This window comes from Marivita sp. (assembly GCF_965656765.1).
GTDB lineage: Bacteria > Pseudomonadota > Alphaproteobacteria > Rhodobacterales > Rhodobacteraceae > Marivita.
On record NZ_CBFHLV010000005.1, the window covers coordinates 1 to 91,229 of the forward strand.

Sequence of the window (91,229 nt, forward strand, 5' to 3'; positions counted from 1 at the left end):
GTTGCTAATTTGACGACATACCGACGAAGCCGGAAAGTCGAGCGATAAGATAGGTTTGCATTTGCCGCTATATACTGATTAGACAGTCTTACGAGGTAAGTCTTGGGTGCCTGTCGTGTGATGCTTTTGCGCGCCGACATGCAAATATCTGGAGGTTAATATGAAGAAACTCGTTCTCGCCGCTGCGTTCGCTGGTGCTGCTTCGACAGCAATGGCCGGTTCTTACGCTAAAGACGACGTGATGATGGAGCCGGTAGTTGTGGTTGAAGAAGCCGCAGCAAGCTCCTCGTCCGCAGGTCTCATCATCCCGCTGGTCGTTATCGCCCTGCTGGCTGCTGCTGCATCTGACTAATCCACGGCGGATTATACTAACGAGAAAGGCGGTGCATCAGCACCGCCTTTTTTGTTTTGGCCGTTCAGGTCGGCCCGATCATTCGAGCCAACCGTTCAGATTCTCTTCGATGACAGCCGACAAGGCTGCGATGTGTGGATCGTCATCATTGAGACACGGAATATAAGTGAAATGCTCGCCACCTGCCTCTTCAAAGCTTTCCTTGATCTCTTCGTTGATCTCTTCCAGCGTTTCGATGCAGTCGGCTGAAAAAGCTGGCGCGCAGACTGCGATGTTTTTCTTACCGTCTTCTTCGGCAAGGCGTGCGACTTCTTCAACAGTATAGGGCTTGAGCCATTCTTCGGGCCCGAATTTGGATTGAAACGTCGTCATGATGTCAGAATCATCCCAACCCAGCCGTTCTTTCAGCAGGCGCGTCGTTTTCTGACATTGGCAGTGGTAGGGATCGCCTTCGAGCAGATATCGCTTGGGAACTCCATGATAGGAGCAGACGAGGATGTCGGGACGCTTTTCTATCTTGTCATAGGCGCGTTCAATGGATTGCGCCAAAGCTTCGATATACATCGGGTGTTGGTAATAGGGGTCGACCGTGCGCACGGTGGGCTGCCATTTCTCATCCATCAGCGCGCGGAAGAACTCATCATTTGCCGTTGCCGATGTTGCGCCCGCGTAGTGTGGATAGAGAGGGAAAAACAGGATCTTGCGGCATCCGGCCTCGACCATCTCGCGGACCTTGGATTTGGTCGAAGGGTTTCCGTATCGCATGCAAAAATCGACCATAACCTGATCGCCATAGCGGTCTTGCATGGTTTTGGTGATCTTTGCGGTCTGATCCTTGGTGATCGTCATCAACGGGCTTTCACCCTGATCTTCGTTCCAGATCGATTTATAAGCTTCACCTGAACTGAACGGACGTTTGGTCAAAATAATAAGCTGCAACAGTGGCTGCCAAAGCCACGGGCTGTAGTCGATTACCCGGCGATCTGACAGGAACTCGTTTAGATACCTGCGCATGGGCCAATAGGTATAATGGTCCGGTGTGCCAAGATTGGCCAAAAGAATGCCGACACGCTCTGCCGACACCTTCGGGTGGTCTGTCGGAGAATGTGTCGGGCGTTGTGCTGTTTTTGTTGCGTCCAACATCGGGCCTGCATCCTTACCTTAGTTTAACGGGCTAACTAACCTCTATCTGGGTCAGGTCAATCTTTGAGCGGTGTTTCCACCGTGTTCAGCGCATCTGCAAGCCGTTGCGCAGCAGAACCGGGGCGTAACGGCTGAGGCTGTGATGCATCGGGTGCCCAACCGGTGAGCGTGATCAACTCGAAGGTCGCGTTCACCCGGCCTTCGAGTTCGGAATAAGCATCAACATAAAGCGCCATCGCGCGCAGAAACACGTCTTTGCGGGTAATATGCTTGCTGCGACTGGAAAGCACATTCGCTTCGCCCATCGCGCGCAGATCGTGCATCAGATGCAACGGCGTCGCATAGCTGGTCGTCAGGACAGCGCTATCCGCTACGGGCAAGGCAAGCCCGGCGCGTTGTAATAGCGCGCCAAGATCGCGGATTTCGCCCATTGGGGCCACGCGTGGCGATAGACCGCCGGTGACTTCGATTTCGGCTTGCCCCAGTGCTGCGCGTAATTCGTGAAGCGTTTGCCCACCCAGCATTTGCACCAGTAAAAGCCCATCCGGCCTGAGCGCGCGGCGGCATTGGATGATTTGACCGACGGGATCGTTGGCCCAATGCAGCCCCATCGCGTGGATCACCAGATCATGTGTCCCTTCTGTCAGGTCGAGCACGTCGTTGTCTTGAATGATGTGGCTATTTCCAAACGCAGCGGCCCAAACCTGCGGGAAAGGCGTCACAATCGCAGGCGACTGAAAGGTTTTGTTAACCAAAGACAAGCGATCCTGAGCATCATCGCGCGCCTCTTCGTGCAGAAACAGTGCGGGCTGCTGCAAAGCGCGGGTTCGGTTCCGCGCGAGGGCGGTGCGGTCAAACAGGATCGGAGCTTCGGACATGAGGGGCAGATAGGATGCTCCAGATAGGATTGCAAACCGTGCTGCGCATGATCTACCCGCCTCGCTGTTTGGCGTGTGGCGGCTTGGTCGAGCAAGACAACGGCATTTGTGCCGCCTGTTTCGCGGATACCCCGTTCATCACGGGTCTGGTGTGTGATCTTTGTGGTACCGCTTTGCCGGGCACATCTGACCATCTAGTGCATTGTGATGATTGCCTGAAATTGGGTCGACCCTGGATCAAGGGACGTGCGCCATTGCGCTATGAAGGTGTGGCGCGCAGGTTGGTTCTCGGCCTCAAACACGGGGATCGGCAAGATATAGTTCCAACAGCCGCGGATTGGATGGTTGGCGCGCTGCCACAGGACATGCCGCGCGACACGCTTGTTGTACCTGTCCCGCTGCATTTGGTTCGGCTATTGCGCCGTCGATACAATCAGTCCGCGCTCTTGGCGCAGGCGATTGCGGTGCGATGTGAGCTTGAGTTTTGCCCAGATGGGCTGTTTCGCAATCGTCGGACCCCATCGCTGGACGGCAAATCGCGCGATGCAAGGTTTGCAGAGCTTTCGGACGCGATATCGGTCAAGGCAGAAAGGGTTGCGATATTGCGCGATAGGCCGATCCTGCTGGTCGACGATGTTATGACATCAGGCGCAACGCTCGCTGCGTGTGCATTGGCGTGTCATTCAGCACAGTGCCGAGAGATTTATGTCACGGTTCTGGCGCGCGTTGCAAAGGGTGCTTAGATCCCCGACAATCACCGTAGGGGAAACACTATGCAAACTATCGAAATCTACACGTCACCACTTTGCGGCTTTTGTCATGCTGCGAAACGCCTGCTGACACAAAAGGGCGCAAGCTTTGTTGAAATCGACGTGCTGTCCAATCCGGATCGCAAGCCCGAGATGATCCAACGCGCCAATGGCGGGCGGACCGTGCCGCAGATCTTTATTGGCGAAACACATGTCGGCGGATGTGACGAACTGTACGCTTTGGATCGGGCGGGTAAGCTTGATCCGCTTCTGGCGGCCTGACGGCTATGCGGGCTGCGTTGCTGCAATTAACGTCTTCGGATGACCCTTTGGATAACCTGAGGATCACGTCAGAGCTTGTGCAGAACGCCGCTACGGATGGGGCCGAGTTGATCGTCACGCCCGAGGTTACCAATTGCGTCAGCAACAGCCGGACGCATCAGAGATCCGTTTTGCATCATCAACTTGATGATCCGACGCTCGCTGGCCTGCAGAACGATGCTGCGCGACTGGGAGTGTGGGTGTTGATCGGGTCGCTTGCTCTTAAGGCCGACCCACCCGAGGAACGTTTTCTGAACCGGTCTTTTTTGATCGCTCCGGACGGGTCGATTGCCGCACACTACGATAAGCTGCATATGTTTGACGTTCAGGTGACCGAGACCGAGACCTACAAGGAGTCCGCCGGGTTTAAACCGGGAGACCGTGCGGTGACGGTGGGCACACCCTTTGGCATAATTGGTATGACCATCTGCTATGATGTACGGTTCGCCTATCTCTATCGTACGCTTGCACAGGCTGGTTCCGCAATCTTGACGGTACCTGCTGCGTTTTCGCCTGCGACCGGTCCTATGCACTGGGAGCAGTTGCTCAGGGCGCGGGCGATCGAGACCGGGTGTTTCGTGCTTGCTCCGGCGCAGGGCGGCGCGCATTCAGCGGTTCGAGGTCGGGCGCGCACCACGCATGGGCATTCTCTGGCCATTTCGCCTTGGGGAGAAGTGCTTTTGGATGCGGGTATGCAATCTGGCGTTCACCTTGTTGACCTTGATCTGTCTGACGTGGCAAAAGCCAGACAGAAAATTCCGTCTTTACAGCATGATAGAGAGTTTACTGGGCCTTCATGAGTGATAGCAGTCCCCTTGCCATTTCGCTTTTTAGTGAATTGTTGACCGCAGATCAGTTGCTCCGCAATCGGTTGACGCGGGTGCTGCCCAACAAGATGGAAATCTCACATTTTTCTGTGCTGAACCAACTGGCGCGCGGTGGGTCTGAGAAGACGCCTGCGCAATTGGCCAAGGCGTTTCACGTGACGCGTGGCGCGATGACCAACACCCTAGGCAAGCTTGAGGCGGCAGGCTACGTGCACATCAGGCCTGATTGGGATGATGCGCGGCGCAAGCAAGTGTCAATCAGTCCTGCTGGACTTGCCGCGCGTGATGCAGCGATTGCAGCGATCACGCCCTTGATCAACGAGATGGTCCAAGAGCTGGGTGAAACCAAGGTGCGGGCCGCGATCCCGGTGCTGCGAGAGTTGCGGGTCAAGCTGGAAGCTCCAGACCCGCGATCCTAGGCCATTGGCTTACTCCGGTTTCAACGCCGCAGTTACGTAGTTCACGCTCAGGTCGCGATCCGACAGGCTCCATTTCCAGGACACTGGGTTGAACTGGAAGCCTTTGCGATCAACCGGGTCCAACCCTGCTTGCCGCAGCAGGTCATATAGTTCGTCCGGGGTGATGAACTTGGCCCAGTCATGCGTGCCTTTTGGTAACCAGCGCATGATGAACTCCGCGCCTACAATGGCTGCTGCAAAGCTTTTGGCGTTGCGGTTGATCGTGGAACACAGGTGCAGCCCACCGGGCTTCAGTAGCCGTTGGCAAGCGGTCAAATAAGCCAGCGGATCAGCAACGTGTTCGACCACTTCCATGTTTAGAACGACGTCAAACTGTTCGTCAGCGTCTGCCATCGCTTCTGCGGTGGTATGTCGGTAGTCAATGTCTAAGCCCGATTGCTGGGCATGCGCTTGCGCCACCGGGATGTTGCTGCCGCCGGCATCGACACCGACAATCGTTGCACCCAACCGGGCCATTGGTTCGCACAACAAACCGCCACCACAACCAATATCGAGGATGCGCAGCCCGGTGAATGGTAGCGCTTGCGAAAGGTCCCGATCAAACTCTGCTGCGATCTGGGATGTGATGTAATCAAGACGGCAGGGGTTGAGCATGTGCAGCGGTTTAAACTTGCCGTTGGGGTCCCACCACTCGGCGGCCATCGCCTCGAACTTGGCAATTTCTGACGGATCAACGGTTGTCGTGGCTGTCATGGAACATTTCCCCATGGTCTTTTGGTATTTGGTGCCAATATAGATTGGGTATGGATAAATTCCCGAGCCAAAAGCGCGCAGTGCAGTACCTTTATCCCCCCATTGACCCCTTCGACCAGCGTATGCTGTCGGTTGGGGATGGGCATACCGTGTATGTCGAACAATGCGGAGCGGAAAACGGAATTCCGGTGATTGTTCTCCATGGCGGACCGGGTGGCGGGTGCAGTCCATCTATGCGGCGCTACTTCGATCCCAAAGTGTATCGTGTGGTGCTGTTTGATCAGCGCGGTTGTGGACGGTCGCGGCCTCATGCCAGTGTCACCAACAACACGACATGGGATTTGGTCGCTGATATCGAGCTGATCCGCGAAACGTTGGGGATTGATAAGTTCATCGTTTTCGGCGGCAGTTGGGGTGCCACACTCGCATTGATCTATGGCATCAGTCACCCGGAGCGGGTGGCACATTTGGTGCTGCGCGGTGTTTTCACCATGACACACGCAGAACTGGATTGGTTCTATGGCGGTGGCGCCGGGCAGTTTTGGCCGGAGACCTGGGCACGATTTGTCGACATGATACCCGAAGACGAACGTGGCGATCTGATTGGAGCGTATCACAGACGGCTTTTTTCGGGTGACTTACGTACCGAAACGCGGTTTGCGCGGGCATGGTCAGCTTGGGAAAATGCTTTGGCGTCAGTCTACTCCAGCGGGTCCGGAGGCGAGTCGCCAGGCGACTACGCGCGGGCCTTTGCGCGGCTTGAGAACCACTATTTTATCAACAACGGGTTTCTCGAAGAAGATGGCTGGATCCTCAAGAACATGGATCGGCTTTCGGGTATTCCCGGGGCGATCGTTCAAGGCCGATATGACATGATTTGCCCCCCTGTGCGGGCCTGGGAACTGGCGCGGGTGTGGCCCGAGTGTGACCTGCGCATGGTGCGGAATGCCGGTCATGCCCTGTCCGAGCCCGGCATCAGCGCCGAGCTTGTCCGCATAATGGACAGTATATCAACGGCTTAACATTTAAATTCTATTAGATGTTTACACGTCGTCCCCGGTTGGTAACGTATGCAACTAGGGTAACGAAGGCTAAGCCGAGACGTTGAATTCTGTCATTCGCATCATTTTGCAGCGGCTTGCGCTTGGACTTCTCACGCTGTTCGTTGTTTCCATCGTTATCTTCACAGCGGTAAACATGCTTCCCGGTGATTTCGCCCAAGCTATTCTTGGCCAAGGAGCGACGCCCGAAGCGGTTGAAGCAATCCGCAAGGATTTGGGCCTCGATCAGCCTCCGATCACCCGATATTTCCAATGGCTTGGCGGCGCGCTTCAGGGCGATTTGGGCAATTCCTTTGCGCAGGCGAACTTTGCAAGCTTTGTCGGCGCTGACAGCGGCGTGCGTACGACCGTCGCGCAACAGATTGCACCAAGATTTGCCAACACGATGTTCCTTGCCGCTGTGACAGCTTGTATCGCGGTGCCGGTTTCGCTGACGCTGGGCATTTTGGCCGCTTTGTTCCGAAACTCGGTGTTTGATCGTGCAACCAACGTGACGACGCTTACCTCCATTTCGTCGCCCGAGTTTTTTCTGGCATACGTTTTGATCCTCTTCCTTGCCGTGCTGAACCCGTTGCTTCCTTCGCTGTCGAACATCTTTGAGGGCATGTCCTTTGGTGAAAGGCTTGAGAAAACGCTGCTGCCTGCGCTGACGCTGACTCTTGTCGTGACGGCGCATATGATGCGCATGACCCGCGCAGCGATCATTAATCTCTTGGCGTCACCCTATATTGAAATGGCGCGGCTCAAGGGCATGTCGCCAATGCGGGTGATCGTCAAACACGCGCTCCCGAATGCCCTTGCGCCGATCATCAACGTGATTGCACTCAATCTTGCGTATCTGATCACCGGTGTTGTCGTGGTTGAGGTGGTGTTCGTTTACCCCGGCATTGGCCAGCTGTTCGTCGACAGTGTGAAAATTCGTGACATCCCTGTGGTTCAGGCCTGCTGTCTGATCTTTGCGGCGGCGTATATCCTTCTGAATCTTTTGGCGGATATTCTGTCGATCCTCTCCAATCCCCGTCTGAGGCATCCGAAATGAGCACGCTTCTGACATTGGCCTTGCTATTGATCGGTATCGCAACTTTGGGCTGGGCCTTTCGGTTCGTAGGCCAGAAAGCCACGGCAAACGCCCCAACCTTTCGCGATATGCCCTATGCGGTTGCGTTCGGTTATGTCCTGGGCGCGAGCCTCTTGCTGTTTTCGGTCTGGTATTTCTTTCAACCGACACAGAATGATGCAGGCGTTCCGAACGCTGGGGTCGTGTTTTTTCGGTGGGCGGTTCAGTTCTTTATCATGGCGGCGATTGCAGCCTACGTGTTCCGCATTCTGGGTCGCACCGTTGGAACGGCGGGCACCAAGAAGATGTTCCGCCAGATGCCACTCACGGCAAGCTTTGGCGTCTTGGTTGTAATCCTCTACGCTTTTACGGCGATCTTTGCTGCATGGCTCGCACCACATGGTCAAGAAGAGATCTTTGCCAAGGTGAACGTCTTGCCCGGCGGGAACGCGGCAACAGGGGGTGACCCGCTGCATCCACTTGGAACGGATCAAATCGGTCGAGATCTTTTGAGCCGACTGATTTACGGCGCGCAGAACACGGTTGGAATCGCATTTGTCACGACTTGTCTGGCGTTCTTTCTAGGCGGTTCCCTTGGGTTTCTTGCCGCGACTTTGCAGGGGTGGCTTGATCAAGTTCTGAGCCGGACGGTCGACGTTCTGATGGCGATTCCGTCACTCATCTTTGCGCTCTTGTTGATGACCATTGCCAGTGCATGGGCTGGATCAGAACGGTGGCTACTTACGATCTATATGATCCTGATCATTGCCGTTATCGACAGCACACGTGTGTTCCGTTTGGCTCGAGCGGTGGGGCTCAACATCGTTGTGATGGACTACATCGAGGCGGCCAAGTTACGCGGTGAGGGTCTGTCATATCTGATCTTCAAAGAGATCCTGCCGAACGCGACCGCGCCGTTGCTCGCGGAATTCGGATTGCGTTTCTGTTTTGTGTTTCTGACGATTGCATCGCTTTCGTTTTTGGGTGTTGGCATCCAGCCGCCCTTGGCCGACTGGGGCACTATGGTGAGAGATAGTGCGCAATTCATCAACTTTGCAGCGTTCTCTCCATTGACAGCTGCATTGCCGCTATTGGCTGCGGGTGCGATTGCATTGTTGACGGTTGGAGTGAATTTTGTGGTCGATTGGATGCTGCACCGAAGTTCGGGACTAAAGGAATGAGCGCGCTTGTCCAAATCCGTGATCTTTGGATCGAAGGCCGCAGCGATGAAACATGGTCACCGATCATCAACGGGGCGAGCCTCTCTCTGGAGAAAGGCGAAGTCCTCGGCCTGATCGGGGAATCCGGTGCCGGTAAATCGACACTTGGCTTGGCCGCGATGGGTTTCACCCGCGACGGTGTGCGCATCTCCAAAGGGTCGGTGATGTTTGATGGGATTGACCTGATCTCGGCGTCGGCGGCGACGAAACGCGAATTGTTGGGCAAAAGGATCGCCTATGTCGCGCAGTCTGCCGCAGCCAGCTTTAATCCGGCGCATAAGCTGATCGACCAGCATACAGAAAGCCCTGTACAGCATGGCGTGATGTCGCGCTCTGAAAGCACCGAGGATGGGATCGAGCTGTATCGGCGGCTGCGTCTGCCTAATCCTGAAGAGATCGGCTTTCGCTATCCACATCAGGTGTCCGGTGGTCAGCTGCAACGCGCGATGACGGCGATGGCGATGTCGTGCCGGCCCGACCTGATCATCTTTGACGAACCAACCACAGCTTTGGATGTGACGACGCAGATCGAGGTTTTGGCGTCGATCCGCGATATCGTTGAGCAATTCGACACAGCTGCGATCTACATCACGCACGACCTTGCCGTCGTGGCGCAGATGGCGGATCGCATCAAGGTTTTGCTCAAGGGCGACGAAGTTGAAGAGGCTGACACGCGCACGATGTTGTCAGAGCCGAAAGAAGATTACACCAAAAGCCTTTGGGCAGTGCGCGCATTTGAACGCCCGCAGAAACCTGCTGTACAGACCAGTGCAACGCCGGTGGTGTCAGTGCAGAATGTATCGGCGGCCTATGGCAAGATCCCGGTTCTGCATGACGTCAGCTTTGATATTCACGAAGGTCGAACCGTTGCGGTTGTTGGCGAGTCCGGGTCTGGCAAATCCACCACGGCGCGCTGTATCACGGGGCTTTTGCCGCCGACGACTGGAACGATTGAATTCGACGGTCAAGCGCTTCCTGCAAATTATAAGCAGCGCAACAAGGATCAGTTGCGACAGGCGCAGATGATTTACCAAATGGCGGATACGGCGTTGAACCCGCGCAAGACAATTGGCGAAATTATCGGTCGTCCGGTTCAGTTTTACATGGGCCTCACCGGAAAGCAGAAGCGCCGCCGGGTGGAAGAGCTTTTGGATGAAATCGAACTGCCCGCATCCGAATATATAGACCGGTTGCCAAGCGAACTGTCTGGCGGTCAAAAGCAGCGCATCGGCATTGCACGTGCCCTCGCGGCAGAGCCGAAATTCATTATTTGTGACGAGGTCACAAGTGCGCTTGATCAGCTTGTTGCAGAGGGCATTCTGAAGTTGCTGGCGCGACTACAAGATGACCTCAAACTCAGCTATATGTTCATCACCCATGACCTCGCGACGGTCAAAGCGATCGCTGACGAAGTTGTCGTGATGAAAGAGGGAAAAGTGGTGGAGCAAGGCCCCAAACAGGAAATGTTTGTGCCGCCGCATCACCCTTATACCGATCTGTTGCTCAGTTCAGTTCCTGAAATGGATCCGGACTGGCTTACGAATCTGCTCAATGAACGCGGAGTTGATAACATCGGCGACGCGGCTGTTGGTAAGATGTCATGAGAATCGGTCCAAAAAGGACTGCAAGGCGGAACGACACCGCGAAAAAAACAGGGAGAAGATGATGACTCGCATTTCAAGACGTGGACTACTTAAGACCGGCGCGGCTGCCGGTGTTCTGGCGGCAAGCGGCCTGCCCCTGCGCGCGCAACAGCGCGGCGGGACACTGCGCCTTGGTTTGGCCGGGGCGAACACCTCGGACAGCTGGGACAGCCGGACACACTCGGACAGCTTTATGATCATGGCCGGTCACGGTGCGGTCTTTGATTGTCTGACCCAAGTGGCGGCCAACGGTGAACTGATTGGTGAGCTTGCAGAAAGCTGGGAAGCGTCGGCTGACGCTGTCACATGGACGTTCAAGCTGCGTCAGGGCGTGACGTTCCACAACGGTAAAGCGTTCGGCGCGGATGACGTTCTCGAATCGCTCCAGATGCACACTGCAGAAGGTGCGAAATCTGCAGCCAAGCCGATTGTCGAAAACATCTCGGAAATGACCAAGGTAAGCGATAGCGAGGTGAAATTCACGCTCAAGGCTGGTAACGCCGACTTCCCGTTCCTGCTGTCTGATTATCACATTTGCATCTTCCCCGCGGGCCAGATCGAAGAGGCGATTGCACAGGGTATTGGCACAGGTCTCTACAAGGTTGAGAGCTTTGACCCCGGCGTGCGCGTTTTGCTGAGCCGTGTCGATGGTCACTATAAAGACGGTGATGCAGGTTGGTTCGACAGCGTCGAGATGATTGCGATCAATGATTCCTCGGCTCGTATGAACGCGCTGATGACCGGTCAGGTTGATGCAGTGAACCGCGTTGACTTTAAAACAGAGCCACTCATGCGCGCCAACCCGATGATCAACATCTTCGAAGTGACGGGCAACCAGCACTTTACCTTCCCGATGCTGACAAATGTCGATCCGTTTACCAACCTCAAGGTTCGTCAGGCGCTAAAGCACGCGGTCAACCGTCAGGAACTGGTCGACAAGATTCTTTTGGGTCATGGTGCGGTTGCCAATGACAACCCGATTGGACCGGCGAACCAGTACTTCGCGGATGATCTTGAGATGAACGCCTATGACCCCGATAAAGCGGCATCGCTGCTGAAAGAAGCAGGTATGGATGGTTTGTCCGTTGATCTGTCCGCCGCCAACGCGGCCTTCCCGGGTGCTGTTGATGCTGCACAGCTGTATCAGGCGTCTGCAAAGGCTGCAGGCATTGACATCAACGTGGTTCAGGAACCGGATGACGGTTACTGGTCGAACGTTTGGCTGAAAAAGCCGTGGTGTGCGTGCTACTGGTCTGGTCGTGCGACCGAGGACTGGATGTTCTCGACCGCCTACGAAGCAGGTGTGCCGTGGAACGACTCGGGTTGGGAAAACGCACGCTTCCAAGAGCTGCTGCTGTCCGCACGCGCAGAGCTTGACAGTGACAAGCGTCGCGAACAGTACCGCGAAATGCAGATGCTGGTCTCGAAAGAAGGCGGCACCGTCATTCCGATGTACGCCAACTATGTTGACGCGCATTCAACCAAACTGACCAACTCTGGCACCGTCGGTAATGTCTTCCAGATGGACAGTTCGCGTATGATCGAGCGTTGGTGGTTTGCGTAACTTCACGCCTGTCACATGACAGAAACGCCCTGCCAATTGGTGGGGCGTTTTGCGTTTAGAGGGCCGTAGCGCTTAGAGGTGTGTGTCGTAATCCGACACCAGCAGGCGCAGTGGTTCTTCGTCTTCCTCGACATTGGAAAACCGCCCAATTGGGTGTTCGAATATGTTGTCGGTCAGGTCGTCATTGACGGTTGATACTTCACCAATCAGCACGTCGCCTTTCTCGCCCCAGAAAGCATGCCAATTGTTGGGAAAAAGCGTCACTGACTCACCTGGATTGAGCTTGAGATGACCGCCGGCGGGAAGGCTGCGCATGGTGCCATCGACCATTACGGATACTTCGGAATCACGGTCTATTCCTCCATCCGCGTCAGCCATGAACAGTTCGATCACTAACACGCCCCCACCGCGGTTGATGATGTCCTCGACTTTGATGTCATGCCGATGCATCGGGCTTAGTTGATGGTCACGCGAAATCATTATTTTTTCCGCATAGAGCATGGCGCTTTTCTTGCCCAAATCAGCATTCAGGCCGTTCCGCGTGGTGAACAAGAAGAGCCCCATGTCATCAAAGGCTTCTTTGCCGTAGTCCGTGATATCCCAACCCATCCGCCGGGCTTTGATTTCAGTGTGGTCACTGGTTTTCAGCGTTTCCGGCGACAGATAGGCAAATGGCGGCAAAGTATAGCCAAAGGACCGGATAAACGCGTCACCTTCACGGAGGATATCGTTGATGCGTGACCGTTTCATGTGCGCTTCTCTCTTTGATGGCGCTAACATACCCAAAGCGAGGGTTTAGTGGAAGTGGTTGGAGCCTCCGGCGGGAGTTTTCTTGGCAAGATGAAGGTCAGAGCACGTAGCGGCTTAGGTCGGCGGATCGCGTCAATTCTCCGAGGTGCTTTTCCACAAACGCAGCGTCCACTTTCACTTCGTCGCCACCTCGATCGGGGGCATCGAAGCTTAGATCTTCGAAAACACGCTCCATCACCGTGTAAAGACGCCGCGCACCGATGTTTTCTACGGATTGGTTTACGTCGGCGGCGATCTTGGCCAAGGCTGCGATTCCGTCTTCAGTGAAGGTCACGACGACCTCTTCGGTTGCCATCAGCGCCGTGTATTGCAGCGTTAGCGCATTGTCGGTTTCCGTCAGGATGCGCACAAAGTCTTCTTCCGTAAGCGCACGAAGGTTTACGCGGATCGGCAGGCGGCCCTGCAATTCCGGCAGCAGGTCCGATGGTTTGGCGATGTGAAACGCACCCGAGGCGATGAACAGGATGTGGTCTGTTTTGACTGGACCGTGTTTGGTGCTGACAGTGGTGCCTTCGATCAACGGCAGGAGGTCCCGCTGGACGCCTTCGCGGCTAACATCACCGCCACGGGTTTCTTGCCGGGCGGCCACTTTGTCGATCTCATCCAGAAACACGATGCCGTTTTGTTCGACCGCTTCAAGGGCCAGTTCCTTGACCTGTTCGTCATCCAGCAATTTGTCGGCTTCTTCGGCGATCAGGGTTTCATAGCTTTCGGCGACGGTCATCCGTTTGCGGACCGTACGGCCCGAGAAGGCTTTGCCGAACAGATCGCCAAGGTTCATCATTCCTGCGCCGCCGCCCATGCCGGGCTGACCGGGAATATCCATGGTGGGAAACGGGCTTGACGTGTCTTGGAGTTCGAGTTCGATGACTGTGTCGTCCAGCAGGCCATCTTTCAGTTTCTTGCGGAACATTTCCCGCGTTCCGTCGCGTGCGCCCTCACCGGCGATGGCCTCAATCACACGTTCTTCGGCCGCTTCATGTGCTTTGGTTTTGACGTCGTCGCGCATATGGTCGCGGGTCATGGAAATAGCTGCATCCACCAGATCGCGGATGATCTGTTCAACATCGCGACCAACATAGCCGACCTCGGTGAATTTGGTGGCCTCAACCTTGATGAAGGGTGCTTTGGCAAGTTTGGCCAGACGGCGACTGATCTCGGTTTTGCCGACGCCGGTGGGTCCGATCATCAGGATGTTCTTTGGATACACCTCTTCGCGCAGATCATCGCTGAGTTGCTTGCGCCGCCACCGGTTTCGCAGGGCTACGGCCACAGCGCGCTTGGCGTCTTTCTGGCCAATGATAAAGCGGTCCAGCTCGGACACGATTTCTCGGGGGGTGAGGTCGGTCATTTAGTGTATCCTTATCGGCAAAGAGACGCTTCAGCGGTTCAAGCGCTGATGGTCTCAACCGTCAGATTGCCATTGGTGTAAACGCAGATGTCGGCGGCAATTGCCATTGCTTCGCGGGCGATCTGTTCGGCGTCTTTGTCTGTGTCCATCAGCGCACGCCCTGCGGCGAGTGCGTAGTTGCCCCCTGATCCGATGGCAGTGACATCATGTTCAGGCTCAAGCACGTCGCCTGCACCTGTAATGACGTATAGTTCCGTGCCATCGGAAACGATCAGCATTGCCTCAAGCTTTTGCAGATACTTGTCGGTCCGCCAATCCTTAGCCAACTCAACGCTTGCGCGCTGTAGCTGACCCGGAGTGCCTTCGAGCTTTGTCTCTAGTCGTTCAAGCAGGGTAAATGCGTCGGCGGTAGAGCCAGCAAAACCCGCGACGACGTCATATCCGCCGGGAGAAATGCGCCGGACCTTGCGTGCGGTGCCCTTGATCACGGTTTGGCCAAGGCTGACCTGACCATCGCCTGCGATGACCACCTTGCCGCCTTTGCGCACGCCGATAATCGTGGTGCCGTGCCAGCCGGGAAAATCGTTGTCAGCCATGTGTCATCCCTTTCGTCTTTGTCTCGATATGGGCCGAACAGCCATGCCACACAAGCCCTGCAACGCAAAACGCCCGGCGCAGATGGCCGGGCGTTTGAGATAAAACATCGAAAGATCAGATGCTTTCGTCGATCCAGCCTTTGAGCGCTGCCTTGGGTGCAGCACCGGTCTTGTTCGAGACGACCTGACCGTCTTTGAAAATAAAGAGCGATGGGATCCCGCGCACGCCCATTGCAGCGGCGGCATTTGGGTTGCTGTCTACGTCAACTTTCGCAATTTTAATTGCGTCGCCATATTCGGCGGCCAGTTCTTCGAGGGCCGGGCCGATCTGCTTGCAGGGGCCACACCATTCTGCCCAGAAGTCTACAACTACGGGCACGCTGGAATTTTTGACTTCGGCGTCGAAGGTTTCATCAGTCACGGCGACGGTGGACATCGGGGTTCTCCTTGCGGCTCAGGCGCATTTGTGTGTCGGAACGAGAGACTAGGTACCCTCTGACGGGCCGTCAAGGTGGCGTGCCCTCACGAGAGCTTGTGTCACACACTTTTCCGACAACGGCATATAGGTGGCCGAGCGGGTCCAAAGGATACCAGTTTCGACTTCCCGGTTCGGGTAAATTTCTGCCAGCATTGCATGATATGCGCCCATTTGGCGCAAAAGACCTTCGGGTATATCTGCCTCGGAAGCAGGCACCGTTCGATTGGTTTTAAAATCAACTGCCTTGATCAGGTCATCTGTGACGATCAACCTATCGATGATGCCATGCAAAGGCGTATCTGGCAGCGCATCAACCGTGGCTGTTACCGGCACTTCAGCCAAGGCCGTTTCGGAAAAGACCCAACCCAGTTCGGGGGAGCAGAGGACAGTCAACGCTTCCGCGATCATCTCGTCTTCCAAGGGGTGATCCCTGATCAGAGCGTGCGCTGCATCGCGTCTGTCAGCCGGGGGTAGAACAGGAAGCGTTTCCAAAAGCAGGTGAATGAGCGTGCCGCGTTCTTTGGCAACATCACTCAAATCTCCATCCGCTCCGGGCAGGGCTTTGGCACCGCCTAGATCTGATGGGCTTTTGGCCTCAGTTGTCGGTGCGAGCGGCGGAGCTGGCGTGGCGAAAAGGGTTGGCAGCTTGACCTGTTCAGCGATTTGCGGCGGTGCAATGGACGTAACTGGATGAGGCCATGTCGCGTGATCCAATCTAAGGCCGGTGTCCGGCCCTTCATCATTGAATTCAAAACGCTGGGGATTTGCCCCGACAGTCTCTAACGTTGCCGAAATTCGGTCATGCCAGCTTTCACCGGATTTGTCCGCGGTTCCGGCCGCAGCGACAACCAGCCAGCGCTCTGCACGGGTTAGCGCGACATAGAGCAGGCGATCCCGTTCTTCATCTTCGGCCTCGCGGGCTTGTTCCAAAGCGGTGCGCTGGTACGCTGCGCGGGTTTTGTCCGACCCTCGCCAGTGGACGGCCCCATCAGCCAAAACAAAGGTCTCTTTGCCAGATTGCGACGCTTTCTTATGCGTGTCTGGTAGGATCACAATAGGCGCTTCTAGGCCTTTGGCGCCGTGAATGGTCATCACGCGAATACGGGCGCCGGCACTGTCCACGGTGCGTTTGATCTCGATTTCGTCGGTTTCCATCCAATGGAGGAAACCGGTAAGGCTCGGTATGTCTGTTTGCTCATAGGCCAGCGCCTGATTGAGCAACGCGTCTATCCCGTCTTCCGCCTCTTCACCCAGTCGGCCGATTAGCCTTTGCCGGCCCATGTGGCGGATCAAGATGCGTTCCAGCAGGTCGTATGGTCGAAGAAAATCAAGCTGGGCGCGCAGGTCGTCCAGAACATCAAGGACCGCAGGGAAATCTTCTTTCCGCCTACGTAGCTCTTCCCAAAGGTGGGGCGATTTGCGTCGGTGTGCGAGGTCAAAGATGGCTTGTTCATCCAATCCGAACAGTGGTGACCGCAAAGCCGAGGCAAGCGACAGGCTGTCTTCGGGTGTCGCAAGAAATGACAGAAGTGCGCGGAGATCTTTGACAGCAAGTTCAGCCATGACCTTGAGCTTGTCGGCACCGGCAATGGGTAAGCTTAATGCCTTACACGCTTTTAGGATTTCGTGGAACAGCGCACCGCGGCTTCGCACGAGTATTAGGAAATCCCCGGCATGAATGGCGCGCGAGTCCAGTACGCCGTCTTTGTAGCCTTCAGGAATTGCGGTTCCAGATTTCAGTGTTTGGTCGATGAACCGTGCCACGCGCTGGGCGAGTATCACGTTGTGATGCGTAGGGCTGACGCGATCTACGGGTGTGTCCCAGGGCAGATCGTCATCGTCCGTTTTGGCTGGTTCAATCAGGGGCCACAGATCGACACGCCCTGGCAGTTGATCGTGGAATGATATGTGGGTCTGATCAGGCAGAAAACCGGCTTTGTCGCGCCCTTTGAAGGTTTCGTCAACGAGCCGCAGGATCGGGACAGATGACCGGAACGAATAGCTGAGTTGTCCGTCCTGAAGTGGCGCATCGGTGGCTTGCATCTGTTCCCCGAACGCAGCGCGCATGTGGTCGAATTCTTTTGGGTCAGCCCCTTGGAACGAATAGATCGACTGCTTTTTGTCCCCCACGACGAAGATCGTGCGCTGCATATTGCTGCGGGCGCCTTCGCCGGACGTGAATTCCTGTGCCAGTTTGTTGATCACGTCCCATTGCGCTGGGCTGGTGTCCTGCGCTTCGTCCACAAGGATGTGGTCGATCCCGCCATCAAGACGGTAGAGCACCCATTCTGCCTGCCGTTTGTCAGTGAGCAAATTGCGCGTTCGGGTGATCAGATCGTCGAAATCAAGCCAGCCACGCGCTTGTTTCGTGTCTTCGTAACGGCGTAGGAAAGCGTCAGCAAAACGGTGCAGCGTGGCGTCGCGCTCCACGGATTCAAACGCCAGTCTTGTCTCCCGTGCCGCTTCAACCCTTTGGTACAGATCTTCGAGACGATTTATGCTTGCAGCCGGTGCGCCTTTGCGCAGCTTTGCAGTGGGCGGAAAGGTTTTGCGCAGGTCGCCTTTTTGCGTGAAAACAATAGCCTCAAGCGCCAATAGTGCATTCAGATCACCAGCCTGCGCTTGCAGGATGGCATCGGCAAGGTCGTTGTCGCCTTTGCCGCCAGTCCTAAGATCGGGCACTAATCCTGTCAAAAACTCGGTTTCGCCACTGGGAAAGACCGTGGCGAGCAACATGGATAGCGTATCTTTTTCCCGCAAGCCATAACGCGCCTCAAGGTCACTGCGTGTGAGCGGTGGGCTAAAGCCGTCACGATGACCAACAATCCGATCGGCCAATTCCTGCAGTGGGTTATTCGACGCAATCCGTGTGATGTCTTCGATCAAGTTTGCGTCTTGGCCGCTTGCCATGTCATCGAGGATCTGCTCGCGGAGCAACTGCGCGGCCCGGTCATCGATTTCCTGAAACTGTGGGCTCACACCTGCCTCAAGCGGGAAACGTCGCAGAATCGAAGCGCAGAAAGCGTGTATCGTCTGGATGCGCAATCCGCCGGGGGTCTCAATCGCGCGGGCGAACAACGTTCGGGCGCGGGCCAAGAACTCTGACGTGAGCGTTTCGGCGTCTTCGCCAAGCTCAAGAAGCTGCCTTTCCAGATCGGCGTCGTTCAGCATCGCCCATTCGCCTAGCCGCTTGAACAGGCGGTTTTGCATTTCACTGGCGGCGGCGTTGGTAAAGGTCAGGCACAGGATGTGTTCGGGACGAGCTTTACCAAGCAACAGACGCGCTACGCGGTCGGTCAAAACGCGTGTTTTTCCCGACCCGGCATTGGCCCCCAGCCACGTCGAAGCCGTCGGATTGGCGGCACGCACCTGGGCGTGGGTCGCCTCATTTCGGATCATGTCAGAAACACCTTGGTGGCGGTATCTGATACATCCCATTCGCCATAGCGCGACAGTTGATCATAGTCCGACCCAAAGATGTCCTTATGCATCTTGTTGCGCGCCGTGTAGCCGGTTTGTGGATCGCGATAAGCTTCGATCAGTTTGGTGAGCATAGCCAATATGCGTTCTGGCGGGCAGTCACCGAGCGGCGCGGACACCTCTTTGCCGTCCCCGGAAAGTGAAATATAGCGCGCCTCAGCCACGCCACGGGGTCTGAAATCCTTGAATCCGCCTTCACAGATCAATGCCGCCGTAACAAGTAATTGCACATCGAATTGCATTTGCTGATCGGTTGTCGGGGCGGTGCCGGTTTTGTAATCGTAGACATAGGCCTGACTTCGGTCATCGAGGTCGACGCGGTCTGCTTTGGCGGTAATCCGGAATGGGGGCTGCGCGATTTCGATGCCGCCGGTCTGTTCGAACAGTACGGGATGCGCGTTTGCCTGGCGCGCGCGTTCGTTTTCTACAAACCAGTGCGCCACCTTTTCGATACGAACGCGCCATTGAATACGGTCGGTGGGCCAAGGCACATCACGATCCAGAATCCTGTGCGCAACGGACATGAGTTGATCTTCGGTGATTGGAACGCCATTTTGGGCTGTGTTAGAGACGAATTCTTCGAACACCTTGTGAATGATTGTACCACGATGCATAGGGTTTGGAGCGTGTTGAATCGGGTGCAGTTGCCGTAGCCGAAGGATTTTGGACCCATATATCGCGTAGGGGTCGCGGATCAGCTTTTCGATATTGGTCACCGACAATTCGTCCGGACGCGCGACGACCGGTGGCACAGGGGATGGCCGTGTTGCCGAAGGCGTGGTGATTGGAGTTTCCAATGCGCGACCCAAGGAGAGCCAGTGTTGTCCGCGTGATCGCATATCTTTGATCGCCTGAGGACCGCCTGTCTGCGGCAAACCTAGCATCAGATTGGTCAATCGGTTAAGCCAGCGTGACGGAACTGTTTCGGCATCCTCTGACCGTTCAGCACGGGTAAGCCAAACGTCCTTGGCACCGATGGCCTGTTGAAAGTCATGCGCTGAAAGGCCAATCCGGCGTTCCGGCAGCAACAAACCGGCTTGTTGCCGCATACGTCGATTGAGCCAGGGATCAGGGGGCGGGACATCGGGCCAAGAGTGTTCGTTTAGCCCAGCCAGTATCACAAGGTCCGCGCCCATCACGCGCGCCTCGATTGTTCCCCAGATCAGGATTTTCGGATGTGGGGCATCGCGGTCGCGCACCTCTTCAGCACGTAGAACGCCATCGACCAGATCGGCATAATCGCGCGCGGACATCGCGCTACCAAAGCCTGCGTTTTCGATGACCGCCTCGAAGGCCTTGTTACAGGTTTCACCGGCTTTCTTGTTCCAAAGCTCAGACGCATCGTCGCTGGTTGATCCGGCGCAGATTGCTTGGGCTAGAGCGATGTGTTGGTCGACATGATCCGCCAAGGCGTGCTGGCCTTGCAGTGCCGATTGCAGCAAGCAACGGTCGATCCATGCAAGCCAATCTTGCGCCTCATCTGCGAGTTTCCATGCCATCAGTTGAGTCAGGTCTGGATAGGGTACGCCCTTGCTGCGAATGAACAGTTCTAGTTCCGAGGTCCAAAGCCGGTGCTGCCCGCGGTCGGCCCCGGTATGGCAAAGTGGGTGTTTGAGGATCGTCAAGAGCGCGTCTGCCGTCGGACCATTGACGCGAAGCTGTGCTATATGGCGCAACAGCCGTCCCGGCGCGGTAAGTTGGGCTGGTGTGCCCGCACTGTCGTCTGGCAGGATGCCCCAACGGTCCAGTAGGGCGGTCACGCGCCGGGTTAACATCCTGTCTGGGGTTATCAGTGCAGCGGTTGTTCCGTCTTCGACCGCCTGCCGCAATCGCAGTGCGATGGCGCGCGCTTCATCTCTAGGAGATGGCGCTTCCAACAATGTTAGAGACTGAGTTGCAGTCTTCAGCGAAGGCAAGGCGGGACCATCGGACAGCCATTGATCAGTAACTGGAGCAGGGCGCAGCGCGAGTGAGACCAAAGCATTTCGCTCAGGGCTAGGGGGAGGTGTGTCAGTCCATGTGCCGATGTCACCAAGGGCAAGGTTGAGCCTGTCCATAAGACGCGCAAACCGGAATTGCGGGTGATCTTCACCCTGCATTGCTTCGGTGTTGCGTATGTCATTGCGCAACACGTCCCATACGTTTTTGGGTAGATCGCGGTCAAAACCGGGCAATATCACTGCGCCTTGCGGCAAACGCGCCGCAGCGGTCATCAGTTGAAATGCCGAACCACGCGACCCAGTCGACCCGGCAACGATAATGGGGTGCTGCGGCGGCGTTTCGCTCCAACGGCGCAGACGGTTGGCAAGCGCGATACGGTTGACCGTCGCCGCATCCGGCGCGGCGCTGTTCGGATCAAAATAGTGCGTGACGATCTGCAAAAAGCGTTGGGCGCGTTCCCAATGTCCGGACTGATCCGTCACGTCGAGCATCGCGATATCGTCTGGGGTCACGCCCTCTGCCTGCATTTCGTCAAGCAGTGCACCAAGACTTTGTGCCAGATCGTAGATTGCAGATCGCGGGGCCAGAGTCGGGTCGGTTTCGACCAGCCGCCCAACCAGCGCAGCGAGTTCAAGCTGTCGCCTGAGTGCTGGAACGGGTTGCGGCAAGTGTGCCCGGTCAATGGGATCGGCCAGATCGGTGATCAGTCGGATGCGTGGCAGAAACCCCGGGCCGAGATCGTCAAAGACTGCCTCAACCCGGCGCTGCATCCGGCGCGTGTTCATAAACAATTCCACCCGCGCCATTGCTTCGGGTGGTTGCCCTTCCAACCGTGACTTGAGGCCGAGAACCAGTTCCCGTGCGAAATCTGCGCCGGGAGGAAGCGCGAACACGCGTGCTATGTCCGTTGGTTCAAACATCCGCATATCCCAGCATGTCTTCAGCCAACTTGATCCCGTCGGGGTGACCTACGTCGCACCAGCGACCGGGATACGTAACCGCGTGGAGCTGTCCTTTTGCTTCCAATTGATCCCAAACGGTTTTTAACGAAAACACGTTTTCGGCCATGTTAAAGACTGTATCTGAGCGTATGATTTGCAGTCCGGAATAGATGGTGTCGGTCCCCCATTTAGCGTGCCCGTCTTCCAGAACATCAAGATCACCTATGCCTGAATGTCCAATGGCCCGCGCCTTTGGGATGCACAGTAACAGAACTTGCATTTCGTCTGTCCATGCAGCCTTGAGTAGGGCAAGCGGGTTGGGCCCGTCCCAGACGGCATCAGTGTTCATTGTGAATACAGTATCCGAACCAAGCAGCGGCAGAGCGGCTTTCAGCCCTCCACCCGTATCGAGGATATCGGGCGTTTCTACCGTCACTTGCACGTCAGTTCCAGCGAAGTGCGCGATGATCTGGTCCGCCTTGTAGTGAGCGTTTACCACAATTTGGAAAGGTCCAGCCTCGTGAACGAGTGTCATTGCGTGGTCGATCAAAGGCTTGCCAGCCACGCGTACCAATGGTTTCGGCCTGTCCTGTGTCAAACGCCCCATCCGCGTTCCGAAACCTGCAGCGAACAACATCACGGCATCTGTCATTGTGTAGTCTTTCTGGTGAGCCGTTCGAGGGTCGGTTCGGGGAACGCTTCGCGGATTATCGGCGCCAAAGTTTTGGCGACTGGTTGCGCCAGACTGGTTTGAATATGTCTCCAAACGCGCGGTATTAGAGATAGATATCCAGGTTTCTCCCGTTCGGTTGCAAGCCGTGCAAATATACCGAGTATTCGCAGGTTTCGCTGTAGTCCAAGCAGGTGATACGCTGGCATCACGCTGTCCTCGGAGCGTCCGGTTGCGGTCAGGTAGTGACGCAATGTTGCCTGGCGGGACTCCTCGGTCACATCGCGGCGTGCATCCTGTAGTAGGGATACCAAATCATAGATGGGTGGCCCGGCAAGCGCGTCCTGAAAGTCGAGCAGGCCGACTCGGTCTACGCCATGCCGGTCTGGCAACCAAATCATATTTTCGGCGTGAAAGTCGCGCAGTACTAGAACCGTTTCGTTTGGGAGGTGTTGATCAAGCAATTCAGTCAGAACGTTTGTGGTATGAGCGGTTGTCTGACCGGGCGTGACGCCAAGCAGCGGCAGATAGTGCGTAAACGCAGGTTCGATCATCTGGCCCAGAACCTGAGGAGTCGCGGTGGTCAAACCTTGCGGCATTGCATGGTCTTCAAGAGTGCACAGCACATCCGTTGCAGCCAGATAGAGCGGGATTTCCATCTTTGGGTCTTCGGCGATAACCTTGGCGAACTGGGCATCGCCGAAATCCTCCAGAAGCATCAAACCTTTGGTTTGTGCGAATACCTGAGGTGCTGATAGTCCGACCGACAACAGGTGAGACGCTATGTCGGAAAAGCGCGTCGTGTCGTCCTGAGGGTCAATCATCAGAATAGCGTGTTTTCGGCCGAAACAGAGTCTGATGTAGCGTCGAGACGATGCATCCCCAGCCAGTGGTTCCCGCACTGCATCGCCCCAGCCGTTTTCAGAAAGAAACGCATCGATTTTCATGCCAGCGCATCCTTCACCCGTGTCGTCCATTTGGGATCGCTCCAACAAAGATTGATTTCCCGCATTTCGGTTTTGTGGGGATCTTCAAGACGGAGGGTCAAGGCGTCTGGCGGCGTTAGGTCGTCCATTCGGTCCGGCCATTCGATAAGGCAAATGGCGGATTGAAACGCGTCCATAAGGCCGAGTTCGATTATCTGGTCGGGATCGGCCACGCGGTACAAGTCAGCGTGCCATAACTCGCAGTCGGGAAGGTCGTAGGTCTGTACCAGCGTAAACGTCGGCGATGGAACGTCTTCGGGTTCAGCAAGTCGGGACAGGATCAGTGCGCGCGCGAAATGGCTTTTGCCAGCCCCGATGCCACCTTCGAGTAGAAGGGTATCGCCTGCCTCCAAACAAGCGCCAAGACGCATGGCAAGGCGCGCGGTTTCATCTGGAGAGGTTGAGGTAAATGCCGCGCGGTGTTTGGTCATGCAGCCATGTTTACCTGTCCAGTTCTGGGCCGCAAGTTTGGAAACCTTGGCTACGCGGAGACGATCTGAAGGCTGTCCGTGTCGGTCGGCGACTGTTTAGAGTGTGTGTGGTGACAAAACCGGACCAGGGTCGCGCCATAGCAGATCGGATCAATCCGGCAGATCACCTCACGACCGTCCTTAGCGCGCAATTCACTGTCCCAGCTGGCGCGTTCAGATGTGCTGGTCACAAAGTCACGCAGTTCAGCCCAGACGGGGCTTGGGTGAAAGGCCGACTTCCATGCCTGCGTTGCCTCAAGAATGGACGACTCGGAAATGCAGGTGTCTGGATCGACTTTCCAAAGATTGGAATATGCTGCATTGCAGAGGGTTAGGATGCCCTGGTGGTTAAAGACAGCTACGGCATCTTCCATCGCGTCGATCACTGATTGCATCGTTTCCAATTCGGTCCGAAACCCACGTGTTAGAGACACTTCCGCTGTGATGTCGTTGAACAGAAATGCAATCGCACCATCGGGATAAGGGCGACCGGTGACGTCAAGAGTTTGGCCGGTGGACAGGTTCCACGTTTCGCGGAACCTGTCGTCACTGGCTGCAACAACAAGCCTGGCCATCCGTTCGCGCCAATCATCGTAGTTCTTGGGTTCCGGCATAATCTGATGATCGCGTAGTTTGTCGAAGAATTCGAACATTGCAGGGCGGGCGCTTAGGAATTCAGCGGACACACCGCTTTGATCAACCAAAGCCGGGTTGAACAGGACTAAGCGGCGGTCCCGGTCAAAGATGGCAAGCCCGGTTGTGAGGTTGGCGAACGTCTTTGATAGCGTTTGAACAAAGCTCTGCTGTGCCGCCTCGGCCTGAACGACTGCGTCTATTCCAGAGGCGAAGTAGAGCATGCCCGTTTCGATTGCCTTTACCGTCACTTCGAGCCAACGTTTCTGCGTCAAGTGCAGTTCAGGAGCCGTCAGGTTGATGCGTTTTGACCGCAGTGCTTCGGGTTGTGATAGTTGGTCTGTAATGAAATCTGCGAAGGCGTGGTCACCGCCATATGCGCTGGCGTAGCGGCCAAAAGTGTCATTACCCCAAATTAAACTGCCGTGTTGGTCCACGCTCCATATCAAATCTGGCGCGTATTGGATCGCGGGCTGCAATTGGGCCAGTGCGATTTGGTGCTTTTTGGCGTGGAACCAGTCGTTTTGTTCAACGGACTTTGGGGACAGCTTGAGCCGCGTTTGCGCGCCGAATTGCGATACGGTGATCGAAACTTCGGAGCCCTGTGTGGGCTCATCAATTTGATCCAATACGAGCGGCAAGTTCGGAACGAAGGGTAGCAAAGCCACACGCACGTCATCGTAGGTTGGGAATGTGGACGGATCAGGCAAAACTGACCAAACTGGATCATCCGCATCGATTAGGCGGTTGCCGCTAAAAACCAAGGACAAGCCTGGCATGTCATTTGGTGTCTCAGACGTGGAGTCAGAACGGGTCAATGTAAAGACTGACGCAGTCATCAGACCAGCACAGACAAGTCCGAACAGGGTCGCACTCCAAAATAGAGCATCCATTTGAACGCCTCGCACTAACTGAGCGGTCATTGAATGACAGGATGGTTAACAGCCAGTTAAGATTGCTTAAATTTCGAAGGTTGGATTCTCACCGATGCCTTTGCCCTTTGGCAGGCTTGGCGCCACAATGGCATCGCTTGGCCAGATAACCTCAACAATTGCTCCGCGCCTATTTGATGATCCATTGGCGCGCCCGACACCATTGGCAAAGCTCAGCTCAGCTCCTGACCGTTGAAGGAGTGTTTTGGCGATGAATAGGCCCAAACCCATGCCTTCGTATTCGGGTCGCGCAGACCGATCACGTTCGGTGCGCCTGTTGCGAACAAACGGATCACCTATTCTGCCAAGCATGTTGGTGGGGTATCCCGGGCCATCGTCCAGAATACGAACGGATATCGTTTTTTCGGTCCATTGTGCTTCGATCCAGACTGTGGCGCGCGCGAAATCCACAGCGTTCTGAATCAGATTGCGCAGTCCGTGAATGACCTCGGGCCGGCGCAAGGTCATTGGCGGATCGAAATCATCTTCGGTTTCGCCGCGCGCTTCGATGAGTACGTCCTTGCCGCGATTCAAGTGTGGTTCGGCAGCTTCACGGATGACCTCAACCAAAGGGGCGGATCGGATGTGTAAGTCTTCCTTGCCGGCGCGTCCCATGGATTGAAGGATGTCCCGGCATCTGTCGGCTTGTTGCCGGATCAGGCGCGCGTCTTCTTGGAGATCTGGTTGATCTTCTAGATCCTCAATCAATTCGGCGCTGGTCAGTTTGATCGTCGCCAAAGGCGTGCCAAGCTCGTGCGCGGCCGCAGCTACGACACCGCCGAGGTTGTTCAGCATCTGTGTGCGGCTGAGAGCCATTTGCGTTGCGACCACCGCATCGCTCATCGAATTCATCTCTTCGGTGATCTGGCGGGCATAGAGTGAGAGGAACACAACCGCGATGGTGATCGCGGTCCATTGACCAAAGACGAAGACGTCTGCGATGCGCATTATGAAGCCTTGCTCGGTTCTGAGCGGCAGGTGAAAGAAGACCATCAGAGTGACAAGGATCACGGCGGTCGCTCCGATTATGATCGTGGATCTGAGCGTCATGATGGTCGCTGATACGATGACCGGGCCGAGGATAAGAATGGTAAACGGATTGTGCAGGCCACCAGTCAGGTAGATCAGGAAACACAGTTGCAGCAGGTCGAACAGCACCATCAGAAAGTTTTCGGCTTCGTTCAGGCGCTTGTTTTCCGGGAAGACGAAAATCGCGATCAGGTTTCCGACAATCGACACTCCGACAGCCAGATAACACAGCCCAAGCTCCAGTTGCAGGTTGTATAATCTTTGCGCCAATGTGATCGCAGCAAGTTGACCGACGATTGCGCACCAGCGAAGCCAGATCATTGTCCTTAGACGAATAAAGCTGCGCCTTTGCCTTTCTTGGAAAATCCCGAACTCGGATTGCGTCATCTGCGCCCTTTCGCCTCTTGCCACGGATTTGAAAATCCTTACCTCAGCTTTAGCAAAGCATAGGCAAGCCACCCCTGATGAGAAGGGCTTTGTTTATGCAAGGGCGAAGGAGATCACATGGTACGTTTGGCAGCGATTTCGGCGGGTGTGGCGATTGCGGCTTTGGTAGGTGGCATATGGTACGCAACTGCGCCCGGTGGCAGTGGTGGTGACAAATACGCATCTTGCCGCAACACACAGGTGGCTGGTGGGTCAGATACGATTGGTGGCCCTTTCACGCTGGTCAATTCGGCTGGTGAGACGGTTACTGACAAAGATGTGATCACAAAGCCGACGCTTATCTATTTCGGATACACGTTCTGCCCGGATGTCTGTCCGTTGGACACTGTGCGCAATGCCGAGGCGATAGACATTCTTAAAGAGCAGGGGCGCGATGTGACGCCAGTGTTCATTTCAATCGATCCCAAGCGAGACACTCCTGAAGTGGTTGGCGATTTTGCGGCCAATCTGCATGAAGACATGATCGGGCTGACAGGATCGGAAGAGCAGGTCAAAGCCGCCAGCCAAGCGTATCGCACCTATTTCCGAGCGCAGCCCGGAGATGACGAATATTATCTCGTTGACCATTCGACCTTTAGCTACCTGGTTATGCCTGAGGATGGCTTTGTCGAGTTTTTCCGACGCGAATTGTCGCCCGAGCAGGTTGCCGAGCGCACCTCCTGCTTTCTTGACGCGGCAAGTTAGTGGGTCATTTGTCCGTTGATGTTGGAAAATTCGCCGGTAATACTGGTGGATAACGCAAACGCGACGGGAGGGAACCACGGTGAGCGAGCGGACTTTGGACGATCTTGGCGATGATAAAAGCCTGCTACTTGTGGATGATGACGAGCCGTTTCTGCGTCGGCTTGCCAAGGCCATGGAAAAGCGGGGCTTCGAAGTCGAGACTGCACAATCCGTGACGGCCGGTTCCGCCATCGCGACAGCCCGCCCCCCAGCCTATGCAGTGGTTGATCTGCGGTTGGAGGATGGTAATGGCCTCGATGTGGTTGAAGTGATCCGCGAGAAACGCCCGGATAGTCGGGTTGTTGTTCTCACAGGCTATGGCGCGATTGCGACGGCGGTTGCTGCGGTCAAGATCGGGGCGACTGACTATTTGTCGAAACCTGCGGATGCAACAGACATCACAAATGCGCTTTTGGCCAAAGGCGACGATCTTCCGCCGCCGCCCGAGAACCCGATGAGCGCGGATCGCGTCCGTTGGGAGCATATTCAGCGGGTTTACGAACTTTGTGATCGCAACGTGTCAGAGACGGCGCGTCGGTTGAACATGCACCGTCGGACATTGCAGCGGATACTGGCCAAGCGTTCGCCTCGTTGATCTAGCGGGAAAGAGTTTACCCAAAGAGCGCTTGTCTCATAACAAGCGCAGCACTTCGTCCAACAGGTTTTGCGCCAAGGGCGAAAGCGGGTTGTGGCGATGGTGTAAAACCAAGAATGAAGAGACGGCGATGTCCTCTTTTATGTCGATGATCGACAATCCTGAATTTGTTCGCGTCAAAAGCTGTGCCACCTCGCGTGTTTGAGGGGCTATAGCATCTGTCCCCGCGATATAGCTTAGCGCGATCAGAAGCGACGAACTGTTAGTGACCTTGGATGGCGTCGGCAGCTTGTGCTCCAAAAACGATTTTTCGAGCGCGGTGCGGATCGGGGAACCTGGTTCCTGAATGACAAATTCGTAAGGCAACGTTTCTGATAAAGACACGTGCTGTCCGGCCAGAGGATGTGTGCTTCGAACCACCAACGAAATCTCTTCTTTACGGCCGGGATATGCATGAAACGAGCGTGTGTCGTTGTCTGATCCAAGCCGTGCCAATACGAAATCAAAGCGGCCTTCTTCCAAACCGCGGATCAACGCAACCGAAGGTGCGACTTCGATTGTGGGGTGAATTTCAGGCGCTTTCTGGCGCATCAGGGTCAAGGCCGGAACCAGCGCCCCAACGGCTGGCCCGGTGACAGCACCCACACGCACCGCACCCGCCAACCCGTGACGGAGTTGGTCCACCTCGTTGCCCAATGCGTCGACCTCGGCGAGGATAATACGGGCGCGACGGACAAAGGCCGCCCCTGCAGGAGTGGCCACCATTCCTCTGGGAAGGCGATCAAAGAGCGGCCCACCAGCATCAGCTTCGATATCCGACAGCATTCGGGACGCGGCAGGTTGGGACATTCCGACGGCATCGGCGGCCAGTTGAAGTTTGCCGCTGTCATTGATGGCGCGGATCAAACGGAGATGTGACGGTTTAAGGCGATTGGTCAGGACAGAGGTCATGTCGCACCATAACATTTTTATTATGGCGGTCGACTATATTTGCATTGGATTGGTATACTTTGCTCGGATACGGATCCTTGCACAAGACAGAGCCGCATTGAAGAGCGTCTGTCAGGGGAGGAAAAACTATGACACTTAAAACCGTACTGGTCACCACGGCGTTGGTGACCACGCTGGCAACATCTGCTTACGCAGAAGGCCTTGTCGGCATCGCCATGCCCACGAAATCGTCAGCCCGTTGGATTTCTGACGGTGAGTCGATGGTCGAACAGTTCGAAGCGGCTGGTTATGAAACGATCCTGCAATACGCTGAAGACGATATCCCTAACCAGTTGGCGCAGATCGAGAACATGATTACCAACGGCGTTGACGCGCTGGTGATTGCGGCGATCGACGGGACGACGCTGTCAAACGCGCTTGAGAACGCAAGCTTTGCCGGGATCGAGGTTATCGCATATGACCGTCTGATCCGCGACAGCGAGCACGTCAGCTACTACGCCACGTTCGACAACTTCAAAGTTGGTGTGCAGCAAGCGGAAACACTGGTGTCCGGTCTTGAAGAGCGTTTCCCAGATGCAGAGGCTTGGAACGTTGAATTGTTCGGCGGTTCGCCCGACGACAACAACGCTTACTTCTTTTATGATGGCGCGATGTCAGTGCTTCAGCCCATGATTGATAGCGGCAAGGTCAATATCGTTTCCGGCCAGATGGGCATGGACACGGTGGGCACGTTGCGCTGGGACGGTGCCGTTGCTCAGGCGCGGATGGATAACCTCTTGTCGGCGCATTACACGGACGCGCAGGTGCACGGCGTTCTGTCGCCCTATGATGGCCTGTCCATTGGTATCCTGTCCTCGCTCAAGGGTGTTGGCTATGGGTCCGGCGATACGGCCATGCCGATTGTGACGGGTCAGGATGCCGAAGTTCCATCCGTCAAATCCATGCTGGCGGGCGAACAGTATTCGACAATCTTTAAGGATACGCGCGAACTGGCTCGGGTGACTGTGGGTATGGTCGAAGCGTTGCTTGAGGGTGGTGAGCCCGAAATCAACGACACAAGCACCTATGACAACGGCGTGAAAGTTATTCCGTCTTACCTGCTTGAGCCGCTGAAGGTAACAGCGGACAACTGGGAAGAGCGTCTGATCGAGACTGGTTACTACACCATGGACCAGATCAAATAAGCGCATTGCGCTGACTGGATGGGCGGACTGGTGTGCACAAGAGGCAGGCCGGTCCGCCGCCAATTGAAATACAAATTCAAAGGCTGTCGCCATGCAGGAAACGCTGCTGGAAATGCGTTCCATCACCAAGACGTTTCCGGGCGTTAAGGCGCTCGATGATGTGTCTCTCAAGGTTCAAACCGGCGAGATTCACGCGATCTGTGGTGAGAATGGCGCAGGTAAATCGACGCTGATGAAAGTGTTGTCCGGTGTTTATCCGGCCGGCGACTATGAAGGCGAAATTCACTATGATGGCGGGCTGGCGCAGTTTCGGGATATTTCCGACAGCGAAGCAAGCGGCATCATTATCATTCACCAGGAATTGGCGCTGGTTCCTCTGCTTTCGATCGCCGAGAACCTGTTTCTGGGCAACGAAAACGCCAAAGGCGGTGTGATCGACTGGCGTGAGACCAACCAGCGCACCGAAACGCTATTGCGCAAGGTTGGACTGCGGGATGCTCCGACCACACTGGTTGAAAAGCTTGGTGTCGGGAAACAGCAGCTTGTCGAGATTGCCAAGGCATTGGCCAAAGACGTGCGTCTATTGATCCTTGATGAGCCGACATCGGCGCTTTCGGAAAGCGACAGTCAGGCGCTGCTGGACCTCATGCTCGAACTAAAGGCGCAGGGCATGACCCAGATCATCATCAGCCATAAGCTGAATGAAGTGCGCCGCATCGCTGATACAGTTACGGTGATCCGTGACGGGCAATCTGTATCAAGCTTTGCCGCAAGCGAGGGTATCACAGAAGACCGCATCGTGCGCGACATGGTGGGCCGGTCGATGGAAAACCGTTATCCGCCACGCGCACCCAAGATCGGTGACCGCATCATGCGGGTGAGCGACTGGTCAGTGGCCCATCCGGAACATGCTGATCGGCAGGTAATTCGCAACGTTGGGTTCGACGTGCGCGCCGGCGAAGTCGTTGGCATCGCCGGGCTTATGGGCGCTGGGCGTACCGAGTTGGCGATGTCGATCTTTGGGCAAAGCTGGGGACAGAACATCACCGGCACCGTCGAAATGCATGGCAAGCCCGTAGATGTTTCAACGGTAGGCCAAGCGATTGGCGCTGGGCTTGCGTATGTCACCGAAGACCGTAAGAGCCTTGGCCTGATCCTTGACGATACCATCACGCGCAACATCACATTGGCCAACCTAAACGAAGTGGCGCGCGGATCAGTACTGAACGATCACGCTGAAACAGAGGTTGCCGAGAAGTATCGCAAGGATCTGGGCATCCGGACGCCGGGTGTGTTTCAGAAGGTGGTAAATCTGTCGGGCGGAAACCAGCAGAAAGTTGTTCTGTCGAAATGGCTCTTTGTAGGGCCAGAGGTTCTGATCCTCGATGAGCCAACACGCGGCATTGACGTGGGCGCGAAATACGAAATTTACGGCTTGATCAACGACTTGGCCTCCGCCGGGAAAGGCGTGGTTATGATCTCGTCCGAGATGCCAGAACTTCTGGGCATGTGTGACCGGGTCTACGTGATGAACGAAGGCGCTTTTGTAGGCGAAATGCCCGCATCTGAGGCCAGTCAGGAGCGCATCATGTCGCTCATCGTGAACGAATAAAGGGGGCAGGCATGTCTGTGGTGGAAAACACTTCCCAAAACGCGGGCTCGACCAGCCGAATCGGGAATTACCTCAAGGCGCATTTGCGCGAATACGGTCTGCTGTTCGCACTGATTGCCATTATGGGCTTCTTTCAGATTGTCACGGGCGGCACACTTCTCAAGCCGATCAACCTGACCAACCTTCTGTTGCAGAACAGCTATATCGTCATCATGGCGCTAGGGATGCTGGTGGTCATTGTGGCGGGCCATATCGATTTGTCAGTTGGGTCGGTCATGGGCTTTGTTGGTGCATTGGCCGCGGTCATGATCGTCAACTACGAGATGTCCATCGCTTTGACGATGGTGACCTGTATTGTTGTTGGCGCGATCATTGGCGGGGCGCAGGGATACTGGATTGCCTATTGGAAAATCCCCTCGTTCATTGTGACATTGGCCGGGATGCTTGTGTTTCGCGGTTTGTCGCTTTGGTTGCTTGAAGGCCAATCTGTCGGCCCATTTCCGCGCGAATTTCAGGTTATTGCGACGGGGTTCGTGCCCGATATTCTGCCGGGTGGCGAAGCGTTCAAGGGCTTATTCGGTGTGCGTAATTTCAACATGCTGGCCTTTGCCACGGGTATCGTTGCTGCCAGCTGGGTTGTTTGGTCGGGACTGCGCCAACGTGCGCGGAACAAGGCCTACGGGATAGAAGATGAACCCCGCGCATTCTTTGTCGCGCGTATTGCTATCATCGCAATCGCGCTGATCTTTATCCTCTACAAGCTGGCAACATTCAGAGGCTTGCCGAACGTGCTGCTGACGATGGGCGTTTTGACTATCATCTATGCTTTCATCACTGAACGCACTGTTCTGGGCCGTCGCATCTATGCATTAGGCGGCAACGAAAAGGCGGCCAAGCTTTCGGGGATCAAAACCGAACGGCTGACTTTTTTGGCCTTCGTCAACATGGGCATTCTTGCTGCCATTGCTGGGCTGGTTTTTGCCGCACGTTTGAACACCGCCACGCCGAAGGCCGGGTTCGCGCTGGAGCTGGATGTTATTGCCGCCGTTTTTATCGGTGGTGCGTCCATGTCAGGTGGCGTTGGAAAGATTGTCGGTGCCGTCGTCGGTGCATTCCTGATGGGGGTTTTGAACAACGGTATGTCGATTATGGGGATCGGCATCGACTATCAGCAGATGATCAAAGGCCTCGTCTTGCTCGCCGCCGTGATCTTTGACGTCTACAACAAGAAAAAGGGCTAGGGGCATGACATTCAAACCTGCCGAATGGCCCCGCAAGCTGAGATCTGCCGAGTGGTATACCGGAAGCACCAAGGACGTGATCTACCATCGTGGTTGGATGAAGAATCAGGGCTATCCGGATGACCTGTTCGATGGGCGGCCCATCATCGGCATTCTGAACACCTGGTCGGACATGACGCCCTGCAATGGCCACCTGCGGGAATTGGCGGAAAAGGTCAAAGCGGGCATTTGGGAAGCTGGTGGTTTTCCAATGGAAGTGCCGGTTTTTTCGGCGTCTGAAAACACGTTCCGGCCCACGGCGATGATGTTCCGTAACCTTGCGGCGCTGAGCATTGAAGAACAGATCAGAGGCCAGCCTATGGATGGCTGTGTCCTGATGGTCGGGTGTGACAAGACCACGCCAAGCCTGCTTATGGCGGCGGCCTCGTGCGACTTGCCTTCGATTGTCGTGACAGGCGGGCCGATGCTGAACGGCTGGTTCCAAGGTGAACGCGTCGGCGCGGGCACCCATCTGTGGCGCTTTTCCGAAGCGGTGAAGGCCGGTGAGATGACGCAGGAAGAATTCCTGAACGCGGAATCAGCCGTGACCCGATCGTCGGGCACCTGCAACACGATGGGCACGGCGTCATCGATGGCCAGCATGTCCGAGGCGCTTGGCATGGCGTTGTCGGGTAATGCGGCGATCCCGGCCGTCGATAGCCGTCGCCGAGTCATGGCGCAACTTTCTGGTCGCCGGATCGTGCAGATGGTCAAGGACGATCTCAAACCCTCTGACATCCTGACGCGTGAGGCGTTCGAAAACGCGATCCGCTGTAATGGCGCTGTTGGGGGATCGACCAATACGGTGGTACATATGCTGGCCATCGCGGGCCGTGTCGGCGTGGATATCACGCTTGACGACTGGGACCGCTGTGGGCGCGATATCTCGACAATCCTGAACCTTCAGCCTTCGGGCGAATACCTGATGGAAGAGTTCTTCTATGCGGGCGGTTTACCTGTTGTCCTGAAGCGTTTGGCTGAAGCCGGGAAGCTGCACAAAGACGCTCTTACCGTGTCGGGTCTGACCCTGTGGGATGAAGTCAAAGATGCCGTGAACTGGAACGAGGACGTGATCCGCCCGGTTGATAACCCCCTGACGGACAAGGGTGGCATCGCGGTTCTCAAGGGTAATCTTGCACCCAAGGGCGCGATCCTGAAACCCTCTGCCGCCACGCCCGCGCTGATGCAGCATCGGGGCCGCGCCGTCGTGTTTGAGGATATCGACGACTACAAGGCCAAGATCAACGATGAAGCGCTGGACATAGACGAGACCTGCATCATGGTGCTTAAGAATTGTGGTCCCAAGGGCTATCCCGGGATGGCCGAGGTCGGCAATATGGGTCTCCCGCCCAAGGTGCTCAAGAAGGGCATCAAGGACATGATCCGCATTTCCGACGCGCGCATGTCGGGCACCGCCTATGGCACAGTGATCCTGCACACATCGCCCGAGGCGGCGGCTGGTGGGCCGCTTGCCGTGGTTCAGACTGGCGACATGATCGAAGTGGATGTCGCGGGGCGGCGCTTGCATCTGGATGTTTCGGAGACCGAACTTGCGGAGCGCCTCGCTGCATGGACGCCCCGGCATGAGCGGGCAGACAGTGGCTATGCTTGGTTGCATCAGCAACACGTCGAAGGTGCAGATACTGGGGCGGATCTGGATTTCCTCAAGGGATGCCGGGGCGCGCCCGTTGGAAAGGACAGTCACTGATGAAAATTGCACTTGTCGGGATTGGAAAAATCGCGGTGGACCAGCATGTGCCGGCGATTTCTGGCAGTGCCGACTGGGAGCTGGCTGCAACAGTTAGCCGTCATGGCACGGTCGATGGTGTTGAGGCCTTTGCCGACATGGCTGAAATGCTAGAGGCGCGGTCCGACATTCGCGTTGTGTCTTTGTGCCTGCCTCCGGTGCCAAGGTTCGAGTATGCGATGCAGGCCCTAAAGGCTGGGCGGCAGGTGATGTTGGAAAAACCACCGGGCGCGACGATTGCAGAATGCCATGCGCTTGAGGCTGCTGCGCGCGACGCGGGTCTGTCGATCTATGCGACATGGCATTCGCGGCATGCCGACATGGTTGCCGCAGCAAAGGCCTGGCTGGCGGACAAAGAGCTGCTGTCGCTGACCGTAACCTGGAAAGAAGATGTGCGCCGCTGGCATCCCGGGCAAGCCTGGATCTGGGAGCCGGGCGGGCTGGGTGTGTTTGATCCGGGAATCAACGCGCTGTCCATCGTGACCGAAATTCTGCCCGACGACATTCACGTGACCAAGGCCGAATTGGATATTCCAACGAACTGCCAGACGCCGATTGGCGCGCATATCGCGTTCCACCACCCTAAAGGTGCCCAGGTCAGTGCCGTGTTCGACTGGCGACAGGAGGGCGACCAGACTTGGGAGATTGAAGCCGTGACGGAAGTCGGAACGCTTAAACTCAGTGATGGCGGTGCGGTGATGGAAGTTGACGGCATGCGAACCGGCGATGCCGCACCCTTGGGTGGTGAATATCCCCGGCTTTATGACCGCATGGCACAGCTGGTCCGCAAGGGTGAGATTGACATGGATCTGCGCCCGATGACGCTGGCCACCGATGCGCTGGCGCTTGGCCGCCGCAACCCGACTGACCCATTTTTCGACTAGGGCGCAGGTTACCCACAATATCAAAGGACATTCCATGAAGCACCCGCTGACAGGCATTTTGCCCGTGGCCCCAACCCCGTTCCATGAGGACGGCTCAATCGATACAGACGGCATGACGCGTGTGTTGGATTGTATGATTGACCAAGGTTCAGATGCGATCTGTATCCTTGCAAACTATTCAGAACAGTTCGTGCTGTCGGATGCGGAACGCGCTACGTTGACCAAGGTGTCGCTGGAACACGTCGCAGGCCGGGTGCCGGTCATCGTGACCGTGAGCCATTTCAGCACACAGGTCGTTATCAACCGTGCCCGCGAGGCGGAGGCGATGGGCGCATCCATGCTGATGATGATGCCGCCATATCATGGCGTTGGCCTTGTGCCTGCCGAAGCGGGAATCTTTGAGCATTTTGCGGCTGTCTCGGACGCCATTTCGATCCCGATCATGGTGCAAGATGCTCCGTTGTCTGGTGTTTCCATGCCAGTTCCGCTGCTGGCGCGGATGGCGAAAGAAATCGAAAATGTGAGCTACTTCAAAATGGAAACGCCCTTTGCCGCAGATAAGCTTGCGGCGCTGATTAACGCGGGTGGCGACCATATCGTCGGGCCGTTCGACGGAGAAGAAGCGGTGACCCTGCTGGCTGATCTCGACGCGGGGTGTACCGGGACGATGACGTCCGGTTTGCAACCTGAACTGATAAAGCCAATTGTGACCAATTACCTTGCTGGGGATATCGACACAGCACTGGCGCATTGGCGCGACTGTTTACCGTTGATCAACCACGAAAACCGGCAATGCGGCTTGCGGGCTACAAAGGTCGTTATGAAAGAAGGGGGTGTGATCGGATCAGATCATGTGCGACACCCCCTCAAACCAATGTCACAGCGCACGCGGTCGCGGTTGCTGCAATTGGCAGCCGAGCGCGATGTGATTGCGCTGCGTTGGGGAAAATAAGGGAGAATTCAATGGTTTATGAACCACATGGCAAACACCTGATCGCCGGCGATTGGGTGTCCGGCCAAACCACATTCACGTCGCAACCAGTGACAGGCGAAGGTCAGACCTTTTCCGAAGGTGGTGCCGATGAGGTCAATCGTGCAGTGCGCGCTGCCGAAGAAGCATTTGCCACATACGGGTGGACAAGCCGCGAAGAACGCGCTGCGTTTTTGGATGCGATTGCCGAAGAGATCGACGCGCGTGGTGACGACATTACACGACTGGGCTGCACCGAAACCGGTCTTCCCGAAGCGCGGCTTCAAGGCGAACGCGGGCGTACCACTGGCCAATTGCGGATGTTTGCGGACCATATTCGGAATGGTGCGTATCTGGACCGCCGCCATGATGCGGCCCTGCCGGACCGCCAGCCTTTGCCCCGGCCTGATATGAAGATGGTGCAACGGCCGATTGGACCGGTCGCCGTGTTCGGCGCTTCCAACTTCCCGCTCGCGTTTTCGACTGCTGGTGGCGATACCGCCTCGGCGCTGGCGGCGGGCTGCCCGGTTGTCGTCAAGGGCCATCCGGCCCATCCGGCTACCGGTGAGATCGTCGCCGATGCCATCGCAGCAGCAATTGTGCGATGCGGTATGCCGGCTGGCACGTTTTCCCTGATCCAGGGCACCAGCCACGAATTGGGCGGCGCGCTTGTTCAGCATCCCCTGATCAATGCAGTTGGGTTCACTGGGTCTTTGGGCGCCGGGCGCGCGCTGTTCGATCTCTGCGCGGCACGGCCCGTTCCGATCCCGTTCTTTGGCGAACTTGGGTCGGTCAATCCGGTCTTCGTTATGCCCAATGCGCTTGCTGCACGCGGGTCCGATCTAGGCGCGGCCTGGGCTGGATCTCTGACGATGGGGGTTGGTCAGTTCTGCACCAATCCAGGGATCGTCGTTGCACCCGAGGGACCAGAGTTCGATGCGTTCGCGAAGGCCGCAACCGATGCGTTGGAGGCTGCCGGAGAGTCTGTGATGCTGACCGACGGGATCGCGAACGCCTTCCGACGCGGTGTGGCTGAGGTCGGTTCCGCGAGCGGTGTTCAGGAGCTTCTGAAATCGACCTGCGACCGCCGCAATGCGGCCCCTGCGATTTATAAAGTTGATGCTGATACATGGCTTAAAAATGAAGATTTGGCCGAAGAAGTGTTCGGCCCGTTGGGTATCCTCGTGACTGCCAGCGGACCTGAACAAATGCTAGAGGTGGCGCGCAGTCTGCAAGGCCAGCTGACTGCAACTCTGCAGATGGACGACGCGGATACCGACATCGCACACCCATTTGTTCCCGTGCTTGAGCGCAAGGCCGGGCGCGTGCTGGTCAACGGTTTTCCCACTGGCGTTGAGGTGGCCGATGCAATGGTACATGGCGGACCGTATCCGGCATCGACGAACTTTGGCGCAACGTCTGTTGGCACGCTGGCGATCCGCCGGTTCCTGCGTCCGGTTTGCTACCAGAACATGCCGGATGCGCTATTGCCGGTTGATCTGAACGGCATGTGATCAAGCGTTGTGGCAGGGCGGTTATCGCCCTGTCAGCTCTTTTGCGGCCACGATGATCTTGTTGTCGTTGATCCCGAAATGATCGTAGAGTACAGGCGCTTTGGCTGACGCGCCGAAGCTTGTCATTCCGATGAATCGGTCGGTTGGCCGCAGCCATCGTTCCCACCCAAATTTCAGCGCCGCCTCGATTGCGATGCGCGGGGCATCCCCCAGAACCTGCGCCTGATAGGCGGGGGGCTGATCTTCGAACAGGTCCCAGCAGGGCATAGAGACGACTGTGGTGCGGATGCCGAGGGGCTCCAAAATATCGCGGGCCTTTACAGCCAAACCAACCTCGGTGCCTGTGGCGATCAAGGTAAGGTCGCGATCCCCGTCTTTCCCAGCAAGAATGTAGGCGCCCAACCGTGTCAGGTTTTCCGATGTGTCGCTGCGCACTTGATCAGCGTCCTGTCGGGACAGGGCAAACATTGAAGGGCCATCTGAGGTTTCCAGCGCGACCTCCCACGCCTCTGCCGTTTCCACCGCGTCCGCCGGTCGGAACACCCGCATGTTCGGCATCGCGCGGTAGCTTGCCAGGGTTTCAACCGGTTGATGGGTCGGTCCGTTGCTGCCGACACCAATGGAATCATGACTGAAGACGTAAATCGCGGGCAGACTCATCAGCGCGGCCATGCGCATCGCGGGGCGTTCGTAATCGGCAAAGGCCAGGTACGTCACGTTGATCGGTCGCAATCCGCCATGTGCGGCGATGCCACTGACCATCGCGCCCATCAAGTGTTCGCGTACGCCGCAATGCACATAAGTCCCGGCGCGGTTTGTCAGGTTAAAGGAATCGCGACTGCGTTTGTGATTGGTCGGAGCTTCGAGATCGGCGCAGAGCACGATGAGTTCAGGCAGTACCTCTGTCAATATATCGCACGCATCCCCTGATGATAGGATCGTGGCACGCGCATCGTTGCGCGATCCGGGAAGGTTGTCCGCCCAATTAGCTGGCAAGGCGCCAGTCATCCAACGGTTGAACTCGTCTTGGTCGGGATGTGTTGCCAGCGTTTTGGACCATTCTGTCTGGGCCTGTGCACCTCGGTCCATCGCTTTGTGCCAGTCGTCGTAAATGTCTTTCGGTATATGAAAGGCCGGATGCGGCCAGCTGCGCGCGATACGGGCCTCGTCTGCATCCTGTGGTGTGAGCGGGGCGGAATGGCCGCCGCGCTTGCCTTGCAGGCGCGGAATGCCCCGCGCGATAGTCGTGCGACATGCGATGAGCGACGGGCGCGGATCGGATTTGGCCTCGATGAATGCGGCGTCCACCGCATCGATGTCGTGTCCATCAACCGACACCACATGCCAGTTTGCTGCGCAAAACCGGGCTGGCACGTCTTCTGAAATCGACAACGCGGTGTCGCCGTCATCGGTGATCTGGTTGTCATCCCACAGAAAGGTCAGACGTCCCAATTGAAGATGCCCGGCGAGAGAGATTGCCTCTTGCCCCATACCTTCTTGAAGGCATCCATCACCGACAAAAGCCCAGGTGCGGTGATCCACCAAATCACGGCCAAATCGGGCTGCGAGCCTTTCTTCGGCCACGGCCATGCCGACCGCGCAGGCGATACCCTGGCCAAGAAGGCCGCTGGTGATCTCGATACCTGCATTCTGTTCAATCTCGGGGTGGCCTGCACAGACCGAATGCAGCGTGCGAAACGACTTCAGCGCATCCAGCGTCATCTTGTCATAGCCCGAAAGGTGCAAAAGCGCGTAGAGCAACATGGAACCATGCCCGTTCGACAGAACAACGCGGTCGCGGTCGGGCCAAAGCGGGTCTTTCGGTGCAGCCTTAAGGTGGTTTGCATAGAGCGTCGCGGCAATCTCAGCCATGCCAAGTGGCACACCTTGATGCCCCTCGCCCGCGGTTCGGATTGCATCGATCGCAAGAAAGCGGATAGCGTCTGCCATGTTCTGAATGGCCGTCATGTTAGCTTTCCAGCAGTTGGTTTTGCTCAGTTCGCAGCGCATGGATGTCAAGGTCGTCGACCACCTCTATATCATCCAGCGTTACGATCTGGTCACGCTCAATGCTGCGCTTGAGTTTGACGTGATGGGCCAGGCCTATGGGAAGCGCGCCAAGGCTGACTGCCTGTTTCGCCGGAATAGCCTTGGCCCAGACCTTGAACCCGCCTTCGCCGTCCAGCATGTTACCGGCAGCGAAATCACCCTTCGCTGTGGCAACCGCATCTGCGCGATATCGTTTCGAAATGCCGGTCGGTTCACGGCGCAGGGTGGCGGATAGGACCGAGACAGCGGTTTCCAGCCCGATCAGGTGAAACGGTCGCCACATGCTTCCATACCAGCCGGATGCGTCGGTCATCAGCCCGTATTGGTTAAAGCATTGGCGCGTGTATTCGTTTGGCGCGCGGAAGGTGACGAACATGCCATATTGAATGTTGTTCAGAACCACGCGCCCATCTGGCTCGCGGCTGGCTGCAATGTCGACAATGCCGGTTTTTTCCAAACGCCCGCCCTCGCTGACAGGTTTGAACACCTCGGCCAAGTCTTGCAGCCCGGCAGGCGGAAACGCCAATCCGTCACTTGGGCAGTCCATCCCGGTCGCGTTGGCGACGGCGGCCATTTCGATGGCAGCTTTGGTGCCATCCGTAAAGGAGTTGTACATCTTTGGGTTAAAGTCGCCTGATTTGACCTGTTCGTCAGTGAAGTCGAAATAGTCCCAGACGGTGTCAGGCGTTGAATAGCGGTAGCCGGGGCAAAAGTTCATGCCTTTTCCAGCGGCGACCAATTCGAACCCGCAGGAGTGCACCCAATCTACCAATTCACAAATTGCGGCAGGCTGATCGCCATAGGCCATTGAATAGACAACCCCTGCCTTGCGCGCTCGTTCGGCCAGAGCCGGGCCGCACATCACGTCGGCTTCGACATTGACCATGACCACATGTTTGCCTGCGTCGATGGCAGACAAAGCGTGCCGCACGCCTGCGATGGGATGGCCCGTCGCTTCTATGATGACCTCGATTTCAGAGCAGGCAAAAAGACTTGATGCATCGTCGGTAACGTGAGTGGCACCTGATGTGATCGCGTCGGTCAGGGATGACGCCGAATACTGGTTTTTCTCCCAATACACGCGCGCCAGTGACGTCTGTGCCTTGGTGACATCCAGATCCGCGATCCCGACGATGTGGTACCCATCGATGTGTTGCGCCTGAGACAGGATCATCGATCCAAATTTACCCGCACCGATCAGGCCGATCCGGACGGGTTTGCCTTGTGCTGTGCGCGCAGCGAGTAGAGCGGACAAATTCATGGATTTACCTCTATGGATAGTGCGGTTTGCATCAAGATACCGGGGCTGTGGGTGTAATAACCATCATAAATTCGAATGAAATCATTAAGCTGTGCTAAACGGTGATTAATGATTTCCGGCTTGTTGGACAGCCTGCGTTAAAGCGATTTTCGTTCAAAGCAACGCGCAACGAGGGAGGAGACCCGGTTTGCCCAATCGCAGCGAAATACATGGATCGAATGTAAGCCTTGCGGCACGTGCATGGGCGATCCGACGCTATGCTCTGCGCATGGCCGAGGTGCAGGGCCAGGGCTATATTGGTCAAGCACTGGGTGTGGCCGATGTGTTGGCGATTTCGTATTTTCACGCGATGGATTACCGCGCTGATGATCCGGAATGGGAGGGGCGCGACAGGTTTTACCTGTCTATTGGCCACTATGCGATTGCGCTTTACGCGGCGCTTCTCGAGGCTGGTATCCTGCCCGAGAACGAGATTGAAACCTACGGCATGGACGACAGCAGGATGCCGATGTCCGGCATGGCATCTTATACGCCGGGCATGGAGATCACTGGCGGGTCGCTCGGTCAGGGCCTGGGAATCGCGGTGGGGGCTGCACTCGGCCTGAAGCGCAAGGCGTCTGGTGCGTTTGTGTATAACATGTTGTCCGACGGCGAGCTGGGCGAGGGATCAACCTGGGAAGCGGTGATGTCAGCCGTCCAATGGAAGCTCGATAATCTGATCGCGGTTGTCGACTTCAACAATCAGCAGGCGGATGGACCGTCACTTGATGCGTTGGCAACGCCCAAGGAAGCGCCGAAATGGGCTGCCTTTGGGTGGTATGCGCAAGAGGTGAATGGCAATGACCTGGATGCGCTTGCGCAAGCCTTTGACAATGCCCGCAATCATCCCGACCCACGGCCGCGCGTGATCATTTGCCATACCAAAATGTGTAAGGGCATCCCGTTTCTAGAAACCCGGGAAAGCACGCACTTTATCCGCGTTGAGGCTGACGAATGGACCAAAGCGATTGCGCTTCTGGACGAGGACAAACCGCTATGAGTATTCCCGCATCCTCGCGCCGGAAATCGAAATACGCACCACGTACACCAGCAAGCGGTGACCGGGTCGCCACCAGTGCGATGATCGCGTCTTTGGATGCCGAAGGCCGTGACACAATCGCGGCGCCGTTTGGCCATGCGCTGGTCGATCTAGGAAGAACGCGCGACGATATTGTCGGCCTATCGGCTGACCTTTCGAAATACACCGACTTGCACATCTTTGCCGAAGCCTATCCAGATCGGTTCTATCAAATGGGCATGGCCGAGGCGTTGCTGATGTCCGCCGCTGCCGGCCTGGCACGCGAAGGGTTTGTTCCTTTCGCGACGACTTACGCGGTGTTTGCATCTCGACGCGCCTATGACTTTGTCGCGATGGCGATCGCCGAGGAAAATCTACCGGTCAAGATTTGCTGCGCCCTGCCCGGATTGTCCACGGGGTACGGCCCTAGTCATCAGGCGACCGAGGATCTTGCCATTATGCGGGGTTTGCCGAACCTCACGGTGTTGGACCCTTGCGACGCGGTTGACATAGACCAAGCAACGCGCGCGATCGCAGAGTCACCCGGTCCGGTCTACATGCGCCTTTTGCGGGGCAAGGTGCCGAATGTGTTGGGCGAATATGGGTACCAGTTTGAACTTGGCAAAGCGAAGATGATTCACGACGGGACGGATGTTTTGATTATCTCGTCTGGCTTCATGACCATGCGTACGCTTGATGCGGCCAAAGCACTGGCTGCTGATGGGGTCTCGTGTGCGGTGCTGCATTCGCCAACAATCAAACCGCTGGATGTAGAGACGATCTGTGCCGAAGCTGGAAAAGGTGGGCGGCTTGTTGTGACGGCCGAGAACCATTCGATTACTGGAGGCCTGGGTGAAGCTGTTGCAGGCGCGCTGATGCGGGCGCAGGTGCATGTGCCGTTCCGCCAGATCGCTTTGCCGGACGAATTCCTCGACGCTGGCGCGCTTCCTACGTTGCACGATCAGTACGGGATCACCGTCGATAGGATAACTGCACAGATCAAAGAATGGTTGGGGGACTGAGATGGCAGACACCGCAATCATCGGGCTTGGCGCAATGGGTCAGGGCATGGCGCGCAAGATCATCCAGGCGGGCATTCCTCTTAACGGTTTCGACCTGTCTATCGACGCCCGCGAACGGTTTGAGACAAGCGGGGGCGAAAGTGCCGAAAGCGCTGTTGTGGCAGCCGAAGGCTGTGACCTGCTTCTGGTGATGGTGGCGACTGCGGCGCAGGCTGAGACGGCGCTCTTTGATGGCGTCACCGATGCACTGGCGCCGGGTGCCGTGGTCATCCTGTCTTCGACTGTGGCGCCGTCAGAAGCGCGGACTATTGCCGCACGATTGAATGACGCCGGGCATTTGATGCTGGATGCGCCCGTGTCGGGCGGTCAGGTTGGCGCGGACAGCGGCACGCTTACCATCATGGCGTCTGGGCCAGAGTCGGCGTTCGATAGGGCAGAGGGTGTTTTGGCTGCAGTGTCTAAAAAGGTTCACCGCTTGGGTGATGAACCAGGCATGGGGGCCACCTATAAGGTGGTGCATCAACTGGCCGCGGGGGTGCATTTGGTGGCGGCCGCCGAGCTGATGGCCTTTGGCGCCAAGGCGGGGTGTGATCCGCAGAGGTTGCTGGACATCGTATCTAGTTCTGCCGGGCAAAGTTGGATGATGGACGACCGTGCGCCGCGTATGATGCAGACCGATCCCGTGGCGACCTCGACAGTGGATATCTTCATCAAAGATTTGGGCCTCGTCGTTCAATCCGCACGTGACAGTGGCGCGCCGGTTCCACTGGCTGCCGCGGCGTATCAGATGATGGTGGGCGCCGGTGGTATGGGTTTGGGTCGTGAAGACGACAGTGCCGTCATCCGCGCTTACGAGGCACTAACCGGCTGCAAGATTACGGAGCGCTGACGCTGGGCAACGCCCTCTTATGGGAAAGAAAATATGAAACTTCTGGACGGACAAATCGCTATCATCACGGGGGCGGCCAGTGCACGGGGGCTGGGCAAGGCCACAGCCCGTCTTTTCGCATCACATGGCGCAAGGATTGTGATACTTGATCTGGATGCGGCGCAAGCCGAGGATGCGGCGGCTGATATCGGTGACGGTAACCTGGGCCTTGCTTGTGATGTAACGCACAAGCCTGACTGCGATGCAGCCGCCACAACAGTGCTCGAGGCCTTTGGACAGATCGACATTTTGGTCAACAATGCTGGCATCACTCAGCCGCTCAAGATCATGGATATCACGCATGAAAACTATGATGCGGTGTTGGACGTTAATTTGCTTGGCACGCTGAATATGAGCCAAGCCGTGATCCCCCATATGCGGGACCGCAAGACGGGCAAGCTTATCAACATGTCTTCTGTATCCGCACAGCGTGGTGGTGGGATTTTTGGTGGGCCGCATTATTCCGCAGCAAAGGCTGGGATTCTGGGTTTGACCAAGGCAATGGCCCGCGAGCTTGCGCCTGATGGCATCCGGTCAAACGCGATCTGTCCCGGGTTTATCGCCACAGACATTACGGGGGGCAAACTGACGTCCGATATGATGGAGCAGATCCTTGGCGGCATCCCGATGGGTCGGGCAGGTGAAGCTTCGGACGTGGCAGGGTGTGCCTTGTTCTTGGCGTCAGACCTTTCGGCTTATGTCACAGGATCAGAGATTGATGTGAACGGGGGATCATTGATCCACTAGATTTTTTTGGTCACATACTGACCAGCTGCCCGCCATCAAGCTTCAGGTCGTGGACAGTCAAATCGTGGCTCACTAAAATCTCATCAATCTGGTCGGAATGAGCGCTGACCTCCTGGTCCAGCCATTCCAGGAACAACCTCACGGCGCGGCGGTTCAGATATCGTGCAGGACAGATGGCCCAGTAGGATGGAAATGTCAGAACTGGGATTGCAGGTAAGATCGGAACAAGCCGACCTTCGGCAACTTCTGGCAGGGCAAGGGCCAACGATTCTAGAACGATACCGGCCCCATCCAGCGCAAGCTGCAAAGCCATCGACGACCGATCCATGAGGATAGATTTTTGGTTGCCCTGTGTGACAATCCCGTTGTGATAGAGCCAGAAATCCCATTGGCACAACGCCCGCGCACTGTCGATCAAACGCGCCTGATCTAGCAGGGCGCCGGGATTGTCTGAGGGACTCAGTTCAGCCAGATAACCTGGACTGCACAATGGGAGGACGTGGTCGTGGACAACCGCCCGCGAATGCAGGCCCTGCCAATCCCCCGTGCCATAGCGAATATCGAGATCCATAACTTCGCGTTCGAAATCGGTTGGGTCCGGTGCTGCATCGACACGCAAATCCCAGTCTGGATGGCGCGCGACGAAATCGGCCAACCGGGGACCAAGCCACCGCACGCCGAAACTTGGGGTGACCCGAAGATTTAACCGATGCGTTTCGCGCGTTTTTCCCAAATGACGACCGGCATCGCGCAGTAAGCGCAAGGCCGTTGTCGAGGATTGGAACAGTTGTTCGCCTTCCAGTGTCAGACTCAGCGTGCGCCCGTCACGACGGAAAAGCTTGATGCCCAGCCGCTGTTCCAAAAGCTTGATCTGTTGGCTAACAGCAGAAGGCGAGACAGACAATTCTTCGGCGGCGCGGGTGATGGTCCCACGCCGCGCCACGGTTTCAAAATAAAGATATGCGTTCAGGTTGGTGGTCAAAGACATGAATTGGGGCGACGCTGCGCCAGAGAGGCGTTTTTTGCCTTCACTGAGCTGCGACAGCTTCTTGGCGCTGGCGACCCAAACCTTCGACTTCGACCTCCATCACATCGCCGGGCTTGAGGAAACGCTGCGGCTTCATTCCCATTCCAACACCTGATGGTGTGCCGGTCGCGATGATATCACCCGGCATGAGCTGCATGAACTGACTCATGCGGCTAATGATCTGGCGCACGTTGAAGATCATGTCACTTGTGTTGGAATCCTGTACCGTTTCGCCGTTCAAGTCGAGAGAGACACGCAAGGATTGAGGATCGGGGATTTCGTCGGCAGTCACGAGATATGGTCCAACCGGTCCGAAAGTGGGTGCGGACTTGCCCTTGATCCACTGCCCCTGACGTTCAATTTGGAATTCGCGTTCCGACACATCATTGATCGTGCAGTACGCTGCGACATGGTCAAGTGCGTCGTCCTCGCTCACGTAGAGGGTCGGTTTTCCGATCACTACGCCGAGTTCGACTTCCCAATCGCCTTTAACGGAAGAGCGCGGGATGATGACTGGATCAAATGGGCCGGATAGGGCCGAGCTGGCCTTGGAAAAGATGATCGGCTCCGCGGGTTCGGCCATGCCGCTTTCTTTGGCGTGGAGTGCATAGTTCAGACCGATGCAAAAGAAGTTCGGTACCGAGGCCAGAGCACAGCCAATGCGCCCGGGCTCATTGACGACCGGAAGGGCTGCCACATCCAAGCCGCGGATTCTTTCCAGGGCTTCCAGCGATACGCTTTCACCTGCAAAATCAGCGGCCTTTCCAGACAGGTCCCGTACGTTCCCGTCTTTGTCCAGAATGCCGGGTTTTTCCTGGCCCACGGGCCCGAATCGCAAAAGCTTCATCGCTGTTTTCCTTACGTTTCCTGAGTCGCTGTTTCTTGTTCTATGACGGAACGAATGTCTTCGGCCAAGTGCCAGAGGTGGTTGTCGATCGCGTCGCGGGCGGCGTCTGTTTCGCGTGCGCGAAGAGCATCTAGAATCATAGTGTGTTGATTGACGACACGTTCCCGATTGCGACGTTGGCGTGCTGCAAGATACCGGGCGCGCCATAGGCGGCGTAGGAATGTGCCATGTGTTTCGGCCAGCGCCTTGTTGCCGGAAGCCGCTGCGATGGCCATGTGAAACGACATGTCGATCTCGAACATTTCCAATGGATCGGTGGTATCGAAATTGTCTGACATGTATTTTGTGATGTCTGCCAGATGTTCGATCTCGGCATCGGATGCGTTCTTGCAGGCGAGCTCGGCCGACAGTTTTTCCAAGGCGATCAAGACCTCGGTCTGCTCCGCGACTTCAGAATAATCGGACAGCGCAACAATTGGGCTTCGCGATGGACGCAATTCGACCAGCCCTTCTTTTGCGAGGATGCGCACAGCCTCGCGGATAGGTGTGCGACTCACTCCCATGTCGGATGCGATATCGCGTTCCTTGACAGATGCTCCGGGCAAGAGCTTGCCGCGCAAGATGTCACGACGAAGCCGATGGGCAATTTGTTCAGCGAGTGTTTCTTTCGACATCCGGTTTTTTCTGCACAATCAGACGCTTCCGCGGAACGTTTTTGATGACTGGTCGTTCAAGGCGTTTCGATAAAAGTTCGAAATTTGGTATACCAAAAAATCTTGCGTGTCGAGTTTCCATTCGCTACGTTTCATTTCAGGATGGTATACCATCTTTCGCGGCGCATCTATTGCGCCAAGGTGTGACAGGCGGTCGAGGAGAGCCGCCAAGGGAGGAATAACAATGAATTTGAAGTCGACTTTGATGGCGGCTGGCGCGACGGCGATGATCGCCATGTCTGCAACAGCTGAGCCGGTGAACCTGCGCATCCAGACGCACTATGCTACCGAGCACCCGACCGGCAAAATGCTGGCAACATGGATCGATGACGTTCAGACAATGTCCGGTGGCGATATCACCATTGAGATGTTCTATTCGTCCTCGGTCGTGGCGACAGTTGAAACGTTCGACGCGGCCATCAACGGCATCGTCGATTGTGACGCCACAGGCGGCGCGTATCAGACCGGCAAGAATCCTGCATTCCAGTTTGTTGGTGACATCATGGGCGGCTACGACACGCCTTGGCAGCAATACAGCTGGCTTTATCACGGCGGTGGCTGGGATGCGGCGCAAGAGCTGTACAATGCTCAGAACATGCAGCTGATTGGTTGGGCGATCTACGGCCAGGAATCGTTCTCGTCCTCCAAGCCGCTTGCTGGCCCCGATGATTTGAAAGGCTGGAAGTTCCGTTCGCCTCCGGGCATGGAGACCGAGATTTTCGAAAAGATGGGCGCATCGCCGATCGTGATGGATTTCACCGAAATCTTTACCGCTCTGGAAACCGGCATTATCGATGGTGCTGACGCGTCGGGGCTTGCAAACAACGTTGGTCTGGGTCTGTACGACATCGTTAAGCACGCGACATACCCGGGCTTCCACTCAATGCCATCTGACCACTTGGCTTGTAACCTTGATGTCTGGAATGGCCTGACCGAACAGCAGCGCCGTATCCTCGAGACAGCATGGCAGAAGCTGTCCTTCCAGATCGCTATGGCGAATGAAAAGGCCAACACCGAAGCTGCCGCTGCACTGCAAGAGCAGGGCGTCACGCTTTATGCTTGGTCCGATGAAGACCGCAAAGAATTCCGCGTTGCCGCGCAGGCCGCTTGGGATGATTGGGCAACTCGCAGCCCTGAAGCTGCCGCATTGGTCGAAAGCCATAAAAGCTATCTGCGCCAGCTTGGCCTGATCAACTGATGAAAGCGTGTCACAGCCTTTGGTTATGACACCTCGTTGATACAAGCGGGCCCCTATGCCGGGGCCCGCATCTTAGAAGCAAGCAGTCATCATGGGCCGGTACAAGGCTCAGCATCTTCGAGGGAGGATCGGGATGGAGAAGGACAGCCTTTGGTTGGGCTCGTTCAGGCAGCCTATTCGCATCGCCGCCATAGCTTTCACCGCGGTGGTTGCCGTGCTGTTTGTTTGGTTGGTCGGAAACCGCATACTGTCGGAAGATGCCATCGGGATGCACGAAATGATCCGGCCTGCTGGTCGCCCGATCGTGCAGATCATGTTGTTCGCGATTGTGGGGTCAATCCTGACTGTTGCGCTTTATCTGTCTGACACACGAGGTGCAATTGAGTTCGAGCCGGACGGCGTGTTCGACATCGTATCGTTGGTGTGTTCGCGGATTGCGATGATCATGGTCGCACTCATCGTGATTGTGATGTTTTATGAAGTGGTGTCGCGTTATGTCTTTGCGCGACCAACTCTTTGGGCAAATGAGCTGTCGCTTTGGATCGCGAGTTTTGTATTTCTGTTGGCTGGCCAATACGCCATGCAGCAGCGCAGCCACATCCGTATTTACGTGATTTACGACATGATGCCGCGCTGGATGCAGAAATCTTCTGATATTCTGTCTCTTTTCCTGATCTGGTTCTTCACTTTTGCGATGGTCTGGGGCGGTTTCGATGATGCCATGCGCCGGTTTTTGCGGATGGAGACGTTTGGCACCGCGTGGGATCCGCCCATTCCCGGCATCGTCAAACCCGCGATTCTGATCATCATCTGTTTCGTCGCTCTACAGGCTTTGTCGAACATCTTTTCTGACTGGAACAAATCGGCTGAACACCTGGCCGTAGATGACATCGACGAAACGGAAATCGAAAACATCCGTCGAACTTTGGAGAAGTAAGACAATGGAAATGGAATTCCTAAGCTACCTCTCCTGGATGAAAGCTCCGGATGTGGCCACTCTGAGTATTTGGCTTTTGCTGGGCATGTTCTTCCTGCTTGCCATCGGCATGCCGCTTGGGTTCGCGTCAGCGTTTCTTGCGGTGGCCGTCCTGATCATGAAATTTGGTCCAGAGCTTTTGTTCCGCGATTTCGGCTCAGGGCCAATGTCGGTGCTTGCACAGGCGGTCTATCGTCAGATGACCAACTATGTCCTGATATCGATACCCTTGTTCATCTTTATGGCCGCCCTGCTGGAACGGTCCGGCATTGCCAAAGACATGTATAACTCGTTGAACGTGTGGCTGTCTGGAACGCGCGGCGGTATTGCTATCGTTACGTCTATTATGGCTGTGATCATGGCTGCCATGTCTGGCATAATCGGGGGTGAAGTTGTTTTGCTGGGGTTGATCGCCCTGCCGCAAATGCTGCGGCTTGGGTACAACCAGAACCTCGCCATCGGGACGATCTGTGCGTCAGGGTCTTTGGGCACGATGATCCCGCCATCCATCGTTTTGATTTTCTATGGTCTCGTGACGGAAACCTCGATCAAAGCGCTGTTCACAGCATCCTTCCTGCCGGGCTTTATGCTGGCGTCGTTCTTTATCATTTACATTGTGATCCGGACGCGGTTGAACCCATCGCTTGCGCCGTTGCCTGAGATTGACCCCGATGCGCCGGCCGGACGTGAAAAAGGTCTGATGTTTCTTGGATTCCTTTCCAAGTTTGGGCTTTGGATCATCGGCGTACTTTTCCTGCGCGCTCTTTTCTTCACGGTTACAGGGCAGAACACGCTACAAGAGGGCGAAGACCCGATCGCCTTAGGCATGGTCTATCACTTGCCATATATCGCTGTTGCGTTCGGTATTGCTGCCGCCGGCATGTATGCAATCGGTAAAGAGCGTGTGGCGACAGGTTGGGACATGGGCAAAGGGCTCATTGCACCTGTGGTCGTCATCGGTGTTGTGCTTGGCTCAATCTATATGGGGATCACCGGCATCACCGAAGCCGCCGGCATGGGTGTCGTGGCGGTTTTCACCATCAGCGTGATCAGGCGCGAAATGACGTTCGAGATCATCTGGGACAGCCTGATCCGTACACTGAAATCCACCGGTACGATTATCTGGGTGACGATCGGTGCGGCCGCGCTTGCTGCGGCATACACGCTGTCAGGTGGTCCGACCTATGTAGCCAACATGATCATTGCAGCTGAACTGCCCACCATGTCGATCATTCTTGTGATGATGTTCATCTTCCTCATCATGGGGATGTTTATGGACTGGGTTGGCATCGTTCTGTTGATCATGCCGGTGTTCCTACCCATCGTACTCAAGCTTCCTGTTCAGGAAATTGGTATCTTCGGGGAACTGAACCCTCGTCACGTAGCAATCTGGTTTGGTGTGGTGTTCTGTATGAACATGCAGGTCAGTTTCCTGTCGCCACCCTTCGGACCAGCGGCGTTCTATCTGAAATCGGTTGCACCGCCGCATATCACTTTGACGCAGATCTTCCGTGGCTTCCTGCCTTTCATTGCGTTGCAGTTGATCGCGCTGTCTGTGCTCCTGATTTGGCCTCCGATTGTCACGATCTTCCTGTGACCGATGACCTAGAAACAGGAAAAGTCAAAGGGGGCGGGATAACCTCGCCCCCTTTCTCAATGAGCTTAGTGTATATCGCGCCATGACCACGCAGATCGCACATGTGAAAACAGATCATTTCCTGATCCCGCTGCCGCACGCTCTGGAAGACAGCATGCATGGAAGAATGACCAGGTTCGAGGTTGTCACTTCCCGCGTTCTGGACAGTGATGGGGCAGAAGGTGTTGGTTACACATTCACTTGTGGCGTCAACGGTGGAGCGATTGCAGATATCCTTGGTCGTGAAATGACCCCGCTGGTGATGGGCCGAGACCCGTCTTTGGTCGAAGCGATCTGGAAAGATCTTTGGTGGGCGTTTCATTACGGCGGGCGTGGTGGTCCAACCGTTTTGGCGCTGTCCGCGTTCGATATGGCGCTTTGGGATCTCAAGGCGAAACGGGCGGGATTGCCTTTATGGCGCTTATTGGGCGGATTTGATGCCAATGTCCCATGCTACGCGGGTGGCATAGACTTACACCTAACACCCGACGAATTGGTGGCTCAGACACACGAAAACATCGACAAAGGACACCGCGCTATCAAGATGAAAGTGGGTCGCGATCTTTTGCGCGAAGACGTGGCCAAGCTTGCTGCTCTACGTGATGCGTTTGGTCCAGATATGGCGCTGATGGCCGATGCGAATATGAAGTTTACTGTCGACGGCGCAATTCGCGCGGCCAAGGCTTTCGCTGACTTCGACCTCACGTGGTTCGAAGAGCCTATCCCACCAGAAGACCCAGCAGGCCATCGTCGTATCCTGACTGAAGGTGGGATTCCCGTCGCTTCGGGCGAAAACCTAAGGTCTTTGTGGGAATTCCGGACAGCTATCGAAGGTGGTGTGACTTTCCCTGAACCCGATGTCACCAATTGTGGGGGGGTAACCCCATTCATGAAGATAGCCCGCCTAGCCGAGGCATTTCATCTGCCAGTGACCAGCCATGGTGCGCATGACATTACCGTACAGCTACTCGCGGCTTGTCCGAACCGTTCGTATCTTGAGGCGCATGGCTTTGGGCTTGAAAACTACATCGAAAAGCCAGTTGAGATCGTTGACGGGCATGCAATCGCGCCAGATCGGCCCGGGCATGGCGTGGTCTTTGATTGGGACAAATTGGAAACGCTTCGCGCCTAAGGACACCTGTTATGCTGACACAAAACCAAATCGATCAGTTCCATTCAGACGGCGTTCTTGTCGTGCCCGATGTTCTTTCTTTGCCCACGCTGAGTGCCGTCAAGCACGAGTACGAAGTGTTGCTTGACGACCTATACGACGGTTGGCATTCCGACGGTCAGGTGCCGGAAGCGGCTGATATGGATTTCTGGCAGAAACTTTTGGTCAGCTATGAGGCGGGTTGCGACTGGTTCCAGCCGATGGATATTTCGCTTCCAGGTGGTGAAGTCAGACCTGACACGCCGTTCCATTTCGGTCCGGCCGTTTTCGACATGATTACTGCACCGCGTCTTCTTGATCTGGTTGAGGGTCTGCTTGGACCCGAGATCACATCGAACCCAATTCAACATGTGCGCCTTAAACCGCCAGCGCCCACGTTGCTCGGATCAGAGGATCGGGCGCACATCATGGCGACTGACTGGCATCAGGACCGTGCCGTTGCGCATGAAGAGGGTGATGCCACGCAGATGGTCACTGTTTGGCTGGCAGTATCCGATGCAACGGTCGAAAACGGGTGTCTGCAGGCGATCCCCGGCAAGCCGCAGATGTATCCGCATTGCCCCAAGAAACAGACGGCCATCGCGGATGGTTTCCTTGATCTCGACAAGGCGCAACCGTTGCCAGTCAAGGCGGGGGGCGCAGTGATTTTTCATCCTTTGACGCCACACGCATCACTGGACAATCGATCCAACCAATTCCGCTGGTCCTTTGACATTAGGTATAACGTGACAGGCCAACCGACAGGGCGCGCCCATTTTCCGGATTTCGTCGTACGGTCGCGCGCGCATCCGGATCGCGTTCTGTCCGATTGGCAGGACTGGCGTGACATGTGGTTTGAGGCCCGCGCACGTCTGAGCGGCCAGCCGCATATTCCAATTCACCGTTGGAAAAGCGACAGCCCTGCCTGCGCCTGATCCATTTGGCTATCACGTGGCGTTTTTTCTGCCGCGCCCCGATCAAAGTTGTGAGATACATGAACACTGTTCGCCTTTCGCCTGAAGACAATGTCATTACTGCCATTTCGCCGCTTGAAGTCGGGCAAGAGGGCGCGACCCAGTTGATCCCACGCGGTCACAAGATGGCGACCACAGATATTCCCAAAGGGACGGCTGTGCGAAAATACGCGCAGGTGATCGGCTATGCCGCCGAGGATATTGCGAATGGCGAGCATGTTCACACGCACAACCTCGAATTCCGCAATGTCGACACTGAATACGAATTCTCGACCAACCTGCGCCCGGTTGCCTCAGCCACTCAACAAGACACGTTCATGGGCTTCCGTCGGGCCACTGGCCGGGTCGGGACGCGCAATTACATCGCCGTTTTGACCTCTGTCAACTGCTCGGCCACCGCTGCGCGGATGATCGCAGAACACTTCACGCCGGATGTTCTGGCGGCCTATCCAAATGTCGACGGCGTGGCGGCTTTTGTACATGGCACTGGCTGTGCGATGGGTGGGGACGGTACCGGTTTCGAGCTGCTTCAGCGCACACTCTGGGGATATGCCCGTAATCCAAATGTCGGTGGTGTTTTGATGGCTGGCCTAGGCTGTGAGATGATGCAGATCGATTGGTTGATCGAGGCGTATGGTTTGACGCCGGGACCGTTCTTTCAAAGCATGAATATCCAAGACGTTGGTGGATTGCGAACCACGGTCGAGATGGGCATCAAAAAGATCGAAGCCATGTTGCCCTTGGTCAACGATGTCGAGCGCGAACCATGCCCTGCGTCTGAATTGATGGTGGCTTTGCAATGCGGTGGGTCAGACGCATGGTCCGGCATTACTGCGAACCCTGCAGTTGGCCATGCCTGCGATCTTCTGGTCGCGCAAGGTGGCACTGGTGTTCTTGCCGAAACGCCTGAGATTTACGGTGCTGAACATCTGCTGACCGCCCGAGCGGCGGATCGCGCGGTGGGTGACAAGCTCATCGACCTCATTAAATGGTGGGAGGATTATACCGAACGCAATCGTGGCAATATGGACAACAACCCAAGTCCCGGAAACAAGCAGGGCGGGTTGACCACGATCCTCGAAAAGTCGCTTGGCGCGGCGGCCAAGGGCGGCACGACACCGTTGACCGGAGTTTTCAAATACGCCGAGCCGGTTACAGCCAAGGGCTTCACCTTCATGGACAGCCCTGGCTATGACCCTGCCAGCGTGACTGGTCAGATCGCCAGCGGTTGTAACCTTGTTTGCTTTACCACAGGTCGTGGATCGGCATTTGGGTCGAAACCGTCGCCGACGATGAAGGTGGCGACCAACACTCAGATGTACGAGCGCCTGACCTCGGATATGGATGTAAACGCGGGTCGCGTCCTATCGGATGGTGCGAGCGTCGAGGAAGTGGGTCGCGAAATCTACGGGATGTGGTTGCGCATGGCTAGTGGCGTGGCGTCGAAGTCTGAGGCGCAGGGGCTTGGAGATTACGAATTCGTACCATGGCAGGTCGGAGCTGTAATGTGACGGAATTGCCCATTGTCATAATTGGTGCCGGGTCGATTGGAATGCGCCATGTCGAGGTGGCTCTGGCCTGTTCAAAGACACGGATTGCAGCCGTGGTCGAACCATTTGCAGAGCGGCGCATCGAATTACAGGCGATGGGTTTGAATGCAGTTGAATCATTGGACGCCACCCCTGCCGAGACCCGTGCAGCCGTTATCGCAACTCCGACGCAGGATCACCATGTTTCGGCTTTGGCATGTATCGACCGCGGTTGGCCCGTGGTCGTGGAAAAACCAACGGCTGGTACCCTGGATCACGCGCGGCAGATGATCGAGCGTGCAGCAGCAAAAGCTGTACCCTTGTTCACTGGGCATCACCGCAGGTGCCATCCATTTTCGCGCGCTACGCGCGATGCACTTGCACAGATCGGTGATTTGGTTGGGGTTCAGGGCCTGTGGTCTTTGCGCAAGCATGATACGTATTACGATGCTGATTGGCGGCGGCAGCCAGGTGCGGGGCCGTTGCTGACCAATCTGACACACGAGCTTGATCTGCTTCGGTTCTTTGTCGGAGAGATTGAAGAGGTCACCGCGCTCACATCGAATGCACGGCGCGGATTTGTGATTGAGGATACGTCGGCTCTTGCTCTGCGGTTCGCCAATGGCGCGTTGGGGTCTTTCTTGATTTCTGACGCAGGCGCTTCGCCTTGGTCGTTCGAGGCGGCATCCAACGAAAATCCTACTATTGCTGCGTCGCACCAGGATTACGTGCGCTTTGTCGGCACCGAAGGCGCGCTTGAGTTTCCGTCGCTGACCGTCTGGGGGCGGTCCGCTCCGGGAGAGATCGAATGGTCAAAACCGCTGCGGCGTACGCCGAGGGCGCAGTTTGAAAAGGTTGATCCATTGCTCGAACAGATTGCACGTTTTGCCGATGTAGTGGCCGGGGGTGAGGACGATGTGTTGTGTACTGGTATTGACGGCATGAAGGCGTTGGAGATGACGCTGGCAGCGGCGCTTTCGGCGAAACAAGGACACCCTGTGCGGACTGGCGGTGTGCCGGGCGACTATACCGGGGTTTAGACATGAAGGGTTTGAAATGACGCAACCGACAATAGGATTCATCGGGCTGGGCCTGATGGGCCGGGCAATGGTCGAATGCCTGCAAAACGCAGGATATGCGGTCACTGTGCTTGGTAACCGTGACCGCACTGGCGTTGAAGAAGCGATTGCGCGTGGTGGCAACGAAGCGCCAAATGCTAAGGCGCTGACCGGGAGTGCCGATATTGTCATGCTCTGCGTTGGCAACTCGGATCAGGTGGAAAGCCGTGTCTACGGCGATCTTGGCATTCTGGCGGGGGTGAAACCGGGTCAGGTGGTGATCGACTTTGGCACGTCGCTACCAGAGTCGACCAAAAGGATCGGCGCGGCGTTGGCTGAAAAAGGCGCGACTTATTTGGACGCACCGCTAGGCCGAACGCCTGCTCATGCGAAAGAAGGTCAGCTGAATCTGATGTGCTCTGGTGACCAAGCTGCATACGACCAAGTGAAACCGGTACTCGATGTGTTGGGGGAAAACGTTTTTCATCTTGGAGCGCTTGGAAACGGGCACACAATCAAGCTGATCAATAACTTCTTTGGTATGACAACCGCGGTTGCCATGTCCGAGGCTTTCGCGACTGCCGATGCTGCGGGCATTGACCGGCAGGCGCTTTACGATGTGATGTCCGCTGGTCCACTACGTTCGGGCATGATGGATTTCGTGCGCAACTATGCCGTAAACGGTCAGAATGACCTTGGATTTGCAATCGCGAATGCGTCCAAGGATGTGGGCTATTACGGTCAAATGCTGTCTGACATGGGAATGAAAAGTCGTATGTCTGGATGTGCCGGAAACGCACTTTCAGATGCCGTGGAGGACGGGGATGGTGATCGAATGGTTGCAGAGATGGTGGACTGGATGGGCAAAAACTTGAAGGGACCCGCGTGATGCGTCTGGATGGGAAACGGGCTTTCCTTACGGCTGCTGGGCAGGGCATCGGCCGCGCTACTGCAGAGGCGCTGGCTCGCGACGGTGCATCGGTCATCGCCACCGATCTTAATGGTGATCTTCTTGACGGGTTGGACGTAGCAGAAAGCTTTGCACTGGATGTGACGGACAAAACTGTGCTGGTCGAAGCTGTACGCAAAGCGCAGCCAGACATTCTTGTGAACTGCTCTGGCGTCGTTCACAACGGAACAATTCTAGACGCAACGGACGCAGAGTTTGATTTCGCGATGAATCTGAACGTGCGCCCACACTTTCACGCTATACAAGCGGCTTTGCCGGGAATGGTCGAACGCGGCGGTGGTGCAATTGTGAACATCGCATCAGTCTGCTCAAGCGTGCGAGGTTTGCCCAATCGGTTTATCTATGGCACTTCCAAAGCGGCCACTATTGGGCTCACCAAGCAAGTGGCTGCTGATTTTGTCACGCAAGGAATTCGTTGTAATTGTATCGCACCGGGCACCGTTGATAGCCCCAGCCTGCATCAGCGCCTGCGCGACACCGGAGACTACGACGCGGCTATGAAGAACTTTATCGCTCGTCAGCCCATGGGCCGGATCGGTGAAGCACAAGAGGTGGCTGATCTTGTGGTTTACTTGTCTTCTGAGGAAAGCAGGTACATGACTGGGCAGTGTATATCCATCGACGGAGGTATGACCGTCTGAACCGTGTGATTTTATGAGCGCGCCTATCCCACGCGAAGACCGTGCCGCCGCTGGCGTTTTAACGATGTTCTTTGCAGTGGTGTTTTTTACCTGCATCGACACATCGGCAAAGTGGTTAGTGCTTGCGGGATTGCCGGTGATGCAGGTCGTCTTTGTGCGCTACTTTGGACATTTCGTCTACGCGATGATCTTGTATCTGCCACAAGAGCGGGGTGAGATCTTTCTGTCCCGAGCGCCGTTCAAGCAGGTACTGCGATCGCTTTTCTTGTTCGGTTCGACCATTTGCAACTTCTTTGCGTTGCAATCTTTGCCCATCACGGTAACGACGACCATCATGTTCGCTGGTCCCATCGTCGTGACGCTACTGGCGATCCCGATCCTCGGTGAAAAGGTTGGTTTGCGCCGGATTGTGGCAGTGTGTGTTGGGTTCCTAGGGGTGCTGGTGGTTATACAGCCTTGGGGGACCGAGTTTCATCCTGCGATGTTTTTCTCGCTCGCAGCCTTAATTATCGCGTCACTGTATTTCATCATGACACGTATGCTGGCCGGAATTGAGACGAACGCGACCCAGCAGGTTTGGTCGTCTGGCCTGGCATCCATCGCGTTGGCACCTTTTGCACTGTCGGTCTGGGTCTGGCCCGAAAACGGCTTGCAATGGCTCATCATGCTCATGATTGGCGGCTTCGGCATGATGGGCCATATTTTGGCTACGGTGGCGCATCGCTGGGCGGATGCATCTATTCTTGCTCCGATGGTCTATAGCCAGATTTTTCTGGCAGCATTGGCCGGTGTTTTGGTGTTTGCGACATGGCCAACAGTCTGGACGCTGGCCGGTGGCCTGATCATCATCGCCTCTGGTCTTTATATCTGGAACCGCGAAAGGCAAAAGGCGCGTCGCTGACCGCAGATTGCCCCTCAAAGGTCTGAAATTCTCGGCGGTGGAACGTTTGTTTAGCCTCGTCCGATATACGGCATGTTGGTCGCCATCACGGTCATGAACTGCACGTTCGCGTCCAGCGGCAGGCTCGCCATGTGCAGCACGGAATTGGCAACGTTTGAGACATCCATCACCGGCTCTACCTTGATCTCACCATCAGCCTGCGGCACGCCTGCGGTCATCTTTGCAGCCATGTCGGTCAGAGCGTTGCCAATATCGATCTGTCCGCAGGCGATAGAAAACGGGCGTCCATCCAGACTGATCGTGCGTGTCAATCCGGTAATCGCGTGTTTTGACGCTGTGTAAGCGACAGATCCCCAACGCGGGACATACGCGGACACAGACCCGTTGTTGATGATCCGTCCGCCTTGCGGATCCTGCGCGCGCATCAGTCCAAAGGCAATCTTTGCGCAAATGAAACTGCCGGTCAGGTTGATGTCGATAACGTTCCGCCAATCGGCAACGTCAATCTCGTTGATCGGCGCTGATTTAAGGGACACGCCGGCGTTGTTGAAAATTGCGTCGACGCGTCCCCATGCCTTTTGTGCTTTGCCAAAGGCCTCAGCGACTTGAACCTCATCAGTGACATCGCACGGCAACGGGAGTGCGTTTGCGCGACCAGCGGCGGCCTCCTCCAACGCGGCAAGGTTGCGGCCAACAAAGCCAACGGTCCAGCCTGCGTCAAGAAACACGTCTGCCGTCGCCTTGCCAATGCCCCGACCTGCGCCGGTGATGATGATGGACTTACTCATGGATTCTCTCCCCCGGAAAGTCTTGCTAGGGGTGGAGCCTCCACCCAGTGTTCTTCAGTGATTGTCGCGTGGCAAATCGCGCCCAACTTTTTGATAAGCGGTTGCAAGCTCAAGGCACCCCCCGTCAGACAATTGGCCAACATGCGTGCGGTAAATTTCCTGCCACGGTGTTTGGTGAACAAGATCGGGTGCTTTCCAAGCATCAATTCGCGCCTTCCATTCGTCCTCTGGTACCAATGCGTCCATCCTGCTGGCGTTCAAATCCAGCCGAACCATGTCACCTGTTTTTAGGTAGGCAAGGCCGCCGCCAACCACAGATTCCGGCGATGCATTAAGGATTGACGGGCTTTCGGATGTTCCGGACTGCCGTCCGTCACCGACGGTGGGCAGATGATTGATGCCGGCCCGGATTAACGCGTCGGGCGGTTGCATGTTCACAACCTCGGCGCTGCCGGGATAGCCGACACAGCCAACGCCGCGGATAAAGAGAATTGTCCTCTCGTCGATTTCAAGTGCGGCATCGTTGATCCGGTCGTGGTAATCCTCTGGCCCTTCAAAGACGACGGCGCGTGCCTCAAAGACCCCTTCATTACCGGGCTCGGACAGGAAACGTTCGCGAAACTCCGGAGAAATTACACTGGTTTTCATGAGGGCCGAGTCGAACAGATTACCGGACAAGACCTTAAAGCCCGCGTTGGTTCGCATTGGCGCGTCATAGGTTTTAATCACATCATGGTCGAGGCTTTGGCACCCGGCCAGATTGGCTGACATGGACATACCGCTGGCGGTCATTGCGTCGCCATGCAGTCGGCCCGCCGTCATCAATTCGCCCATCACAGCGGGGACACCCCCCGCGCGGAAGAAAGATTCACCAAGGTATTCGCCAGCTGGCTGCATGTTGACCATCAAAGGCACGTCAAAGCCGATGCTTTCCCAATCCTTTACATCCAGATCAACTCCGATGTGACGCGCCACAGCTTGCAGGTGCGGCGGGGCGTTGGTCGATCCGCCGATCGCCGCGTTCACAACGATGGCGTTCTCGAAAGCTGCGCGGGTCATGATGTCAGATGGTTTCAGATCGTCGAGCACCATCTGCACAACGCGCCGTCCCGTCTCATAGGCCATTGCCATGCGTTCGCGGAAAGGCGCCGGGATCGCTGCGTTGCCTGTCAGGGTCATTCCCAAAGCTTCCGCCATCGCGTTCATCGTGCTGGCGGTGCCCATCGTGTTGCAGTGACCCAGCGACGGGGCTGATGAACAGACCCGGCTCATGAATTCGTCATAATCGATCTTACCTTCGGCCAGCAGGCGGCGGCTTTCCCAGACGATGGTGCCTGATCCGGCGCGTTTGCCTTGCCACCAGCCATCCAGCATTGGACCGCCGTTCAGCGCAAGCGCGGGTAAGTCGACGGTGGCGGCCCCCATCAGCATGGCGGGGGTTGTTTTGTCACATCCAGTGGTCAGAACGACGCCATCAATTGGATAGCCATGCAGCACTTCGACCAGCGACAGATACGCCAGATTACGGTCAAGCGCGGCGGTTGGCCGCTTCCCGGTTTCCTGAATGGGATGCACTGGGAATTCCATCGGAATACCGCCCGCTTCGCGGATACCTGCTTTGATGCGGTCCATCAGAAATACGTGAATCTTGTTGCAGGGGGCGATGTCGCTTCCGGTTTGCGCAATGCCAATGATCGGGCGCCCACCCTGAAGTTCGTCGCGTGTGTATTCTTGGTTCTGATACCGCTCAATATAAAGTGCTGTCATGCCAGGATTGTTCGGATTGTCGAACCATTCCTGCGAACGGAATCGTTTGTTGGCGCGCGTATCGGACATATGTCTCCTCCAATGGACCCAAGGAGGGTCTTGGCACAGCTTCCTTAAATGGTATACCAAATGCAAGTGCTAACATGACCCAAATATCAGGACCCCCGCCATGACGACCTGCTTTCCGTGCCTGTCGGTTGCATTTGGTTTTTTGATGCTTGTCGTTCAGCCAGCTATGTCCGAAGTCAGCGTTGACCAGGTCAAAACCTGCCTGTCTGAACGCATGTCCACCGGGCAATCACCCGCGACCTGCATTGACGATGCACAGTCCGAGTGTCTGGCCGTTGATAACGAAGCCCCGGCCGTCGCGACTTTATGTTTTGTTGACGCCGAGAAAGACTGGAATGGTGGTATTTCCAGCTTGATGGCACATATTTCAAAAGTCGCAACAGACGAGATTGCAGCGATTGCCGGAATCGAGGCTAAGTACGATCTTTTGTCGGCGTTGCTTCAGTGCAGTCGGATGGAAGAGTTGTCACTTGCCGTGGGCCGGGACAATGAACCAGCGATCTTGCGTCAGAACGCACGCTGCAAGGCAAACGCGGCAGGGCTTACCTTTGCGCGGTTATACCTCCGGTCGCAGGACCTCAGATGACACCGAGAAAGGCGTTTTGGCGAGGTTACCTTGATTGTGCGCCCTTCACGCTGATTGTCGTGCCCTATTCAATGCTGTTTGGCGTCGTTGCGCGCGATGCCGGGCTGGACGTTCTGCAAACCATGTCGATGTCGGTTCTGGTGATTGCAGGCGCGTCCCAGTTCACGGCGGTTGCTTTGCTCCAAGACCAAGCGCCGGTCTTTATCGCATTGCTGGCGTCGCTCGCGGTGAACTTGCGCATGGCAATGTACTCAGCCGCATTGGTTCCGCATATCGGCCATGCAAAGTTCAGCGTACGCGCTTTGATGGCTTATCTGATGGTTGATCAGGCTTTTGCTGTCGCTGTCCGAACATATGAAGACCGGCCCGATATGACGCCACCAATCAAGGTCGCTTACTACTTTGGCTGCATGGCTCTGATCTGCCCGTTCTGGTACGGCTTCACTCTACTTGGCGCGCTGGTAGGGCAAGGTATTCCAGCGTCCTTTAGCCTCGATTTTGCTGTGCCTGTCTGTTTCATCGCCTTGACCGCGCCGCTCTTGCGCTCTGGCCCGCATATCTTTGCCGCTTTGGTGGCTGGCATGGCCGCGTTGGTGTTTGCGTGGGTCCCTTGGTCGCTGGGTCTGATCATCGCCGCACTGTTAGGTGTGTTCGCCGGTGGACAGGCGGAACTCTTCCTCGCGGCCCGCGCCAAAAGGTTGGAACCATGATTGACACTGCGACGTTCTGGACGCTGACCATATTGCTTGGCATCGGGACGTTCCTGATCCGGTTTTCGTTTCTTGGCCTGCTCGGTGGTCGCACATTGCCTGACCGCGTCTTGCTTTACCTGCGCTACGTCGGAGTTGCCGTATTTCCTGCCCTCTTTATGCCGCTGGTGGTCTGGCCCGAGGCGACTGGTGGTGCGCCCGACCCAATCCGGCTGATCGCCGCACTGGCCGCGTTTCTGGCTGGTCTGCGCTTTGGCGTGATTTGGGCAATCGTTGCCGGGATGGGCACGCTTTACCTGATGCAGTTTCTCTTTTCGTAAGTAAGCGCTTTGTTTGACCGAGACTTTGACCAAAGGACACAAGATGATCGAAGAACCCACAAAACTACAAATTCGTAAATCCATCCGCCGCCCAAGTGCGGAACAGATTGCGGCATTTCGCGATATCCCCACAGGTTTTCTTTGCGATGCAATGGAGGGGCAAGGTGCCTTGTGCGGTACGATCCAACATATCGGTGGCGGGCGTGATCTTCCAACCCATGCTTACGGTCCAGCATTGGTTGCCGACAACGGTCCGGCCGAGATATTGGCGACGATGGGCGCGCTGCATATTGCGCAGGCTGGCGACATTGTGGTCGCAGCTGTGCATGGTCACAAGAACTGTTCGGCTGCCGGGGACAGGTTCTGTGGCATGATGAAGAACAAAGGTGTTGCGGCCTTTGTCACTGACGGTCAGATGCGAGATTACCCCGGCATCGTCGCTGCAGGTCTGCCGGCATGGTGCGCTGGGCTCAGCCCAAACTCACCGTATTCAAACGGACCGGGAAAAGTGGGATTTGGGGCTGTTGTGGGTGGCCGGAATATCGAAACCGGGGATATGATTGTCGCCGATCGTGATGGAGTTGTCGTGGTTCCATTTGCCCAGATTGACCTAGTCATTTCCCAGCTGGTAGCGATCAAGGAGCTGGAAGATACACTTGATGAAAAGGTGCAGGGCGGATTTTGCGACATGCCCGCTGTGCAGGCGATGCTCGATGAAGGAAGTGCCAAGTTGATCGATTGACCGAGCAAGTTTGTATTCAAGAGCCAAGGCGACATCTTGCCGTGTCCATAGCCTGGATTGACAAAGTGTATTCAGGCTTGGTCAAGGCTGGAGTATGGACGATGTGTAAACCCTAAAAGGCCATTGTTCCTATGACCCGTTTCAGGATGCGTTTTGTCGTTGTAAGCACCCTTTCCGTGATCACCGCTGTGTCTGGTTGTGCTGTCCCTCAAGCCTCTGATCAGCCAGACTGGAACGACATAGAGTGCATGGCGCGTGCGATGTATTTTGAATCTAACCGTTCCAGCCGTGACGGTATGGTCGCGGTTGGCAGTATCGTAATGAACCGCGTTGCCTCGGAAGATTTTCCGAACACAGTTTGCGAGGTTGTGGGGCAGAAACGACAATTCGCGCCGGGTGTAATGACCCGTGAAATGTCCGGTGATGCAGAGGTCTTAGCGCGTGATACCGCGAGTGCAGTGCTTAAGGGCGAACGCCACCCGCGCACAGCCAAAGCACGGTTCTTTCATGCTCGCACTTACGTCGCAGATTTTAACAACATCCACTACGTTGTCTCGACAGGCGGAAATGCGTTCTACGAGAAACGGCATCCGTCGCTTGTCACACGGAGGACCCCGCCCGCGAATGTCGAAGGTCTGACTGGTTCGTAGAACCCGCACCAAAGGCGTCTTTAGGACGAAAATGCGCTTTTTGCGCCAGCACTTTCCTGCGTTTTGAAGATCGATCCGGTGTCGGGCGCGGGGGGCAAGGGCATCCTGACTGGGACATCAGCCATGCGAGGGGAAAGCTGTGGTTCGCCAGTGATCTGCCTGTCTTGCAAGTCGTCCCAATAGGCGCGTTGCCCCAACGAATGGATATAGCTGGATGCGCCAAGGATTGGCCACGCATCAGACGCACTGCATTCGTAAAATAGGATCAGGCGATTGCGGTCGCTCATGTTTGGGGCAGACCCGTGCAGGACACGCACGTGATGCACTGTCATGTCTCCAGCCTTACCTGTCAGCGCCACTGCTTTATCCTTCTCGAACAACAGATCGTCCGGATCAATCGCGCCGGCAAAGTAGCCGTTTGCCTGATGGCTGAGCACAGGGCCTTTGTGGGTGCCTGGAATGACCATCAATGGCCCGTTCGCTTCGTCGACATCTTCGAGCATGAGGCCAAAAGCCAGAAGGCTGTCATTGGTCGCAGGATAGAACGCCCAGTCTTGATGCCATTCTACAGCACGCCCGCCGCCCGGTGCCTTTGCATTGAGTTTCGACGTCAGTAGGTTTGTGTGAAGTCCCAGCAGGTCGGTCAGTACCTCGGTCAATTTCGAGTTGCGGATCAGTTCCCAGAAATAGGGATTGCGCTTGTGCGGCAGTTTTACCCGCGTCAGACGTGGGGTGTCCGCGGTATGGCCTTTGTCGAGGTCATACACTTCGTTGCTTTCGGTCACACTGCGCGACCCAGCAATCAGCCCGTAGGTGATTTCGCGCAACCGCTGGAGCTGATCTGGGGTGACGGCATTCTTTACCAGAAGATAGCCGTTGTCGTTATAAAACGCCTTTTGTTCTTCGGTAAGCATCTGCCATCTCCTTCCTTACCCTGCATTACCCTTCTTGACGGCCGCAGGAAGGTCACAGCCGTTCAGTTCTGCGATGTGATTGGCAATGGTCGGGACAAAATCCTGCCCTTTGCCCGCTGCTTCGGCCTGATCGAAATAGTTGCGCACCGCTGCGCCCATCGGGTTCATGACACCGGCGGCCATTGCCATGTTTGCAACGTACCGCACATCTTTGGCAGCATTGGCGATGGCAAACTTATGCGCGTTGGGATCACCGCCGACAGCCGCAGAAAAGAAGGTATCGAAGAACCCGCAACCCATGCGTGACGGGCCCATCACGTCGCGCACCGATTGCGGCGTAAGCCCGGATTTTACCGCGATGCTAAGCGCCTCGGAATAGACCGACGCATAGGACATCGACATGAAATTCATGATCAGCTTCATCTTGTGGCCGGACCCGACGGGGCCGATGTGATTGATTGATCCGGTCCAGCATTCGATCACTGGTTTGACTTTGGCGAACGCTTCTTCGGACGCGCCGACCATCGCGTCAAGCATGCCTTCCTCGGCCTCTTTGGGCGTTCGGCCTAACGGTGCATCCACCATGTGAACACCCTGTGCCGACATTTCTTCTGCCAGTGTCATTGTCGAGGTTGGATCGGCGGTTGTTGTGTCGACCACGATTAAGCCTGCACGTGCGCCGGCCAAGATGCCATCCGGGCCACGCATGATGGCTTCGACTTGGGGAGAATTGGACAGGCATAGGTGGATGATGTCGCATCGCGCGGCCATCTCGCGTGCTGTCCCCACCTCACTCGCGCCCATACCGACGAGACTGTCGACTGGTGTGCGGTTGCGATTGCCCTTGATGACAAGCGGATAGCCCCCCTGCAGGATGTTTTTGGCCATCCCATGCCCCATTAGTCCAACGCCTATGAAACCAACTGTCGGTTTGTCGCTCATGTTCTCGTCTCCCTCAAAGGCTTGCGGTGATGCCACCATCAACGAATAGAGTGTGTCCGTTTACAAAACTTGCCGCGTCCGATGACAGGAAGACGCAAGCGCCCACCAGTTCTTCGACCTTGCCCCAGCGGCCTGCAGGCGTGCGCTTTTCAAGCCACGCGCTGAATTCTGGGTCCGCAACAAGCGCCGCGTTCAACGGTGTGTCGAAATAGCCTGGTGCGATGGCGTTGCAGTTCAGCCCGTATTTGGCCCAGTCGGTCGCCATCCCCTTGGTCAGGTTGGCCACCGCACCCTTGGTCGTCGTGTAAGGCGCGATGCCGGGACGGGCCAATGCGGTCTGCACGCTTGCGATATTGATGATCTTGCCCGCTTTTCGTTTAATCATGTGTCGTGCCACGGCCTGACCGACATAAAAAACAGAACTGACGTTGGTGCGCATCAACTTTTCAAACGCCTCAACTGGGAAGTCTTCAAGCGGGGTGCGATGCTGCATCCCGGCATTGTTGATCAGAATGTCGATCGCCCTGTGTTTGGCCTCGTACGTGTCCACTGCCGTGCGAGTCTCTTCAGGGTCGGTGACGTCAAAGGTCAATGTGGCGACCTGCGCCCCTTCGGCGCGCAGCGTCTCGGCGGCCTCTTCAAGACGGTCAACGTTGCGCGCGTTCAGCACCAGATGTGCGCCTGCTTGCGCAAGGCCACGGGCGAGCGCGAAACCGATCCCCATGGATGACCCGGTGATCAATGCGGTGCGCCCGCTCAGATCGAACAGTTGCATAATTCCTCCCGTGTGCCGTCTGTTTTTCGCGGCATTGACATTGCAGGGCAAACCCGGCTTGATTAAAATGGTATACCATCTTGGGGGCAATGCAAGCGCTACCCCTGAGGAGGGGAGGAGGCTTGCCATGAAAGCGCTATATGCCCATGCAGCGCATGATCTGCGTCTGGAACCCTGCGAAGACGCCGAGCCCGAACCAGGGCAGGTCGCCATTCGCGTGAAGCGTGGTGGGATCTGCGGGTCTGATTTGCATTACTATAATCACGGTGGCTTCGGTTCAGTCCGCCTCCGCGAGCCAATGGTTCTCGGTCATGAGGTGGCCGGTGAGGTCAGCGCGCTGGGCGATGGCGTGACAGGCTTAGCTGTGGGTGATCTGGTGGCGGTGTCGCCATCGCGGCCTTGCGGTGACTGCGATGAATGCTTGCGTGGGGTGCCGAACCAATGCCTGAACATGCGCTTTTATGGATCAGCCATGCCGTTCCCGCACATTCAGGGCGCGTTCCGCGAAACTCTGGTGGCCGATGCCACGCAATGCGTAAAGGCCAATGGTCTAAACGCGTCGCAAGCGGCGATGGCAGAACCTTTGGCGGTATGTCTGCACGCCGTTCGCAACGCGGGAGAGATTCTAGGCCGCCGCGTTCTGGTGACGGGTTGTGGGCCGATCGGCGTGCTTACGATCCTTGCTGCAAGGCGTGCCGGTGCGGCCGAGATCATTGCAACCGATATCGCGGACACAGTGTTGGACTTTGCCAAGGCGGCTGGTGCCGATGTAGTGATGAATACGCGCCATTCGCCCGATGGCTTGGCACCTTATCAACAGGCCAAAGGCAGCATGGATATTCATTTTGAGTGTTCTGGTGCCGAACCCGCATTGGCAGCAGGAATTGCGGCGCTGCGTCCGCGCGGGGTGCTCGTGCAACTTGGCCTGTCTGGTGATATGACCCTGCCGATGATGCAGGTGACCGCCAAAGAACTGACCCTGCGCGGCTCTTTCCGGTTTCATGAGGAATTCGCCATTGCGGTTGATCTCATGCGCAAGGGTCTCATCGACGTGACACCGCTGATCACTCATAGCTATCCGCTGACTGAATTCGAGACTGCTTTTGTCATCGCCTCTGACCGCAGCAAGGCCATGAAAGTGCAGTTGGAGTTCACCTGATGCTCACATTCGCCGCTGCGGTACTCTTTCTCATCATCACGCCAGGACCGGGTGTGATGACAACGGCTGGGTTCGGCGCGGCCTACGGGTTTCGCCCGTCTCTTCGCTATGTGCTGGGGCTGTTCATTGGCACGAATCTTGTGATGCTCTCGGTGATGACCGGTCTCGCCGCGATCATCTTGTCGGTGCCATGGTTGCGTTCGGTTCTGATGATCGGATCAGTGATCTATCTGCTGTATCTCGCGGCGCGGATTGCTTTTGCGGGTGCGCAGATTTCCTTCATGGAGGCCAAGACGGCGCCGGGCGTACTGGGTGGTGTCATGCTCCAGGCGATCAATCCCAAGGCCTATGCCGTCAACAGCTCGCTCATCCTTGGTTTCAACTATGCGCCCGACAATTTCCTGTTCGAGATGATTACCAAGGCGCTTATCATGAACACGATCTGGATTCCTTTGCATCTGGCGTGGCTTTGGGCCGGGGTCTCCTTGCATAAACTCAATCTGCCGTCGCGTACTCAAAGGGCGATCAACATCCTGATGGCCCTCTCCATGCTTGGAGTTGTTGCTCTTGCGCTTTGGTCGGCATCGCGGAGTACACCATGACGATTTCCACAGCCATTGACCGGATTGCCAGTTTGCTGGGGGACCGTCTGGTGACGAGTGAGGCGGTGCGGGATCAGCATGGGCAGAACGAAACATATTATCCTGTAACCCCGCCCGATGCTGTGGCCTTTCCTGAAACCACTGAGGAAGTGTCGGCGATCCTCAAGATCTGCAATGCTGAAGGCTGTCCCGTTGTCCCCTATGGCGCTGCGTCTTCGCTAGAAGGGCAGCACCTATGTACGTCGGGAGGGATATGCCTCGACATGATGCGGATGAACGCGGTGCTTCGGGTGAACGCCGAGGATCTGAACGTTGTCGTGCAACCCGGCATCACCCGGATTCGTCTGAACGAAGAACTGCGTACAACGGGTTTGTTCTTCCCAGTCGATCCCGGTGCGGATGCCAGCATCGGTGGTATGGCCGCAACCCGAGCAAGTGGCACCACTGCCGTGCGCTACGGGACGATGCGGGAAAACGTGTTGGCACTTGAGGCGGTGATGGCCGATGGCACGATCATCCGATCAGGAAGCGAGGCGCGGAAGTCATCCACAGGGTATGACTTGACGCATCTTCTTGTGGGATCTGAAGGCACGCTGGGTATCATCACCGAGCTTACGCTGCGTTTGCAGGGCATCCCGGAGGCGATCAAATCGGCCACCTGCCGCTTTCCCTCCGTTGAAGATGCAGTGAACTGCGTGATCCTGACAATCCAATCCGGTCTGCCTATGGCTCGGATCGAATTGGTGGATGAAATGATGGTGCGTGGTTTCAACGTTTATTCCGGTGCCGGACTTCCAGAAGAGCCGCATCTGTTTCTTGAGTTCCATGGGACGCAAGCAGGCGTCGAAGAGCAATCCGCCACGTTTGAAGAGATTGCCGCCGACTTTGGTGCAAAGGGCTGGGATACCGCCGACACGACAGAGGCGCGCAACGCGCTTTGGGCGATGCGCCACAAATCGCACTATGCCAGCGCCGCGCTTGGCGTGTCAGGTCACATCTGGCCAACCGATGTCTGCGTGCCGATCTCGCGACTGTCCGAGGCAGTTCTTCAAGCTCAACGCGATGCCGGGCGGCTTGGCCTGACCAGCACCATTGTCGGCCATGTTGGCGATGGCAATTTCCATGCGGGGCTTAGCGTTGATCCGAATGACCCCGACGAAATGGCCCGCGCTGAGGAGTTTACTACTGCGCTGGCTGAAACCGCCTTGCGTCTTGGAGGAACCGTCAGTGGCGAACATGGCATCGGTTTGGGCAAGCAGAAATTTATGACCACAGAACACGGTCCCGCATTGGCGTATATGCGGTCCATCAAGGCTGGGTTTGATCCGAACAATATTCTTAATCCGGGCAAGATGCTGCCTGTTGGAAACTAAGGAGGCGCAACATGCTACCGGAACTCACGTCTGCGTCTGACGCGACCCTTGTTGGACGCGTCTGGCGTCCGGGTCTTGGCCCGTCTTTGGGGCGCATTGATGAGGATCGGGTGATCGACATCACATCGCAGACGCATCCGACGATGTCGGAGTTGCTCTCGGCCAGTGATCCCGTTGCCGCGACGAGGAAGGCCTCTGGCGAGGATATCTGCTCGGTGTCTGTCCTCATGCAGAACTCGACACCCAATGCAGGCGCGGATGATCTGCGCTGGCTTGCGCCGTGCGATTTGCAGGCGATCAAAGCTTGCGGCGTGACCTTTGCAGCGTCGATGGTCGAACGGGTGATCGAGGAACAAGCCGCTGGCGATCCCGACCGCGCGGAGGCGATCCGCGCCAAGGTCGGCGGCATCATTGGCGATAGCCTTGCTGGGCTTGTTCCTGGCTCTCCCGAGGCGGTTGAGGTCAAGCGCGTATTATTGGCCGAAGGATTGTGGTCGCAATACCTTGAGGTGGGTATCGGTCCCGACGCCGAGGTGTTCACCAAATCGCAGCCCATGTCGTCGGTTGGATGGGGCGCAGCTGTGGGCCTTCATCCAGTCTCAACTTGGAACAACCCAGAGCCTGAAATCGTTCTTGCGGTCAGCCCGACTGGCCGCATCGTAGGGGCCACGCTTGGCAATGATGTAAACCTGCGCGACGTTGAGGGGCGATCAGCCTTGTTGCTTGGTAAGGCCAAGGACAACAATGCGTCCTGTTCCATCGGTCCAGTGATCCGGCTTTTTGACGAAGGATTCACACTTGATGATGTGCGTGGCGCCCATTTGAAAATGACCGTTAGCGGCACTGATGGATTTGAGCTGACTGGCGCATCTTCAATGGCTGAGATCAGCCGCGATCCTGCTGATCTGGTGGCGCAAACTATCGGTGCGCATCATCAATACCCAGATGGGTTCATGTTGTTCTGTGGGACCATGTTCGCGCCGGTTCAGGATCGTGACGCACCGGGGCAAGGATTTACACACCATGTCGAAGACGTTGTGAGCATATCCGAACCAGCGCTGGGCACACTGACCAATACGGTGCGCCTGTCACCTGACTGCCCTGCGTGGACGTTTGGAACGAGTGCGCTCATGCGCAACCTGGCTGAACGTTCATTGCTGTGACGCCTGTAATGTTCAAATTGACCCTCGATAAAGTTCAAACCCCTTACTTGAGCGGTGAAACGCGCTGCCCGAAAGAGCATCCGGTGACCGTGTGAAGCAGCATTTCCTCTCTGTTGGCGAATGTATGGTCGAACTGGCCCAGATCGGTCCAGAGACGTATCGGCGCGGCTTTGCGGGCGACACGTTCAACACAGCTTGGTACGCACGCCGCTTGCTGCCGAAGGATTGGACGGTTGGTTATCTGTCAGCCATAGGCGAAGATGCGGTTTCGCAAGAGATGCGCGATTTCATGGCTGGTGTGGATATCGAAATTGGCGCCTTGCGCGTTGTACCGGATAGAACTGTCGGTCTTTACATGATCTCGACAGATGCTGGTGAGCGCAGCTTTTCGTATTGGCGCAGCAATTCTGCCGCTCGTTCGTTGGCCGACGATTCTGATTTTTTGGCACAGCATCTGGCAAAGGCTGGAGTTTTGCATTTTTCGGGCATCACGCTTGCTATCCTATCCCCCGAACACCGAAAGCGGCTTTGCGATGCGATTCAGACAGCGCGGGCGGCTGGCGCGTTGGTATCGTTCGACACCAACCTTAGACCCCGACTTTGGGAAGACACCGACACAATGTGCGATGGTCTGACCATGGGCGCTTCGGTTGCCGATGTGGTGTTGCCCAGCTTTGACGAAGACGGCGCACTGTTTGACGATGCAACTCCAAAGGACACCATTGCGCGCTATCGCGACGCTGGGGCGGGTACGGTTGTCGTTAAGAACGGGGCGGCCCCGTTGGTCGGTTATTCGGAGAATGATGGTACTTTTGAACTGCGGCCCGATACGGTCGAAACCGTCGTGGATAGTACTGCTGCTGGCGACAGTTTCGCGGCCGGACTTATGTCGGCCTTAGCCATGGGACTGGCCCTGCAGGACGCCGTAAAACGTGCAATGGACCTGTCGGCACATGTGATACAGGCCCCGGGCGCTTTGGTGCCGGAAATTTTTGAACAGGGAGAAGAGACATGAACATTCTCATCATCGGCGGCGGCGGTGTTGTAGGCCAGAAACTGGCGGCAAAGCTTGCTGACAATGGCACACTGCGCGGTCAGCCAATCAGCAAACTGACGCTTGCAGATATCAACGACCCAGCCTCGGTAGCTGCATCATTCCCTGTTGAAACTACGACCTGCAATATCGCGGATGCGGACTCGGTTGCACAGGTCGTGACAGCCGACACTGACGTGATTTACCTGTTGGCCGCCATCGTGTCGGCCCATGCAGAGGAAGATTTCGATGCAGGTTGGCAGATCAATATGATGGGCACGATGCACGTTCTCGAACGCGCCCGGGCATTGGGGACCAAGCCGGTTGTTGTCTTCACCTCCTCCATCGCGGTTTTTGGTGGCGAAGTGCCGGACCCGATCATCGACCATACATTTCTCAATCCACAAACAAGCTACGGCGCTCAGAAAGCGGTTGGGGAGTTGCTGATCAATGACTATTCGCGGAAAGGCTTTATTGACGGGCGTGGGTTCCGCTTGCCCACCATTTCGGTTCGGCCTGGCAAACCTAATCGCGCTGCGTCCAGTTTCATGTCCTCAATCCTGCGCGAGCCGCTGAATGGGCAAAGTGCAAATTGTCCGGTGGATGGTGATTTCCTTCACTACTACCTCAGCCCACGCAAATGCGTCGAGAACCTTATCAAAGGTGCGGAAATACCCGAAGACGATCTCGGCCAGAACCGGTGCATGATGATGCCGGGACGTATGTGGTCGGTGCGTGAACTGATCGACGCCATGACAGCTGTAGCAGGCCCAGAGCCTGCGAAGCTTATCACATGGGATGCGCAGCCTGATATCCAGGCCATTGTCAAAGGCTGGCGCTTTGATCTGCGTCCGGAGAAGGCGATCAAACTAGGCTTGGAAGCAGATGGCAGTTTTGAGGACAATATCCGCTACTATCTCGAAGACGACAAACCGGCGGCGTGATTTGATGAACGCGACGCGCATCACCAGTCTCGTCCGGTAAGACACGATGCCCGAGGAACCGGGCCAATTGTAGCAATACTCGGCCAGCTGAAGCGGACATCTGGTCGAGTTGTAAACCGATAGCACTTTCTTGATCGTTACCGGGCCGCGTGATGTCACACGGCCCATTCGCTACCTGAAAAAGAGCGCCTAGACTTTCCATCCTTTGCAGGCCTCAAGACGCCCTACTGCCGCACGGCGGAGCAGCCCGAAGTCGATGTCGATTGCAGTAAAGACGCATCCGGCCTCGACGACTTTCTCCAGCATATCCTGATCGGCCGACAGAAACCCGGCGGGTTTGCCCGCGGCGCGAATACGGCGCATTGCTGAAACGATTGCTTCGACCACATCTGGATGACCCGTATTTCCAGCATGTCCCATCGACGCAGCAAGATCTGCGGGGCCGATAAAGATGCCATCAATCCCGGGAACAGCGGCAATGTCTTCCAACTTTTCCATCGCAGAAACGGTTTCGATCTGGATGATCAGACAAATCTCGTCGCGCGCGTTCTTGAAGTAGTCAGGAACCGTTCCGTACATGCTTGACCGCGATCCACCGGATACACCGCGAATGCCATTTGGCGGGTAGTCAACGGCGGCAGCTGCCAATTCAGCCTCTTCCACAGTTTGAATATAAGGCACCACGAATGTTTGTGCGCCAACATCCAGCAGGCGTTTGATCTCGGCCACGTTCAGGCTTGAGGGCCGCACGGCAGGCATGCTTTGACTACCATTGAGCGCTTGCAGCTTGGCCAAAACATCGGCTTCCGAGTTTGGCGTATGTTCGCAATCGATAAGAACCCAGTCAAATCCGCAGCCGCCAAGCATCTCGGTCAATTGGGTGTCGCGCGTCATGTGCCAGATGCCGATCTGTTGACGGCCTTCCGCAATCGCACGCTTAAAAGTATTTGTACGCATGGTTAGTCCTTCAGTTTACTGCTGTAAGCAGGGCGTTACCGGCATGGAACGCTGTGATGTTGTCACGTTGCAATTGCCCCATTGCGGCGCGAGTTTCGATGGTGCCCGACCCTTGGTGGGGCTGTATGACGACGTTGTCCAACGCATAGAAACGCGGGTCGATATTTGGCTCATTCAGAAAAACATCCAGACCGGCACCTGCGATTGCGCGTGTCTCCAAAGCGTCAAGCAATGCCGCCTCATCAACCGTTGTGCCGCGCGAAATGTTGATGAGCACACCCCGTGGACCCATTGCAGCGATCACGTCTTTTGATACGAACTTCTCGGTCTCCTGACCCCCAACCAACGCCACAATCAGGAAATCTACCGCACTGGCCAATGAGACAGGATCATCGTGATGGGTCCATCCTGGGGTGTCTTTTTCTGACCGTGAAAAGTAGTGAACGTCCATCTTGAAAGCAGCCAAGCGGTTGGCAATCTCTCGTCCAATCCGACCAAGCCCCATGATGCCCACAGTGCTTCCCGAAACCTTGCGGTTCAGCGCGTATTCGCCGTGCTTTGCCCAATTGCCGGACCGCGCCCATTCACTGGCCTGCATCATTTCGCGACCGTGGCACAACATCATTCCAACCGCCAAATCAGCAACATCATCGTTGAGAACATTGGGCGTGTTGGTCACTTTGATCCCACGCGCATTGGCGGCGTTGACGTCGATGGCGTCATACCCAACGCCGTAATTGGCGATCAGACCAAGGTTTGGCAAACGGTCCATCTGATCGGCACCAAAGGGGGTGTGCCCCTTGTACGCCATCGCTGTGATCGCCGCGCCTACGCTATCATCCAGCGAGGCAATATCATCTGGACCATCTAGAAAAATAGGATCGAAATCAGCCTTTAGCGGTGTGAGGTCAGTATCGCTATACGCGCCCACTACGAGTGTCTTGGTCATCGGGTCTCCCCCTTTTGGAAACTGCAGGATATTAAGATCGACGACTTTATCCTGCGCAGATGTCTTGAACGGATGCCTTGACGGCCTCCAGCGAAAAGACCTGATCAAGCCAGTCTTCTTTGAAGATAACCGATTTCGCGTTGTCTATCGCCATCAATGCCCCATCGGAAAACTTGCCTTCTGGGAAAATGCCGAAAGCGATGGCGAGCTCGATCTTGAGATGTCCAAGGACAAAGTCATGTGCAGCGGCTTCGGGAACGCCCATCGCAACTGCGCGATCCGTGGCATCTCTGAGGGCAAGCGACAATGTCGCTGCAACCGTCTCCGATAACGCGGGTTCGAGAACCGCGATGTTCTCAAGTGTGCAGCGATGAGACCGGACAACCGGGGCATAGATGATCTTGGCGATCTCTTCACACAGTGCGTAATGCTCTTCCGGACCTTGGATCAGCGCGCAAACAATGCCCTGCGGTGCTGCGATGCCGCCGAAATAGTCCTTCTGTGCGTCAATGCTGTCATGCGCCTCAAGGATATGGGGGTGGCAAGGATGCGTGCAGAAATAGGTCACATCCTCACGTTCTGGCATTTCCCCTGCATAGGGTGCGGCAGCATCCAGAACGATGACAGCAGCGCCTGGTTTCAGCTTGTCGATGAACTGATGTGCTATTTTGCCAATCAGCCGGTCGGGCACGGCCATCAAAACGACATCCGCGTCCGAGATTGCGTTGTCTCCGTCCGTCACCGCGTCAACGCCGACTTCGTCCTTCAAACGCTGACGACCAGCCTCGCTGACCTCAATATGGTCGATTTCAAACCGTGTCGGCTTCAGGTTCTGCGCAAGGCGCACGCCCATCTTTCCGCCTGCCCCCATCAGTGCAACTTTTGTCATGCTATAACCTCCTCCAAGGCGGCTCCTCCGCCGCGTTTGATCCATCCAAAATAGTCAGCGCTGCCCATCTGCCCGCCCTTGAGCGCAAGTTGCAGCCCGGCCAGCGCAGTATCTTCGGTGTGCGCCGTCAGAAGCGATGCCCCGGGAATGGTCGGCGCAAGCGCTGTAAATGCGTAAAGCCCCAGCTCGCGGCAAGCATGGCCTGATGTGTCCCCTCCCGAGATCACGGCCCGCTTTAATCCGGTTTCCAGTAACAGGCGTTTCAGAACCTGCCCCAGCGCGGCCCCGATACGCGTATTGGCAGTTTCGGGGTCAATTCCTTCGGTTTTTATGGTGGACCGCATGTTTTCAACGGCAGGATCGTCTGGTCCACGTGCGGTGCAGATCAATGGATCACGGCCTGCATCAATGGCCTTTATTGCTGCGTTGAACACGTCATCAGTCAATGCGCCGGTGACAACTCCTGCTGCATCCAGCTTGATAACCTCAAAGCCATTTGCCTCGGCCCAGGCAATCTGTTCGCCAGTTGTGGGCGAGACTGATCCGGACACTGCGATGATCCGCTCCACTGGCTGTGCGCTTTGTGTGCGGTTGATATGCTCCAATTGTCCGGTCGTGCGCCAGTGGTCGACCAACGCGTACTCTATGCCCTGAGAGCCGGCCACAAAGCAGGGTTTCGGCAAGCCCCATATCAATGCACCGTTTGTTTCCATATGTGATTGCGTCATCGCATCGAGCGTGACGATCCCGGTTTTTCTGGCTAGTGCCGTGTGCGGATGATTGTCGAGTTCCTCGACGGTCGCCGTACCGACTGGTTTGTCTGTTTGCCGTGACAAATGCCGTGCCACATCCGCTTCCTGCATAGGTGTTACCGGATGCTTTGCCATCACAGGGTGGCGATCAAGCCGGTACACATCGTCCCCGGCCCCGGCGAACAAATGCCCAAAGGCTTGATAGCGGCGCATTACTGGCGCGGCGACAAGGAACGGCACCGGGCCATCGCCGACAATGGAGCACCCTATATTGATGGCTTTGCCGATCGACCCGACATGCGGTGCCGAATCCAAGGTGGAACAGACCTTGTAGTGAAGGACTGGTGCGCCTGTTGATTTGAGAAACTCAAACACCGGCGGCAGGTGCTGATCCATCCAGTCCGGCGAATGGCTCCGCGCTGTTGTGGCAATGCCAATGGCCCGAACGTCGGGAAACCGGGCAAGTTGTTCGGGTGTCGGGACATCAAGAAAAAGAACGGCCGGCACACCGGCGAATTCCAAAACCTCCATGCTGGCCGCTGATCCGGTGAAGTCGTCGCCAACCCATGCGACCAGAATGCCATTTGGAAGCGTCATGTGCGGTATTTGCCCAAGGCTTTCGCCAGTGCCGGGTGCTCTTTGGCATAGGTGTCTGCTGGAATCCCGGCAATGGCTGCGTCCCATGCGTCACGCAGGCTTTCGACACCAGCGGCCGGGCCGTCCGGATGCGCCATGATCCCACCACCAGCGGCATAGATGCAATCCGCGCTGCCAAGTCGGCGATATGTTTCGGGCGGTTGGACAGCCGATTGGCCAGATGAAAACACGGGCATTGGAACGCAGGGCTTTTCTGCGAACATCGGGTCTAGCAAGGATATGGCCGACTCCATAACGCTGTCGTCTGGTTCGCTGAATTTGTTGCGCAGACCGTTGACATGCATGTGGTCTGCTCCGGCCAGACGCCAGAATTTTGACCACGCCGCATAGTCCCAACCCAGCATTGGGGCGCGCGAAAGGTAACCCCAACCGTTGCGGTGCGCATGGATGGGTAGGTCAGAATGACGAGACAGGGCTAAAAAACCTGCCAGACCGATGGAATTCAAACTTGCCATCACGCAGGTGCCGCCCAGATCGCGGATGAAGTCATGCCGGTGACGCATCTGATCAACCTCGCCAGTCAGATTAAAGGCATACATCACCTTTTTGCCCGTTCGGTCAGCGTGATCATTGATCACCCGCATCACGGCGCGGGCGCGGTCTTCGAACGGGCAGGCGGGGCCATCGGCCTGAAGCTCGTCATCCTTGATAAAGTCGATGCCCGCCTCAGCGAGCGTTCTAACCAAATCGGCGGTTTGATCGGCGTTGAACCCGACTGAAGGTTTGATGATTGTCCCAATCAATGGCCCATTGGACACCCCGGACAATGCACGTGTGCCTGCAATACCGTGCTTTGGACCGGGATAGGCGTACGCAAAAGCCTTGGGCAAGCGCAGGTCAAGAATGCGTAGACCGGAAAACTGGTTCAGCTCGAATAAGTTGCCCGTGACAGTCGACATCAGGTTGGTCAGGTCAGGCCCGGTATTGTCCAGCGGCCATGACAGAGTGACCTTGGCACGAGTGTAGCTGTCAGCTATCGCGCCGCCGGGTAGGGACGGCGTGGCGACAGTCTCGATCACTTCCAGAGCTTCAACTCGCGCCGCAGAGCGTTCATGTAACTCAGGCGTTTCACCAGGCACTTTTACGAAGGTACCAGAGCTTTGTTCCCCCGCCATCGCTTGGGCGGCTTGGGCAGGGTCAATCGGCGTTTCAATTAAATAATCTGCTTCGATCCTTTCGGTCATGATGACTGATCTCGGATCTTAGTTAGCCAGGTAAGCGTCTCGTCCGTAGGTCTTTCGGATTTGTATTCGGCACCCAAAGGGGCATCCCAGCCCAGATCGTCGATTGCAGCGAAGACATAGTCGAAGTCTAGTTCCCCATGGTCAGGCGTTCCACGGTCGGGCACCGATGCAAACTGGATATGTCCGACATACGACTGAACGGATTTTAGGCGTGTGGTGACATCGCCTTCGGTGCGCTGAACATGGTAGCAGTCAAACATCATCCGCAGGTTTGTTGCGCCGACATTGTCGATGATCGCGACGGCTTGATCAGTGGTCTGCAGGAAATAGCCGGGCGCATCGTGCCGATTCAGAGGTTCGATCAGAATGGTAATCCCATGCGCTGCAGCAGTATCACAGGCATAGCGCAGGTTTTCGACATAGATTTCGCGCGCAACTTCGCCGCTGGAAAATCCGGCCATAACATGGACGTTGCCGGTCCCGATCGCCGACGCATATGCCACAGCTTCGTTAATCGCTTGGCGTGCATCAGATTGGCGACCGGGCAACGCGGCCACTCCGTTTTCGCCAGCTTGGGTATCGCCTCGCCGGGTGTTCAGACCCAACATGCGCAGGCCGGTTTCCTGCAAAGCTGCGTTCACGTCATCGGTCGAATAATCGTAAGGCCAATGGCATTCAACGGCATCGAAGTCTGCAGCATGCGCGGCACGAATTGCGTCAGGCAGAGGTCGATCTATCCATAAAAACCCGAGATTTGCAGAGAATTTCATTCGTCCCAATCCACATTGAATTTTGTGACTACGCTGTTCACCTGTTCAGGTGTCAGCGCCTGGGCGTCATAGCCCCGCATCAGGATTGCTAGCCGGGCTGTGTCTTCCAGTTCCTCAATGGCGTTGCAGGCCGCTTCGATATCTTTACCCGCTACGACTGGCCCGTGATTGGCTAGCATCACAGCGCTGCGTTTCCCGGCAAGACCTCGCACTGCCTCGCCCATCGCCGGATCGCCGGGTAAGAAGAAGGGTAGCAGTTTGACCTTGCCTAGTTTCATGATCGAATAAGGTGTCAGCGGCGGCAGGAAGTTGTCGGCATCTACGCTCGGCATCAGGGACCACGCGACTGAATGGCAAGAATGCAGGTGCACCACCGCGCCGGTCCTGTTGCGGGTGTCATAGAACGCCGAATGCAGCGGCATTTCCTTTGTCGGCTTGTCGCCATCGATCAATGTGCCGGCGGCATCAAACCGGGAAAGCCGTGCAGGGTCTAACCGCCCGAATGCGGTACCCGTTGGCGATACCAACAATCCGCCATCTGGCGTTCGCGCCGAGATGTTGCCCGTAGATCCACCCGTCAGGCCTCGGTCGAACATTGACTTGGCCAACAGACACATCTGTTCACGCAGGCGCGTTTCCTCGGTCATGCGGGCTCCAGTTTGCTCAGGGCGTCGCTGAAAAAACTCTCCGTGCCGAAGTTCCCAGACTTCAGGGTCAGCGCTATGGGGATGCCTTTTGATGTTGCAAAGCACCAAGGAACACCGGGTGCGATTTCCGTGCCGATATCAAGCCGATCCACGCCAAGAGCTTGTGTGACAGCGCCAGACGTTTCGCCGCCGGCAATAATAAATCGCTGTGCTCCTGCATCCCGCGCGGCAATGGCGCAGTCGGCAAGCGCCTGTTCCACAATTTCACCTGCGCGTTGTACACCGAGTTTGTCCTGTGCCGCCCGAACCGAGTCTGGTTTTGCCGTGGCATAGATCAGCGGGGCCTTGGTCAGGTCCTGGGCAGTGATCCATGCCACTGCGGGGCCCGGTCCGTCGGTTGCCAATTCAAGCGGGTCGAGCCGATAAGTGGCGCAGCCGCTTGCGGTGTAAGCGGCCACCTGTTTGTTGGTCATTGCGGAACAACTGCCAGATAATACGACTGTGCTTGGCCCAAGGGCAGGTTGGGTCATTCTGGGTGCATCGGCGGCCAGTAGCCCGTCTGCTGCAAACAGAGCAGGCAACGGCATCGCAATAGCAGATCCGCCGGTCATCAAGGGCATATCGCGGCAGGCGGTCGCGATCACGTGCAGGTCGTCGTCTGCCACTGCATCCATCACGACATGCGAAATGCCGTCTTTATCCAACTGCTTCAGTCCGCTGCTAACGGCGTCTGCCCCACGAGCAACAGTTAGCCTGTCAATCAAACCAGTTGGCTGTGTCACTTGTGGGGCAAGCAAGCGCATCAGATTAGAATCGCGCATCGGTGTCAGGGGATGATCCTTCATCGAGCTTTCCGCCAAGGGCTGCTGACCCACAAACAGGTTGCCCATAAAGATTGACCTCCCGTTTTCTGGAAAGGCTGGACAATAGATCGTCTGCTTGGTGTTCAATGCGGCCATCAATGCTTCGGCTACGGGACCGATATTGCCTTCTGCGGTTGAGTCAAAGGTCGAGCAATATTTCCAGAAGAACCGCGTGGCACCTGCGGCTTGCAGCCAGTCCAGCGCCTGCAGGGCTTGCTCTACAGCTTGTTCGACTGGGATAGTACGTATCTTGAGTGCGACAACCTCGAATGGAGCAGTCGCAGTAGGTAATGCGCCTGGCACGCCCATGCGCAAAGAGACCTTGACACCGCTGCGTGCCAGAAGCCCGGCAAGATCGGTCGCGCCGGTGAAATCGTCTGCGATACAGCCCAAAACTGTGGTCATGTTTCATCCTCTTTAGGCAGGGTCAAACCGGCCTGACGGGCATAGACCTTGGCCACGGCAGCATCATCAACGCCGCCAAGGCCCATCTCGACCGCTTGTCGGTATTGTGCGAGGGCTGTAGCGGTGATTGGAGCTTCGAATCCGGCGGTTGCAGCGATGTCCAGAACGATCCCAAGGTCTTTAGGCCAGATATTGACTGAACTTCTGGGGCTATAATCCCCCTCAATCACGTGCGGCGCGCGGTTTTCCAACATCCAACTGGTGCCAGCGCTTTTTGAGATCACTTCCAGAAACGTTTCTGGCGCAACGCCTTGGGTCATGCCAAAGGTTATCGCCTCGGCCATTGCAGCGATGTGGACACCAGCCAGCAATTGGTTGGTCGCCTTCATCGCCGATCCAGGACCGGCGCTGTCACCAAGCTCGAACACTGTGGCCGCGACTGCATCCAGCAATGGCCGCGATGCATTGAAGGCCGCCTCGGTGCCAGATGCCATGATGGTCAGTTCGCCACTTGCCGCTTTGGCCGCTCCACCCGAGATGGGTGCATCCAGATACAGCACACCATGTTCCGAACAACGGGCTTCCATGTCGCGCGCAAATTGCGGTGGAACCGTAGCACATGACATAACGACCGCGCCTCGCGCCAGTTTGGGAACAAGCGCGTCCGAGCCGAACAAAACGTCTTCAGTCTGTTGCGCGTTCAGCACGACAAGAGCGGCAACGTCCAGACCGCTGGCGATTTCGCTTAGCGCACCTTCATGACCGCCTTCTGCGCGGAATCTGTCGATTTGCGTCGGATTGATGTCGTAGCCCCAGACACTGTGCCCATCACGCAGCGCCGAACTGGCGATGCCATAGCCCATAGAGCCTAGCCCAATCACGGCGACCTTTTGCACAGAGCCCATGCCTATTTCCTTTCAACACGGCAAAACATGTCCGGCGTGACGCCGCTTTAACTTCGTGTCATGCCTTTTTGTAACGGCCAAGATTGACTATTGGCATTTGGTATACCAAATCTTTGCAGATGGAATACCAAAAAATCCGAAGCGCTGCCAAGTGCGCCATGGGGGCGGAAGAGAACGAGATGATGCAAGCGCACTGTCCACTGATTTCTAATACATGAGGCAGTCTAAGGATGGCCGGTAAACCGGATCTGAAACTTGGCTTGATCGGCGATAACATTGCCGAATCCCGCGCACCTCTTTTGCATCGATTGGCGGGTGCGCAAAGCGGGCTTGATGTTCAGTATAACCGTCTCATTCCGAAGGAAATCGGTGTTGGTTTTGACGAGCTTTTCGAGCGATGCACCGATGGCGGATACCGTGGTGTGAACGTAACCTACCCGTACAAAGAGCGTGTGGCCGAAAAAGTCACTATCGCGGATCCGCTGGTTCGAGCCATTGGTGCCATTAACACTGTATTGTTCGATGCCAACCGCCCCACAGGTTACAACACCGATTATTCAGGTTTCATCGCGGCTTACAAAGGCGCACGCGGTGATGCAGAGCCCGGTGTTGCCTGCATAATTGGCACTGGCGGTGTCGGGCGCGCACTGGCGTTTGGGCTGATTGCATTGGGTGCAAAGGAAATCCGTTTGTGCGATAATGACGAGACGAAGGCGCAGCAGCTGGCAAAAGATTTGTGCGGGGTCACATCTTCTTCAAAAATCACCGTCTACGCAGATTCTGTTGCAGCAGCGCAAAGCGCGACTGGCTTGTTGAACGGAACCCCGGTTGGGATGGTTGGGTATGGTGGGACACCGTTACTTGCAAAGGCGATGAGCAACCAGGAATGGGCGTTTGACGCTGTCTACACGCCTGTGAACACGCAGTTCCTACAGGATGCCAAATCAGCGAGCCTGTCCATTATCTCAGGTTATGAGCTGTTTTTCTTCCAAGGCGTCCATGCGTGGGGGTATTTTTCAGGTGCGCCGTTGGATGAAGCCAGGTTGCGGTCAAACTTGGCCGATACGAAGTAGATGTTGACCTAAGTCCTGGTGACGCGCATGTGACTCTAAAGTAACCCCAAGCTCAATTGGGATCACGCCATTTCGTCCAGCAGCGTTGCGTGGCGTAAGGTGAATTCGTTCCGTACCTCAACCGGTGGTCGCAAAACGATCGACAGATCCGCGATCAAATCGAGATCAGGTGCTCCAAAGAACTTGTCTGCCTCTGCGCGTGTAAAACCGGCAATTTGTGTGGCTTCCATCCACGCGCTGATGCGGTCTGCTTTCTTGATGTGTTTTTTGAGTCTGGTTGGTGTGGTCGCCACCAAACCAAAACGGATGTGAATAGCTGCTGTCAGCCGATCATCCAACGCGCCATAGCCCGGACCGACCGCTGCCTTGACCGGGGAAATCATGTCACCGATTACGTATTCTGGCGCGTCATGCAAAAGGGCGGTCAACCGTTCGTTGGCAGAAGCGTTTGGGCAAAGCCGTGAAAACAGGGTTTCAACCAACAAAGAATGCTCGGCTACAGAATAGGGGAAATCGCCAAAGGTTTGCCCGTTCCACCGCGCGACAAAGGCCAACCCATGTGCGATATCCTCGATCTCGATATCGACTGGTGTCGGGTCCAACAAATCAAGCCGCCGTCCAGACAGCATCCGTTGCCATGCGCGTGGGGATTTAGCCATCATGTGCCTCGTTTTGGTCTTGGGTAGAGCGCCAATTCAGTCTTGTAAACCAGCGCGCATTGCCGGGACGGTGACTGCGTGCTAACTGCCGTGCAAATCTAATATGACATGTGGAGCGCCGGGAATGGCCAAGGATTATATCGTCAAGGACATCGCGCTGGCCGGGTTCGGCCGCAAAGAGCTGGATATCGCAGAAACCGAGATGCCGGGCCTGATGGCACTGCGCGAAGAATACGGCGAAGCCAAACCGCTTGCGGGCGCGCGGATTGTTGGGTCGTTGCATATGACAATCCAGACAGCGGTTCTGATTGAAACGCTAATGGCGCTGGGCGCAGATGTGCGTTGGGCGTCGTGCAATATCTTCTCAACACAAGATCACGCGGCGGCGGCTATTGCCGAAGCGGGCGTTCCCGTCTTCGCGATCAAAGGCCAAACGCTCGAAGAGCATTGGCATTACCTTGATAAATCCTTCGCCTTCCCCGAAGGCGCGAACATGATTCTCGACGATGGTGGCGACGCGACATTGTATGTCCTTTTGGGCGCGCGCGCAGAGGCGGGCGAAGACATCATTCCGGTTCCGCAATCCGAAGAAGAAGAGGTGATCAAGAAACAGATCGCCAAACGGATGGCAGAAACGCCGGGCTGGTTCACCAAGACGCGCGATGCGATCAAAGGTGTGTCTGAAGAAACCACCACTGGTGTGCACCGTCTGTATGAACTGCACAAGAATGGTCAGCTTCCTTTCCCGGCGATTAACGTAAATGACTCGGTCACCAAATCGAAGTTTGACAACAAATACGGTTGTAAGGAGTCACTGGTCGACGGTATCCGCCGCGCGACAGATACCATGATGGCGGGCAAAGTTGCTGTTGTGTGCGGCTATGGTGATGTCGGCAAAGGTTCGGCGGCGTCCCTCGCTGGTGCCGGCGCCCGTGTTAAAGTGACCGAAGCAGACCCGATCTGTGCGCTGCAAGCTGCAATGGACGGGTTCGAAGTCGTCCTGTTGGAAGACGTGATCGACAGCGCAGACGTTTTCATCACCACCACCGGCAATAAAGACGTGATCCGCATCGAGCACATGCGCGCGATGAAAGATATGGCCATCGTTGGCAATATCGGCCACTTCGACAATGAAATTCAGGTGGCGTCGCTGCGCAATCACAAGTGGACGAACATCAAGGAACAGGTCGACATGATCGAGATGCCTTCGGGCAACCGCATCATTCTTCTGTCCGAAGGTCGTTTGCTGAACCTTGGCAATGCTACCGGACACCCGTCTTTCGTGATGTCGGCGTCCTTTACCAATCAGGTGCTTGCACAGATCGAACTGTGGAAGAACGGCGGCGAGTATGAAAACCAAGTTTACATCCTGCCCAAACATCTGGACGAAAAAGTCGCCCGCCTGCATCTGGGACGGATTGGTGTGAAGCTGACCCAACTATCCCCTGAACAGGCATCTTATATCGGTGTAACACCTGAAGGTCCGTTCAAACCCGAGCATTACCGCTACTGATAAAGCACTTGCGGGCGCATGGTGATGCGCCCGCGATGTGCCTATTGCATTGAACTGGTGCCGAACATGTTGCCTTCGGTATCCATACAAAGCGTCACGAAGCCAAATTCCCCTATTGAGAACTTTGGCTGGACCACCTGACCGCCTGCAGCCAGCACGCGCAACTCTTCAATGGCGCAGTCCTCTGAGTTGAAGTAGACGATAGTGCCCCCAACACCGGGTCCGGCATGTGCTGATTTCGAAAGCGCACCGCCTGCACCGTAGACGCTCATGTCAGCAGGGAAGCTCATCATCTGAGAGTCGCCGGTTGGGTCGCCCATGGGCTCAAGCTTGCAAGCCAGAACGGTTTCATAGAAGCCAGTGGCGCGATCCAATTCGTTCACGAAGATGTCGAACCACCCGATTGCGTTCATTTTAGACATATCAAATTCCTTAGTTGGCGTGGATATGCCCTCGTTCTAACCCGGGCTTGTCACGCAGTATTGTAGATTTCAGACATCGAATTTCTTTGCAAAACGCCCCGGCGTGTAGCCCGTCGCTTTTCGGAACGAATGAATGAAGTGTGATTGGTCCGCATAAGCCAGCGATGGCTCCCCTTTGAGAGATTGCTGCAAACGAAGCACCTTTAAGAAATCGTGGGGGGTGAACCCTGTCGTTTCTTTGAGGCACCTTTGCAATTGGCGGGTGGACAGACCGGCGATCTCGGCCATGTCTGCGACAGTATGAATGTCATCGATGTGATGGAAGATCTTTTCGGTCACGGGGTTGGCGATAACGATCCCCCGCTCCACGAGTGTATCGACGAAAGCAAACAGGGTTTTCTGCTGAGCATCAAAATCCTGCGTACTCAGTGTTTGGTTGAGGGACGCGAGGGGCAGACTGCCTGAGTAGTGCGACTCTACAATGCCGTGTGAGATTGGTTCGAGATGGGGCTGCCAGACTCCGGGCAGGAAGCGGATATTCACAAAGTGGAAGGCTGTGCCCAGATTCAATTCCTCAGACGAGGCCTGCAACCGTGTGACTCCTGTCACGTCAGGATTCATTTGGTCAAAAATGATGTAAGTGGCGGCGTCCGGCAAAGCGTGGAACCGGTAGTCTTGGGCCAGAGGGGTTGTTGTCCGCAGTTCTAGCACGCGGTGCACAACGTCTTTCAAATGGGCAGGTGGTGTCGCTTCGTTGAACACCACTGCATCGATAGAGCGTTCTTTTCCGTGGCCTTTGGGATTATACATGGTGCCCACTGGTCAAAAAGCCCCGGCACTTGGCCGAGGCTTTGAGTATCATGCGTCCTGTGGAATGCGGAGCGTTTGGCCTGGATAGATTTTGTCTGGATCGCTCAGCATTGGGCGATTGGCCTCAAATATGACGTTGTACTTTGATCCATTTCCAAGCGTTTTTTCGGCAATCGCCCAAAGCGTGTCGCCCTTTTCGACAGTGTGGAAGATTGGATCGCCGGATGTATCAGCCTCAACCGCGGACACGCCTTCGACGTTGCCCACTGCCAGAATGACCTTTTCGCGCTCTTCCTGAGTCATGTTGCCGCCAGTGACTGTGACCTTGTCACCATCGACTTTGATCTCGGCGCCTTTGGTATCTAGCCCTAGGTCAGATACCTCTTTTTCAAGAACTGCAGCTGATGGCAGATCATCTGCACCGACCAGTTTGCGGCCAGCCGTTTTCACAAAATTCCAAAGTCCCATTTAATCCTCCAATGCGTTGTGACTTGCCCCAGCATTCAGTGACTTTCGCGCATACACCAGAGGGAATTCGCAGGATCGCGACGCAAAAGCGTATTTTTCGTTGCCGAACAGAGGTGTTTTTGCCACCTTTGCCCGTGTTGGGGGCCGGTCCTCCGGGGAACCAAGACTTCACAGGGAGACAGTGATGGGTAAGAGAGACGATTTGATCGCAAAGTATGCGGATGACCTGAAGAACAAGTGCGGCATGACACCGGACATGGACCTTTTGACAAAAGTGACGATCGGTTGTGGTCCTGCGATCTATAACGATGACGCATCCACAGTTGCCGGGTCACAGGAGTCCGAGCTCGAAACTGTCAAAACCAATTTCCTCATTAAAACTTGGGCTGAGTGATGGCCCCGAATTGATGGACGGGATCAATTCCGTCATCGAGACCTACGGCAAATCTGAGCGCAACAAATATCGCGCTGTCGTCTACTACATGCTGACCAAGCATTTCGGCAAAGAAGCCGTTTACGGCTAAGAACCGTTTCAAATTCAGTTTCAAAGGGCGCTCGTCAATGAGCGCCCGTTTTCGTTGGATTTGCAGAAAACCTGATTGAATTGGTGTTTTGTGCTGCACTTTTGTTGATGTACACCTGAACCACGGTCAGGACGGCCGAAACCAGATAAGTTTACGCGCGTGGTGACTTGGGAGCGCGGGGACGGAGGGTTTCGGTGTGTGCCGAGGCCCTCCGTTTGGGTTTAGAACAATGTGATCACGGCTCCAATGACTCCTGAACCCAGCGCAGCGTAACCACCATCAATCAGGCTCAATTTGAAAGGGCGGCCGGCAAACCCATAGCTCATCGCAAGCCAAGGCGCGGCGAAGCAGGCTCCGATGCCGAGGCCAGATGTGAAGCCTTTGCGAAAGGTCTCTGTTCGGAGCATGTCAAAGGCGTAATACATCGTCGCGGAGACTATAATGTTAGCGACGATGCTTATCAGGTAAGGCATCACTTGTGTTCGATTGGCTGGCTTGCCTGACGCATCTGTTGTCACGCCGGATGCGGCAACCCAATGACGTGCAAGGATGCTGTACCAGATTGCTCCAAAGACCCATCCGGCCAGCGCAGAAACAAGAACGGCGACAATCACCACGATCAGCCTTTTAAACCTGCAAGGTCACAGACGACCCGCCATTCCTCAGGTGTGACGGGTTGCACAGACAAGCGCGAGTTGTTGACGAGCACCATCTCGGTAAGGCGTTCATCCGCTTTGATCTGGTCAAGCGTGACGGGCGTTTGGGCCCTTTGCAGCGCCTTGATGTCTACGCATTCCCAACGTTCATCATCTGTTTTGCTGTCGGGATGTGCCTCGGTGATGATCTCGACTGTTCCAACCACGGCCTTTTCCTTCTGTGAGTGGTAGAAGAAGCCTTTGTCTCCAATCGACATCTCGCGCATGAAGTTGCGCGCCTGATAGTTGCGCACGCCGTCCCATTCTTCTCCGGCATCGCCTTTTGCGACCTGATCATCCCAAGACCACGTCGATGGTTCGGATTTGAACAGCCAGTACTTCATTTTTCGATCACACGTTTCCATGGGATCAGGTCAACGCTCTCGAGTAGGTTTGCCTTGGCGTATGGGTCATTAGCGGCCCAATCTTGCGCGGCGGCCATATCGGCAACGTTTAGGATCACAAGAGATCCGATCATTTGTTCTGCCTTATCCAGTAACGGACCAGCCTGTTCTACAACCCCGGTTGCGTCGATATAGGCGAGATGGGCGTCACGGTTGGCCTTGCGTGTTTCCAAAGCGTCGGTCTTGTCGCGCGCAATCAGGGCGATGAGCATTTATTCTTCCTTCAATGGACGTGTCATTAGCGTTTCTATGGCATCCGTGATCGTCGTTGAACCCTCAACCAAACGAGTCACGGTTTCCGTAATTGGCAGATCAAGTTTTCGTTCGCGTGCTATTTCGGACATTGCCTTTGCAGTCGCGGCTCCTTCGACGGTGATCTTGCAGTCGAATCCTTCTCCGCGACCCAGTGAAAAGCCAAGCCTGTAGTTGCGTGATAGGTCGGACGAGCAGGTCAGGACGAGGTCGCCCAATCCGGACAGTCCTGCAAGAGTGTCGGTGCGAGCATGAAAAATCGCACCAATCCTTTGCATTTCTGCAAAGCCCCTGGTCAGCGTCGCAGCCCGTGCGCTGTCACCTAAACCAGCGCCGATGACCGCGCCACAGGCAATGCCCATAACGTTCTTCAACGCACCGCCCAGTTCTGCGCCGATGGTGTCGGTTGTACGATAGAGGCGCAAGGTTGGCGTCGTTAGCTGGTCCTGTAAGACTGCACCAATCGCTGGGTCTTGGCACGCAAGTGTCAGCGCGGTGGGACGGCCGATTGCGATATCGTCGGCAAAGCTGGGACCCGTCAAAATCGCATTGGTCGCCGCCGGCTTAATTTCTCGAATAATGCCGCAGGGACCAAGACCAGTCGAGAGCTCAATCCCTTTGCAACACGCAACCAATGGAACCGAAGGTAAGGTGTAGGTGGTCAATGCGTTGCGAAGCTGCTGCAAGGGGATTGCCAGCAGAATGGTTTTGCTTTCGGAAAGGGCATCAATCTCTGATGTGACGGTCAGTGTTTCGGGGAATCTCGCACCGGATAAATAGGCTCTGTTCAGGCGCAAATCCGACATCTCAGTCGCATGACCCGGCGATCTTGCCCAAAGTGTTACTGACGCGCCAGTCTTGGCCAGCGCAATGCCCAATGCGGTCCCAAACGCGCCAGCACCCATGATGCCTATCACGCTTTGGCTCCTTTGCGGCCACTGCCCAAAGCGGCTGGGGCGGTCTTGTCCAAGGGCCACCGTGGACGTGCTGTGAGTGTCAGATCATCAGCGCCATCAACCGCGTACTTCTCGGCCCCGGCAAAAGCGATCATCGCTGCATTGTCGGTGCACAAGGCAAGCGGTGGCGCGACGAAGGGGATGTTACGGGTGGTCGATAGTGTCTCTAATGCACCGCGTAGAGATGTATTTGCCGCTACACCTCCGGCGACAGAAAACCCGGTGATCCCGCTGGACAATGCCAAAGCGCGTCGGGATTTTTCGACCAAGACATCGCGAATTGCAGCCTGAAACCCGGCGCAAAGATCGTTCACATCTTGCTGGTGAAGGCCACCTTGATCGGTGACCAGTTGGTCGCGCTGGCGCAGTAGAGCTGTCTTGAGGCCAGAGAACGACAGATCGCATCCGGGCCTCTCCAAAAGTGGTCGTGGAAATGCGAAGCGTTTTTCATCGCCTTTAAGCGCATGTTTCTCGACAGACGGCCCGCCCGGCTGGGCCAATCCAAGCAAACGAGCGGTTTTGTCGAACGCTTCTCCGGGGGCGTCGTCGATTGTGCTGCCCAATCGGATAAATTTGGTTGGCCCATCGACGCGCAGGAACTGGCAATGGCCACCAGACACGAGAAGGATAAGATACGGAAAGCTCAAACCATGAGACAGACGTGGGGTCAGAGCGTGCCCGGCAAGGTGGTTGACGCCGATCAAGGGCTTGCCGGTTGCCGCGCTCAGCCCCTTGGCCATCATCACGCCGGATAACACACCACCGATCAATCCGGGACCAGCTGTTACCGCGATAGCGTCAACCTCGGCTAATGTCATATGTGCTTCGGCAAGCGCTTGTTCGACGCAGATATCCAGCTTTTCAGCGTGCGCACGTGCAGCGATTTCTGGAACAACACCACCATAGGCGGCATGCAGTGCGGTTTGATCTGCGACCACGGATGACAGGATGGCACGCCCGCGCAATACGGCAGCGGCGGTGTCGTCACAGCTGCTTTCCAGACCAAGGACGGTGATGTCGTGTGTCATCAGACTTTCCGTTGC

General features: G+C 56.2%; 90 protein-coding genes and 1 pseudogene. 47 read left to right on the forward strand and 44 right to left on the reverse strand.

Annotated features, from left to right (window positions below):
- Positions 1-160 precede the first annotated feature (160 nt).
- Positions 161-352, forward strand: coding sequence for a ferrochelatase (locus ACTG4M_RS02680; RefSeq protein ID WP_439122091.1), 192 nt, complete (start codon positions 161-163; stop codon positions 350-352).
- Positions 353-430: 78 nt separating this feature from the next.
- Here the strand turns inward: ACTG4M_RS02680 and hemH are convergent, their stop codons facing one another.
- Positions 431-1,495, reverse strand: a complete 1,065-nt coding sequence (gene hemH, locus ACTG4M_RS02685; protein WP_439122092.1) for a ferrochelatase — start codon at positions 1,493-1,495, stop codon at positions 431-433.
- Between the two features lie 56 nt (positions 1,496-1,551).
- Positions 1,552-2,373, reverse strand: coding sequence for a methyltransferase domain-containing protein (locus tag ACTG4M_RS02690; protein WP_439122093.1), 822 nt, complete (start codon positions 2,371-2,373; stop codon positions 1,552-1,554).
- Positions 2,374-2,387: 14 nt separating this feature from the next.
- Here ACTG4M_RS02690 and ACTG4M_RS02695 point away from each other — a divergent pair, with 14 nt between their 5' ends.
- Genes ACTG4M_RS02695 through ACTG4M_RS02710 form a run of 4 tightly spaced genes read left to right on the forward strand, consistent with a single transcriptional unit; the run spans position 2,388 to position 4,689 of the window.
- Positions 2,388-3,116, forward strand: a complete 729-nt coding sequence (locus tag ACTG4M_RS02695) for a ComF family protein (RefSeq protein WP_439122094.1) — start codon at positions 2,388-2,390, stop codon at positions 3,114-3,116.
- A 30-nt stretch (positions 3,117-3,146) separates the two neighbouring features.
- On the forward strand, positions 3,147-3,404 hold the full coding sequence (gene grxC / locus ACTG4M_RS02700; protein WP_439122095.1) for a glutaredoxin 3: 258 nt from the start codon (positions 3,147-3,149) through the stop codon (positions 3,402-3,404).
- A 5-nt stretch (positions 3,405-3,409) separates the two neighbouring features.
- Entirely contained in the window at positions 3,410-4,243 is an 834-nt protein-coding gene (locus ACTG4M_RS02705) for a carbon-nitrogen hydrolase family protein (RefSeq protein ID WP_439122096.1), read from the forward strand.
- A complete protein-coding gene (locus tag ACTG4M_RS02710; RefSeq protein ID WP_439122097.1) occupies positions 4,240-4,689 on the forward strand; it encodes a MarR family winged helix-turn-helix transcriptional regulator in 450 nt (149 codons plus the stop codon). The genes ACTG4M_RS02705 and ACTG4M_RS02710 overlap by 4 nt, the downstream gene beginning before the upstream one ends.
- A gap of 9 nt (positions 4,690-4,698) precedes the next feature.
- Here ACTG4M_RS02710 and ubiG read toward each other — a convergent pair whose 3' ends face one another.
- Positions 4,699-5,442: a bifunctional 2-polyprenyl-6-hydroxyphenol methylase/3-demethylubiquinol 3-O-methyltransferase UbiG gene (gene ubiG / locus ACTG4M_RS02715; protein WP_439122098.1), complete on the reverse strand. Its 744-nt coding sequence runs from the start codon at positions 5,440-5,442 to the stop codon at positions 4,699-4,701.
- Positions 5,443-5,492: 50 nt separating this feature from the next.
- Here ubiG and pip point away from each other — a divergent pair, with 50 nt between their 5' ends.
- The 5 genes from pip (at position 5,493) to ACTG4M_RS02740 (ending at position 11,987) form a co-directional block, all read left to right on the forward strand.
- Positions 5,493-6,464: a prolyl aminopeptidase gene (gene pip / locus ACTG4M_RS02720; protein ID WP_439122099.1), complete on the forward strand. Its 972-nt coding sequence runs from the start codon at positions 5,493-5,495 to the stop codon at positions 6,462-6,464.
- A gap of 82 nt (positions 6,465-6,546) precedes the next feature.
- Positions 6,547-7,542: an ABC transporter permease gene (locus ACTG4M_RS02725; RefSeq protein ID WP_439122100.1), complete on the forward strand. Its 996-nt coding sequence runs from the start codon at positions 6,547-6,549 to the stop codon at positions 7,540-7,542.
- The gene (locus ACTG4M_RS02730) at positions 7,539-8,741 is read left to right on the forward strand and encodes an ABC transporter permease (protein ID WP_439122101.1); all 1,203 of its coding nucleotides are present in this window, start codon (positions 7,539-7,541) and stop codon (positions 8,739-8,741) included. Before ACTG4M_RS02725 ends, ACTG4M_RS02730 begins: the two co-directional genes overlap by 4 nt.
- Positions 8,738-10,384 (forward strand): ABC transporter ATP-binding protein, encoded by a 1,647-nt coding sequence (locus tag ACTG4M_RS02735; protein ID WP_439122102.1) that lies wholly within the window; start codon positions 8,738-8,740, stop codon positions 10,382-10,384. Before ACTG4M_RS02730 ends, ACTG4M_RS02735 begins: the two co-directional genes overlap by 4 nt.
- Before the next feature lie 61 nt (positions 10,385-10,445).
- A complete protein-coding gene (locus ACTG4M_RS02740) occupies positions 10,446-11,987 on the forward strand; it encodes an ABC transporter substrate-binding protein (RefSeq protein WP_439122103.1) in 1,542 nt (513 codons plus the stop codon).
- 72 nt (positions 11,988-12,059) lie between these two features.
- Here ACTG4M_RS02740 and ACTG4M_RS02745 read toward each other — a convergent pair whose 3' ends face one another.
- The 11 genes from ACTG4M_RS02745 to regB all read right to left on the reverse strand — a co-directional run bounded on the left by ACTG4M_RS02745 (position 12,060) and on the right by regB (position 26,691).
- Complete coding sequence (locus tag ACTG4M_RS02745) at positions 12,060-12,737, reverse strand: D-lyxose/D-mannose family sugar isomerase (protein ID WP_439122104.1); 678 nt, start codon at positions 12,735-12,737, stop codon at positions 12,060-12,062.
- Positions 12,738-12,834: 97 nt separating this feature from the next.
- Positions 12,835-14,148: an ATP-dependent protease ATPase subunit HslU gene (gene hslU / locus ACTG4M_RS02750; protein WP_439122105.1), complete on the reverse strand. Its 1,314-nt coding sequence runs from the start codon at positions 14,146-14,148 to the stop codon at positions 12,835-12,837.
- A gap of 38 nt (positions 14,149-14,186) precedes the next feature.
- Positions 14,187-14,744, reverse strand: a complete 558-nt coding sequence (hslV, locus tag ACTG4M_RS02755) for an ATP-dependent protease subunit HslV (RefSeq protein ID WP_439122106.1) — start codon at positions 14,742-14,744, stop codon at positions 14,187-14,189.
- Positions 14,745-14,859: 115 nt separating this feature from the next.
- Positions 14,860-15,180, reverse strand: coding sequence for a thioredoxin (trxA, locus tag ACTG4M_RS02760; protein WP_439122107.1), 321 nt, complete (start codon positions 15,178-15,180; stop codon positions 14,860-14,862).
- Positions 15,181-15,228: 48 nt separating this feature from the next.
- A complete protein-coding gene (gene addA / locus ACTG4M_RS02765; protein WP_439122108.1) occupies positions 15,229-18,621 on the reverse strand; it encodes a double-strand break repair helicase AddA in 3,393 nt (1,130 codons plus the stop codon).
- Positions 18,618-21,563 carry a double-strand break repair protein AddB gene (gene addB / locus ACTG4M_RS02770; protein WP_439122109.1) on the reverse strand — a complete coding sequence of 982 codons (2,946 nt, stop codon included), beginning with the start codon at positions 21,561-21,563 and terminating at the stop codon, positions 18,618-18,620. The genes addA and addB overlap by 4 nt, the downstream gene beginning before the upstream one ends.
- The gene (locus ACTG4M_RS02775; protein ID WP_439122110.1) at positions 21,556-22,236 is read right to left on the reverse strand and encodes a nucleotidyltransferase family protein; all 681 of its coding nucleotides are present in this window, start codon (positions 22,234-22,236) and stop codon (positions 21,556-21,558) included. Before ACTG4M_RS02775 ends, addB begins: the two co-directional genes overlap by 8 nt.
- Positions 22,233-23,201 (reverse strand): aminoglycoside phosphotransferase family protein, encoded by a 969-nt coding sequence (locus tag ACTG4M_RS02780; protein WP_439122111.1) that lies wholly within the window; start codon positions 23,199-23,201, stop codon positions 22,233-22,235. The genes ACTG4M_RS02775 and ACTG4M_RS02780 overlap by 4 nt, the downstream gene beginning before the upstream one ends.
- The gene (gene tsaE / locus ACTG4M_RS02785) at positions 23,198-23,671 is read right to left on the reverse strand and encodes a tRNA (adenosine(37)-N6)-threonylcarbamoyltransferase complex ATPase subunit type 1 TsaE (RefSeq protein WP_439122112.1); all 474 of its coding nucleotides are present in this window, start codon (positions 23,669-23,671) and stop codon (positions 23,198-23,200) included. The genes ACTG4M_RS02780 and tsaE overlap by 4 nt, the downstream gene beginning before the upstream one ends.
- 50 nt (positions 23,672-23,721) lie before the next feature.
- A complete protein-coding gene (locus ACTG4M_RS02790) occupies positions 23,722-25,236 on the reverse strand; it encodes a PAS-domain containing protein (protein WP_439122113.1) in 1,515 nt (504 codons plus the stop codon).
- 66 nt (positions 25,237-25,302) lie between these two features.
- Complete coding sequence (regB, locus tag ACTG4M_RS02795) at positions 25,303-26,691, reverse strand: sensor histidine kinase RegB (RefSeq protein WP_439122114.1); 1,389 nt, start codon at positions 26,689-26,691, stop codon at positions 25,303-25,305.
- A 117-nt stretch (positions 26,692-26,808) separates the two neighbouring features.
- Here regB and ACTG4M_RS02800 point away from each other — a divergent pair, with 117 nt between their 5' ends.
- The gene (locus tag ACTG4M_RS02800; RefSeq protein ID WP_439122115.1) at positions 26,809-27,435 is read left to right on the forward strand and encodes an SCO family protein; all 627 of its coding nucleotides are present in this window, start codon (positions 26,809-26,811) and stop codon (positions 27,433-27,435) included.
- Between the two features lie 79 nt (positions 27,436-27,514).
- Entirely contained in the window at positions 27,515-28,069 is a 555-nt protein-coding gene (locus tag ACTG4M_RS02805; RefSeq protein WP_439122116.1) for an ActR/PrrA/RegA family redox response regulator transcription factor, read from the forward strand.
- 36 nt (positions 28,070-28,105) lie between these two features.
- On the opposite strand, the gene ACTG4M_RS02810 is transcribed toward ACTG4M_RS02805, so the two are convergent.
- Complete coding sequence (locus ACTG4M_RS02810) at positions 28,106-29,020, reverse strand: LysR family transcriptional regulator (protein WP_439122117.1); 915 nt, start codon at positions 29,018-29,020, stop codon at positions 28,106-28,108.
- Between the two features lie 128 nt (positions 29,021-29,148).
- Between ACTG4M_RS02810 and chvE the strand changes: the two genes are divergently transcribed.
- The 7 genes from chvE to ACTG4M_RS02845 all read left to right on the forward strand — a co-directional run bounded on the left by chvE (position 29,149) and on the right by ACTG4M_RS02845 (position 38,211).
- Positions 29,149-30,204 carry a multiple monosaccharide ABC transporter substrate-binding protein gene (gene chvE / locus ACTG4M_RS02815; protein ID WP_439122118.1) on the forward strand — a complete coding sequence of 352 codons (1,056 nt, stop codon included), beginning with the start codon at positions 29,149-29,151 and terminating at the stop codon, positions 30,202-30,204.
- 91 nt (positions 30,205-30,295) lie between these two features.
- Positions 30,296-31,816 (forward strand): multiple monosaccharide ABC transporter ATP-binding protein, encoded by a 1,521-nt coding sequence (gene mmsA / locus ACTG4M_RS02820; protein ID WP_439122119.1) that lies wholly within the window; start codon positions 30,296-30,298, stop codon positions 31,814-31,816.
- Positions 31,817-31,827: 11 nt separating this feature from the next.
- Positions 31,828-33,057, forward strand: coding sequence for a multiple monosaccharide ABC transporter permease (gene mmsB, locus ACTG4M_RS02825; protein ID WP_439122120.1), 1,230 nt, complete (start codon positions 31,828-31,830; stop codon positions 33,055-33,057).
- 4 nt (positions 33,058-33,061) lie between these two features.
- Positions 33,062-34,804, forward strand: a complete 1,743-nt coding sequence (gene araD / locus ACTG4M_RS02830) for an L-arabinonate dehydratase (RefSeq protein WP_439122121.1) — start codon at positions 33,062-33,064, stop codon at positions 34,802-34,804.
- Entirely contained in the window at positions 34,804-35,727 is a 924-nt protein-coding gene (locus tag ACTG4M_RS02835) for a Gfo/Idh/MocA family protein (protein ID WP_439122122.1), read from the forward strand. Before araD ends, ACTG4M_RS02835 begins: the two co-directional genes overlap by 1 nt.
- Positions 35,728-35,761: 34 nt before the next feature.
- On the forward strand, positions 35,762-36,679 hold the full coding sequence (locus ACTG4M_RS02840; protein ID WP_439122123.1) for a dihydrodipicolinate synthase family protein: 918 nt from the start codon (positions 35,762-35,764) through the stop codon (positions 36,677-36,679).
- Between the two features lie 11 nt (positions 36,680-36,690).
- A complete protein-coding gene (locus tag ACTG4M_RS02845) occupies positions 36,691-38,211 on the forward strand; it encodes an aldehyde dehydrogenase (NADP(+)) (protein WP_439122124.1) in 1,521 nt (506 codons plus the stop codon).
- Between the two features lie 21 nt (positions 38,212-38,232).
- On the opposite strand, the gene tkt is transcribed toward ACTG4M_RS02845, so the two are convergent.
- On the reverse strand, positions 38,233-40,179 hold the full coding sequence (tkt, locus tag ACTG4M_RS02850) for a transketolase (protein ID WP_439122125.1): 1,947 nt from the start codon (positions 40,177-40,179) through the stop codon (positions 38,233-38,235).
- Between the two features lies 1 nt (position 40,180).
- Positions 40,181-41,521 (reverse strand): NAD(P)H-dependent oxidoreductase, encoded by a 1,341-nt coding sequence (locus ACTG4M_RS02855; protein WP_439122126.1) that lies wholly within the window; start codon positions 41,519-41,521, stop codon positions 40,181-40,183.
- Positions 41,522-41,708: 187 nt separating this feature from the next.
- Between ACTG4M_RS02855 and ACTG4M_RS02860 the strand changes: the two genes are divergently transcribed.
- From ACTG4M_RS02860 to ACTG4M_RS02875, 4 genes are read left to right on the forward strand one after another with little or no spacing between them, the layout of a single operon-like run.
- A complete protein-coding gene (locus ACTG4M_RS02860) occupies positions 41,709-42,560 on the forward strand; it encodes a transketolase (protein WP_439122127.1) in 852 nt (283 codons plus the stop codon).
- Positions 42,557-43,600 carry a transketolase family protein gene (locus ACTG4M_RS02865; RefSeq protein ID WP_439122128.1) on the forward strand — a complete coding sequence of 348 codons (1,044 nt, stop codon included), beginning with the start codon at positions 42,557-42,559 and terminating at the stop codon, positions 43,598-43,600. The genes ACTG4M_RS02860 and ACTG4M_RS02865 overlap by 4 nt, the downstream gene beginning before the upstream one ends.
- A 1-nt stretch (position 43,601) precedes the next feature.
- On the forward strand, positions 43,602-44,489 hold the full coding sequence (locus ACTG4M_RS02870; RefSeq protein ID WP_439122129.1) for an NAD(P)-dependent oxidoreductase: 888 nt from the start codon (positions 43,602-43,604) through the stop codon (positions 44,487-44,489).
- Positions 44,490-44,522: 33 nt separating this feature from the next.
- Entirely contained in the window at positions 44,523-45,275 is a 753-nt protein-coding gene (locus ACTG4M_RS02875) for an SDR family NAD(P)-dependent oxidoreductase (RefSeq protein WP_439122130.1), read from the forward strand.
- Between the two features lie 10 nt (positions 45,276-45,285).
- Here ACTG4M_RS02875 and ACTG4M_RS02880 read toward each other — a convergent pair whose 3' ends face one another.
- From ACTG4M_RS02880 to ACTG4M_RS02895, 4 genes are read right to left on the reverse strand one after another with little or no spacing between them, the layout of a single operon-like run.
- A complete protein-coding gene (locus ACTG4M_RS02880; protein WP_439122131.1) occupies positions 45,286-46,263 on the reverse strand; it encodes a LysR substrate-binding domain-containing protein in 978 nt (325 codons plus the stop codon).
- 40 nt (positions 46,264-46,303) lie between these two features.
- The gene (locus ACTG4M_RS02885; protein ID WP_439122132.1) at positions 46,304-47,149 is read right to left on the reverse strand and encodes a fumarylacetoacetate hydrolase family protein; all 846 of its coding nucleotides are present in this window, start codon (positions 47,147-47,149) and stop codon (positions 46,304-46,306) included.
- An 11-nt stretch (positions 47,150-47,160) separates the two neighbouring features.
- A complete protein-coding gene (locus ACTG4M_RS02890; protein ID WP_439122133.1) occupies positions 47,161-47,823 on the reverse strand; it encodes a GntR family transcriptional regulator in 663 nt (220 codons plus the stop codon).
- Between the two features lie 18 nt (positions 47,824-47,841).
- A complete protein-coding gene (locus ACTG4M_RS02895) occupies positions 47,842-48,099 on the reverse strand; it encodes a hypothetical protein (protein WP_439122134.1) in 258 nt (85 codons plus the stop codon).
- Here ACTG4M_RS02895 and ACTG4M_RS02900 point away from each other — a divergent pair.
- From ACTG4M_RS02900 to ACTG4M_RS02945, 10 genes are all read left to right on the forward strand, one after another.
- The gene (locus tag ACTG4M_RS02900; protein WP_439122135.1) at positions 48,098-49,060 is read left to right on the forward strand and encodes a TRAP transporter substrate-binding protein; all 963 of its coding nucleotides are present in this window, start codon (positions 48,098-48,100) and stop codon (positions 49,058-49,060) included. The genes ACTG4M_RS02895 and ACTG4M_RS02900 overlap by 2 nt on opposite strands.
- Before the next feature lie 133 nt (positions 49,061-49,193).
- Entirely contained in the window at positions 49,194-49,997 is an 804-nt protein-coding gene (locus ACTG4M_RS02905; RefSeq protein WP_439122136.1) for a TRAP transporter small permease subunit, read from the forward strand.
- Between the two features lie 10 nt (positions 49,998-50,007).
- On the forward strand, positions 50,008-51,633 hold the full coding sequence (locus ACTG4M_RS02910; protein ID WP_439122176.1) for a TRAP transporter large permease: 1,626 nt from the start codon (positions 50,008-50,010) through the stop codon (positions 51,631-51,633).
- Between the two features lie 82 nt (positions 51,634-51,715).
- Entirely contained in the window at positions 51,716-52,804 is a 1,089-nt protein-coding gene (locus ACTG4M_RS02915; protein WP_439122137.1) for a mandelate racemase/muconate lactonizing enzyme family protein, read from the forward strand.
- A gap of 11 nt (positions 52,805-52,815) precedes the next feature.
- Positions 52,816-53,757 (forward strand): phytanoyl-CoA dioxygenase family protein, encoded by a 942-nt coding sequence (locus ACTG4M_RS02920; protein ID WP_439122138.1) that lies wholly within the window; start codon positions 52,816-52,818, stop codon positions 53,755-53,757.
- Between the two features lie 59 nt (positions 53,758-53,816).
- On the forward strand, positions 53,817-55,307 hold the full coding sequence (locus tag ACTG4M_RS02925) for a UxaA family hydrolase (protein WP_439122139.1): 1,491 nt from the start codon (positions 53,817-53,819) through the stop codon (positions 55,305-55,307).
- Complete coding sequence (locus ACTG4M_RS02930) at positions 55,304-56,365, forward strand: Gfo/Idh/MocA family protein (protein WP_439122140.1); 1,062 nt, start codon at positions 55,304-55,306, stop codon at positions 56,363-56,365. Before ACTG4M_RS02925 ends, ACTG4M_RS02930 begins: the two co-directional genes overlap by 4 nt.
- Positions 56,352-57,272, forward strand: a complete 921-nt coding sequence (locus ACTG4M_RS02935) for an NAD(P)-dependent oxidoreductase (RefSeq protein ID WP_439122177.1) — start codon at positions 56,352-56,354, stop codon at positions 57,270-57,272. The genes ACTG4M_RS02930 and ACTG4M_RS02935 overlap by 14 nt, the downstream gene beginning before the upstream one ends.
- On the forward strand, positions 57,272-57,994 hold the full coding sequence (locus ACTG4M_RS02940; protein ID WP_439122141.1) for an SDR family oxidoreductase: 723 nt from the start codon (positions 57,272-57,274) through the stop codon (positions 57,992-57,994). The genes ACTG4M_RS02935 and ACTG4M_RS02940 overlap by 1 nt, the downstream gene beginning before the upstream one ends.
- Before the next feature lie 13 nt (positions 57,995-58,007).
- Entirely contained in the window at positions 58,008-58,895 is an 888-nt protein-coding gene (locus ACTG4M_RS02945) for a DMT family transporter (RefSeq protein WP_439122142.1), read from the forward strand.
- 50 nt (positions 58,896-58,945) lie between these two features.
- Here the strand turns inward: ACTG4M_RS02945 and ACTG4M_RS02950 are convergent, their stop codons facing one another.
- A complete protein-coding gene (locus ACTG4M_RS02950; protein ID WP_439122143.1) occupies positions 58,946-59,683 on the reverse strand; it encodes an SDR family oxidoreductase in 738 nt (245 codons plus the stop codon).
- 54 nt (positions 59,684-59,737) lie between these two features.
- Entirely contained in the window at positions 59,738-61,519 is a 1,782-nt protein-coding gene (locus ACTG4M_RS02955) for an IlvD/Edd family dehydratase (RefSeq protein WP_439122144.1), read from the reverse strand.
- 100 nt (positions 61,520-61,619) lie between these two features.
- Here ACTG4M_RS02955 and ACTG4M_RS02960 point away from each other — a divergent pair, with 100 nt between their 5' ends.
- From ACTG4M_RS02960 to ACTG4M_RS02980, 5 genes are all read left to right on the forward strand, one after another.
- A complete protein-coding gene (locus tag ACTG4M_RS02960) occupies positions 61,620-62,105 on the forward strand; it encodes a hypothetical protein (RefSeq protein ID WP_439122145.1) in 486 nt (161 codons plus the stop codon).
- On the forward strand, positions 62,102-62,815 hold the full coding sequence (locus ACTG4M_RS02965; RefSeq protein ID WP_439122146.1) for an AzlC family ABC transporter permease: 714 nt from the start codon (positions 62,102-62,104) through the stop codon (positions 62,813-62,815). Before ACTG4M_RS02960 ends, ACTG4M_RS02965 begins: the two co-directional genes overlap by 4 nt.
- Positions 62,812-63,135, forward strand: a complete 324-nt coding sequence (locus ACTG4M_RS02970; RefSeq protein WP_439122147.1) for an AzlD domain-containing protein — start codon at positions 62,812-62,814, stop codon at positions 63,133-63,135. The genes ACTG4M_RS02965 and ACTG4M_RS02970 overlap by 4 nt, the downstream gene beginning before the upstream one ends.
- Before the next feature lie 43 nt (positions 63,136-63,178).
- On the forward strand, positions 63,179-63,877 hold the full coding sequence (locus ACTG4M_RS02975; RefSeq protein WP_439122148.1) for an RraA family protein: 699 nt from the start codon (positions 63,179-63,181) through the stop codon (positions 63,875-63,877).
- 260 nt (positions 63,878-64,137) lie between these two features.
- Positions 64,138-64,527: a cell wall hydrolase gene (locus tag ACTG4M_RS02980; RefSeq protein ID WP_439122149.1), complete on the forward strand. Its 390-nt coding sequence runs from the start codon at positions 64,138-64,140 to the stop codon at positions 64,525-64,527.
- Positions 64,528-64,547: 20 nt separating this feature from the next.
- Here the strand turns inward: ACTG4M_RS02980 and ACTG4M_RS02985 are convergent, their stop codons facing one another.
- Genes ACTG4M_RS02985 through ACTG4M_RS02995 form a run of 3 tightly spaced genes read right to left on the reverse strand, consistent with a single transcriptional unit; the run spans position 64,548 to position 67,158 of the window.
- The gene (locus tag ACTG4M_RS02985) at positions 64,548-65,441 is read right to left on the reverse strand and encodes a phytanoyl-CoA dioxygenase family protein (RefSeq protein ID WP_439122150.1); all 894 of its coding nucleotides are present in this window, start codon (positions 65,439-65,441) and stop codon (positions 64,548-64,550) included.
- A 15-nt stretch (positions 65,442-65,456) separates the two neighbouring features.
- Entirely contained in the window at positions 65,457-66,383 is a 927-nt protein-coding gene (locus ACTG4M_RS02990; protein ID WP_439122151.1) for an NAD(P)-dependent oxidoreductase, read from the reverse strand.
- 13 nt (positions 66,384-66,396) lie between these two features.
- Positions 66,397-67,158 carry an SDR family oxidoreductase gene (locus ACTG4M_RS02995; RefSeq protein WP_439122152.1) on the reverse strand — a complete coding sequence of 254 codons (762 nt, stop codon included), beginning with the start codon at positions 67,156-67,158 and terminating at the stop codon, positions 66,397-66,399.
- A 127-nt stretch (positions 67,159-67,285) separates the two neighbouring features.
- On the opposite strand from ACTG4M_RS02995, the gene ACTG4M_RS03000 reads away from it, so the two are divergent.
- The 6 genes from ACTG4M_RS03000 (at position 67,286) to denD (ending at position 73,432) form a co-directional block, all read left to right on the forward strand.
- Complete coding sequence (locus tag ACTG4M_RS03000; protein ID WP_439122153.1) at positions 67,286-68,317, forward strand: L-idonate 5-dehydrogenase; 1,032 nt, start codon at positions 67,286-67,288, stop codon at positions 68,315-68,317.
- Positions 68,317-68,919: a LysE family translocator gene (locus tag ACTG4M_RS03005; RefSeq protein ID WP_439122154.1), complete on the forward strand. Its 603-nt coding sequence runs from the start codon at positions 68,317-68,319 to the stop codon at positions 68,917-68,919. Before ACTG4M_RS03000 ends, ACTG4M_RS03005 begins: the two co-directional genes overlap by 1 nt.
- Positions 68,916-70,292: an FAD-binding oxidoreductase gene (locus ACTG4M_RS03010; RefSeq protein ID WP_439122155.1), complete on the forward strand. Its 1,377-nt coding sequence runs from the start codon at positions 68,916-68,918 to the stop codon at positions 70,290-70,292. Before ACTG4M_RS03005 ends, ACTG4M_RS03010 begins: the two co-directional genes overlap by 4 nt.
- An 11-nt stretch (positions 70,293-70,303) precedes the next feature.
- Complete coding sequence (locus tag ACTG4M_RS03015) at positions 70,304-71,455, forward strand: fumarylacetoacetate hydrolase family protein (protein ID WP_439122156.1); 1,152 nt, start codon at positions 70,304-70,306, stop codon at positions 71,453-71,455.
- A 91-nt stretch (positions 71,456-71,546) separates the two neighbouring features.
- Entirely contained in the window at positions 71,547-72,470 is a 924-nt protein-coding gene (locus tag ACTG4M_RS03020) for a sugar kinase (protein WP_439122157.1), read from the forward strand.
- Entirely contained in the window at positions 72,467-73,432 is a 966-nt protein-coding gene (gene denD / locus ACTG4M_RS03025) for a D-erythronate dehydrogenase (RefSeq protein WP_439122158.1), read from the forward strand. The genes ACTG4M_RS03020 and denD overlap by 4 nt, the downstream gene beginning before the upstream one ends.
- 189 nt (positions 73,433-73,621) lie before the next feature.
- Here denD and ACTG4M_RS03030 read toward each other — a convergent pair whose 3' ends face one another.
- The 9 genes from ACTG4M_RS03030 to ltnD are packed head-to-tail and all read right to left on the reverse strand — an operon-like array spanning position 73,622 to position 82,410.
- Entirely contained in the window at positions 73,622-74,389 is a 768-nt protein-coding gene (locus ACTG4M_RS03030) for an HpcH/HpaI aldolase family protein (RefSeq protein WP_439122159.1), read from the reverse strand.
- A gap of 10 nt (positions 74,390-74,399) precedes the next feature.
- Positions 74,400-75,338: a 2-hydroxyacid dehydrogenase gene (locus ACTG4M_RS03035; protein ID WP_439122160.1), complete on the reverse strand. Its 939-nt coding sequence runs from the start codon at positions 75,336-75,338 to the stop codon at positions 74,400-74,402.
- 46 nt (positions 75,339-75,384) lie between these two features.
- Positions 75,385-76,227, reverse strand: a complete 843-nt coding sequence (locus ACTG4M_RS03040) for a phosphogluconate dehydrogenase C-terminal domain-containing protein (RefSeq protein WP_439122161.1) — start codon at positions 76,225-76,227, stop codon at positions 75,385-75,387.
- Positions 76,224-77,576 carry a four-carbon acid sugar kinase family protein gene (locus tag ACTG4M_RS03045; RefSeq protein ID WP_439122162.1) on the reverse strand — a complete coding sequence of 451 codons (1,353 nt, stop codon included), beginning with the start codon at positions 77,574-77,576 and terminating at the stop codon, positions 76,224-76,226. Before ACTG4M_RS03045 ends, ACTG4M_RS03040 begins: the two co-directional genes overlap by 4 nt.
- A complete protein-coding gene (locus tag ACTG4M_RS03050) occupies positions 77,573-78,820 on the reverse strand; it encodes a ribulose-bisphosphate carboxylase large subunit family protein (protein WP_439122163.1) in 1,248 nt (415 codons plus the stop codon). The genes ACTG4M_RS03045 and ACTG4M_RS03050 overlap by 4 nt, the downstream gene beginning before the upstream one ends.
- On the reverse strand, positions 78,817-79,590 hold the full coding sequence (locus ACTG4M_RS03055; RefSeq protein WP_439122164.1) for a hydroxypyruvate isomerase family protein: 774 nt from the start codon (positions 79,588-79,590) through the stop codon (positions 78,817-78,819). Before ACTG4M_RS03055 ends, ACTG4M_RS03050 begins: the two co-directional genes overlap by 4 nt.
- Positions 79,587-80,237 carry a 3-oxo-tetronate 4-phosphate decarboxylase gene (otnC, locus tag ACTG4M_RS03060; protein WP_439122165.1) on the reverse strand — a complete coding sequence of 217 codons (651 nt, stop codon included), beginning with the start codon at positions 80,235-80,237 and terminating at the stop codon, positions 79,587-79,589. Before otnC ends, ACTG4M_RS03055 begins: the two co-directional genes overlap by 4 nt.
- Positions 80,234-81,505: a 3-oxo-tetronate kinase gene (gene otnK, locus ACTG4M_RS03065; protein WP_439122166.1), complete on the reverse strand. Its 1,272-nt coding sequence runs from the start codon at positions 81,503-81,505 to the stop codon at positions 80,234-80,236. Before otnK ends, otnC begins: the two co-directional genes overlap by 4 nt.
- Complete coding sequence (gene ltnD, locus ACTG4M_RS03070; RefSeq protein ID WP_439122167.1) at positions 81,502-82,410, reverse strand: L-threonate dehydrogenase; 909 nt, start codon at positions 82,408-82,410, stop codon at positions 81,502-81,504. The genes otnK and ltnD overlap by 4 nt, the downstream gene beginning before the upstream one ends.
- Positions 82,411-82,640: 230 nt before the next feature.
- Here ltnD and ACTG4M_RS03075 point away from each other — a divergent pair, with 230 nt between their 5' ends.
- The gene (locus ACTG4M_RS03075) at positions 82,641-83,483 is read left to right on the forward strand and encodes a shikimate dehydrogenase family protein (RefSeq protein WP_439122168.1); all 843 of its coding nucleotides are present in this window, start codon (positions 82,641-82,643) and stop codon (positions 83,481-83,483) included.
- Between the two features lie 62 nt (positions 83,484-83,545).
- Here ACTG4M_RS03075 and ACTG4M_RS03080 read toward each other — a convergent pair whose 3' ends face one another.
- Positions 83,546-84,142, reverse strand: coding sequence for a hypothetical protein (locus ACTG4M_RS03080; protein WP_439122178.1), 597 nt, complete (start codon positions 84,140-84,142; stop codon positions 83,546-83,548).
- Between the two features lie 124 nt (positions 84,143-84,266).
- Here ACTG4M_RS03080 and ahcY point away from each other — a divergent pair, with 124 nt between their 5' ends.
- Positions 84,267-85,655 carry an adenosylhomocysteinase gene (gene ahcY, locus ACTG4M_RS03085; protein WP_439122169.1) on the forward strand — a complete coding sequence of 463 codons (1,389 nt, stop codon included), beginning with the start codon at positions 84,267-84,269 and terminating at the stop codon, positions 85,653-85,655.
- Between the two features lie 41 nt (positions 85,656-85,696).
- Here the strand turns inward: ahcY and ACTG4M_RS03090 are convergent, their stop codons facing one another.
- The 3 genes from ACTG4M_RS03090 to lysM all read right to left on the reverse strand — a co-directional run bounded on the left by ACTG4M_RS03090 (position 85,697) and on the right by lysM (position 87,355).
- Positions 85,697-86,077, reverse strand: coding sequence for a VOC family protein (locus ACTG4M_RS03090; protein ID WP_439122170.1), 381 nt, complete (start codon positions 86,075-86,077; stop codon positions 85,697-85,699).
- Between the two features lie 69 nt (positions 86,078-86,146).
- Entirely contained in the window at positions 86,147-86,887 is a 741-nt protein-coding gene (locus ACTG4M_RS03095) for a helix-turn-helix domain-containing protein (protein ID WP_439122171.1), read from the reverse strand.
- 48 nt (positions 86,888-86,935) lie between these two features.
- Positions 86,936-87,355, reverse strand: a complete 420-nt coding sequence (lysM, locus tag ACTG4M_RS03100) for a peptidoglycan-binding protein LysM (protein ID WP_439122172.1) — start codon at positions 87,353-87,355, stop codon at positions 86,936-86,938.
- 184 nt (positions 87,356-87,539) lie between these two features.
- Between lysM and ACTG4M_RS03105 the strand changes: the two are divergent.
- A pseudogene (locus ACTG4M_RS03105) lies at positions 87,540-87,879 on the forward strand (DUF2853 family protein).
- 221 nt (positions 87,880-88,100) lie between these two features.
- On the opposite strand, the gene ACTG4M_RS03110 reads toward ACTG4M_RS03105, so the two are convergent.
- The 5 genes from ACTG4M_RS03110 to tsaD are packed head-to-tail and all read right to left on the reverse strand — an operon-like array spanning position 88,101 to position 91,214.
- Positions 88,101-88,493, reverse strand: coding sequence for a DUF1761 domain-containing protein (locus ACTG4M_RS03110; RefSeq protein ID WP_439122173.1), 393 nt, complete (start codon positions 88,491-88,493; stop codon positions 88,101-88,103).
- 5 nt (positions 88,494-88,498) lie between these two features.
- Complete coding sequence (locus ACTG4M_RS03115; RefSeq protein WP_439122174.1) at positions 88,499-88,918, reverse strand: EVE domain-containing protein; 420 nt, start codon at positions 88,916-88,918, stop codon at positions 88,499-88,501.
- Positions 88,915-89,190 carry a YciI family protein gene (locus ACTG4M_RS03120; RefSeq protein ID WP_439122175.1) on the reverse strand — a complete coding sequence of 92 codons (276 nt, stop codon included), beginning with the start codon at positions 89,188-89,190 and terminating at the stop codon, positions 88,915-88,917. The genes ACTG4M_RS03115 and ACTG4M_RS03120 overlap by 4 nt, the downstream gene beginning before the upstream one ends.
- A complete protein-coding gene (locus tag ACTG4M_RS03125; protein WP_439122179.1) occupies positions 89,191-90,135 on the reverse strand; it encodes an NAD(P)H-dependent glycerol-3-phosphate dehydrogenase in 945 nt (314 codons plus the stop codon).
- Positions 90,136-90,143: 8 nt separating this feature from the next.
- On the reverse strand, positions 90,144-91,214 hold the full coding sequence (tsaD, locus tag ACTG4M_RS03130; protein ID WP_439122180.1) for a tRNA (adenosine(37)-N6)-threonylcarbamoyltransferase complex transferase subunit TsaD: 1,071 nt from the start codon (positions 91,212-91,214) through the stop codon (positions 90,144-90,146).
- Positions 91,215-91,229: the final 15 nt, after the last annotated feature.

Excerpts from the sequence above, each read along its gene's own strand:
- ACTG4M_RS02680 (WP_439122091.1), top strand. The coding sequence starts at position 161 with ATGAAGAAACTCGTTCTCGCCGCTGCGTTCGCTGGTGCTGCTTCGACA.
- hemH (WP_439122092.1), bottom strand. The coding sequence starts at position 1,495 with ATGTTGGACGCAACAAAAACAGCACAACGCCCGACACATTCTCCGACA.
- ACTG4M_RS02690 (WP_439122093.1), bottom strand. The coding sequence starts at position 2,373 with ATGTCCGAAGCTCCGATCCTGTTTGACCGCACCGCCCTCGCGCGGAAC.
- ACTG4M_RS02695 (WP_439122094.1), top strand. The coding sequence starts at position 2,388 with ATGCTCCAGATAGGATTGCAAACCGTGCTGCGCATGATCTACCCGCCT.
- grxC (WP_439122095.1), top strand. The coding sequence starts at position 3,147 with ATGCAAACTATCGAAATCTACACGTCACCACTTTGCGGCTTTTGTCAT.
- ACTG4M_RS02705 (WP_439122096.1), top strand. The coding sequence starts at position 3,410 with ATGCGGGCTGCGTTGCTGCAATTAACGTCTTCGGATGACCCTTTGGAT.
- ACTG4M_RS02710 (WP_439122097.1), top strand. The coding sequence starts at position 4,240 with ATGAGTGATAGCAGTCCCCTTGCCATTTCGCTTTTTAGTGAATTGTTG.
- ubiG (WP_439122098.1), bottom strand. The coding sequence starts at position 5,442 with ATGACAGCCACGACAACCGTTGATCCGTCAGAAATTGCCAAGTTCGAG.
- pip (WP_439122099.1), top strand. The coding sequence starts at position 5,493 with ATGGATAAATTCCCGAGCCAAAAGCGCGCAGTGCAGTACCTTTATCCC.
- ACTG4M_RS02730 (WP_439122101.1), top strand. The coding sequence starts at position 7,539 with ATGAGCACGCTTCTGACATTGGCCTTGCTATTGATCGGTATCGCAACT.
- ACTG4M_RS02735 (WP_439122102.1), top strand. The coding sequence starts at position 8,738 with ATGAGCGCGCTTGTCCAAATCCGTGATCTTTGGATCGAAGGCCGCAGC.
- ACTG4M_RS02740 (WP_439122103.1), top strand. The coding sequence starts at position 10,446 with ATGACTCGCATTTCAAGACGTGGACTACTTAAGACCGGCGCGGCTGCC.
- ACTG4M_RS02745 (WP_439122104.1), bottom strand. The coding sequence starts at position 12,737 with ATGAAACGGTCACGCATCAACGATATCCTCCGTGAAGGTGACGCGTTT.
- hslU (WP_439122105.1), bottom strand. The coding sequence starts at position 14,148 with ATGACCGACCTCACCCCCCGAGAAATCGTGTCCGAGCTGGACCGCTTT.
- hslV (WP_439122106.1), bottom strand. The coding sequence starts at position 14,744 with ATGGCTGACAACGATTTTCCCGGCTGGCACGGCACCACGATTATCGGC.
- trxA (WP_439122107.1), bottom strand. The coding sequence starts at position 15,180 with ATGTCCACCGTCGCCGTGACTGATGAAACCTTCGACGCCGAAGTCAAA.
- addA (WP_439122108.1), bottom strand. The coding sequence starts at position 18,621 with ATGATCCGAAATGAGGCGACCCACGCCCAGGTGCGTGCCGCCAATCCG.
- addB (WP_439122109.1), bottom strand. The coding sequence starts at position 21,563 with ATGTTTGAACCAACGGACATAGCACGCGTGTTCGCGCTTCCTCCCGGC.
- ACTG4M_RS02775 (WP_439122110.1), bottom strand. The coding sequence starts at position 22,236 with ATGACAGATGCCGTGATGTTGTTCGCTGCAGGTTTCGGAACGCGGATG.
- ACTG4M_RS02780 (WP_439122111.1), bottom strand. The coding sequence starts at position 23,201 with ATGAAAATCGATGCGTTTCTTTCTGAAAACGGCTGGGGCGATGCAGTG.
- tsaE (WP_439122112.1), bottom strand. The coding sequence starts at position 23,671 with ATGACCAAACACCGCGCGGCATTTACCTCAACCTCTCCAGATGAAACC.
- ACTG4M_RS02790 (WP_439122113.1), bottom strand. The coding sequence starts at position 25,236 with ATGGATGCTCTATTTTGGAGTGCGACCCTGTTCGGACTTGTCTGTGCT.
- regB (WP_439122114.1), bottom strand. The coding sequence starts at position 26,691 with ATGACGCAATCCGAGTTCGGGATTTTCCAAGAAAGGCAAAGGCGCAGC.
- ACTG4M_RS02800 (WP_439122115.1), top strand. The coding sequence starts at position 26,809 with ATGGTACGTTTGGCAGCGATTTCGGCGGGTGTGGCGATTGCGGCTTTG.
- ACTG4M_RS02810 (WP_439122117.1), bottom strand. The coding sequence starts at position 29,020 with ATGACCTCTGTCCTGACCAATCGCCTTAAACCGTCACATCTCCGTTTG.
- chvE (WP_439122118.1), top strand. The coding sequence starts at position 29,149 with ATGACACTTAAAACCGTACTGGTCACCACGGCGTTGGTGACCACGCTG.
- mmsA (WP_439122119.1), top strand. The coding sequence starts at position 30,296 with ATGCAGGAAACGCTGCTGGAAATGCGTTCCATCACCAAGACGTTTCCG.
- mmsB (WP_439122120.1), top strand. The coding sequence starts at position 31,828 with ATGTCTGTGGTGGAAAACACTTCCCAAAACGCGGGCTCGACCAGCCGA.
- araD (WP_439122121.1), top strand. The coding sequence starts at position 33,062 with ATGACATTCAAACCTGCCGAATGGCCCCGCAAGCTGAGATCTGCCGAG.
- ACTG4M_RS02835 (WP_439122122.1), top strand. The coding sequence starts at position 34,804 with ATGAAAATTGCACTTGTCGGGATTGGAAAAATCGCGGTGGACCAGCAT.
- ACTG4M_RS02840 (WP_439122123.1), top strand. The coding sequence starts at position 35,762 with ATGAAGCACCCGCTGACAGGCATTTTGCCCGTGGCCCCAACCCCGTTC.
- ACTG4M_RS02845 (WP_439122124.1), top strand. The coding sequence starts at position 36,691 with ATGGTTTATGAACCACATGGCAAACACCTGATCGCCGGCGATTGGGTG.
- tkt (WP_439122125.1), bottom strand. The coding sequence starts at position 40,179 with ATGACGGCCATTCAGAACATGGCAGACGCTATCCGCTTTCTTGCGATC.
- ACTG4M_RS02855 (WP_439122126.1), bottom strand. The coding sequence starts at position 41,521 with ATGAATTTGTCCGCTCTACTCGCTGCGCGCACAGCACAAGGCAAACCC.
- ACTG4M_RS02865 (WP_439122128.1), top strand. The coding sequence starts at position 42,557 with ATGAGTATTCCCGCATCCTCGCGCCGGAAATCGAAATACGCACCACGT.
- ACTG4M_RS02870 (WP_439122129.1), top strand. The coding sequence starts at position 43,602 with ATGGCAGACACCGCAATCATCGGGCTTGGCGCAATGGGTCAGGGCATG.
- ACTG4M_RS02875 (WP_439122130.1), top strand. The coding sequence starts at position 44,523 with ATGAAACTTCTGGACGGACAAATCGCTATCATCACGGGGGCGGCCAGT.
- ACTG4M_RS02880 (WP_439122131.1), bottom strand. The coding sequence starts at position 46,263 with ATGTCTTTGACCACCAACCTGAACGCATATCTTTATTTTGAAACCGTG.
- ACTG4M_RS02885 (WP_439122132.1), bottom strand. The coding sequence starts at position 47,149 with ATGAAGCTTTTGCGATTCGGGCCCGTGGGCCAGGAAAAACCCGGCATT.
- ACTG4M_RS02890 (WP_439122133.1), bottom strand. The coding sequence starts at position 47,823 with ATGTCGAAAGAAACACTCGCTGAACAAATTGCCCATCGGCTTCGTCGT.
- ACTG4M_RS02900 (WP_439122135.1), top strand. The coding sequence starts at position 48,098 with ATGTCTGCAACAGCTGAGCCGGTGAACCTGCGCATCCAGACGCACTAT.
- ACTG4M_RS02895 (WP_439122134.1), bottom strand. The coding sequence starts at position 48,099 with ATGGCGATCATCGCCGTCGCGCCAGCCGCCATCAAAGTCGACTTCAAA.
- ACTG4M_RS02905 (WP_439122136.1), top strand. The coding sequence starts at position 49,194 with ATGGAGAAGGACAGCCTTTGGTTGGGCTCGTTCAGGCAGCCTATTCGC.
- ACTG4M_RS02910 (WP_439122176.1), top strand. The coding sequence starts at position 50,008 with ATGGAATTCCTAAGCTACCTCTCCTGGATGAAAGCTCCGGATGTGGCC.
- ACTG4M_RS02915 (WP_439122137.1), top strand. The coding sequence starts at position 51,716 with ATGACCACGCAGATCGCACATGTGAAAACAGATCATTTCCTGATCCCG.
- ACTG4M_RS02920 (WP_439122138.1), top strand. The coding sequence starts at position 52,816 with ATGCTGACACAAAACCAAATCGATCAGTTCCATTCAGACGGCGTTCTT.
- ACTG4M_RS02925 (WP_439122139.1), top strand. The coding sequence starts at position 53,817 with ATGAACACTGTTCGCCTTTCGCCTGAAGACAATGTCATTACTGCCATT.
- ACTG4M_RS02940 (WP_439122141.1), top strand. The coding sequence starts at position 57,272 with ATGCGTCTGGATGGGAAACGGGCTTTCCTTACGGCTGCTGGGCAGGGC.
- ACTG4M_RS02945 (WP_439122142.1), top strand. The coding sequence starts at position 58,008 with ATGAGCGCGCCTATCCCACGCGAAGACCGTGCCGCCGCTGGCGTTTTA.
- ACTG4M_RS02950 (WP_439122143.1), bottom strand. The coding sequence starts at position 59,683 with ATGAGTAAGTCCATCATCATCACCGGCGCAGGTCGGGGCATTGGCAAG.
- ACTG4M_RS02955 (WP_439122144.1), bottom strand. The coding sequence starts at position 61,519 with ATGTCCGATACGCGCGCCAACAAACGATTCCGTTCGCAGGAATGGTTC.
- ACTG4M_RS02960 (WP_439122145.1), top strand. The coding sequence starts at position 61,620 with ATGACGACCTGCTTTCCGTGCCTGTCGGTTGCATTTGGTTTTTTGATG.
- ACTG4M_RS02965 (WP_439122146.1), top strand. The coding sequence starts at position 62,102 with ATGACACCGAGAAAGGCGTTTTGGCGAGGTTACCTTGATTGTGCGCCC.
- ACTG4M_RS02970 (WP_439122147.1), top strand. The coding sequence starts at position 62,812 with ATGATTGACACTGCGACGTTCTGGACGCTGACCATATTGCTTGGCATC.
- ACTG4M_RS02975 (WP_439122148.1), top strand. The coding sequence starts at position 63,179 with ATGATCGAAGAACCCACAAAACTACAAATTCGTAAATCCATCCGCCGC.
- ACTG4M_RS02980 (WP_439122149.1), top strand. The coding sequence starts at position 64,138 with ATGTATTTTGAATCTAACCGTTCCAGCCGTGACGGTATGGTCGCGGTT.
- ACTG4M_RS02985 (WP_439122150.1), bottom strand. The coding sequence starts at position 65,441 with ATGCTTACCGAAGAACAAAAGGCGTTTTATAACGACAACGGCTATCTT.
- ACTG4M_RS02990 (WP_439122151.1), bottom strand. The coding sequence starts at position 66,383 with ATGAGCGACAAACCGACAGTTGGTTTCATAGGCGTTGGACTAATGGGG.
- ACTG4M_RS02995 (WP_439122152.1), bottom strand. The coding sequence starts at position 67,158 with ATGCAACTGTTCGATCTGAGCGGGCGCACCGCATTGATCACCGGGTCA.
- ACTG4M_RS03000 (WP_439122153.1), top strand. The coding sequence starts at position 67,286 with ATGAAAGCGCTATATGCCCATGCAGCGCATGATCTGCGTCTGGAACCC.
- ACTG4M_RS03005 (WP_439122154.1), top strand. The coding sequence starts at position 68,317 with ATGCTCACATTCGCCGCTGCGGTACTCTTTCTCATCATCACGCCAGGA.
- ACTG4M_RS03010 (WP_439122155.1), top strand. The coding sequence starts at position 68,916 with ATGACGATTTCCACAGCCATTGACCGGATTGCCAGTTTGCTGGGGGAC.
- ACTG4M_RS03015 (WP_439122156.1), top strand. The coding sequence starts at position 70,304 with ATGCTACCGGAACTCACGTCTGCGTCTGACGCGACCCTTGTTGGACGC.
- denD (WP_439122158.1), top strand. The coding sequence starts at position 72,467 with ATGAACATTCTCATCATCGGCGGCGGCGGTGTTGTAGGCCAGAAACTG.
- ACTG4M_RS03030 (WP_439122159.1), bottom strand. The coding sequence starts at position 74,389 with ATGCGTACAAATACTTTTAAGCGTGCGATTGCGGAAGGCCGTCAACAG.
- ACTG4M_RS03035 (WP_439122160.1), bottom strand. The coding sequence starts at position 75,338 with ATGACCAAGACACTCGTAGTGGGCGCGTATAGCGATACTGACCTCACA.
- ACTG4M_RS03040 (WP_439122161.1), bottom strand. The coding sequence starts at position 76,227 with ATGACAAAAGTTGCACTGATGGGGGCAGGCGGAAAGATGGGCGTGCGC.
- ACTG4M_RS03045 (WP_439122162.1), bottom strand. The coding sequence starts at position 77,576 with ATGACGCTTCCAAATGGCATTCTGGTCGCATGGGTTGGCGACGACTTC.
- ACTG4M_RS03050 (WP_439122163.1), bottom strand. The coding sequence starts at position 78,820 with ATGACCGAAAGGATCGAAGCAGATTATTTAATTGAAACGCCGATTGAC.
- ACTG4M_RS03055 (WP_439122164.1), bottom strand. The coding sequence starts at position 79,590 with ATGAAATTCTCTGCAAATCTCGGGTTTTTATGGATAGATCGACCTCTG.
- otnC (WP_439122165.1), bottom strand. The coding sequence starts at position 80,237 with ATGACCGAGGAAACGCGCCTGCGTGAACAGATGTGTCTGTTGGCCAAG.
- otnK (WP_439122166.1), bottom strand. The coding sequence starts at position 81,505 with ATGACCACAGTTTTGGGCTGTATCGCAGACGATTTCACCGGCGCGACC.
- ltnD (WP_439122167.1), bottom strand. The coding sequence starts at position 82,410 with ATGGGCTCTGTGCAAAAGGTCGCCGTGATTGGGCTAGGCTCTATGGGC.
- ACTG4M_RS03075 (WP_439122168.1), top strand. The coding sequence starts at position 82,641 with ATGGCCGGTAAACCGGATCTGAAACTTGGCTTGATCGGCGATAACATT.
- ACTG4M_RS03080 (WP_439122178.1), bottom strand. The coding sequence starts at position 84,142 with ATGGCTAAATCCCCACGCGCATGGCAACGGATGCTGTCTGGACGGCGG.
- ahcY (WP_439122169.1), top strand. The coding sequence starts at position 84,267 with ATGGCCAAGGATTATATCGTCAAGGACATCGCGCTGGCCGGGTTCGGC.
- ACTG4M_RS03090 (WP_439122170.1), bottom strand. The coding sequence starts at position 86,077 with ATGTCTAAAATGAACGCAATCGGGTGGTTCGACATCTTCGTGAACGAA.
- ACTG4M_RS03095 (WP_439122171.1), bottom strand. The coding sequence starts at position 86,887 with ATGTATAATCCCAAAGGCCACGGAAAAGAACGCTCTATCGATGCAGTG.
- lysM (WP_439122172.1), bottom strand. The coding sequence starts at position 87,355 with ATGGGACTTTGGAATTTTGTGAAAACGGCTGGCCGCAAACTGGTCGGT.
- ACTG4M_RS03115 (WP_439122174.1), bottom strand. The coding sequence starts at position 88,918 with ATGAAGTACTGGCTGTTCAAATCCGAACCATCGACGTGGTCTTGGGAT.
- ACTG4M_RS03120 (WP_439122175.1), bottom strand. The coding sequence starts at position 89,190 with ATGCTCATCGCCCTGATTGCGCGCGACAAGACCGACGCTTTGGAAACA.
- ACTG4M_RS03125 (WP_439122179.1), bottom strand. The coding sequence starts at position 90,135 with ATGGGTGCTGGCGCGTTTGGGACCGCATTGGGCATTGCGCTGGCCAAG.
- tsaD (WP_439122180.1), bottom strand. The coding sequence starts at position 91,214 with ATGACACACGACATCACCGTCCTTGGTCTGGAAAGCAGCTGTGACGAC.